91 protein-coding genes, 1 tRNA gene, 3 rRNA genes and 1 pseudogene (2 of these 96 only partly in view) are annotated in these 115,343 nt (G+C 62.5%); 68 read left to right on the top strand and 28 right to left on the bottom strand.

The genetic code is table 11. The annotated features are described in order from the left end of the window. Positions 1 to 698 carry the 3' portion of a dephospho-CoA kinase gene (gene coaE / locus D8W71_RS18220; protein WP_121115362.1) on the top strand. The gene continues 520 nt to the left of window position 1, outside the view, so the window shows 698 of its 1,218 coding nt (coding positions 521–1,218); its start codon lies off the left edge, out of view; the stop codon is at positions 696 to 698. 140 nt (positions 699 to 838) lie between these two features. Here coaE and D8W71_RS18215 read toward each other — a convergent pair whose 3' ends face one another. Then, positions 839 to 1,381 carry a DUF402 domain-containing protein gene (locus D8W71_RS18215; RefSeq protein ID WP_121115360.1) on the bottom strand — a complete coding sequence of 181 codons (543 nt, stop codon included), beginning with the start codon at positions 1,379 to 1,381 and terminating at the stop codon, positions 839 to 841. An 84-nt stretch (positions 1,382 to 1,465) separates the two neighbouring features. Between D8W71_RS18215 and uvrB the strand changes: the two genes are divergently transcribed. After that, entirely contained in the window at positions 1,466 to 3,628 is a 2,163-nt protein-coding gene (uvrB, locus tag D8W71_RS18210) for an excinuclease ABC subunit UvrB (protein ID WP_121115358.1), read from the top strand. Between the two features lie 23 nt (positions 3,629 to 3,651). Further along, complete coding sequence (locus D8W71_RS18205) at positions 3,652 to 4,503, top strand: SCO6745 family protein (protein ID WP_121115356.1); 852 nt, start codon at positions 3,652 to 3,654, stop codon at positions 4,501 to 4,503. 84 nt (positions 4,504 to 4,587) lie between these two features. On the opposite strand, the gene D8W71_RS18200 is transcribed toward D8W71_RS18205, so the two are convergent. Next, positions 4,588 to 5,445, bottom strand: a complete 858-nt coding sequence (locus D8W71_RS18200) for an ABC transporter permease (RefSeq protein WP_121115354.1) — start codon at positions 5,443 to 5,445, stop codon at positions 4,588 to 4,590. Then, positions 5,442 to 8,303 carry an alpha/beta fold hydrolase gene (locus tag D8W71_RS18195; RefSeq protein WP_121115352.1) on the bottom strand — a complete coding sequence of 954 codons (2,862 nt, stop codon included), beginning with the start codon at positions 8,301 to 8,303 and terminating at the stop codon, positions 5,442 to 5,444. The genes D8W71_RS18200 and D8W71_RS18195 overlap by 4 nt, the downstream gene beginning before the upstream one ends. A gap of 185 nt (positions 8,304 to 8,488) precedes the next feature. Between D8W71_RS18195 and D8W71_RS18190 the strand changes: the two genes are divergently transcribed. After that, positions 8,489 to 8,941 carry a universal stress protein gene (locus D8W71_RS18190; RefSeq protein WP_121115350.1) on the top strand — a complete coding sequence of 151 codons (453 nt, stop codon included), beginning with the start codon at positions 8,489 to 8,491 and terminating at the stop codon, positions 8,939 to 8,941. A gap of 65 nt (positions 8,942 to 9,006) precedes the next feature. Here the strand turns inward: D8W71_RS18190 and D8W71_RS18185 are convergent, their stop codons facing one another. From D8W71_RS18185 to D8W71_RS18175, 3 genes are all read right to left on the bottom strand, one after another. Then, positions 9,007 to 11,238 (bottom strand): HelD family protein, encoded by a 2,232-nt coding sequence (locus D8W71_RS18185; protein ID WP_121119499.1) that lies wholly within the window; start codon positions 11,236 to 11,238, stop codon positions 9,007 to 9,009. Between the two features lie 232 nt (positions 11,239 to 11,470). After that, entirely contained in the window at positions 11,471 to 12,775 is a 1,305-nt protein-coding gene (locus tag D8W71_RS18180) for a DoxX family protein (RefSeq protein ID WP_121115348.1), read from the bottom strand. 132 nt (positions 12,776 to 12,907) lie between these two features. After that, positions 12,908 to 13,597, bottom strand: a complete 690-nt coding sequence (locus tag D8W71_RS18175) for an MBL fold metallo-hydrolase (RefSeq protein ID WP_121115346.1) — start codon at positions 13,595 to 13,597, stop codon at positions 12,908 to 12,910. A gap of 205 nt (positions 13,598 to 13,802) precedes the next feature. Here D8W71_RS18175 and uvrA point away from each other — a divergent pair, with 205 nt between their 5' ends. Then, complete coding sequence (uvrA, locus tag D8W71_RS18170) at positions 13,803 to 16,727, top strand: excinuclease ABC subunit UvrA (protein ID WP_121115344.1); 2,925 nt, start codon at positions 13,803 to 13,805, stop codon at positions 16,725 to 16,727. A gap of 73 nt (positions 16,728 to 16,800) precedes the next feature. Here uvrA and D8W71_RS18165 read toward each other — a convergent pair whose 3' ends face one another. Continuing rightward, positions 16,801 to 17,154 (bottom strand): DUF1844 domain-containing protein, encoded by a 354-nt coding sequence (locus tag D8W71_RS18165; RefSeq protein WP_121115342.1) that lies wholly within the window; start codon positions 17,152 to 17,154, stop codon positions 16,801 to 16,803. Between the two features lie 357 nt (positions 17,155 to 17,511). On the opposite strand from D8W71_RS18165, the gene infC reads away from it, so the two are divergent. The 17 genes from infC to D8W71_RS18080 all read left to right on the top strand — a co-directional run bounded on the left by infC (position 17,512) and on the right by D8W71_RS18080 (position 36,161). Beyond that, the gene (infC, locus tag D8W71_RS18160) at positions 17,512 to 18,243 is read left to right on the top strand and encodes a translation initiation factor IF-3 (RefSeq protein WP_442971983.1); all 732 of its coding nucleotides are present in this window, start codon (positions 17,512 to 17,514) and stop codon (positions 18,241 to 18,243) included. 94 nt (positions 18,244 to 18,337) lie between these two features. Next, positions 18,338 to 18,532, top strand: coding sequence for a 50S ribosomal protein L35 (rpmI, locus tag D8W71_RS18155; protein ID WP_008715923.1), 195 nt, complete (start codon positions 18,338 to 18,340; stop codon positions 18,530 to 18,532). Between the two features lie 93 nt (positions 18,533 to 18,625). Further along, positions 18,626 to 19,015 carry a 50S ribosomal protein L20 gene (gene rplT, locus D8W71_RS18150; protein WP_068376203.1) on the top strand — a complete coding sequence of 130 codons (390 nt, stop codon included), beginning with the start codon at positions 18,626 to 18,628 and terminating at the stop codon, positions 19,013 to 19,015. Positions 19,016 to 19,053: 38 nt separating this feature from the next. Beyond that, a complete protein-coding gene (locus tag D8W71_RS18145) occupies positions 19,054 to 19,860 on the top strand; it encodes a TrmH family RNA methyltransferase (protein ID WP_201265120.1) in 807 nt (268 codons plus the stop codon). Positions 19,861 to 19,933: 73 nt separating this feature from the next. Then, positions 19,934 to 21,004 (top strand): phenylalanine--tRNA ligase subunit alpha, encoded by a 1,071-nt coding sequence (gene pheS / locus D8W71_RS18140; RefSeq protein WP_121115338.1) that lies wholly within the window; start codon positions 19,934 to 19,936, stop codon positions 21,002 to 21,004. Between the two features lie 51 nt (positions 21,005 to 21,055). Next, complete coding sequence (gene pheT, locus D8W71_RS18135; protein WP_121115336.1) at positions 21,056 to 23,542, top strand: phenylalanine--tRNA ligase subunit beta; 2,487 nt, start codon at positions 21,056 to 21,058, stop codon at positions 23,540 to 23,542. 53 nt (positions 23,543 to 23,595) lie between these two features. Continuing rightward, positions 23,596 to 24,156: a hypothetical protein gene (locus D8W71_RS18130; RefSeq protein WP_121115334.1), complete on the top strand. Its 561-nt coding sequence runs from the start codon at positions 23,596 to 23,598 to the stop codon at positions 24,154 to 24,156. 50 nt (positions 24,157 to 24,206) lie between these two features. Beyond that, on the top strand, positions 24,207 to 25,262 hold the full coding sequence (gene argC / locus D8W71_RS18125) for an N-acetyl-gamma-glutamyl-phosphate reductase (protein ID WP_121115332.1): 1,056 nt from the start codon (positions 24,207 to 24,209) through the stop codon (positions 25,260 to 25,262). A 5-nt stretch (positions 25,263 to 25,267) separates the two neighbouring features. After that, a complete protein-coding gene (gene argJ / locus D8W71_RS18120) occupies positions 25,268 to 26,485 on the top strand; it encodes a bifunctional glutamate N-acetyltransferase/amino-acid acetyltransferase ArgJ (protein ID WP_201265427.1) in 1,218 nt (405 codons plus the stop codon). Continuing rightward, positions 26,482 to 27,414, top strand: coding sequence for an acetylglutamate kinase (gene argB / locus D8W71_RS18115; protein ID WP_121115328.1), 933 nt, complete (start codon positions 26,482 to 26,484; stop codon positions 27,412 to 27,414). The genes argJ and argB overlap by 4 nt, the downstream gene beginning before the upstream one ends. Further along, positions 27,411 to 28,610 (top strand): acetylornithine transaminase, encoded by a 1,200-nt coding sequence (locus D8W71_RS18110; protein ID WP_121115326.1) that lies wholly within the window; start codon positions 27,411 to 27,413, stop codon positions 28,608 to 28,610. Before argB ends, D8W71_RS18110 begins: the two co-directional genes overlap by 4 nt. A 1-nt stretch (position 28,611) precedes the next feature. Beyond that, positions 28,612 to 29,547 carry an ornithine carbamoyltransferase gene (gene argF / locus D8W71_RS18105; RefSeq protein ID WP_121115324.1) on the top strand — a complete coding sequence of 312 codons (936 nt, stop codon included), beginning with the start codon at positions 28,612 to 28,614 and terminating at the stop codon, positions 29,545 to 29,547. After that, on the top strand, positions 29,544 to 30,059 hold the full coding sequence (locus D8W71_RS18100) for an arginine repressor (RefSeq protein WP_121115322.1): 516 nt from the start codon (positions 29,544 to 29,546) through the stop codon (positions 30,057 to 30,059). The genes argF and D8W71_RS18100 overlap by 4 nt, the downstream gene beginning before the upstream one ends. Before the next feature lie 39 nt (positions 30,060 to 30,098). After that, the gene (locus tag D8W71_RS18095) at positions 30,099 to 31,298 is read left to right on the top strand and encodes an argininosuccinate synthase (protein WP_121115320.1); all 1,200 of its coding nucleotides are present in this window, start codon (positions 30,099 to 30,101) and stop codon (positions 31,296 to 31,298) included. After that, a complete protein-coding gene (gene argH / locus D8W71_RS18090; RefSeq protein WP_121115318.1) occupies positions 31,295 to 32,734 on the top strand; it encodes an argininosuccinate lyase in 1,440 nt (479 codons plus the stop codon). Before D8W71_RS18095 ends, argH begins: the two co-directional genes overlap by 4 nt. 107 nt (positions 32,735 to 32,841) lie before the next feature. After that, a complete protein-coding gene (locus D8W71_RS18085) occupies positions 32,842 to 35,862 on the top strand; it encodes an AMP-binding protein (RefSeq protein WP_121115316.1) in 3,021 nt (1,006 codons plus the stop codon). A gap of 89 nt (positions 35,863 to 35,951) precedes the next feature. After that, the gene (locus D8W71_RS18080) at positions 35,952 to 36,161 is read left to right on the top strand and encodes a Trm112 family protein (protein ID WP_121115314.1); all 210 of its coding nucleotides are present in this window, start codon (positions 35,952 to 35,954) and stop codon (positions 36,159 to 36,161) included. On the opposite strand, the gene D8W71_RS18075 is transcribed toward D8W71_RS18080, so the two are convergent. The 3 genes from D8W71_RS18075 to D8W71_RS18065 are packed head-to-tail and all read right to left on the bottom strand — an operon-like array spanning position 36,158 to position 38,270. Further along, positions 36,158 to 36,763 (bottom strand): TetR/AcrR family transcriptional regulator, encoded by a 606-nt coding sequence (locus tag D8W71_RS18075; protein ID WP_121119495.1) that lies wholly within the window; start codon positions 36,761 to 36,763, stop codon positions 36,158 to 36,160. The genes D8W71_RS18080 and D8W71_RS18075 overlap by 4 nt on opposite strands. 14 nt (positions 36,764 to 36,777) lie before the next feature. Further along, positions 36,778 to 37,533, bottom strand: coding sequence for an ABC transporter permease (locus tag D8W71_RS18070; RefSeq protein WP_121115312.1), 756 nt, complete (start codon positions 37,531 to 37,533; stop codon positions 36,778 to 36,780). Beyond that, complete coding sequence (locus tag D8W71_RS18065; protein WP_121115310.1) at positions 37,530 to 38,270, bottom strand: ABC transporter ATP-binding protein; 741 nt, start codon at positions 38,268 to 38,270, stop codon at positions 37,530 to 37,532. The genes D8W71_RS18070 and D8W71_RS18065 overlap by 4 nt, the downstream gene beginning before the upstream one ends. Positions 38,271 to 38,380: 110 nt before the next feature. Between D8W71_RS18065 and D8W71_RS18060 the strand changes: the two are divergent. From D8W71_RS18060 to D8W71_RS17945, 24 genes and pseudogenes are all read left to right on the top strand, one after another. After that, positions 38,381 to 38,988 (top strand): annotated as a pseudogene (locus D8W71_RS18060) (DNA-3-methyladenine glycosylase). 70 nt (positions 38,989 to 39,058) lie between these two features. Further along, positions 39,059 to 40,333, top strand: coding sequence for a tyrosine--tRNA ligase (tyrS, locus tag D8W71_RS18055; RefSeq protein WP_121119493.1), 1,275 nt, complete (start codon positions 39,059 to 39,061; stop codon positions 40,331 to 40,333). 560 nt (positions 40,334 to 40,893) lie between these two features. Further along, a 16S ribosomal RNA gene (locus D8W71_RS18050) occupies positions 40,894 to 42,408 on the top strand. Between the two features lie 340 nt (positions 42,409 to 42,748). Further along, positions 42,749 to 45,900, top strand: a 23S ribosomal RNA gene (locus D8W71_RS18045). Positions 45,901 to 46,039: 139 nt separating this feature from the next. Next, positions 46,040 to 46,156, top strand: a 5S ribosomal RNA gene (gene rrf / locus D8W71_RS18040). The 16S, 23S and 5S rRNA genes sit together here, the layout of an rRNA operon. Before the next feature lie 516 nt (positions 46,157 to 46,672). Beyond that, positions 46,673 to 47,563, top strand: coding sequence for a hypothetical protein (locus D8W71_RS18035; RefSeq protein ID WP_121115308.1), 891 nt, complete (start codon positions 46,673 to 46,675; stop codon positions 47,561 to 47,563). Beyond that, positions 47,560 to 48,561, top strand: coding sequence for an HAD-IIA family hydrolase (locus D8W71_RS18030; RefSeq protein WP_121115306.1), 1,002 nt, complete (start codon positions 47,560 to 47,562; stop codon positions 48,559 to 48,561). The genes D8W71_RS18035 and D8W71_RS18030 overlap by 4 nt, the downstream gene beginning before the upstream one ends. A gap of 56 nt (positions 48,562 to 48,617) precedes the next feature. Beyond that, the gene (locus D8W71_RS18025; protein WP_121115304.1) at positions 48,618 to 48,833 is read left to right on the top strand and encodes a hypothetical protein; all 216 of its coding nucleotides are present in this window, start codon (positions 48,618 to 48,620) and stop codon (positions 48,831 to 48,833) included. A 1-nt stretch (position 48,834) separates the two neighbouring features. Further along, positions 48,835 to 49,677, top strand: coding sequence for a TlyA family RNA methyltransferase (locus D8W71_RS18020; RefSeq protein WP_121115302.1), 843 nt, complete (start codon positions 48,835 to 48,837; stop codon positions 49,675 to 49,677). A gap of 20 nt (positions 49,678 to 49,697) precedes the next feature. Beyond that, the gene (locus D8W71_RS18015) at positions 49,698 to 50,627 is read left to right on the top strand and encodes an NAD kinase (protein WP_121115300.1); all 930 of its coding nucleotides are present in this window, start codon (positions 49,698 to 49,700) and stop codon (positions 50,625 to 50,627) included. 2 nt (positions 50,628 to 50,629) lie between these two features. Continuing rightward, positions 50,630 to 52,396, top strand: a complete 1,767-nt coding sequence (gene recN, locus D8W71_RS18010; protein WP_201265119.1) for a DNA repair protein RecN — start codon at positions 50,630 to 50,632, stop codon at positions 52,394 to 52,396. Positions 52,397 to 52,498: 102 nt separating this feature from the next. After that, positions 52,499 to 53,683, top strand: coding sequence for a putative cytokinetic ring protein SteA (gene steA / locus D8W71_RS18005; protein WP_121119491.1), 1,185 nt, complete (start codon positions 52,499 to 52,501; stop codon positions 53,681 to 53,683). Continuing rightward, positions 53,680 to 54,624, top strand: a complete 945-nt coding sequence (locus D8W71_RS18000; protein ID WP_153275395.1) for a copper transporter — start codon at positions 53,680 to 53,682, stop codon at positions 54,622 to 54,624. The genes steA and D8W71_RS18000 overlap by 4 nt, the downstream gene beginning before the upstream one ends. A gap of 167 nt (positions 54,625 to 54,791) precedes the next feature. After that, positions 54,792 to 56,537, top strand: a complete 1,746-nt coding sequence (locus D8W71_RS17995; RefSeq protein ID WP_121115295.1) for a CTP synthase — start codon at positions 54,792 to 54,794, stop codon at positions 56,535 to 56,537. Beyond that, positions 56,534 to 57,172: an NUDIX domain-containing protein gene (locus D8W71_RS17990; RefSeq protein ID WP_121115293.1), complete on the top strand. Its 639-nt coding sequence runs from the start codon at positions 56,534 to 56,536 to the stop codon at positions 57,170 to 57,172. Before D8W71_RS17995 ends, D8W71_RS17990 begins: the two co-directional genes overlap by 4 nt. Before the next feature lie 4 nt (positions 57,173 to 57,176). After that, a complete protein-coding gene (gene xerD / locus D8W71_RS17985; RefSeq protein ID WP_121115291.1) occupies positions 57,177 to 58,091 on the top strand; it encodes a site-specific tyrosine recombinase XerD in 915 nt (304 codons plus the stop codon). A gap of 443 nt (positions 58,092 to 58,534) precedes the next feature. Then, positions 58,535 to 59,434 (top strand): ParA family protein, encoded by a 900-nt coding sequence (locus D8W71_RS17980; RefSeq protein WP_121115289.1) that lies wholly within the window; start codon positions 58,535 to 58,537, stop codon positions 59,432 to 59,434. Between the two features lie 3 nt (positions 59,435 to 59,437). Continuing rightward, positions 59,438 to 60,271, top strand: a complete 834-nt coding sequence (locus D8W71_RS17975; protein WP_121115287.1) for a segregation and condensation protein A — start codon at positions 59,438 to 59,440, stop codon at positions 60,269 to 60,271. Positions 60,272 to 60,317: 46 nt separating this feature from the next. Next, positions 60,318 to 61,031, top strand: a complete 714-nt coding sequence (gene scpB / locus D8W71_RS17970; RefSeq protein WP_442972059.1) for an SMC-Scp complex subunit ScpB — start codon at positions 60,318 to 60,320, stop codon at positions 61,029 to 61,031. An 11-nt stretch (positions 61,032 to 61,042) separates the two neighbouring features. Further along, positions 61,043 to 62,167 (top strand): pseudouridine synthase, encoded by a 1,125-nt coding sequence (locus D8W71_RS17965; RefSeq protein ID WP_121115285.1) that lies wholly within the window; start codon positions 61,043 to 61,045, stop codon positions 62,165 to 62,167. Beyond that, entirely contained in the window at positions 62,167 to 62,850 is a 684-nt protein-coding gene (gene cmk / locus D8W71_RS17960) for a (d)CMP kinase (RefSeq protein WP_121115284.1), read from the top strand. Before D8W71_RS17965 ends, cmk begins: the two co-directional genes overlap by 1 nt. After that, positions 62,847 to 64,289, top strand: a complete 1,443-nt coding sequence (gene der, locus D8W71_RS17955) for a ribosome biogenesis GTPase Der (protein WP_121115281.1) — start codon at positions 62,847 to 62,849, stop codon at positions 64,287 to 64,289. The genes cmk and der overlap by 4 nt, the downstream gene beginning before the upstream one ends. Positions 64,290 to 64,372: 83 nt before the next feature. After that, positions 64,373 to 64,446: transfer RNA gene (locus D8W71_RS17950), tRNA-Pro, on the top strand. Positions 64,447 to 64,868: 422 nt separating this feature from the next. Next, complete coding sequence (locus D8W71_RS17945; protein WP_121115279.1) at positions 64,869 to 66,041, top strand: tyrosine-type recombinase/integrase; 1,173 nt, start codon at positions 64,869 to 64,871, stop codon at positions 66,039 to 66,041. A gap of 116 nt (positions 66,042 to 66,157) precedes the next feature. On the opposite strand, the gene D8W71_RS17940 is transcribed toward D8W71_RS17945, so the two are convergent. After that, positions 66,158 to 68,572 (bottom strand): hypothetical protein, encoded by a 2,415-nt coding sequence (locus D8W71_RS17940; RefSeq protein ID WP_121115277.1) that lies wholly within the window; start codon positions 68,570 to 68,572, stop codon positions 66,158 to 66,160. Between the two features lie 268 nt (positions 68,573 to 68,840). After that, entirely contained in the window at positions 68,841 to 69,176 is a 336-nt protein-coding gene (locus D8W71_RS17935) for an ArsR/SmtB family transcription factor (RefSeq protein ID WP_121115275.1), read from the bottom strand. Positions 69,177 to 69,341: 165 nt separating this feature from the next. Here D8W71_RS17935 and D8W71_RS17930 point away from each other — a divergent pair, with 165 nt between their 5' ends. Continuing rightward, complete coding sequence (locus D8W71_RS17930; protein ID WP_121115273.1) at positions 69,342 to 70,763, top strand: MFS transporter; 1,422 nt, start codon at positions 69,342 to 69,344, stop codon at positions 70,761 to 70,763. 404 nt (positions 70,764 to 71,167) lie between these two features. Here D8W71_RS17930 and catC read toward each other — a convergent pair whose 3' ends face one another. From catC to D8W71_RS17910, 4 genes are read right to left on the bottom strand one after another with little or no spacing between them, the layout of a single operon-like run. After that, positions 71,168 to 71,452, bottom strand: coding sequence for a muconolactone Delta-isomerase (catC, locus tag D8W71_RS17925; protein ID WP_121115271.1), 285 nt, complete (start codon positions 71,450 to 71,452; stop codon positions 71,168 to 71,170). Positions 71,453 to 71,457: 5 nt separating this feature from the next. Continuing rightward, positions 71,458 to 72,324 carry a catechol 1,2-dioxygenase gene (catA, locus tag D8W71_RS17920; protein ID WP_121115269.1) on the bottom strand — a complete coding sequence of 289 codons (867 nt, stop codon included), beginning with the start codon at positions 72,322 to 72,324 and terminating at the stop codon, positions 71,458 to 71,460. Between the two features lie 43 nt (positions 72,325 to 72,367). Beyond that, positions 72,368 to 73,471, bottom strand: a complete 1,104-nt coding sequence (locus tag D8W71_RS17915; RefSeq protein ID WP_121115267.1) for a mandelate racemase/muconate lactonizing enzyme family protein — start codon at positions 73,469 to 73,471, stop codon at positions 72,368 to 72,370. Beyond that, on the bottom strand, positions 73,468 to 74,397 hold the full coding sequence (locus tag D8W71_RS17910) for a LysR family transcriptional regulator (RefSeq protein ID WP_121115264.1): 930 nt from the start codon (positions 74,395 to 74,397) through the stop codon (positions 73,468 to 73,470). The genes D8W71_RS17915 and D8W71_RS17910 overlap by 4 nt, the downstream gene beginning before the upstream one ends. A 205-nt stretch (positions 74,398 to 74,602) precedes the next feature. On the opposite strand from D8W71_RS17910, the gene benA reads away from it, so the two are divergent. The 6 genes from benA (at position 74,603) to D8W71_RS17880 (ending at position 84,882) form a co-directional block, all read left to right on the top strand. Further along, on the top strand, positions 74,603 to 75,988 hold the full coding sequence (benA, locus tag D8W71_RS17905) for a benzoate 1,2-dioxygenase large subunit (protein WP_121115262.1): 1,386 nt from the start codon (positions 74,603 to 74,605) through the stop codon (positions 75,986 to 75,988). A gap of 1 nt (position 75,989) precedes the next feature. Beyond that, positions 75,990 to 76,529, top strand: a complete 540-nt coding sequence (gene benB / locus D8W71_RS17900) for a benzoate 1,2-dioxygenase small subunit (RefSeq protein ID WP_121115260.1) — start codon at positions 75,990 to 75,992, stop codon at positions 76,527 to 76,529. Between the two features lie 31 nt (positions 76,530 to 76,560). After that, complete coding sequence (gene benC, locus D8W71_RS17895) at positions 76,561 to 79,296, top strand: benzoate 1,2-dioxygenase electron transfer component BenC (RefSeq protein ID WP_121115258.1); 2,736 nt, start codon at positions 76,561 to 76,563, stop codon at positions 79,294 to 79,296. Positions 79,297 to 79,299: 3 nt separating this feature from the next. Continuing rightward, a complete protein-coding gene (locus tag D8W71_RS17890) occupies positions 79,300 to 82,059 on the top strand; it encodes a helix-turn-helix transcriptional regulator (protein WP_201265118.1) in 2,760 nt (919 codons plus the stop codon). A gap of 151 nt (positions 82,060 to 82,210) precedes the next feature. After that, a complete protein-coding gene (locus tag D8W71_RS17885) occupies positions 82,211 to 83,575 on the top strand; it encodes an MFS transporter (RefSeq protein ID WP_121115256.1) in 1,365 nt (454 codons plus the stop codon). Then, positions 83,572 to 84,882: a benzoate/H(+) symporter BenE family transporter gene (locus D8W71_RS17880; RefSeq protein WP_121115254.1), complete on the top strand. Its 1,311-nt coding sequence runs from the start codon at positions 83,572 to 83,574 to the stop codon at positions 84,880 to 84,882. Before D8W71_RS17885 ends, D8W71_RS17880 begins: the two co-directional genes overlap by 4 nt. Here the strand turns inward: D8W71_RS17880 and D8W71_RS17875 are convergent. The 5 genes from D8W71_RS17875 to D8W71_RS17855 form a co-directional block, all read right to left on the bottom strand. After that, positions 84,821 to 85,102, bottom strand: coding sequence for a thiocyanate hydrolase (locus tag D8W71_RS17875; protein WP_236078061.1), 282 nt, complete (start codon positions 85,100 to 85,102; stop codon positions 84,821 to 84,823). The genes D8W71_RS17880 and D8W71_RS17875 overlap by 62 nt on opposite strands. 77 nt (positions 85,103 to 85,179) lie before the next feature. Then, positions 85,180 to 85,863, bottom strand: coding sequence for a thiocyanate hydrolase subunit gamma (scnC, locus tag D8W71_RS17870; RefSeq protein ID WP_121119485.1), 684 nt, complete (start codon positions 85,861 to 85,863; stop codon positions 85,180 to 85,182). 86 nt (positions 85,864 to 85,949) lie between these two features. Further along, the gene (locus D8W71_RS17865) at positions 85,950 to 86,804 is read right to left on the bottom strand and encodes an SH3-like domain-containing protein (protein WP_121115251.1); all 855 of its coding nucleotides are present in this window, start codon (positions 86,802 to 86,804) and stop codon (positions 85,950 to 85,952) included. Between the two features lie 114 nt (positions 86,805 to 86,918). Next, a complete protein-coding gene (locus D8W71_RS17860) occupies positions 86,919 to 87,521 on the bottom strand; it encodes a hypothetical protein (RefSeq protein ID WP_121115248.1) in 603 nt (200 codons plus the stop codon). Between the two features lie 90 nt (positions 87,522 to 87,611). Then, a complete protein-coding gene (locus tag D8W71_RS17855) occupies positions 87,612 to 88,394 on the bottom strand; it encodes a hypothetical protein (RefSeq protein ID WP_121115245.1) in 783 nt (260 codons plus the stop codon). A 211-nt stretch (positions 88,395 to 88,605) separates the two neighbouring features. Between D8W71_RS17855 and D8W71_RS17850 the strand changes: the two genes are divergently transcribed. From D8W71_RS17850 to D8W71_RS17840, 3 genes are all read left to right on the top strand, one after another. Then, entirely contained in the window at positions 88,606 to 92,055 is a 3,450-nt protein-coding gene (locus D8W71_RS17850) for an ATP-binding protein (protein ID WP_161965468.1), read from the top strand. A 210-nt stretch (positions 92,056 to 92,265) separates the two neighbouring features. Continuing rightward, the gene (locus tag D8W71_RS17845; RefSeq protein ID WP_121115241.1) at positions 92,266 to 92,802 is read left to right on the top strand and encodes a hypothetical protein; all 537 of its coding nucleotides are present in this window, start codon (positions 92,266 to 92,268) and stop codon (positions 92,800 to 92,802) included. Beyond that, positions 92,795 to 94,261, top strand: coding sequence for a multicopper oxidase family protein (locus tag D8W71_RS17840; RefSeq protein WP_161965467.1), 1,467 nt, complete (start codon positions 92,795 to 92,797; stop codon positions 94,259 to 94,261). The genes D8W71_RS17845 and D8W71_RS17840 overlap by 8 nt, the downstream gene beginning before the upstream one ends. Before the next feature lie 24 nt (positions 94,262 to 94,285). On the opposite strand, the gene D8W71_RS17835 is transcribed toward D8W71_RS17840, so the two are convergent. Beyond that, the gene (locus D8W71_RS17835; protein ID WP_153275394.1) at positions 94,286 to 94,852 is read right to left on the bottom strand and encodes a hypothetical protein; all 567 of its coding nucleotides are present in this window, start codon (positions 94,850 to 94,852) and stop codon (positions 94,286 to 94,288) included. Positions 94,853 to 95,210: 358 nt separating this feature from the next. Between D8W71_RS17835 and D8W71_RS17830 the strand changes: the two genes are divergently transcribed. The 5 genes from D8W71_RS17830 to D8W71_RS17810 all read left to right on the top strand — a co-directional run bounded on the left by D8W71_RS17830 (position 95,211) and on the right by D8W71_RS17810 (position 100,509). Further along, positions 95,211 to 95,609 carry a GntR family transcriptional regulator gene (locus D8W71_RS17830; RefSeq protein WP_121115235.1) on the top strand — a complete coding sequence of 133 codons (399 nt, stop codon included), beginning with the start codon at positions 95,211 to 95,213 and terminating at the stop codon, positions 95,607 to 95,609. Continuing rightward, complete coding sequence (locus D8W71_RS17825) at positions 95,606 to 96,463, top strand: ATP-binding cassette domain-containing protein (RefSeq protein WP_121115233.1); 858 nt, start codon at positions 95,606 to 95,608, stop codon at positions 96,461 to 96,463. Before D8W71_RS17830 ends, D8W71_RS17825 begins: the two co-directional genes overlap by 4 nt. 5 nt (positions 96,464 to 96,468) lie before the next feature. Continuing rightward, on the top strand, positions 96,469 to 97,512 hold the full coding sequence (locus D8W71_RS17820) for an ABC transporter permease (RefSeq protein ID WP_153275393.1): 1,044 nt from the start codon (positions 96,469 to 96,471) through the stop codon (positions 97,510 to 97,512). Beyond that, positions 97,509 to 98,570: a hypothetical protein gene (locus D8W71_RS17815; RefSeq protein WP_121115229.1), complete on the top strand. Its 1,062-nt coding sequence runs from the start codon at positions 97,509 to 97,511 to the stop codon at positions 98,568 to 98,570. The genes D8W71_RS17820 and D8W71_RS17815 overlap by 4 nt, the downstream gene beginning before the upstream one ends. A 277-nt stretch (positions 98,571 to 98,847) precedes the next feature. Continuing rightward, the gene (locus tag D8W71_RS17810; RefSeq protein WP_121115227.1) at positions 98,848 to 100,509 is read left to right on the top strand and encodes an ABC-F family ATP-binding cassette domain-containing protein; all 1,662 of its coding nucleotides are present in this window, start codon (positions 98,848 to 98,850) and stop codon (positions 100,507 to 100,509) included. 77 nt (positions 100,510 to 100,586) lie between these two features. Here D8W71_RS17810 and D8W71_RS17805 read toward each other — a convergent pair whose 3' ends face one another. Then, complete coding sequence (locus D8W71_RS17805) at positions 100,587 to 102,656, bottom strand: AMP-binding protein (protein ID WP_121115225.1); 2,070 nt, start codon at positions 102,654 to 102,656, stop codon at positions 100,587 to 100,589. Positions 102,657 to 102,963: 307 nt separating this feature from the next. Here D8W71_RS17805 and D8W71_RS17800 point away from each other — a divergent pair, with 307 nt between their 5' ends. After that, entirely contained in the window at positions 102,964 to 103,893 is a 930-nt protein-coding gene (locus D8W71_RS17800; RefSeq protein ID WP_121115223.1) for an aldo/keto reductase, read from the top strand. 65 nt (positions 103,894 to 103,958) lie between these two features. Here the strand turns inward: D8W71_RS17800 and D8W71_RS17795 are convergent, their stop codons facing one another. Then, a complete protein-coding gene (locus D8W71_RS17795; protein WP_121115221.1) occupies positions 103,959 to 104,939 on the bottom strand; it encodes a sugar-binding transcriptional regulator in 981 nt (326 codons plus the stop codon). A gap of 122 nt (positions 104,940 to 105,061) precedes the next feature. Between D8W71_RS17795 and D8W71_RS17790 the strand changes: the two genes are divergently transcribed. The 4 genes from D8W71_RS17790 (at position 105,062) to D8W71_RS17775 (ending at position 109,920) form a co-directional block, all read left to right on the top strand. Further along, complete coding sequence (locus D8W71_RS17790; protein ID WP_121115219.1) at positions 105,062 to 105,913, top strand: MIP/aquaporin family protein; 852 nt, start codon at positions 105,062 to 105,064, stop codon at positions 105,911 to 105,913. Continuing rightward, the gene (glpK, locus tag D8W71_RS17785) at positions 105,910 to 107,427 is read left to right on the top strand and encodes a glycerol kinase GlpK (RefSeq protein ID WP_121115217.1); all 1,518 of its coding nucleotides are present in this window, start codon (positions 105,910 to 105,912) and stop codon (positions 107,425 to 107,427) included. Before D8W71_RS17790 ends, glpK begins: the two co-directional genes overlap by 4 nt. Beyond that, a complete protein-coding gene (locus D8W71_RS17780) occupies positions 107,424 to 109,133 on the top strand; it encodes a glycerol-3-phosphate dehydrogenase/oxidase (RefSeq protein WP_121115215.1) in 1,710 nt (569 codons plus the stop codon). The genes glpK and D8W71_RS17780 overlap by 4 nt, the downstream gene beginning before the upstream one ends. Positions 109,134 to 109,299: 166 nt before the next feature. Continuing rightward, a complete protein-coding gene (locus tag D8W71_RS17775; protein WP_121115213.1) occupies positions 109,300 to 109,920 on the top strand; it encodes a DUF4232 domain-containing protein in 621 nt (206 codons plus the stop codon). Positions 109,921 to 109,986: 66 nt separating this feature from the next. Here D8W71_RS17775 and D8W71_RS27645 read toward each other — a convergent pair whose 3' ends face one another. From D8W71_RS27645 to D8W71_RS17765, 3 genes are all read right to left on the bottom strand, one after another. Further along, entirely contained in the window at positions 109,987 to 110,145 is a 159-nt protein-coding gene (locus D8W71_RS27645; protein ID WP_201265117.1) for a hypothetical protein, read from the bottom strand. Between the two features lie 153 nt (positions 110,146 to 110,298). Next, complete coding sequence (locus D8W71_RS17770) at positions 110,299 to 110,865, bottom strand: dihydrofolate reductase family protein (RefSeq protein WP_121115211.1); 567 nt, start codon at positions 110,863 to 110,865, stop codon at positions 110,299 to 110,301. Positions 110,866 to 110,952: 87 nt separating this feature from the next. After that, a complete protein-coding gene (locus D8W71_RS17765; protein WP_236077493.1) occupies positions 110,953 to 112,296 on the bottom strand; it encodes an APC family permease in 1,344 nt (447 codons plus the stop codon). Positions 112,297 to 112,488: 192 nt separating this feature from the next. Between D8W71_RS17765 and D8W71_RS17760 the strand changes: the two genes are divergently transcribed. Beyond that, the gene (locus D8W71_RS17760) at positions 112,489 to 113,667 is read left to right on the top strand and encodes an acyl-CoA dehydrogenase family protein (RefSeq protein ID WP_121115207.1); all 1,179 of its coding nucleotides are present in this window, start codon (positions 112,489 to 112,491) and stop codon (positions 113,665 to 113,667) included. A gap of 73 nt (positions 113,668 to 113,740) precedes the next feature. On the opposite strand, the gene D8W71_RS17755 is transcribed toward D8W71_RS17760, so the two are convergent. After that, positions 113,741 to 114,559 (bottom strand): Fpg/Nei family DNA glycosylase, encoded by an 819-nt coding sequence (locus D8W71_RS17755; protein ID WP_121119483.1) that lies wholly within the window; start codon positions 114,557 to 114,559, stop codon positions 113,741 to 113,743. Positions 114,560 to 114,636: 77 nt separating this feature from the next. Between D8W71_RS17755 and D8W71_RS17750 the strand changes: the two genes are divergently transcribed. After that, positions 114,637 to 115,343: the 5' portion of an enoyl-CoA hydratase-related protein gene (locus tag D8W71_RS17750; RefSeq protein WP_121115205.1), read on the top strand. Its footprint extends 1 nt past the window's final position; only the first 707 of its 708 coding nucleotides appear in the window; the start codon lies at positions 114,637 to 114,639; its stop codon straddles the right edge of the window (only 2 of its three bases are visible, at positions 115,342 to 115,343).

The raw sequence follows: 115,343 nt of genomic DNA, 5'->3' as shown, positions 1-115,343 counted from the left end.
ACAATAGCGGCGCGCCTGGGGATCTCGATGACGTCGTACGTACGCTGTGGTTCGATCGATTGGTTCCATTCGAGCAGAACATGCGCGACGGCGTCGTCGTCAGAACGTTGCCGACCTTGGTCACTGCTGATCCACAGTGGCCCGCTCAAGCGAAGAGATTGATCGCGAGACTCGCAGTAGCGTGCGGAAGTGCCGCTGTGCGAATCGATCACATCGGTTCGACAGCCGTTGCCGGCCTCGACGCGAAGGACGTAATCGACATCCAGATCACCGTCGCGCACTTGGGCGCCGCGGACTCCTTGGCAGAGCCGTTGAGGCAGATCGGATTTCCCCGAATCGAACACATCAAGGCAGACAGCCCGAAGCCCGCGTACGGTATCGGAGGGGAGGCCGACCCCGCGGTCTGGCAGAAGCGAATCCATGGATCGGCAGATCCGGGTCGCACCGCAAACGTGCACATACGCGTCGACGGGTGGCCCGGTCAGCAATTCGCGTTGGTATTTAGGGATTGGCTGCTCGCCGACCCCGACGCCACCGCGGAGTACCTCGAGATCAAGAAGGCCGCAAACACCGCAGCGGCCGGAGAGACCGAGTATCAAGCCGCGATCGATGCCTACGCGAACGCCAAGGAACCGTGGTTCGACCGTGCATACGACCGCGCCTGGGAGTGGGCCGCGAAATCAGGGTGGTCCGCGTAGCACGTGCTCTCGCATGCATGAACCTTGCTAGCTATCAGATCGTATGGATGGACCATTCAAGCGATAACGGCGACCGCGCGTACGGACCTTGCTAGCTATCAGATCGTATGGATGGACCATTCAAGCGATAGCGGGATGGCCTACCGCTCCGCCCGCGGACGCCAGGTGGTCGGCATTCCGAGCGAGGAAAGCCATGCGTCGAGGTCGTAGTCGTGCGCCGCGAGTCCGGCGACGGCACGGACTGACCTGTTCATCGCCAGATCGGCGGTCGCGGTGTCCAGGTGGTTCTCCACCCGTGCCTCGACGAGTTCGTCCGCGTCCAGGAAATCGAATCCTCGTCCGGTACGGACAACGATGTCGAGATAGTGATCCACCGATGTCCACACGTCGTCACCGGGAGTGAACTCGCCTACGTCTACGTAATAGTTCTGGTCGCGGACGTGCCCTGGGAGGTAGTGAAAGATCGAGGCTCGCAGACCCAGGCTCGGAAGTAGCCAGGACTGCAGGTAGTCGAATTGTTGGTGGTCCGACGGTCGGGCCATGTACAGCCCCCACGGTTCGACGCGATACTCGTCCACCGGACGGACGAAACCCTTCGGATCGGTGTTGGTGAGTCCGACGACGTCGAAATATTCGACCTTGGGTGGGTGGACGTGCACGTACGGCGCGTCAGCAGAGTCCATGAAAGATCAAGTTACCGGTTCCGGACGAGGCTGCCGGTCGATGCACGGATCGAACGTGTCGGTGGTCGCGTCTACCCTGGTGGTATGGCGTTTGCATCCGAACATCCCGTGGTGGCTCACTCCGAACATCGCCCCGTCGGGGACATCGAGCGGACGGGCCCTGCTTTCCAGGTCGTCAGCGAACACACACCAGCGGGTGACCAGCCGACTGCGATCGCCGAACTGGAACGCAGGATCCGAGCTGACGAGAAGGACATAGTTCTGCTCGGCGCAACCGGCACCGGCAAATCTGCGACGACGGCGTGGCTCATCGAGAAGTTGCAGCGCCCGACGTTGGTGATGGCGCCGAACAAAACACTGGCTGCGCAGCTCGCGAACGAACTCCGTGACATGTTGCCGAACAACGCGGTCGAGTACTTCGTCTCCTACTACGACTATTACCAACCCGAGGCGTACATCGCGCAGACGGATACCTACATAGAGAAGGATTCGTCGGTCAACGACGACGTCGAACGTCTTCGTCACTCGGCGACTGCAAATCTGCTGTCCCGCCGCGACGTAGTCGTGGTCGCGTCCGTGTCGTGCATCTACGGTCTCGGTACTCCGCAGTCGTACGTCGATCGATCGATCGAATTGCAGGTCGGTGTCGAGGTGCCTCGTGACGCCTTGCTTCGACTTCTGGTCGACGTGCAGTACACCCGGAACGACATGGCGTTCACTCGCGGCTCGTTTCGAGTGCGCGGCGACACCGTGGAGATCATTCCGTCGTATGAGGAACTTGCGGTGCGAATCGAGTTCTTCGGAGACGAGATCGAGGCGTTGTACTACCTTCATCCGCTGACGGGTGACACGGTCCGCAAGGTCGACTCGGTCCGTATCTTTCCGGCAACCCATTACGTCGCGGGTCCGGAGCGCATGGAGAAAGCCGTCGCGAACATCGAGATCGAGCTGGAAGAGCGCCTTGCCGAACTCGAGAACAAAGGCAAGCTTCTCGAAGCCCAGCGGTTGAGGATGCGCACGCAGTACGACCTGGAGATGATCAAGCAGGTCGGATTCTGCTCGGGCATCGAGAACTACTCGCGTCACATCGACGGTCGGGGCGCCGGCACGGCGCCAGCGACGCTGATCGACTACTTTCCCGAAGATTTCCTGCTCGTCATCGACGAGTCGCACGTCACGGTTCCGCAAATCGGCGCGATGTACGAGGGCGATATGTCTCGTAAGCGGAACTTGGTCGAGTTCGGTTTCCGTCTTCCGTCTGCGACCGACAATCGTCCCCTGACGTGGGAGGAGTTCACCCAGCGCATCGGGCAGACGGTGTACTTGTCCGCGACGCCGGGGAAATACGAACTCGGACAGACCGGTGGTGAGTTCGTCGAGCAGGTCATCCGTCCGACGGGGCTGGTCGATCCCAAGGTCATCGTGAAGCCGACCAAGGGGCAGATCGACGACCTCGTTCACGAAATTCGGGGGCGCGCGGAAAAGGACGAGCGAATTCTGGTCACGACGTTGACCAAGAAGATGGCCGAGGACCTCACCGATTATCTGCTGGAGCTCGGGATCAGGGTTCGCTACCTGCACTCGGACATCGACACACTCAGGCGTGTCGAGCTCCTACGCCAGCTCCGACTCGGCGAGTACGACGTTCTGATCGGCATCAACCTGCTTCGCGAGGGCCTCGACCTTCCCGAGGTGTCGCTCGTTGCGATTCTCGACGCCGACAAGGAAGGTTTTCTGCGCAGCGGAACCAGTTTGGTGCAGACCATCGGCCGCGCAGCTCGTAACGTCTCCGGCGAAGTGCACATGTACGCGGACAGAATGACCGATTCGATGAAGTACGCCATCGAGGAGACCGACCGTAGGCGCGAGAAGCAGGTCGCCTACAACAAAGAGAAAGGCGTCGATCCGCAGCCGTTGCGGAAGAAGATCGCCGACATCCTCGATCAGGTCTACGAAGAGGCGGAAGACACCGAGGAATCGATCGAGATCGGGGGATCGGGACGTAACGCCAGTCGCGGCCGCCGAGCGCAGGGTGAGAAGGGTCGGGCCGTCAGCTCGGGGGTATACGAGGGCGAGGACGTCAAGACAATGCCGCGAGCGGAGTTGGCAGCGTTGGTTCAGAACCTCACCGATCAGATGATGAACGCAGCACGAGAATTGCAGTTCGAGCTCGCCGGTCGCCTGCGTGACGAGATTCAGGATCTCAAGAAGGAACTGCGCGGGATGGATGCGGCAGGATTGAAGTAGCGGACCTTCGATACGGTTCTCCTATGGATGCCTCCACTGCCGGCCGGAGCGCTCGTGCGCTCGAACTCCTTCATTCGCTGACGTATTTCGTTCCGGAAAGCCAGACCGGTTTGGAAGAGGCCGGCCTCACCGGGCGCGCGTGCTACTTCGCGGGACGGGCGGCTCCTCTAGGCGCTGTGGGTGCAGGTGTTGTAGCCGCGACGTTCTACAACTTCAACCGCGAGGCCATCGAGCCGTTCGTGCCCGCGGCGTGGTCGATCGTGTCGCCGGAACGGATCATCGAGATCCGGTACCGCGCGGTCGGCGACGCGTACACGCGTCTGCTCGGAGCAGATGTGGTCTCGTCACCGGGCATGGCCGAGGCCGCCGAGCTGGCCTCGATCGCGGCCAGTCACATTCCAGGCGACGACGGCAGGCCCCTGTATTCGGCGTACGCCGAGCTCGATTGGCCGGAGGTCCCGCATCTGAGGCTGTGGCATGCGCTGACCTTGTTGCGCGAGCACCGAGGTGACGGTCATATCGCGGCTCTGCAGACCGCTGAGCTCAGCGGCATTCAGGCGTTGATCACACACACCGCGACGGGCAAGGGCTTTGAGAAAGAATTCGCCCGGAAGCGGCGAGGATGGTCGGAGGAGCAGTGGAACGACGGAGTGGACGCGTTGAAGGACCGTGAAATTCTCGATACCAACGGTGGCCTCACCGACCACGGCAACGACCTGAGGGAGTTGGTGGAGGACATCACCGACGACTTGGCGCTGGCGCCGTGGGCTGCGCTGGGCGACGAAGGTGCCGCGCGATTGGTCGAGCTGGGGAGTCCGTGGCGCGACAGCGTCGTCGAGCAGGGCGTGTTTCCCGACGGCGTTTTCGGCAGGTAGAGCTCGTGCGCGTTGTGCGTCTTACGGTTTCGCACAACGCGCACCACCGCACAACGCGCTGATAGCTCAGCACTCGTACGAGCGCTAGCTCGTGATGTCCTTCGACGAAAATCGTTGCCACGCAGCCACACCGAACACTGCGGCGTAGGCGAGCGCGGAGAACGAGCCGACCACGATGTCGTTCCACTCGATTGTGGGTGAGAGCGCGTCGATCCACGAGTTGGCGTAGTGACCCGGTAGATAGTTCCGCAACGACCCCAGAGCAGTGATCTGGTCGAGAATCTGCATCAGGATAGATGTCATCACTGCTCCTCCGACGGCGCCGAGTGGCGCGTCGGTGAGGACGGACAACAGCATTGCCAGTCCCGCGACCCACAACAGGTTGAGGCAGATGTAGGCAACTGCGATCAGGAGGCGACCTAGTGCGTCGGTGTAGGACAGCCCGTCTCCGAACGGGGTGACGAGCGGCTCGGCGCCGTACAGCACGGTTCCGATCGCGAGTGACACCACGACGAGCGTCACTATGGCGGCGATCGAGAGTGTCGCCGAGACGAGTGCCTTCTGCAGGAGCAGTCTGGTGCGGGGCACCGGAATCGCGAGGAGGTATCGAAGCGACGACCACGACGCTTCGCTCGCCACCGAGTCCCCGAAGAAGAGTGCGACGACCACGATCAGCAGAAAACCGACGGACATGAACAGCGCGAACACTGTGAAGTTCACTCCGCCGCGCGTGCCGAGCTCGATGAGTCCGCCTGCGTCGGAGTCCGAGGACGTGCTGCCGACGGCGAACGCGATAGCGAGGATCACCGGGAGCAACGCGAGGAAGCCGATGGCTAGTTGTGTTCTGCGACGGCCGAATTGGCGTCGCAGCTCGGTCCTGAAAGGGAGCGTCTTGCTCGCGGTGTACCCCCCAGCCCTCCCGTCGGAATGTGTCGGGCTCATTTTTCGTCCTTTGCGGTGGCCGATGCAGCCGGCAGTGCGTCGTTGTGCACCAGATCGAGGAACACGTCTTCGAGGCGGGTCGACTGGGACAGTCCTCGCAGTTCGAGTCCGGCGTCGAACAAAGCCCGGGTGACGAGTGCGGGTTCGACGCTACCGAGGTCGACTCGAAGCGTCGTGTCGTCCACGATTACAGGGACGAGACCGAGTCCTTCGAGAACAGACGTAGCCGGCGTCGTGTCGTTGACTCGAATCTCGGTCTGCCCGCCGGCGGCGGTCAGTTCGCGGACTGTTCCGGCGCTGATCACGGACCCACGGTTCATGACGACGACGTGGGTACATGTCTGCTCGACTTCGGCCAACAAATGGCTGGAAACGAGCACCGTGCGTCCTGTCTTCGCATAGTTGATCAGGACGTCCCTCATGGTTCTGATCTGTGGTGGGTCGAGACCGTTGGTCGGTTCGTCCAGAACCATGAGGTCCGGAAGGCCGAGCATCGCCTGCGCGATGGCGAGGCGCTGCCGCATACCCTGGCTGTAGGACTTGACCTTGCGGTCGATAGCCGCGCCGAGATCGGCGATCTCCAGCGCTTCGTCGAGATGCGCGTCCTCGACTGGCCGACCGGTGGCTTGCCAGTACAGGCGCAGATTCTCCTTGCCGCTGAGGTGTGGGAGAAATCCGGACCCCTCGACGAACGATCCGAGCCTGGACAACACGGGGGCGCCCGGCGACACCTTGTGCCCGAATACTCGAATGTCTCCGCTTGTCGGCGTGATCAACCCCATGAGCATGCGCAGCGTAGTGGTCTTACCTGCACCGTTCGGTCCCAGAAGACCGAGCACCTGGCCCTGCTTCACCTCGAAACTGACACCGTCCACTGCTTTGAACCCGTTGGAATAGGTCTTGGCGAGGTCGGTGATCACGAGGGGGGTGTCGACGAGATCGTCGTCGACCTCCGCGACGATGCGTCTCTGCGCGCGGAGGACGTTGACGCCGATCAATCCCACGAGAGCCAGCGCGATCAGACCGATACCGACGAGAGGGGCCGTCGGCACCGAATTGGTGTTGCCGGCCACGCCTTCGACCGAGGGCACCGACAGAGTCGCATCATCGAGCGCGACGACGAACTGTGCTGGTTCGAGAGGCACCGCATAGGCCTGGTCGGTCGTGGACACCGAAACTTCGACGTGGTGTCCCTCCGGTACGACGTAGCTGATACCGGGCAAGGTCACTGTCACCGGGATGGAGCCTTGGCCGACGGAGTCGGGAAGACGTACGGCCGCGACGGCGCCTCCGGGAAGTGATCGACGACCGTCGGGCCCGACGTCGTACAACTTCGCGAACAGCACTGCCTCCTGTGGCTGTGCGAACGCTCCGATCCGGAGATTAATCCGCGACGATCCGGTGATCGTCAGCGGCGATGTCACTGCATCGCTGGTGAATGTCGCGGACTGGCCGGGGATATCGGCGGACAGCTGAGCGCCTGCTGTCGTTGCACTCAACGTGGAAAGCACCGAGCCGAGCCCAGGCACCGACGAAATTGCCGACGGTGACGCACCCGGCGGCCTGATGATCGTCTGCTCGGCGGGAACGCTCGTCGCGCCGGGTGCAGATGCGGGGCGCAGTTCGACGGGGACAGTTCGGGTGGGATCACTCCCGGCTGACGTTCCCGGATAGTCGGGTGCCGTCATTCTCCGGTTGCGTGTTCGTTCCTGCTCGACGGCAGATCCTTGAATCGCATACGAGAATGGCGGCGGCGAAGTCTCGCTTTCCGGTTCGCCGCGCAAATGGGCGTCGAGGAAGTCTTCCATCGCGTTGTCCGAGCCGCCGTTGGTGCCTCCGGCGTCGTGACCACCGCCGAACCAGCGAACTTCCACATCTCCGCCGGATCCGGAAATTTGCCGGGCGGTGGTGTCGGCCTGATCGAGCCCGAACAAGGTGTCCTGAAGTCCTTGGACCAGGAGTGTCGGCGCGGTGATGTTCGATGCGACGGCTGCGGGAGAGTGTGCGGTGAGGAGTTGGAGCAACTCGGCCGACGGCACACCGGTCACCGCCGACTGCGCATAGGCCGAGCAGAACTCGGGCGCAAAGCGACCGCATCCTGACGTCGACGCCCCCTCGCCGTTCTCGGCCGCACCGTCCGACGGCGCGCTGCCTGCACCGAAGAAGACACCCGCCCAGCCGCGCTTGAGAACGCCGGGTCCGCCGTAGACCGATCCAGCAGGTGAGTCGACCGACGCCAACTCCTCCCGGCCGATTTCGGTGGTGACTCCGTAGTTGGGGAAGAGCGCTTGACCTAGATCGTTCCAAGTGATCGCCGCCGCCACGGCGTCGATTCTCGGATCGGTACCTGCGACGCTCAACGCGAGCGCACCGCCGTACGAACCTCCGGCGATGCCGATTCGCGGGTCGCCAGGATTGTCCTGGAGGACCTCGGCTCGTGTGGACAGCCAGTCGACCAGAGCGCGACCATCGGCGACTTCCCGATCCGGGTCGTTGAGCGAGATGGCTCCGGTGCTCGCACCGAAACCGCGCGCGCTGTATGTCAGAACGACGTATCCGTCGGCGGCGAGTGAACGGGCCTGGCCTTCGACCGACAATTTGTCGCCGCCGAATCCGTGCGCGAGTAGTACGGCGGGGGCGGGTGTCGTGTTCGGCAGATAGAGGCGGGTGTCGAGATCGACGACCTCAGCACTGCCCGGACTCTCGGGTACGGAGATCGTGGAATCGAGCGAGATGACGTCCGCGCCGGACTCCGACGAACGTGTCACTAGAAGTATCGACACCGCAACGGCGATTGCGACCAGAAGCGCGGCGAACACGACGGTTTTCGACGACCGGCGTGGCCGGGTGATGTGCATGTGAACCAATGTAGGTGAGACGCGGAGATCACGTTGTGGGCGAACTACGCATCGGGAACCATAGTTACGGATAAGGTCATCGAAACGGTCACGGGGACCGGCACATCGAGCCTATGACGGACCACAAACAGGCTGCCGTAGGTACCAACGAATGTGTGACAGAACACCTAAAACTGGAGGAATGAATGAGTGCCTACCGCACCGTCGTCGTCGGAACCGATGGGTCCGAATCGTCTTTGCGGGCTGTGGAGAAGGCCGCCGCTCTCGCCGGTGATGCCGACGCGACTCTCGTGATCGCGTGTGCGTACTACCCGGCCGATCCCAAAGATACGAGCAAGGCTGCCGACGCTTTGCGTGAGGACGCGTACCAGATCACCGGTTCTGCCCCCACACACGACATCCTTCGTACTGCCCGCGAGCACGCAACGAAGGCGGGCGCCAAAACCATCGACGAGCGCGCAATCGTCGGCGCGCCGGTCGAGTCGCTGCTGGAGTTGGTCGACGAGGTCAAGGCCGATCTGTTGGTTGTCGGGAACCGTGGTTTGAATTCGCTGACGGGCCGCCTGCTCGGTTCGGTTCCTTCCGACGCAGCTCGGAAGTCCACGTGTGACGTTCTGATCGTGCACACGGTGCGGTAGCCCTCGGTCTCTTCGAAGAACGTCGATGGCCCGGTGGAGATGATCCACCGGGCCATCGACTTCGTTCACGGCACGAGAGCGTCGAACGGCTCCAGAGCCGACAATTCCGCGGGCAGCGGACGAGTGTGGACGACGCCCATCCGCTGAGTCGCGCGGGTGAGCGCGACGTACAGGTCACCCATTCCGCGGGGCGATTCGTCTACGATGTCCATCGGTTCGACGATTAAAACCGAGTCGAATTCGAGTCCCTTTGCGTCCTTCACGGTCGAAACGGTGACGACGTCGGAGCGTAGGTGTGCCATCGATTCCACCAGCGCGTGCGGGGCGAGGACAGCGCTGATGCCGGGGCGGGGGTGCTCGGCGAGTCTGTCTTGCACTGTCGCCACGAGTTCGTCGCCCGTGGTGTGCTGCGCCCACGGCACCTGACCGGAGTCACGCACCGATCGTGGAACGGTCTGCACCGGATCGATCGCGGCGAGGACATCACGCGCAACTTTCATGATTTCCGACGGTGTTCGATAGTTGACCGTCAATTCGGTTCGCTTCCAGCGTTGTGCGACATAGGGTTCGAGTACCTCGCTCCAGGACGTCGTTCCGGCGGGATCCCCGGTCTGGGCGACATCGCCGACGAGCGTCATCCACCTGTTCGGAACTCGACGCATCACCATCCGCCACGCCATATCGGACAGTTCCTGTGCTTCGTCGACGATGACATGACCGTAGGTCCACGTGCGATCTCCTGCGGCACGCTCGGCGGTGGTCAGCTTGACGCCGGAATCTTGTCTGCTTGCAAGCTGACTGGCGTCGACGAGGTCGTAGGCCATCAGGATTTCCGGATCGAGTTCGTCCTCCAGGTCCTGCGGTGCGGAACCGGTGAGGATGTCCAGCGCGCCCTGGGCGTCGGCGATTTGGTTGCGCCACTGTCGATTTGCTTGCTCTCGCTCTGCGGCGTCATCGATGCCGAGGAGTTCGGCGAGTTCGTCCAGAAGCGGTGAATCGGCCGAGGAGAAACCGCGTGATCGCCGGAGCAACGACGCGCGTTCGCTCTCCGTGAGCTCGGGGGCGGCGGCGGCAATGCGTTCCGGGGACGCAAACAGGTCTCGAAGTACCTGCTGCGGACTCAGATCCGGCCACAACTCGTCGATCGCGGCCATGACGTCCGCATCTTCTTTCATCTCGTCACGCATGTCCGCGATATCGTCCCGACTGAGCAGACTTCCGCCGTCGATGACGTTCTGACCCAACCGATCGGCGAGCTGCTGGGCGAGCCCTTCGACGGCCGACGCCACGAACAGAGGTCGCGCGAGGTTGTGTGGTCGCCGAGATGATCGCGCGCGCCCACGGGCGCGGGTGACGAGCTTTCGGTCGAGGGTGATCTCGTAAGTGTCGAATCGCAGCTTCTTCGGCGCGGTGGGCACCTCCTGACGGTCACGCACGGCCTTGGCCAGTATCCCGACCATGGCAGTGGAACCCTTCACCTGTGCCGCAGTGGGGGATTCGTCGAGCGTCGCGCGTACGCCCGGGTAGAGGTTGCCAATGGTGGACAGTAAGACGCCCGTTTCGCCGAGCGAGGGGAGTACCTGGCCAATGTAGTCGAGGAACGTGGCGTTGGGGCCGATGATCAGAACGCCACTCTTCGCGAGTTGCTGCCGGTAGGTGTACAGGAGATACGCGGCGCGGTGCAGTGCCACAGCGGTCTTGCCGGTACCGGGGCCGCCCTGAACGACGAGGACGCTTCGATGCTCCGAGCGGATGATCGTGTCCTGTTCGCTCTGAATTGTCTCGACGATGTCGTTCATGTGGCCGGTGCGAGCGGCATCGAGGGCAGACAGCAATGCGCTCTCGCCCGCGACTCCCGTCGCGTCGGAGTTCAATCCTGCCTCGCGCGCTGCGGCGAGGTCGAGATACTCGTCGGCCAACGACGTCACTCGCCGACTCCTCGTGCGTATGTGGCGGCGACGTAGAACGTCGTCGGGGGCCGCAGGAGTGGCGAGGTAGAAGGGACGTGCCATCGGTGCGCGCCAGTCGAGTAGCAGTGTTTCGTAGTCGTGCGCCTCGTCGAGAATTCCGACGCGACCGACGTAGCGAACGGGTGTGTCGTCGTCGGGACTGAGATCGATCCGTCCGAAGCACAAGCCGTTCTCGGCAGCGTCGTACTTGGCGATGTCGTCGTTGTAGAGGTTGGTGAACGATTCGCGTTCGCTGCGCGCCTGTGGAGTGCCCCCGGTCTGAAGCAGAACAGTGCTCAGGCGATTTTGCGCGTACCTGCGCAACGCATCGAGTTGGTCGTACAGCATGGTGACATAGGACTGTTCGCGGTCCTGGTCGGACAAGTCCCGATCAGTAGTCACGACGGTGTCGTCCGCGGTGCTGTCGGGAACAGAGGGGCCGTCGTCCGGCAAAGGATCTCCTCGGGAGTTCGGCTGAAATTCGGCGCAAAACAAGCCAAAGCAGTCTACGACGAACAAGAGCCCCGCCGCAGAACCGCAGTTCAGGGCGGGGCTCCGTGCCCTCGTCGAGTCGGGAAAGCTAGTTGGAGTACTTCTGCACGCGCTTGTCGAGATCCTGGCGCGCCTTCTCGACCCTCTTTTCGAGCTTCGCGCGAGCCTTCTCGGTCGCCTTGTCGAATTCACGGCTCTGCTTTTCGGCGCGCTTACGGGCACGCTTGCTGAGGCCGTCGGCGCGGACGGCCGCGGTCTCGGCCCACTTACTGCCGCGATCCTGAGCAAGGTCGACCAGCTCCGCACCGCGATCGGCGGCCGTGCCTGCCCACTGTGAACCGCGCTTCTGTGCGAGGTCGGCGAGTTCAGCGCCGCGGTCCGCCGCATTGTCGGCGAACTTGGATCCGCGCTTCTGCGCTTGCTTGGCGAGCTTCGAGCCGCGCTTGGTCGCCAATTCGGTGAGCTCTTCGCTACGGTCGGCAGCCTTGTCCACCAGCTTGGAGCCGCGCTTCTGGGCAACCTTGGCCAGATCCTGGCCACGGTCTGCGGCCTCGTCGGCAAGTTTCGATCCGCGCTTTGCGGCCTCCTCGGCCAGCTTGGAGCCGCGTTTCTGTGCGACCTCGGCGATGTCGGAACCGCGGTCTGCGGCCTTGTGTGCCCACCGGGAAATCACCGGTTGTGCGGCGTCCGACAGGTCGGAACCCTTGTCAGCCGCGACCTCGGCCCAGTGCGACACGACTGGCTGCGCTGCCTCGGCGAAGTCCGAACCCTTTTCTGCTGCGACGTCGGCCCACTTGGAGACGACCGGCTGAGCAGCCTCGGCGAGTTCCGCACTGCGTGAGGCTGCGACGGACGCCAGCTCCTTGATGCGGCCGGATGCGACTCCGAGATGATCGGCGGTGTCGTGCGTGCCGGGCAACGCGGCAACGACGGACTCCTGCGCCTTTCGGGCTGCCCGACGGCCGCGCCACGCGAGCGACGGCTTGCCTTCGGTGTCGACGGCAGCGATCAGAAGTCCACCGAGCAAACTGACGTTCTTGAAGAACTGGGTGCGCTGGGCGGCCTTGGCGGCCGGGTCGGTCTCGTTCCAGAACGCGTGCCCGGCGACGGTCGTCGGAACAAGGCTGCCTGCAAGGGCGAGCGACGCGATCCGCGGCGCCTTACCGGTCGCTAGCAGAATTCCGCCGCCGACCTGAATGGCACCGTTGATGCGAACCAGAGTCTCCGGGTCACTGGGTACGTTCGCCGTCACGCTGTCCGGCAGCGTGTCCTGGCCCTGCTCGATCAGCGGTGTCGCAACCTTGGCCTTTCCAGCGGGATTGCGGAGCGCGTCGATGCCTCCGGCGATGAAGATGGTCGACATCAGCGGACGGGCGATACGGCGGACCAGCATTGACAGCCTCCTGGTTGGTTCGTTGAATGAACATCGTTTGTCGACGCGCCTTAGCCGTCTACCGGTCGGGAAGGGCGCGTCGTTCCACCGTAGCCATACCCGGCGTTTTCGGGTTTCAAGCGCGGCCGCGTTTCACCAGCCGCGTTCGCGCCATTCGTCGAGGTGGGGGCGCTCGGCGCCGAGAGTCGTATCCTTACCGTGCCCTGGGTAAACGATCGTGTCGTCTCCGTACTTGCCGAAGATTTTGGCGCTCACGTCCCTGAGGAGCTGCGTGAAGTTCTCGGAATCCGACGTCTTGCCGACGCCGCCCGGAAAGAGCGAGTCCCCGGTGAAGAGGTGGGTGACTCCGGTGTCCGAATCGGTCAGCGCAAGCGCAATCGAGCCTGGTGTGTGACCGCGAAGGTGAATTGTCTTCAGTGTGAGTTCACCCACGGACACAGTGTCTTCGTCGCCCAGAAGCCTGTCGGGCGTGACGGGAAGCGGCTCGGCGTCGAGGCTGTGCGCAGCGGTGGGAGACGCGGTGCCGCCCGCGATGTCCTCGAGGGCCTGCCAGTGGTCGGCGTGCTGATGGGTCGTCACGATCAGAGTGAGAGTCGGAGCGTTCTCGTCGATCAATTGAGAGAGCCGTGCAGCCTCGTTCGCTGCATCGATCAGCAAAGCCTGCCCAGTAATGGAACAAACGACCAGGTAGGAGTTGTTATCCATCGGGCCGACCGAAATCTTTGTGATGGTGCCACCGGAGATGGTTCGTCGCTGCGGCGTCGATCCCTGAGAGACCGCGCCGGTGTACTGGTCGTCGATGACCATGAGGTGCTCGTCCATTTCGAGGAGGCTACCGTCGGCGCGGGTGAGTTGCCTGTTCGCCCCCGGAGTCGAGTGGGCATCGCCGAAAACGTGTCGGTGGGTCGGCCTAACATTGCGACGGCGTGAGTTTCGTCTTCGCGCGAGTATCAACGAAGCTCGGTTCGATCGGGCCGGTCGGTGGTAAGCGACCGATGTTCGACTATTCCGACAAGAAGGGAACACTGTGGCGGATCGCCTGATCGTGCGAGGTGCGCGTGAGCACAACCTACGGGGGGTCGACATCGACCTGCCACGCAACAGCCTCGTGGTCTTCACCGGTCTCTCGGGCTCCGGCAAGTCGTCACTGGCTTTCGACACCATTTTTGCCGAGGGGCAGCGTCGATACGTCGAGTCCCTGTCTGCATACGCCCGCCAGTTCCTCGGTCAGATGGACAAGCCGGACGTCGACTTCATCGAAGGGCTCTCGCCCGCGGTGTCCATCGACCAGAAGTCGACCAACCGAAACCCGCGTTCGACGGTCGGCACCATCACCGAGGTGTACGACTACCTGCGCCTGCTGTTCGCGCGTGCGGGCACCGCGCACTGCCCGGTGTGTGGCGAGAAGATCGCCAAGCAAACCCCACAGCAGATTGTCGACCAGGTCCTCGCAATGGAGGAGGGCATCAAATTCCAGGTGCTCGCCCCTGTGGTGCGCACGCGCAAGGGCGAATTCGTCGATCTCTTCGAGTCCCTCAACACCCAGGGATATTCCCGCATCCGGGTGGATGGTGTCGTTCATCAGCTGAGTGATCCACCGAAGCTCAAGAAGCAGGAAAAGCACGACATCGAGGTTGTCGTCGACCGACTTACCGTCAAGACGAGTTCGAAGCAGCGCCTGACCGATTCGGTCGAGACCGCGCTCAAGCTTGCCGACGGCATTGTCGTTCTCGACTTCGTCGACCGCGACGAAAATGCGCAGGACCGCGAGCGCCGGTTCTCCGAGAAGCTGGCCTGCCCCAACGCCCATGCGCTGTCGATCGACGATCTCGAGCCGCGCTCGTTTTCCTTCAACTCGCCGTACGGCGCGTGTTCGGAATGCCTGGGCCTCGGCGTGCGCAAGGAAGTCGACCCCGATCTCGTCGTCCCCGATCCGGATCTGTCGCTGGCTGACGGCGCCATCGCGCCCTGGTCGATGGGTCAGACGTCCGAGTACTTCGGTCGTCTCCTGTCGGGTCTTGCCGACGCCATGGGGTTCGATCTGAACGCGCCGTGGAACAAGCTCCCCGCGAAGGTGAAACGCGCCGTTCTCGAGGGCAGTGAGCATCAAGTCCACGTCAAGTACAAGAACCGGTACGGCCGGACCCGCTCGTACTATGCCGAGTTCGAAGGCGTCATGCCGTTCCTGCATCGCAGGCTCGAGCAGACCGAGTCGGAGCAGATGAAGGAGCGCTACGACGGCTACATGCGCGACGTGCCCTGCCCTGCCTGCAACGGCGACCGCCTGCGGCCGGAAATCCTGTCGGTCACGATCGAAGCGGGCAACTTCGGTTCCAAGTCGATCGCCGATGTGTGCCGACTCTCGATCTCCGATACCGCGGACTTTCTGAACAGTTTGACGCTCGGTGCGAAGGAAGAAGCCATTGCCGGCCAGGTGCTGAGGGAGGTACAGGCCCGTCTCGGTTTCCTGCTCGACGTCGGTCTCGAGTACCTGTCGCTGTCCCGCGCTGCAGGCTCGCTCTCGGGCGGCGAGGCTCAGCGCATTCGCTTGGCCACTCAGATCGGATCCGGTCTCGTCGGTGTTCTCTACGTGCTGGACGAGCCGTCGATCGGTCTGCACCAGCGTGACAACCGGCGCCTCATCGACACGCTCACGCGCCTGCGCGACCTCGGGAACACGCTCATTGTCGTCGAGCACGACGAGGACACCATTCGCACGTCGGATTGGGTCGTGGACATCGGCCCGCTGGCCGGCGAGCACGGCGGCCGCGTCGTCCACAGCGGCTCCTACGAGGACCTGCTGACCAACGAGGAATCACTGACGGGCGCGTACCTGTCGGGCCGACTCGAAATACCCCTTCCCGACTTTCGGCGGGTAGTCGACAAGAAGCGTCTGGTGACAGTCGTGGGTGCTCGCGAGCACAATCTCCGAGGGATCGACGTCAGCTTCCCGCTGGGAGTCCTCACCTCGGTGACCGGTGTGTCGGGATCGGGAAAGTCGACATTGGTCAACGACATCCTTGCAACGGTGATGGCCAACAAGCTCAACGGTGCTCGCCAGGTACCCGGCAGGCACACCCGTATCAACGGACTGGATCAACTGGACAAGCTGGTGCGCGTCGACCAGTCGCCGATCGGTCGAACGCCGCGATCCAATGCGGCTACCTACACAGGTGTGTTCGACAAGATCCGAACGCTGTTCGCCGCCACCACCGAGGCGAAGGTTCGCGGTTACCAACCCGGCCGTTTCTCGTTCAACGTCAAGGGCGGTCGCTGCGAGGCCTGCTCGGGCGACGGAACGCTCAAGATCGAGATGAACTTCTTGCCCGACGTGTACGTCCCCTGCGAGGTCTGCAACGGCGCGCGGTACAACCGTGAGACGTTGGAAGTGCACTACAAGGGCAAGACCATCGCCGAAGTGCTGGACATGCCCATCGAGGAGGCCGCGGACTTCTTCGAACCGATCACTTCTATCCACCGCTATCTCAAGACGTTGGTCGAGGTCGGCCTCGGGTACGTCCGTCTCGGGCAGCCTGCAACGACACTCTCCGGCGGTGAAGCGCAGCGCGTCAAGTTGGCGTCAGAGCTGCAGAAGCGCTCCACCGGACGAACCGTCTACATCCTCGACGAGCCCACGACGGGTCTGCACTTCGAGGACATACGCAAGCTGCTCGGCGTAGTCAACGGGCTGGTGGACAAGGGAAACACCGTCATCGTCATCGAACACAACCTCGATGTCATCAAGGTGAGCGACTGGGTCATCGACATGGGACCCGAAGGTGGGTCCGGTGGCGGAATGGTCGTAGCGCAGGGCATGCCGGAGGACGTCGCGGCCGTTCCCGAGAGCTACACGGGCAAATTCCTGCAGGAAGCACTCACCGTCAAGCCGGCCGTCGATGCGAAGAAGGCCCCCGTGAGAAAGCGTCGCCCGCGCAAGACCGCATCGGTCTGACGATTCTCGGTACGACAACGCCCCCTCGGTCCTGGTCAACCGAGGGGGCGTCAGTCGCATCCGAAGGGACTGGTCAGTAGACGGGTCCCGTGTACTTCTCTCCGGGCCCCTTGCCCGGCTCGTCGGGATACGCTGAATTCTCGCGGAATGCCTTCTGCAGAGCTTGCAGTCCTTCGCGGATGGGGCCTGCGTGCGGTCCCAGGTATTCGACCGATGCCGTGACGAGTCCCGCGAGCGCGGTGATGACTCGTCGGGCCTCGTCCAGATCGAGGTACGGGCTGCTCGACGGGTCGGCTTCGGAAAGGCCGAGTTTCTCGGCTGCGGAACTCATCAGCATCACCGCTGCACGACTGATGACTTCGACTGCCGGGACGTCGGCGAGCTCGCGTACGTCGGGTCCGTCGACTGGTTCGGGTGTGCTCGTCATACTTACGAGGATGTCACGGGGTATGACGGCGGCACGAAGCAGCGCCGATTCGGCGTATCACCGTTTCGGCTGGTACTGTCTGTCAACGACCGTCTTCGACGTGCCTTCCACCCAATGGTCGGCATGTACGGAGGCAGCAAGTGGAGCCCGACTCCCACCGGTACGCAGCCTCATTACTGCTTCCGGTCCGGTCGCTCGACGAGATATTCGACGAGCTTCCTCGCAAGAGGAGATACGCAGCAGCAGTGTTGTGCATCGATCGGTCGACATCGGGCCCTGCACCAGCGGAATGCTGGAGCAGGGTTTTTGCGTTGAGAGGGACAGTGCCTAGTCAGGCACTGTGTTCCATAAGACGAGATGTCGAAGGATTCGGGCAGGCGGGCTGTGCCAGAGGCAGGCGGTCGGCTCGACCCCACACCGCACTACCTAGGAGGCCCCATCAGCACTGAGACTCGCATCAACGATCGCATCCGTGTTCCCGAGGTTCGTCTAGTTGGACCGGGCGGTGAACAGGTGGGCATCGTGCGTGTTGAAGATGCACTCCGCTTGGCTCTCGAAGCCGATCTCGATCTCGTAGAAGTGGCTCCCGACGCACGTCCGCCGGTCTGCAAGATCATGGACTACGGGAAGTTCAAGTACGAGGCAGCGCAGAAGGCGCGCGAATCGCGCAAGAACCAGACACTCACCGTTATCAAGGAGCAGAAGCTCCGACCGAAGATCGACGCCCACGACTACGAGACCAAGAAGCGCAATGTGATTCGCTTCCTCGAAGCCGGGTCCAAGGTCAAGGTCACCATCATGTTCCGCGGGCGTGAGCAGTCGCGTCCCGAGCTCGGTTTTCGTCTGCTGCAGCGTTTGGGTGCAGATGTCGCCGACCTCGGTTTCGTCGAGACTTCTGCGAAGCAGGACGGCCGCAACATGACGATGGTGCTTGCTCCCCACAAGGGTGCCAAGACTCGCGTCAAGGCACAGGAAAGCGCTGCGGCACCGCCTGCGCAGCGTGCAGTTGCGCCGGCCGCCGAGCCGACGCCGGCAGCACAAGCCGCTGTCGAGGAAGCTCCCGCGGTCGCAACACCGCCCAGCAGCTGAAGCCATAACGACCAGTAAGACAGTCCGATCCGGCGTTTCACCGGATCGGACTGTGCCGAGCTCGACCGAAGAGCAACACAGAACTGAGGACTCCATGCCCAAGCAGAAGACCCACAGTGGCGCCAAGAAGCGATTCAAGGTGTCCGGCAGCGGCAAGATCCTGCGCCAGAAGGCCGGCCGTCGCCACCTGCTGGAGCACAAGCCCACCAAGGTGACCCGTCGTCTCGACGGTGTCGCAGTTGTCAAGAAGGCCGATGTGCCGCGGATCAAGCGCCTTCTCGGCATCTGATCTGGACTTCGAACAGTCGGATAGCTTTACGCCGACGCCTCCCATTACCATTCGGGGTTTTGTTTCAAGCCCCCAGATCGACAGGATTTACCAGTGGCACGCGTAAAAAGGGCGGTCAACGCCCAGAAGAAGCGCCGTTCAATTCTCGAAGCGTCCAAGGGCTACCGCGGACAGCGCTCACGTCTGTACACCAAGGCCAAGGAGCAGCAGCTCCACTCGCTCACCTACGCGTACCGCGACCGCAAGGCTCGCAAGGGTGACTTCCGCAAGCTGTGGATCACGCGTATCAACGCTGCAGCGCGGGCCAACGACATCACGTACAACCGCTTCGTCCAGGGCCTGAAGGCAGCTGGCGTCGAGGTCGACCGCAAGATCCTCGCCGAGCTCGCTGTGTCCGACGCAGCGGCATTCGCAGGCCTCGTGGCAATTGCCAAGGCTGCATTGCCTGCCGACGTCAACGCTCCTGCCGGAGAAGCAGCCTGAGCAAGCTGACGCACGACGATCACGATCCGAGACGACCCGTGGACTCGCTCACCGAGCGGACTCCACGGGTCGTTTCGGCTGTCAAGCTGCTTCGCGCGGCCGAGCGCCGTAAGACCGGTCTGTTCCTTGCCGAAGGATCCAACGCGGTCACCGAGGCAGTGCGCGCCGGCGTGGTGGTCGAGTTGTTCTTCCGCGAGGATTCCGCGGAACGCAACGGCGTCGTACTCGACCTGGCGCACGCCGAAGGGGTTCGTACGCATCCGATTACGGAGCGCGCGGCGAAAGGGCTGTCGGACACCGTCACCCCGCCCGGCATCGTGGCGGTATGCAGAGCAGTCGACGTCGACGTGACGGCGGCTCTTGTCGGCACTCCGCAGCTCGTCGCCGTTCCGGTAGAAGTGTCCGAACCGGGAAACGCCGGCACCGTCATCCGCGTCGCTGACGCGGTAGGAGCGAACTCCGTCGTTCTCCTCGGAGATTCTGTGGATCCGCACAACGGGAAGTGTGTGCGCGCGTCCGCGGGAAGTCTTTTTCACCTCCCCATCGCACGCGAGCGATCGGTGGACACCGGTCTCGACGCGCTGCGCTCGTCGGGGCTCACGATTCTCGCGACCGCGGCCGATGGTGAAGTCGACCTCGACGACGCAGACGAACTCTTGTCGGGCCCGACGGCCTGGTTGTTCGGAAACGAGGCGCACGGACTGTCGCCGTCGGTGGCAGCTGCTGCAGACCACCGCGTCCGAATTCCCATTCACGGCCGCGCCGAGAGCTTGAACCTCGCCACTGCGGCGGCCATTTGCCTCTACTCCAGTGCCCGCGCTCAGCGCAGGTCCGCGCATAAATGACTTTGTCGCTCGCCTAGGATCGAGAAGTCTGTCGTCCAGCGATATCAACCACCATCAAGGAGTTGCACCTCTCGTGGCGAAGAAAGAAGCCGACAACGCCCAGCCGGTCGATCCGAGCGTGCTGGAGCCCGCTGCGCTCGAGTCAGCCGCAGCCGGGGCAGAGAAGGCGTTCGACGACGCGAAGAATCTGGACGAACTCACGAAGGTGAAGATCGATCACATCGGCAATCGCGCACCGCTGGCGTTGGCGCAACGCGCACTCGGCGCGATTCCAGGTAATCAGAAGGCAGACGCGGGCAAGCGGGTGAAGCTGGCACGCGACCGCGTGCAGAAGGCCTTCGACTCTCGTCGCGAGGTGCTACTGGCCGAGCGAGATGCCGCAATCCTCGTCGCCGAGACGATCGACGTGACGTTGCCGTCCGATCGCCGTCCAGTTGGCGCCCGTCACCCCATCACCATCATCGCCGACCAGGTCGCCGACGTGTTCGTGTCCATGGGCTGGGAGGTCGAAGAAGGCCCGGAGGTCGAGACCGAACATTTCAACTTCGACGCTCTCAACTTCCTGCCGGACCATCCCGCACGGACGATGCAGGACACATTCCACATTGCACCGGAGGGATCTCGGCAGGTTCTGCGCACGCACACCTCACCGGTGCAGGTTCGCTCGATGCTGTCGCGTGAGGTGCCGATCTACGTCGTATGCCCGGGGCGCACGTTCCGTACCGACGAATTGGACACCACGCACACTCCTGTTTTCCATCAGGTCGAGGGCTTGGCGATCGACAAGGGCTTGACGATGGCGAATTTGCGCGGAACGCTCGACGCGTTCGCCAGGGCGCTCTTCGGCGAAGAGACGCGGACTCGAATGCGGCCCAACTACTTCCCGTTCACCGAGCCGTCGGCCGAGGTCGACGTCTGGTTCCCGAAAAAGAAGGGTGGCCCCGGCTGGGTCGAGTGGGGCGGCTGCGGAATGGTCAATCCGAAGGTGTTGCGGGCCAGTGGAATCGACCCCGAGGTGTACTCGGGGTTTGCGTTCGGGATGGGCCTCGAGCGGACTCTGCAGTTCCGCAACGACATACCCGACATGCGCGACATCGTCGAGGGAGACATCCGCTTCACGTTGCCCTTCGGCGTCGGCGCCTGACCCGAGTACTGCCCTTACCGAATTTTCACCCGTAGAAAGAGCTGAGCAGACGTGCGAGTTCCACAATCCTGGCTGACCGAGGTTCTGCAGCGGACAGCGCCGCAGTGGAAGGTGACACCCGAGGAACTCGACGAGGGATTCGTGCGCGTCGGTTTCGAGGTCGAGGAGCTCGACTCCCTGGACAACGTCACCGGACCACTCGTCGTCGGACGTGTCACGACGATCACCGAGCTCACCGAGTTCAAGAAGCCTATTCGGTTCTGCCTGGTGGACGTCGGAAACGACGAGCCACAGGAAATCGTGTGTGGTGCGCGGAACTTCGTCGAGGGGGACCTGATCGTTGCGGCCCTCCCCGGCAGTGAACTTCCGGGTGGGTTTTCCATTGCTGCACGAAAGACCTATGGGCATACCTCGGCCGGAATGATTTGCTCGACGCTCGAGCTCGGTCTCGGTCGCGATCACGCCGGCATCCTGGTGCTACCGGAAGGCACCGCGAACCCGGGCGACGACGCCAAGGCTGTTCTCGGTCTCGACGATTCGGTGATCGAGCTCAACGTGACGCCGGACCGCGGTTACGCGTTCTCGGTCCGAGGTCTCGCTCGTGAACTCGCGAGCAGCTTCGACTTGGAATTCGCGGACCCCGCGCAGGGCCCCGTGCAGAACGCCGAGGGTCAGACATGGCCGACGACAATCGATCCCGAGTCCAAGGTCTCGCGATTCGCGCTGCGTAAGGTCAGTGGAATCGACCCCAAGTCGGTTACCCCGTGGTGGCTGCAACGACGCTTGCTCCTCGCCGGGATCCGACCGATATCGGCCGCGGTGGACGTCACCAACTACGTGCTTCACGAGCTGGGTCAGCCGCTGCACGCTTTCGATGCATCCAAACTCACCGGCGACATCGTCGTACGTCGCGCGAAGTCGGGCGAAAAGCTGACGACCCTCGACGACGTGGAGCGCACGCTCGACGCCGAGGACGTCGTGATCGCTGACGACTCCGGTGCGATCTCTCTCGCCGGAGTCATGGGAGGGGCATCGACCGAAGTGGGGGACGACACCGTCGATGTCGTGCTCGAAGCAGCGACGTTCGACCCGCTTGCGGTGTTCCGTACCGGCCGCAGGCACAAGTTGTCGAGTGAAGCGAGCAAGCGTTTCGAGCGCACCGTCGATTCCGCGCTTCCTGTCGCGGCGTTGGACAGAGCTGCGCAGTTGTTGGTCGAGATCACAGGCGGCCGCATCGAGCCGGTCCTGACCGACATCGGGGAGCCGCATACGTTCCCGGCAGTCCGCATGGCGCTTGACCTTCCCGACCGTGTTGCGGGAGTTACCTACCCGAACGGAACCGCGTCACGCAGACTGACGCAGATCGGCTGCGACGTCGAGGTCGACGTCAACGAACTCGGCCACGGTGAACTCGTCGTCACGCCGCCCACCTGGCGACCCGACCTGCAGCAGCCGGCAGATCTTGTCGAAGAGGTACTGAGGCTGGAGGGGCTGGAGCAGATTCCGTCGGTTCTGCCCGCGGCGCCTGCCGGACGCGGGCTGACCGCCACGCAGAAGCGCAAACGCGCAGTCGGGAAGTCGCTGGCGTTCGCCGGATACGTCGAGGTGTTGCCGACGGTGTTCCTGCCGACCGGTGTCTTCGATACGTGGGGCCTGCCCGCTGACGATGTCCGCCGCCGGACGACATCCGTTCTCAATCCGCTCGAGGCCGACCGACCCGAGCTGGCATCGACGATTCTGCCCGGATTGCTGGAAATCCTCGCCCGGAATGTGAGCCGTGGCCAGCGGGATCTCTCGCTGTTCGGAATCGCGCAGGTCGTACGCCCCGGCGACCACACCGTGCCCGTCGAGGCGATCGCAGTGCACGCACGTCCGAGCGAGGAGGAGATCGCTCACCTCAGGGGATCGCTTCCGGATCAACCGGTGTACGTCGGTGCGGTCCTGACCGGAAGTCGCGAGCCGTCGGGACCGTGGGGTCAGGGCCGCACCGCTGATGCGTCCGACGCATTCGCTGCAGCGCGCACGATTGCGGCCGCGGCCGGTGTCGACATCGAGTTCCGTGCCGCGCAGTACCTACCGTGGCATCCGGGCCGCTGCGCAGAATTGCTCGTCGACGGGGTCGTCGTGGGGCACGCGGGCGAGCTGCATCCGGCGGTTCTCGAGCGCGCCGATCTGCCAGTGCGTACATGCGCCGTCGAGCTGAACCTCGACGCACTTCCCATCGTCGAGGCGTTGCCCGCACCCATCGTGTCCCCGTTCCCGGCAGTCCTGCAGGACGTCGCTGTCGTCGTCGACGCATCGGTTCCCGCCGCCGACGTCGAAGCAGCTCTGAGAGCCGGAGCAGGCGAGCTCCTCGAGAGCATCCGCCTGTTCGACGTCTTCGAAGGCGAGCAGGTCGGTGCGAACAAGAAGTCCCTCGCGTTCGCACTCGTCTTTCGGGGCAGCGATGGCACTCTCACCGAAGCACAGGCCACCGAGGCACGTGACGCCGCGGTCGCCGCTGCGCAGGGATCGGTCGGTGCCGTTCTGCGCGGCTGATCGTGCGCAGTCCGTAGCCTGGTCGTAGAAGCTTTCCAACCTCGGGAGGACATATGACTTCGGACGATCGGAACGATATCGCCGTGCTGCGCGAGGTGCTCTCCGCGGTGAGTGGCCGTTCGGCGCTGGCACCCGTACATGCGGCGGCTTCTGCGTTGCTGGCCGAGCTCGATACGACGCGAGCCGAACCGTCGACTGTGCCACCGGGTGATATCCCGGACGTCGATGTTCCGCAGACGACGAAGCCCACGATCGACCAGCCCTTGGGGGATCCGCCCGGGTATTCGCCACTGGGAGGAATGCCCGCCCAGGTCAGACCAGGAGTCATCGATGCCGAGCTAGTCGACGACAGTGGCATCGACGGGGCGATAGGTGGGGGAGTGAGTTCGGGGTTCTCCAATCACGAGTCTCCGACCGGGTTCACCGACCAAGGTGTGCCGACCTGGGACAGTGTTCGTGACAAGGTGGAAGGGCGGACTACCACTGCGCTCGGCCAGGAGGAACTCGACCACGCGACGCCGGCTGGCCGTACGCTCGACGAACAGTGGAACGAGCGCGAGGCTGCCGGTCGTAAGAAGCTCGACGAGATCAGGCAGTCGATGAAAGAGCGCTGATTCGACACCCCCATATGAATGAGCTTGCATGATGATGCATAATCAACCGTATGGACGATGTGAAGGACGGCCCACTGCGGATTGCAGTCGCGGGGGCGAGCGGCTATGCCGGTGGCGAGATCCTGCGATTGTTGCTTGGACATCCAGGCGTTCAGTCGGGGCGACTCGTCATTGGTTCGCTCACCGCTGGCGGTAATGCGGGCGCGACGCTCGGTGAATTCCATCCGCATCTGTTGCCTCTAGCCGATCGAGTCCTCGCCGAGACCACCGAAGACGAGCTGAGCGGACACGACGTCGTCTTTCTCGGATTACCGCATGGGAAATCGGCTGAGATCGCGCAGCTACTTCCCGAGTCGGTGCTCATCATCGACTGCGGTGCCGATTTCCGGTTGTCCGACGGCGCGGCCTGGGAAAAGTACTACAAGTCACCGCATGCGGGTACATGGCCGTACGGCTTGCCCGAGCTGCCAGGTCATCGTGAGAAGCTCGTCGGCGCGACTCGCATAGCCGTCCCCGGGTGCTATCCGACGGTGTCGAGCCTCGCACTGGCTCCCGCTGTCGCTGCCGGAATCGTCGAGCCTCGGGTCAACATCGTTGCCGTCAGTGGAACCTCAGGAGCAGGCCGAGCGCCGAAGGCCGATTTGCTCGGTTCCGAGGTCATGGGATCGGTTCGCGCGTACGGCATTGCCGGCGCTCACCGCCACAACCCCGAGATCGTGCAGAATCTTTCGGCCCTGTCACCCGAACCGGTGACCGTGTCGTTCACCCCGGTTCTCGCGCCGATGCCTCGCGGAATTTTGGCGACCTGCACTGCGCGCACCACCGCGACGCAGGAGCAGGCTGTCGAGGTATACGAGAAAGCTTATGCAGCAGAACCTTTCATCTTCGTTCTCGGCGAGGGTCGGTTGCCGCAGACCGGTGCGGTGATGGGTTCCAATGCAGTCCAGCTCAGCGTCAGCGTCGATACCGATGCCGGCCTCCTCGTCGTGGTGGCCGCGATCGACAATCTCACCAAAGGCACTGCCGGAGCGGCGGTCCAATCCATGAACCTGGCCCTCGGAATCCCTGAGACCGACGGTCTCTCGACAGTAGGAGTTGCACCGTGAGCAGCATTACCGAGACCGCATCGGTGCCGGGCAAACTTGTTCGGACGCAGGGCGTCACGGCGCCCGCCGGCTTCAAGGGTGCGGGGATCGCCGCCGGTATCAAAGTCAGCGGCAAGCCCGATCTGGCTCTGGTGTTCAACGAAGGACCCGATACCGCTGCGGCCGGTGTGTTCACCCTGAACAAGGTCAAAGCTGCCCCTGTCCTGTGGTCACAGCAGGTGCTGAGTTCCGGAAAGCTCCGTGCCGTCGTCCTGAACTCGGGGGGCGCCAATGCATGTACCGGCGCAGGAGGATTTCAGGACACCCACCGCACGGCCGAGGAAGTGGCCACCGCACTGAGCAACTGGGGCACCGAGACCGGTGCCATCGAGGTAGCCGTGTGTTCGACAGGTTTGATCGGTGACCGACTACCGATGGACAAGCTCCTACCCGGAGTCACCGAGGTCGTCCACGAACTCGCGGGCGGTATCTCGGGCGGGACCGACGCAGCGTACGCGATCATGACGACCGACACGGTGCCGAAGCAAGCTGCATTCCACCACGAGAACAAATGGAACGTCGGCGGAATGGCGAAGGGCGCGGGCATGCTCGCACCGTCGCTTGCGACGATGCTGAGCGTCGTCACCACCGACGCCGTCGCCACCGCGGCAGAACTCGACACGGCACTACGCAACGCGACTCGGTTGTCCTACGACCGTTTGGACGTCGACGGCGCGACCTCGACCAACGACACCGTGTTGCTGTTGGCGTCGGGTGCATCAGGTGTCGCCCCGAGCCAGGAGGAGTTGAACGCGGCTGTTCTCGCCGTGTGCGACGACCTGGCCGACCAGATGATGGCTGACGCCGAGGGCGTCACCAAGCGTGTGCTGGTAACCGTCTCGGGAGCAGTCTCGGAGCACGACGCGCTCATCGGTGCGCGAACCGTTGCGCGTGACAGTCTGGTCAAAACTGCATTGTTCGGCTCCGATCCGAACTGGGGTCGCGTTCTCGCAGCCATCGGTATCGCTCCGATCGAGCTCGATCCCGATCGAATCACCGTGTCGTTCAACGGGAGCCCGGTGTGCGTCGACGGAGTGGGTGCCCCAGGCGCCCGCGACGTCGATCTGTCCGGCGAGGACATATCCGTCACCATCGATCTCGGTCTCGGCACCGAGTCAGTGAGCATCAGAACGACTGATCTATCCCATGCCTACGTCGAAGAGAACTCTGCGTACTCGTCGTGACCGGCTTGAATCTGACAGCATCTCAGAAGGCACACACCCTCGCCGATGCGTTGCCGTGGCTCCAGAAGTTCAACGACAAGATCGTTGTCGTGAAGTACGGCGGAAACGCGATGGTCGACGACGAACTCAAGCGCGCGTTCGCCGCGGACATGGTGTTTCTGCGGACCGTCGGCCTGCATCCGGTCGTCGTACACGGCGGTGGTCCGCAGATCACTGCGATGCTGACCAGGCTCGGCATGACCGGCGAATTCCGCGGTGGCTTCCGAGTGACGACGCCCGAGGTCATGGATGTCGTACGAATGGTGCTGTTCGGTCAGGTCGGGCGTGAACTCGTCGGTTTGATCAACAGTCACGGTCCGTACGCGGTCGGTATATCCGGTGAGGACGCGCACCTGTTCACCGCGTCCAAGCGCTCGGTGATGGTCGAGGGCGCCCTGACCGACATCGGTCTCGTCGGCGATGTCACCTCGGTCAACCCCGAGGCAGTACTCGATCTGATCGACGCCGGGCGCATCCCTGTGGTCTCGACCATCGCTCCCGACAAGGACGGTGTCGTCCACAACATCAACGCCGACACCGCAGCCGCCGCACTGGCCGAAGCAATCGGAGCCGAGAAACTCGTCGTCCTGACCGATGTCGAAGGCCTGTACACCAATTGGCCCGATCGATCGTCGCTCACATCCGCGATCGACGTCGACACCTTGACCGCATTGCTGCCGTCACTCGACGCAGGCATGGTGCCCAAGATGGAAGCATGCCTCCGTGCTGTGCAGGGTGGTGTCCCGTCGGCGCACGTCATCGACGGTCGAGTGCCGCACTCGGTTCTCGTCGAACTCTTCACCGGCGAAGGAATCGGCACGATGGTAGAGCCCACCCGGCCGCCCGCGCTCAAGCCCACCCAGCTCACAACCCCAGGAAGTGAATCATGACCGAGCACACCTCGACCCTCGACCTCCAGTCCCGGTGGTCGAACTCGTTGATGGACAACTACGGTGTGCCGCGTGTTGCTCTGGTTCGCGGCGAAGGTGCGGTGGTGACCGACGCCGACGGCAAGCAATACCTCGATCTGCTCGCCGGCATTGCCGTCAACATCCTCGGTCATGCACATCCGGCGGTGATCGAGGCAGTCACGACTCAGCTCTCCACGCTCGGTCACACGTCCAACCTGTACGCAACGGAACCGGGTATTGCACTGGCCGAACAGCTCCTGGCGCACCTGGGCGCGAGCGTGCACGGTCGTGTGTTCCTGTGTAACTCGGGAACCGAAGCAAACGAGGCAGCGTTCAAGATCGCGCGGCTCACCGGTCGGCCCAACATCGTGGCGGCCGAAAACGCGTTCCACGGACGGACGATGGGTGCGTTGGCGCTCACGGGCCAGCCCGACAAGCGTGCGCCGTTCGAGCCCATGCCTGCGGGCGTTCACCATGTTCCGTACGGCGACGTCGCCGCCCTCGAGGCGGCAGTCGACTCCGACACAGCAGCAGTGTTCCTCGAACCGATCATGGGCGAAGGAGGTGTCGTCGTGCCTCCCGACGGCTACCTGGTCGCCGCCAGGGAGATCACTGCGCGCCACGGGGCGCTGCTGATCCTCGACGAGGTGCAGACCGGGATCGGCCGCACCGGCTGGTTCTACGCGCATCAAGCCGTCGGCATCGTGCCCGACGTCATCACCCTCGCGAAGGGCCTCGGCGGTGGACTGCCCATCGGGGCCTGCATCGGGATAGGGGAGGCCGCAAAACTGCTGCATCCGGGCAAGCACGGCACCACGTTCGGCGGTAACCCGGTCTGTGCGTCGGCCGCCCTCGCCGTGCTGCGCACCCTGGCAGACGAAGATTTGATATCCCACGCCGACCGGCTCGGCAAGGTCATCACGCATTCGATCGAAGACTTGAATCATCCACTCGTAAAACACGTTCGCGGGTCCGGACTGCTTCTCGGCGTGGTTCTGACCAAGGCAATCGCAGCCAAAGCCGAAGCCGCTGCACGTGATGCAGGGTTCCTGATCAATGCCGCTCAGCCCGACGTTCTACGCCTGGCCCCGCCTCTCGTCCTCACGGAAGAGCAGGCGGTGTCGTTCGTCGCGGCATTGCCCACAATTCTCGACACTGCCGACGAAACGGATTGACATGGCACTGAAGAACTTCCTTCGGGATGACGACCTGACGCCACAGCAACAAGCCGAGGTTCTCGCTCTCGCTGCCGAACTCAAGCGCGCGCCGTTCTCGAAGCGTCCGCTCGAAGGCCCGCAGGGCGTCGGCGTCATCTTCGAGAAGAACTCGACGCGTACGCGCTTCTCGTTCGAGATCGGAATCGCGCAACTCGGCGGTCACGCTGTCGTGGTCGACGGCCAAAGCACTCAGCTCGGTCGAGAGGAGACTCTGCAGGACACCGGACGAGTCCTCTCTCGCTACGTCGAAGCCGTCGTATGGCGCACCTTCGGCCAGAGGCGTCTCGAGCAGATGGCAACCGGTACGACAGTTCCGATCGTCAACGCACTGTCCAACGAGTTCCATCCGTGCCAGGTGCTTGCCGACCTGCAGACCATCGCCGAGCGCAAGGGCGATCTGAAAGGGCTGCGGCTCACCTACTTCGGCGACGGAGCGAACAACATGGCGCACTCGCTGTTGCTGGGCGGCGTCACCGCGGGAATCGACGTAACCGTCGCGGCGCCGAAAGAGTTCGCCCCGTTGAGCTTCGTCCTCGACGCTGCGAAAGCCCGTGCAGAGGAGACCGGCGCGAAGATCACGATCACGGAGGATCCGCAGGAAGCCGCCACGGGCGCCGATGTGCTCGTCACGGACACGTGGACATCGATGGGGCAAGAGAACGACGGACTCGATCGCGTCGCGCCGTTCAGGCCGTATCGCATAGACACCGAGCTGTTGTCTCTGGCCGAGCCCGACGCTATTGTCTTGCACTGTCTTCCGGCGCACCGCGGTGAAGAGGTCACCGACGAGGTGCTCGACGGGCCGCACAGTGTCGTCTGGGACGAGGCCGAGAACAGGCTGCACGCACAGAAGGCCCTACTGGTTTGGCTACTCGAGCAGGCACGACGACCGTGAGCGAGGAGGTGTCGTCGGTGCCGCTGACGGCGTCGACTCGGGCTGGAAGGCAGGCGCGGATCATCTCGCTCCTGTCGGCTCATCAGGTGCGCAGTCAGCCGGAACTCGTGGCGTTGCTGGCATCGGAGGGTATCGAGGTCGCACAGGCCACTTTGTCGCGAGATCTCGAAGAGCTCGGCGCCATGAAGCTGCGTGCCGCCGATGGAGGAGTCGGCGTATACGTCGTTCCCGAGGACGGCAGCCCCGTCAGAGGTATCTCGGGCGGGACCGATCGTTTGTCCCGGCTGCTCGGCGAGTTGCTGGTGTCGACGGACTCGAGCGGAAATCAAGCGGTGTTGAGAACCCCACCCGGAGCAGCCGGATACCTGGCAAGTGCTCTCGACCGGGCCTCTCTGACCGAGATCGTCGGAACCATCGCCGGCGACGACACAATTTTCGTCATCGCACGCGAGCCGCTCAGCGGTAGCGACGTGGCCGACAAGATCGAAAAACTGGCCCGACGCGCTCACTAGCGCAGGCCGGTCCACGCAACAACTAAGGAGTACACACCCATGGCCGAACGCGTCGTTCTTGCCTACTCGGGCGGATTGGACACATCCGTCGCCATCAGTTGGATCGGCAAGGAGACCGGTCGAGAGGTCGTCGCCGTCGCCATCGATCTGGGCCAGGGCGGTGAGGACATGGAGGTCGTCCGCCAACGTGCGCTCGACTGCGGCGCCGTCGAGGCCGTCGTCGTCGACGCCCGCAACGAGTTCGCCGACGAATACTGTCTCCCGACGATTCAGAACAACGCGCTGTACATGGATCGCTACCCGTTGGTCTCGGCTATCAGTCGGCCGTTGATCGTGAAGCATCTCGTCGAGGCGGCACGCTCGCACGGCGGAACCGTCGTCGCGCACGGATGCACGGGTAAGGGCAACGATCAGGTTCGCTTCGAGGTCGGATTCAACACTCTTGCACCCGAACTCGACGTTCTCGCGCCGGTCCGCGACTACGCGTGGACTCGTGAGAAGGCGATCGCGTTCGCCGAGGAGAACAAGATCCCGATCAACGTCAGCAAGAAGTCACCGTTCTCGATCGACCAGAACGTCTGGGGGCGAGCCGTCGAAACCGGCTTCCTCGAAGATCTGTGGAATGCGCCGACCAAGGACGTCTACGACTACACCCAGGATCCGACGGCGAACTGGCAGTCACCTGACGAACTGATCATCGGTTTCGACAAGGGCCGCCCGGTCAGCATCGACGGTCGTCCGGTTTCCGTGCTCGAGGCCATCCAGGAACTGAACACTCGCGCGGGTGCGCAGGGAGTGGGGCGGCTCGATGTCGTCGAGGACCGTCTCGTCGGTATCAAGAGCCGCGAGATCTACGAAGCTCCGGGCGCGATGGTCCTCATCCGGGCGCACGAGGAACTCGAGCACGTGACACTCGAGCGCGAACTCGGTCGGTACAAGCGACACAGCGATCAGAAGTGGGCTGAACTGGTCTACGACGGCCTCTGGTACTCCCCACTCAAGGACGCTCTCGACACGTTCACCACGCACACCCAGCAGCACGTGTCCGGCGAGATCCGCCTGGCGCTGCACGCGGGTTCGATCATCGTCAACGGCCGTCGCAGCGGCGAATCCCTGTACGACTTCAACCTCGCGACGTACGACGAGGGCGATACTTTCGACCAGTCGTCGGCCAAGGGATTCGTTCAGCTGCACGGCCTGTCGTCCAAAATCGCGAAGAAGAGAGATCTCGGCCTGTGAGCGAACAACACGGAACCAACGAAGGCTCCCTCTGGGGTGGACGTTTCGCGTCGGGCCCAGCCGAGGCCATGGCGGCATTGAGCAAGTCGACGCATTTCGATTGGGTGCTGGCCCCCTACGACATCCGAGCGTCGATGGCGCACGCACGGGTTCTGAACGGCGCAGGGTTGCTCAGCGCGAAAGACCTCGAGACGATGCTCGACGGCTTGCAGGGTCTCGCCGACGACGTCGCATCGGGAGCATTTGCCGCAGCCGAGTCCGACGAGGACGTGCACGGCGCACTCGAGCGTGGCCTGATCGATCGAGTTGGACCTGAGGTCGGCGGTCGTCTGCGCGCAGGCCGGTCGCGCAACGACCAGGTCGCGACGCTGTTCCGGATGTGGCTGCGCGATGCGGTCCGTCGAGTGTCGGCCGGCGTCCTCGATGTAGTCGATGCGTTGGCGACTCAAGCCGCCGCCCATCCCGCTGCGGTGATGCCCGGTAAGACGCATTCCCAGGCCGCGCAGCCGGTACTACTCGCACATCACCTTTTGGCACACACGCATCCGTTGCTTCGGGACGTCCAACGGTTCCAGGATTTCGACAAGCGAGCTGCGGTGTCACCCTACGGTTCCGGGGCGTTGGCCGGGTCATCGCTCGGGCTCAGCCCGGAGAAGATCGCAGCCGAACTCGGATTCGATTCGTCCGCCGAGAACTCCATCGACGCCACGTCCTCGCGAGATTTCGCCGCGGAGGCGTCGTTCGTGCTCGCGATGACAGCGGTGGATCTGTCCCGTCTGGCGGAGGAGATCGTGTCGTGGAGCACCCCGGAGTACGGGTACGTGACGCTCGCCGACGCGTGGTCCACCGGAAGTTCGATCATGCCGCAGAAGAAAAACCCAGACGTCGCTGAACTGACGCGTGGCAAGACCGGCCGTCTGATCGGAAATCTGACCGGGTTGTTGGCGACGCTGAAGGCACAGCCACTGGCGTACAACCGCGACTTGCAGGAGGACAAGGAGCCGGTTTTCGATTCCGTCGCGCAGCTCGAATTGCTGCTGCCGGCACTCGCCGGACTGGTCGGGACGTTGGAATTCCACGTGGATCGGATGGCAGAGCTCGCGCCTGCGGGCTTCACGCTCGCGACCGACATCGCCGAGTGGATGGTCCGACAGGGGATACCGTTCCGTGTCGCGCACGAGGCGGCGGGTGCGTGCGTTCGCGTCGCCGAGTCACGGGGAGTCGGCCTCGACGAGCTGACGGACGAGGAGCTGGCGTCGATCGATCCCTCGCTGACTCCGGCGGTACGCGAGGTGCTCACGGTCGAGGGCTCGATCGCCTCGCGCGATTCCCGGGGCGGCACCGCCGCGGTCCAGGTGGCAAGTCAGCTCGGTGGCGTGCGATCGGCCGCGGAACACGCTCGGGCCTGGCTTGCATCAGGTATTCCGACGCGCTGATGTACCAAAAAAATCAGGGCCGACGGATTCGGTGGCGGGGGTGTGAGAAGCTTCGGACTACGCAGTGAGTGGGCGGTCGGGGATCGATCATCGAGCCAGGAGTTGTAGTGGTTGGACTGAATGCAGACGCGGTCCGCGGACCGTTGCGGCGCGCCGTTGCGACTGCACAGAACGGGCTCGAGGTCATCCGATTGGGTGGCCTGGAGACCGAGGTCGATCCGTCGCCGTTCAAGGTCGTCGACAGAGAGCCGATGTATCGGCTACGGCGTTATTTCGCCGACGAAACTTCCGACGTCTCGAAGCCACCCGTGGTCCTCGTACCGCCGATGATGGTCTCCGCCGACGTCTACGACGTGACTACAGAGAATGGCGCAGCAGGAATCCTGCACGGGATGGGCCTCGATCCGTGGGTGATCGATTTCGGGTCTCCCGACACCGAAGAGGGCGGTTGGAGCCGGACACTCGCCGATCATGTGGTCGCGATCAGCGAGGTGGTCGACAAGGTTCACCACTACACGGGACGTGACGTACACCTCGGTGGATACTCCCAGGGCGGCATGTTCTGCTACCAGGCTGCCGCATACCGTGGTGGACGAAATCTGGCCAGCCTCATCACGTTCGGTGCACCCGTCGACACCTTGGCTGCATTGCCTCTGGGAATCCCGGCAGGCGTGGCGACCCGCGGCGCCGAATTCCTGGCAGATCACGTGTTCACCCGACTCGCAGTCTCGGGTTGGATGGCGCGTACGGGTTTTCAGTTGCTCGATCCCGCCAAAACCGTGCGGTCGCGACTCGACTTCCTTCGGCAGCTTCATGACCGCGAGGCTTTGCTGCCTCGGGAGCCGCAGCGTCGCTTCCTGGCGATGGACGGTTGGGTGGCGTGGTCGGGTCCAGCCGTCGCCGAGTTGCTCAAGCAGTTCGTCGTGCACAACCGGATGATGACCGGCGGTTTCGTCATCAAGGACCGATTGTTGACGTTGTCCGATCTGACCGTGCCTGTCCTGGCATTCGTCGGCGAGGTCGATGATATCGGGCAGCCTCTCGCTGTTCGCGGAATCCGCCGAGCAGCGCCTCGCGCGGAAATCTACGAGAGCACGCTGCGCGCGGGGCACTTCGGTCTTGTCGTCGGTAGTACCGCGGCGGCGCAGACCTGGCCGACGACCGGTGAATGGATCCGGTGGCGTGAGGGTCTGGGCGAGAAGCCGGACGCTGCATACGAGATGACGTACGACGAGCACCCCGACACCGAAAGCGGAGTGTCCATCAGCAATCGGCTCATTCACACGGCAGCATCGATCGCCGAAGTCGGTGTCGGTGTCGGTCGGGGGCTGGCTGCGGCCGCGAGTGGGGCGGTGCGCGGTACACGAGAAATCTCCACCGAGGCAGTCAGAACGCTCCCTCGTCTGGCTCGACTGGGGCAAATGCAACCGCATTCGTCTGTCTCTCTCGGACGACTCATCGCCGAGCAGGGTCGAAAGTCGCCGGGTGGCGAGTGCTTCCTGTTCGACGATCGAGTGCACACGTACGCAGCAGTCAACGGTCGAATAGACAATGTGGTCAAAGGGTTGGTCGTGTCGGGCGTGCGTCCGTCGGCGCGAATCGGTGTGCTGATGGAAACGCGGCCAAGCGCCCTGGCTGCCGTTGCGGCACTGTCGCGTATCGGCGCAATCGCAGTGTTGTTGCCTCCTGGCGGCGACCTCGAGAGTGCACTCCGCGCGGTCGATGTCGATACCGTGATCGCCGATCCAGAGAATCTGAAGGCGGCGACGCTGGTCGCCGCGAACGTGCTCGTACTCGGCGGAGGTGACTCTCGACAGTTGGATGCGCCGAGCGGTTCGGACGTGACGGACCTGGAAGCGATCGACCCCGATTCCATTCGGCTTCCCGCATGGTTCGAGCCCAACCCGGGGCGCGCCCGCGAGTTGGCGGTTGTCCTGTTCACAGCTACGGACAGAGGCCTCGAGCCGCGCTACGTGACCAATCACAGGTGGGCTCTCTCTGCATTCGGCACTGCCACCGCAGCGGCTCTCGGCGCCGGAGACACCGTGTATTGCCTTGCACCGCTGCATCACTCGGCCGGTCTGCTGGTCAGTGTCGGAGGTGCGCTCGCGGGCGGATCGCGAATCGCGTTGTCGCGGGGGCTCGACCCGACGCGATTCGCCGAAGAGGTCTCGCGGTACGGCGTCACCGTTATCAGCTACACGTGGGCGATGATGCAGAGCATTCTCGACGACGAGGAGTTGGACCTGGATCGCAGCCATCCGGTGCGCCTGTTCATCGGATCGGGGATGCCGGTGAATCTGTGGAAGCGCACGCTGGAGCGGTTCGCGCCTGCTCGCATCCTGGAGTTCTATGCATCCACGGAAAACGACGTGATTCTCGCCAACGTCGGCGGTTCCAAAGTCGGTTCCAAGGGACGCCCGCTTCCCGGCAGCGCACGGGTTGCGCTGGCAGCGTACGACCCGATCTCCGGGAAACTGGAAGAGGACGAAAACGGGTTCGTACGGGTGTGCAAGGACAACGAGGTAGGTCTGCTGCTCGGCCGTCCGAGCAACGACGGCGAGGTCACCAGTCCGCTCATGCGCGGGGTGTTCGAGCCGGGTGACTCATGGGTGCCGACCGAGAACCTGTTCCGACGTGACTCCGACGGTGATTACTGGCTCGTCGACCGCAAGGACACCGTCGTGAAGACAGTGAGAGGCCCTGTCTTCACGCAGCCGATCATCGACGCGTTCGGCGAGGTGCCCGTAGTTCAAGCCGTCGTCGTGTACGCCGTTGCCACGGAAGGGGACGCACGGGCGCCGCGATGGGTCGAGCGCGCCGATGAGATCGCGGTGTGCGCACTGTCGGTTCGCGGCGAGAACACCCTTCCCGTCAAGACCATCACCGATGCCGTCGGGGTCTTACTGCCCGCCCAACGGCCGGACATCGTTCACATCGTCGACGCAATTCCGCTCGGTCGGGCGTACCGGCCGCGGGCGTCGGAGTTTCAGAAGCTCGGGGTTCCGGCGCCGAGCGCACGTGCTTGGTATTACGACGTGGATTCCAGCTCGTACCGCCGGTTGACCAAAGCTGTTGCGGCAGAACGGTTTGGCGCAGGATCCGGTGGCGCTGGCGGATCGGTGTGACATCGCTGGACCGCGGTCGGTTAAGTTGTGCAGACGGGCTGCGAGCCGATTGTTGCCTGACCCGATGAATTGATGAAAGAAGGAAATCAGTGGCGATAGATCAGACCCTGCTCGGTATCCTGGCCTGCCCGGTCGACAAGGGGCCGCTGTTGCTGATCGAAGACGAGTTGCTCTACAACCCCAGGCTTCGCCGCGCGTATCCGATCGAAAATGGGATCCCTGTATTGCTGGTGGACGATGCACGTGATGTGGACGACGCCGAGCACGAGTCCATTCTCGGCCGGGCACAGTCGAGCTAGTCCAAATCTCCTGTCAGGTATCGCTGGAGCGTCGGTGCCACCGACGCAATGATGCGCTCGGTCGGCATCGATGCGAGAGGTTCCAGTTCGAGGATGTGGCGGGTTACCAGAAGTCCTGCCATCTGAGACGCGACGAGGTTGACGCGTAGGGGCGCCGATCCCTGCGGTTCGTCCACTCGATCGGCAATGTCCTTCAGCACGATCTGCATCAGGAACGTACTGATCAGAGTGGTGTCGCCGCCGGAGATCATTCCCCGGAAAGCGGCGATCACCGATTCCCCGTTCTCGGAGTCCCAGACGGCGAGGACTGCGCCGAGCAGCGTTGCACCAAGTTCTTCGAGGTCGGCCGCGGCAACGCGGTCGAGCACTTTCGACGGGTCTGTGGGCAAAGCGATTGCAGCAACGAATAGTTCACGCTTGGTGCCGAAGTAGTGGTGGACCAGCGCGGAATCCACACCCGCCTGGGTGGCAATGGCTCGAACCGAAGTCTTGTCGAATCCCGCTGCCGCGAACTTTGCCCTCGCAACGGCCAGGATGGTTTCGCGGGTGTCCGGCCGTCCCGGGCGCCTGCCCGTGCGTGGTTGTTCGGTCACAACGATCATTGTGCCGTGCCGGTTCATGGTGTTCGTCGACGCAGGGTGGCCGCCGCGGCGATCAGCGCCACGACGACGAATCCGGCAACGACGCCTACGTCCAGTCCTAGCTGGGCGCCAAAACCGGGCTGCGACGAAATGTATTGCAGTGCGTCGACCGAATAGCTCAACGGCAAAACGTTGCTGATTGCGTGCAGCCAATCCGGCATCAACTCCCGCGGAACGAGCAAGCCGCACAGGAAGAGCTGCGGCACGACCACGACTGGCATGAACTGGACCGCCTGAAACTCGGTGCGTGCGAACGCACTGCACAAGAGTCCAAGCGCGACACCGAGGACGGCGTTGAGCACTGCGACGAGTACCACCCAGCCGATCGACCCCGCAGTGGTGAGTCCAAGGAGGCCGAAGGTGACTCCGCACGCAATCACCGCCTGGCCGACGGCGGCAACGGAAAATGCCGTGGCGTAGCTGGACAGCAGGTCGAATTTCGACATCGGCGTTGTCAGGAGTCGTTCGAGGGTTCCGGAGCTTCGCTCGCGTTGCATTGCGATCGAGGTGATCAAGAACATCACCACGAACGGGAGTATGCCCAGCATCGTGACCGCGATGCGGTCGAACAGCGGAGGTGTTCCAGGCGCCGTGGGGGAGTTTTGATACAGGAAATACAGCAGCACCATTAAAAGCGACGGCACGAGAAGAATCAGTGCGACGGTGCGCCGGTCTGCCCGAAGTTGACGAAGAATCCGACCGGTGCCTGCTGCAAAGATGGTCGCGGTCATGATGCGGTCTCCATTCGGCCGGTCGTGCGGATAAGAGTCAGAAATGCGTGTTCGAGAGTGGTGTCGCCAGTGCGGCTCAGTAACTCGTGCGGAGTCGCCTGGGCGAGAATTGCTCCGTCGCGCATGAGGACGAGCTGATCGCAATGTTCGGCTTCGTCCATGACGTGACTCGAGACCAAGATCGTGGTGCCGGAGTCTGCGAGGTCTACGAATCGTGCCCACAGGTCGGCTCGAAGGACTGGGTCGAGTCCTACCGTCGGCTCGTCGAGCACAAGTAACTCGGGTTCGGCCACGAGTGCGCTGGCCAATGACACTCGGCCAAGCTGTCCGCCGGACAACTGGCCGGAGAGTGTCGTCGAATGGTCCGTGAGCCCGACCGACTCGATGGCCGATCGCACTGCAGCCTTGTCACGCCCGTAGAGCGATGCGAAGTAGGCCACGTTGTCTCGGACGGTCAGGTCCCGATACACGCTCGGTGCCTGGGTCACATATCCGACCTTTCTGCGCAGAACTTTCGAGCCTACCGGTTCTCCCAGCACGGTAACGACACCCGACTCGACGATCTGAGTGCCGACGATCGACCTCATCAATGTGGACTTCCCGCAGCCAGAGGGTCCGAGAAGTCCTGTGATCTTCCCCTGGGGAATTGTCAGGTCGACGGAATCGAGGACCGTTTTTCGCCCTCGGGTCACGACGAGTGAATCGACGACGACAGCTGTGTCAGGGGTGGTCGACATGAAGCCTCCTTAATTCACCAACTGATGAAATCATCGTGTGATGAATTTATTCCTCCGTCGGCGCGGGGTCAAGAGGTTCGACAGCGGCCGGAACGGCACAATCGGTCGGTGTGGATGCCGAATATCTCAGTGGTGACCCGACAGTGTCTGCCAGACGCCTGCTCGGGGCGTCGATGCGCGTGGGAGATGTCGTCGTGCGGATCGTCGAAGTAGAGGCGTACGGGGGACCCGACGGGGGCCCGTGGCCCGATCCTGCGGCGCATTCGTATCGCGGACCGACTCCGCGCAATGCGGTGATGTTCGGACCGCCGGGGAGGCTGTACGTATACCTGAGTTACGGAATGCACCTGTGTATGAACGTCACTTGCGGACCGGACGGCGAGGCCGGGGCGGTACTTCTCCGGGCGGCGGAGGTGATCGAGGGTGAGGGAGCGGTTCGTTCGAGGCGGGGAGCCGGTCGAACTTTGCGAAGTTGGCCAGCGGACCGGGCAACCTCGGCCAGGCGCTGGGTATCGCTTTGGGAGACAATGGAAAAGACATGTTGAACGGGCGGTCTCCGATCGTGTTGAGCGCGGACGCGTCTGTTCCGATCGAAGTCGCTGATGGACCTCGCGTGGGGGTGAGCACAGCCGCCGACAGGAACTGGCGATTCTGGATCCCGGACTCGTCTGCCGTTTCGGCCTATCGCAGGAGTCCTCGCGCCGCTCCACCCGTATGAGTCCGACAAAGTCGGGCTGAGTCCCGGGTGGGCGTTGGCGGAAGTCGGTCGATGCGGGAAGATCGATCCCGTGAGTGAGAACATCATCGACGAACTGACCTGGCGTGGATTGATCGCGCAGTCCACCGACGTGGACGAACTGAAGAAGGCGACGTCCGGGGAGCCCATCACTCTGTACGCGGGGTTCGACCCGACAGGCCCAAGCCTTCACGCCGGCCACCTCGTTCCGCTGTTGGCACTCAAGCGATTTCAGCGTGCCGGCCACCGGCCGATCGTGATGGCAGGCGGGGCAACCGGGCAGATCGGCGATCCGAGAGACGTCGGGGAGCGGGTCATGAACTCGACCGACACCGTTCGCGACTGGGCTGATCGCATCCGCGGACAGCTCGAACGCTTCGTGGAGTTCGACGACAGCTCGACGGGTGCGATCGTCGAGAACAACCTGAACTGGACGGGGGAACTGACCGCGATCGATTTCCTGCGAGACATCGGCAAGCATTTCTCGGTCAACGTCATGCTCGCCCGCGACACTGTGAAGACGCGCCTCGAAGCCGACGGAATGTCGTACACGGAGTTCAGCTACATGCTCCTGCAGGCCAACGACTACGTGCAGCTTCGGCGCAACTACGGGTGCACGTTGCAGATCGGCGGTTCCGATCAGTGGGGCAACATCGTCGCCGGAGTCGAACTCAACAGGCGCAAGGACGCAGAGTCTGTGCATGCGTTGACAGTTCCGCTGGTGACGTCCGCGGACGGCAAGAAATTCGGCAAGTCGACCGGGGGCGGCAGCCTGTGGCTGGATCCCGAGATGACGAGCCCCTACGCCTGGTACCAGTACTTCGTGAACACCGGCGATGCGGACGTCGTCAAATACCTCCGTTGGTTCACGTTCCTCGAACAGGACGAGCTCGCCGAACTCGAGGAAGCAGTCCGAGAACGTCCGCACGCACGTGAGGCGCAGAAGCGTCTCGCCGCCGAGATGACAACGCTCGTGCACGGAGAAGCGAATACCCGCGCTGTCGAGCTCGCAAGTCAGGCGTTGTTCGGCCGCGCCGAACTGGGCGATCTCGACGAGCCCACCTTGGCAGCAGCGCTCGGCGAGACTTCGGTCGCCGACCTGGCGCCGGGGGAGCCGTCGACCATCGTCGATCTCCTCGTTGCGACCGGTTTGTGCGACAGCAAGGGGGCTGCGCGTCGCGCAGTGAAAGAGGGCGGCGCGTCGGTGAACAACCTGAAGATCGCCAATGAGGACTGGACACCGTCATCCGAAAATCTGCTGCATGGCCGATGGCTGGTGGTGCGACGCGGTAAGCGGAACTTCGCCGGCGTCCGAATTCAGACGTAGGCACTGTGGCCGAGGTGGTGCGAGTCACATACGTGTGATTCGGGCTCGATCGGGGTACTGGGCTACTTGTACGGGTCACCACCTCGGCTTTTGTCTTTGGAGGTCTTGTCGACCTGCCGATTTGACGCGCAGTTTCCCGTGCCGTAACTTTTGTCGAGTCAGAGCGAGACGGACACCGACTCCAGCCGAGAGGCCGGAGACAACGAGGTTGTACGTCGGAGCGTGGCATGGTTTGTCCCCCAAGAGTCGGGCCTTGCGTCCGAGACCAAGCTGGGATAGACTGGAACAGTTGCCCCGGGCACCTTGAGAACGTGTTTTTCTTGTGTGTTCGGTGTGTGCGTGTTCTTTGAGAACTCAACAGTGTGTCGATGAATGTCAGTGCCGAATGTTTTTGGCGCTCATGCCTCTTGGTGTGAGCGTGTCGGCTGCGGTCCTTCTTCCCGTCGGATCGTATGTCGAAGAATTTAGTGCTAGTTGAGTTTTTTTGCTAGTGATTTGGCTCTTTTGGTTTATGACTGATTAGGTGGTGCTCTTTTGGGTGCTGCTGATATCTAGAGTCTTTTACGGAGAGTTTGATCCTGGCTCAGGACGAACGCTGGCGGCGTGCTTAACACATGCAAGTCGAGCGGTAAGGCCTTTCGGGGTACACGAGCGGCGAACGGGTGAGTAACACGTGGGTGATCTGCCCTGCACTCTGGGATAAGCCTGGGAAACTGGGTCTAATACCGGATATGACCGCATGATGCATGTTGTGTGGTGGAAAGCTTTTGTGGTGCAGGATGGGCCCGCGGCCTATCAGCTTGTTGGTGGGGTAATGGCCTACCAAGGCGACGACGGGTAGCCGACCTGAGAGGGTGACCGGCCACACTGGGACTGAGACACGGCCCAGACTCCTACGGGAGGCAGCAGTGGGGAATATTGCACAATGGGCGGAAGCCTGATGCAGCGACGCCGCGTGAGGGATGAAGGCCTTCGGGTTGTAAACCTCTTTCAGCAGGGACGAAGCGTGAGTGACGGTACCTGCAGAAGAAGCACCGGCTAACTACGTGCCAGCAGCCGCGGTAATACGTAGGGTGCGAGCGTTGTCCGGAATTACTGGGCGTAAAGAGTTCGTAGGCGGTTTGTCGCGTCGTTTGTGAAAACCCGGGGCTCAACTTCGGGCTTGCAGGCGATACGGGCAGACTTGAGTGTTTCAGGGGAGACTGGAATTCCTGGTGTAGCGGTGAAATGCGCAGATATCAGGAGGAACACCGGTGGCGAAGGCGGGTCTCTGGGAAACAACTGACGCTGAGGAACGAAAGCGTGGGTAGCAAACAGGATTAGATACCCTGGTAGTCCACGCCGTAAACGGTGGGCGCTAGGTGTGGGTTCCTTCCACGGGATCTGTGCCGTAGCTAACGCATTAAGCGCCCCGCCTGGGGAGTACGGCCGCAAGGCTAAAACTCAAAGGAATTGACGGGGGCCCGCACAAGCGGCGGAGCATGTGGATTAATTCGATGCAACGCGAAGAACCTTACCTGGGTTTGACATACACCGGAAAGCCGTAGAGATACGGCCCCCCTTGTGGTCGGTGTACAGGTGGTGCATGGCTGTCGTCAGCTCGTGTCGTGAGATGTTGGGTTAAGTCCCGCAACGAGCGCAACCCTTGTCTTATGTTGCCAGCGCGTTATGGCGGGGACTCGTAAGAGACTGCCGGGGTCAACTCGGAGGAAGGTGGGGACGACGTCAAGTCATCATGCCCCTTATGTCCAGGGCTTCACACATGCTACAATGGCCAGTACAGAGGGCTGCGAGACCGTGAGGTGGAGCGAATCCCTAAAGCTGGTCTCAGTTCGGATCGGGGTCTGCAACTCGACCCCGTGAAGTCGGAGTCGCTAGTAATCGCAGATCAGCAACGCTGCGGTGAATACGTTCCCGGCCTTGTACACACCGCCCGTCACGTCATGAAAGTCGGTAACACCCGAAGCCGGTGGCCTAACCCTTGTGGGAGGGAGCCGTCGAAGGTGGGATCGGCGATTGGGACGAAGTCGTAACAAGGTAGCCGTACCGGAAGGTGCGGCTGGATCACCTCCTTTCTAAGGAGCCTCTTCGCTCGGATGCACTGCTGAACAGTCAGCAGATGATCCAGCGACAGAAACCGTTTAGATTCCATATGTGAATCTGCGGTGCTCACGGGTGGAACACTGACAACCAACCTTTTCATCGTGTGGCCGGCCCTAGCGTCGTCCATCGAATTGGTTATATCGGCATACTGTTGGGTCCTGAGAGAACACGCGAAAGCATGTTTCTTTCAAGGCAAGATAACGATTCTTTTCGAATGTCAGTCATACCGCATCTTCGGGTGGTCGTGGTGCTGATGGGAGTTCGGGGAGGGTGTGTTGTTTGAGAATTGCACAGTGGACGCGAGCATCTTTGTTGTAAGTAATGAAGAGCGTACGGTGGATGCCTTGGCACCAGGAGCCGATGAAGGACGTAGGAGGCTGCGATAAGCCTCGGGGAGCTGTCAACCGAGCTGTGATCCGAGGGTGTCCGAATGGGGAAACCCAGCACGAGTGATGTCGTGTTACCTGCACCTGAATATATAGGGTGTGTGGAGGGAACGTGGGGAAGTGAAACATCTCAGTACCCACAGGAAGAGAAAACAATTGTGATTCCGTGAGTAGTGGCGAGCGAAAGCGGAGGAGGCCAAACTTTGTGCGTGTGATACCCGGCAGGGTTGCGTATGGAGGGTTGTGGGGTTTGCTTTGTCGATTCTGCCGGATCGGCCGACAGTTAGAAATCATGGTGTTAGTCGAAGTGGTCTGGAACGGCCTGTCGTAGAGGGTGAGAGTCCCGTAGACGAAAATACTGTGACTGTTGTAGTGGATACCAAGTAGCAGCGGGCCCGTGAAATCTGCTGTGAATCTGTCGGGACCACCCGATAAGCCTGAATACTCCCTGGTGACCGATAGCGGACTAGTACCGTGAGGGAAAGGTGAAAAGTACCCCGGGAGGGGAGTGAAATAGTACCTGAAACCGTGCGCTTACAATCCGTCAAAGCCTTCGAGTGACTTGTCACTGGGGGTGATGGCGTGCCTTTTGAAGAATGAGCCTGCGAGTTAGTGGCATGTCGCGAGGTTAACCCGTGTGGGGTAGCCGTAGCGAAAGCGAGTCCGAATAGGGCGTATCACCGTTTGGTGTGTAGTGGCGTGTTCTAGACCCGAAGCGGAGTGATCTACCCATGGCCAGGTTGAAGCGACGGTAAGACGTCGTGGAGGACCGAACCCACTTAGGTTGAAAACTGAGGGGATGAGTTGTGGGTAGGGGTGAAAGGCCAATCAAACTCCGTGATAGCTGGTTCTCCCCGAAATGCATTTAGGTGCAGCGTCACGTGTTTCTCATCGGAGGTAGAGCTACTGGATGGTCTAGGGGGCTTACCGGCTTACCGAAATCAGCCAAACTCCGAATGCCGATGAGTGAGAGCGTGGCAGTGAGACTGCGGGCGATAAGGTTCGTAGTCGAGAGGGAAACAGCCCAGATCGCCAGCTAAGGTCCCTAAGCGTGTACTAAGTGGAAAAGGATGTGGGGTCGCGAAGACAACCAGGAGGTTGGCTTAGAAGCAGCCACCCTTGAAAGAGTGCGTAATAGCTCACTGGTCAAGTGATCCTGCGCCGACAATGTAGCGGGCTCAAGCACACCACCGAAGCTGCGGCACTCACACAATAGCCCGCCTTCTCTTGCGAGGGATTGGCCAGGTGTGTGGGTGGGTAGGGGAGCGTCGTGCAGCCGTGGAAGCATCGGAGTGATCCAGGTGTGGAGGCTGTGCGAGTGAGAATGCAGGCATGAGTAGCGAAAGACGAGTGAGAAACTCGTCCGCCGAATGACCAAGGGTTCCTGGGCCAGGTTAATCCGCCCAGGGTGAGTCGGGACCTAAGACGAGGCCGACAGGCGTAGCCGATGGACAACGGGTTGATATTCCCGTACCCGTGTGAACGCGCCCATGGTGAATCAGTGATACTAACCACCCTGAATCTGCGTGACCGATCTCTTTCGAGAGTGAGGCGTGTGGTGGATGCGTGGGACCTGATCTGGTAGTAGCCAAGCGATGGGGTGACGCAGGAAGGTAGCTGGGCCAGTCAGTGGTTGTACTGGTGTAAGCCTGTAGGGCGAACGGTAGGCAAATCCGCCGTTCACATAAGCCTGAGAGGTGATGCGTAGCCGATTGAGGCGAATTCAGTGATCCTATGCTGCCGAGAAAAGCCTCTAGCGAGCTTTCACACGGCCCGTACCCCAAACCGACACAGGTGGTCAGGTAGAGAATACTAAGGCGATCGAGATAACTATGGTTAAGGAACTCGGCAAAATGCCCCCGTAACTTCGGGAGAAGGGGGACCTCGTCCGGTGATCACTCTTGCAGTGTGAGCTGGGTGGGGTCGCAGAGACCAGTGAGAAGCGACTGTTTACTAAAAACACAGGTCCGTGCGAAGTCGTAAGACGATGTATACGGACTGACGCCTGCCCGGTGCTGGAAGGTTAAGAGGACCGGTTAACTGCCCTTGTGGTGGTGAAGCTGAGAATTTAAGCCCCAGTAAACGGCGGTGGTAACTATAACCATCCTAAGGTAGCGAAATTCCTTGTCGGGTAAGTTCCGACCTGCACGAATGGCGTAACGACTTCTCAGCTGTCTCAACCATAGACTCGGCGAAATTGCATTACGAGTAAAGATGCTCGTTACGCGCGGCAGGACGAAAGACCCAGGACCTTCACTATAGCTTGGTATTGGTGTTCGGTTCGGTTTGTGTAGGATAGGTGGGAGACTGTGAAGCGGTGACGCCAGTTACTGTGGAGTCGTTGTTGAAATACCACTCTGATCGTATTGGATACCTCAACCTCGGACCATGATCTGGTTCAGGGACAGTGCCTGGTGGGTAGTTTAACTGGGGCGGTTGCCTCCTAAAATGTAACGGAGGCGCCCAAAGGTTCCCTCAGCCTGGTTGGCAATCAGGTGTCGAGTGCAAGTGCACAAGGGAGCTTGACTGTGAGACTGACAAGTCGAGCAGGGACGAAAGTCGGGACTAGTGATCCGGCACCGGCATGTGGAAGCGGTGTCGCTCAACGGATAAAAGGTACCCCGGGGATAACAGGCTGATCTTCCCCAAGAGTCCATATCGACGGGATGGTTTGGCACCTCGATGTCGGCTCGTCGCATCCTGGGGCTGGAGTAGGTCCCAAGGGTTGGGCTGTTCGCCCATTAAAGCGGCACGCGAGCTGGGTTTAGAACGTCGTGAGACAGTTCGGTCTCTATCCGCCGCGCGCGTAAGAAACTTGAGGAAGGCTGTCCCTAGTACGAGAGGACCGGGACGGACGAACCTCTGGTGTGCCAGTTGTTCCACCAGGAGCACCGCTGGTTAGCTACGTTCGGAAGGGATAACCGCTGAAAGCATCTAAGCGGGAAGCCTGTTCCAAGATGAGGTTTCTCACCCCCTCGAGGGTAAGGCCCCCGGCAGACCACCGGGTTGATAGGCCAGAACTGGAAGTCGGGTAACCGATGCAGGTGACTGGTACTAATAGGCCGAGGACTTACCACAAAGAAGCTACGCGTCCACTGTGCAATATCTGAAACAACACACGAAGTGTATTTTCGGTACACAACTAGATAGAACCAAGAACGAACACACAATTGTGTGTCTCCGACTTCGGTTCGCTCGTGACACTGTTTCACAGAGTTACGGCGGCCATAGCGGAGGGGAAACGCCCGGTCCCATTCCGAACCCGGAAGCTAAGCCCTCCAGCGCCGATGGTACTGCACTCGACAGGGTGTGGGAGAGTAGGACACCGCCGAACACATTTTATCGTCGAGCCCCTGAACCCACCGTGGTTCAGGGGCTCGACGCATATCCAGACCAATCAGGACACCCACCCGCACCCACGGATCCACCCCCCGAATGTGCGCTTAATACCCTCCCCAACGCACATTACGAGGGTAAATCCACCCACATACGCCGCCCACAACGGATCTACTCCCGCGATGTACGCCCACACCCCTCGACACCACACATATCGAGGGTAAATCCGGCACAGGCGGCCACACCCGCGGATCGATCAGACAATCGCGCGTCGATCAACCGGCAATCCGGATCGCACCGGACCAATAGGGTGCTCAACGGTCACTGTGGCAGGACACCGATCCGCCGTCACACATCACCCGCGTGGCAGCCAATTCGTCATTGCACGGCAAGTCTTCAGTTGCGTGACCCACAACTAGGCCGCTCTTTTTTCAGTTTTCACCACCATCTCTGTTTGGATGACAGTGTCGGTTGACCGACATATTGCTTCAACTCTTTATCGAAAGGACCCGTTGTGCCGGAAGACAGCAACGACCGCCGCTCCTTCCGTGGTGACGGAAATCCGCGCTCGAACGATCCGCGAGGTAGGACGGGTGGCGCCGGCCGCTCCGGGAACCCGCGTCGCACCGAAGGCGGTGCCGGTCGATCGGACGGTCCACCTCGTCGCCGCGGCGGGGAAGGTGGGTTCTCCGGTGACAGGCGTTCGAGCGGACCGTCCGATCGTCGTCCCCCTCGTCCGGATGAGCCCGACCTGCCTGATGAGGTCGAAGCCGGGCAGCTGGAGCCCGCCATTCGTCGCGACCTGCTGAGCCTGGACAAGAACAACGCGACCGCAGTGGCCAGACATCTCATCATGGCGAGTCGTTTGCTCGAGGACGATCCGCAGCTGGCCCTTCAACACGCACGCGCGGCGCGGCAGCGAGCAGGCCGGATCGCCGTCGTCCGAGAGACAGCAGGAATCACTGCGTACCACGCGGGAGAGTGGGCGGAGGCTCTGTCCGAGCTTCGCGCTGCTCGGCGCATGGCAGGTGGCCCGGGCCACCTGGCAGTCATGGCCGACTGCGAACGTGGTCTCGGCCGACCGGAGCGCGCCATCGAACTCGGTCGAAGCGATGAAGCTCGCGAACTGACAGGCGACGAGGCGTCGGAATTGCGCATTGTCGTCGCCGGCGCACGGATGGACCTGAGTCAGTACGACCAAGCGGTCGTCACATTGCAGACTCCGGATCTCGACCCTTCTCGGAGCGGCACGGCGGCAGCACGACTGTTCTACGTGTATGCGGATGCTTTGGTCGCAGCGGGTCGCGTCGAAGAAGGCGTGACGTGGTTCCTCAACGCTGCGGCTGCCGATGTCGACGGTGAGACGGACGCCGAAGAACGCGTCGAGGAGCTGTCCGGGCAGTGAACCGACAGTCGACGCTTCGTTCTGAGCACGACGTCTTGCTTCTCGACCTCGACGGCACCGTCTATCAGGGCAAAGATCCGATTGCGGGCGCTGTCGAGGCTTTGAGCAGCGGAACGGAGAAGCAGTTCTTCGTCACCAACAACGCCAGTCGGTCTCCCTCCGACGTCGCTGTACATCTCCAGGAACTAGGTTTCGAGACCTCGGACGATTTCGTGGTCACGAGCGCTCAAGTTGCGGCTCGAATGCTGGCCGCGCGCGTTCCCGCCGGTTCGTCCGTCGTCGTCGTCGGCACCGAAGCGCTTTCGGACGAGATCTCGCTCGTCGGATTGAGGCCGGTACGTAGTGCAGACGGTGACCCCGCAGCCGTGGCTCAGGGACACAACGTGGCTACCGACTGGGGAATCCTTGCCGAAGCCACCTTCGCGATCAGGAAGGGCGCTGTCTGGGTTGCAACCAACACAGACGCGACGTTGCCGACGGAACGAGGCCTGGCACCGGGTAACGGATCGATGGTTGCGGCGGTTCGAACCGCAACAGGAGTCGAGCCGCTGGTGGCGGGCAAACCCGCAGCGCCGATCATGCAGGAAGCCATCCGTCTGAGCGGCGCGTCCAGTCCTCTCGTCGTCGGAGACAGGCTCGATACCGACATTGCAGGCGCCAACGCCACCGATATCCCGTCGCTTCTCGTTCTGACCGGGGTCAGCAGTGCGCTCGACGCGGTCCGGGCAATTCCAGCCGAGAGACCCACTCACATCGGCTTCGACCTCGAGGTTCTCAATAGTGCGGCCGGCATGTCTCGTGTCGAAGCCAAAGACGGTTGGTCTGTAGAAGTGGTCGACGGTGTACTGAGCATCGAGCACGATGGCTCCGGTCCCGTCGACATGCTCGATGGTCTCCTTTCCGCGGCCGCAGCGGCGTGGTCCGAGGTAACCGAGTGGACGACGGTGCAGGTCTCGGGTGTAGGGACCGAGGCGCTGGGCGAACTGCTCTCACCCTGAGACATAGCGCCGGGCACTCGGGCGGACGTCGTACGTATCCGATAGCGTTAGCGACGATGAGCACGTCGATTCCACTCCCGGGACAGCACCGTCCGCACGAAGCAGCGACCCCTGCGGTCGATCCGAGCGCGGTCGAAGCAGAAGTCGATCGGTTGTTGGATCGGCTGCCCGGGGACGGTGACGCGCCGATGGACCTGACCGTGCAAGCACAGATCCTCGAACGCGCACACGACGTCCTCGTTCAAGCTCTGTCGTCTGTGGACAAGAGCTGACATGGCACGACGCGCACGCGTCGACGCCGAGCTCGTACGTCGAGGATTGGCGCGGTCACGCGAACATGCCGTGGAGTTGATCGACGCCGGTCGCGTCAAGATTGCAGGCACCGTAGCGACCAAACCCGCGACGGCAGTCGAAGCCGGAACGCCCCTCCTGGTGTCGGAATCCGACAACGAAGTCCAGTGGGCCTCTCGGGGTGCACACAAATTACTGGGTGCACTCGATGTATTCGAACGCGGCGGACTCTCGGTGGCCGGAAAGCGCTGCCTCGACGCTGGTGCCTCCACCGGCGGATTCACGGATGTACTGCTGAGCAAGGATGCACGCGAGATCGTTGCCGTCGACGTCGGGTATGGGCAGCTCGTCTGGCGTTTGCAGAGCGATGACCGCGTGCGTGTCATCGACCGCACGAACGTGCGATCCATCGATGCCGAGCTCATCGGTGGGCCCGTCGAGGTCATCGTCGCAGATCTGTCCTTCATTTCGCTCAAGCTCGTTCTGCCGGCGTTCGTGGCATGTTCGGCGCCGGGTACGGATCTGGCGTTGATGGTCAAGCCGCAGTTCGAGGTCGGCAAAAATCGTGTGGGATCCGGTGGCGTCGTCCGGGATTCGCAGTTGCGCGCGGAATCCGTGATCGAAGTTGCCTCGGCCGCGGCGGCGCTCGGTATGTCGCTTGTAGATGTGACGGCAAGTCCGCTTCCCGGGCCCTCGGGCAACGTCGAGTACTTTTTGTGGCTACGATCAGGCCCGGATGAGTCTCACTCCGACGCAGTCGAAGGTTCAGCAGATCGGGACGTGACGTCGTTGGTGCAGCGTGCAGTCGAGGAGGGCCCACAGTGACTACGGAGGTGCCGGTGACTATGGAGGCGCCGGTGACCTCTCTGGTGCGTGAGGTGCTGTTGGTCGCTCATCCCGGACGTCGCGACATCGCCGATACAGCGAGGCGTGTTGCAAAAGTGTTAGGCGAAGCAGGAATCCGGCTGCGCGTTCTGCTAGACGAGGTCGATCGCACGCGGGTCGAAGCTCCAGGCGAAGACAATTTCGAGCTGAGCGTCATCGAATTCGGTCCCGACGCGGCGCGCGGATGCGAGCTCGTTCTTGTGCTCGGCGGCGATGGCACCTTTCTTCGTGCGGCCGAACTGGCTCAGGCGGCCGACATTCCGGTGCTCGGAATCAACCTCGGTCGGATCGGATTCCTTGCCGAGGCCGAGGTCGACAATCTGGAGGAAGCACTCGCGCGCGTCGTCAGTCGCGACTACCGGATCGAAAACCGCATGACGCTCGACATCGCTGTGCGGGTCGGCGATCAGGTGGTCGAGCGTGGGTGGGCGCTCAACGAGGCGAGCATCGAGAACGGTTCGCGGCTGGGCGTGCTAGAAGTCGTGCTCGAAGTGGACGACCGTCCGGTGTCCGCGTTCGGATGCGACGGGGTACTCGTGGCTACTCCGACTGGATCCACCGCATACGCATTCTCGGCGGGCGGTCCGGTCGTGTGGCCGGAACTCGAAGCGATCCTGGTGATTCCGAGCAATGCGCACGCATTGTTCGCGCGGCCGCTGGTGACCAGTCCCGAATCCTTGATCGCGGTCGAAACAGACGCAGGCGGGCACGACGCGCTGGTGTTCTGCGACGGTAGGCGCACTATGAAGCTGCCTGCAGGGGGACGCGTCGAGGTAATCCGCGGTGCGGCACCGATCAAATGGGTGCGTCTCGATTCGGCGCCGTTCGCCGATCGAATGGTGACCAAGTTCGCGCTACCTACATCCGGATGGCGGGGGAGAGCGAGGTAAGCATGCTCGAAGAGATTCGAATCGACAGCCTCGGAGTAATTTCATCGGCCAGTGCCCAGTTCCACGAAGGGCTCACCGTGTTGACCGGCGAAACCGGTGCGGGCAAGACGATGGTGGTCACGAGCCTCCATCTGCTTTCGGGCGCCAGAGCCGACGCCGGGAGAGTGCGGCTCGGTGCGGACAGGGCTGTCGTCGAAGGTCGTTTCAGTACGGATACTGCGTCGTCCCAGGTTGTCGACGAGGTCGAGAAGGTCCTGGAATCGGCGGGCGCGCAGCGCGACGAGGACGACTCGATCATCGCGTTGCGAACCGTCAACGCGGACGGTCGATCTCGTGCGCACCTCGGGGGCCGAAGTGTTCCTGCAGCTGTTCTGTCCGGATTCACCGATTCGTTGCTCACCGTCCACGGGCAGAACGACCAGCTGAGATTGCTCCGGGCTGATCGCCAGCTCGATGCGCTGGACCGGTTCGCAGGCGACGCGGTGTCGGCGCCGCTGAAAAAGTATCGCGCGGCGAGAACGCAATGGTTGTCGGCCAGGAACGAGCTCATCGACCGCACCGAGCGCACCAGAGAACTCGCGCAGGAGGCGGACCGTTTGCAGTTCGGTCTGCAAGAGATCGACGCGATTGCGCCAGAGCCGGGTGAGGACGTCGCGATCGCCTCCGACGTGCGTCGTCTCGGCGATCTCGATTCGCTGCGTGAATCTGCAGAAGGCGCGGGGGCGGCCCTCGTCGGAGCGGCAGACGACACCGGTGAAGGATTGTCGGCGCTGCACATGCTCGGAGAAGCTCGTACCCGGCTCGAAAGTGCGGACGACAAGGTTCTGACGGATCTGTTGCCACGGCTCAACGAAGCAATGACAGTGGTCACCGACGTCGGTGCCGACATCACGTCGTATCTTGCGGATCTGCCGTCGGACCCATCGGCGCTCGACAAGATGCTCAATCGTCAGTCGGAGTTGAAGGGCCTCACTCGCAAGTACGCAGCGGACGTCGACGGTGTCATCGCCTGGGCCGACGACGCACGGGATCGACTGTCCAAGATCGACGTGTCTGCCGATGCTTTGGCCGAACTGTCGGCCCGCGTCGACGAGACATCGGCTGAGGTTGCCTCGGCGGCTGTCAAGCTCACTGCTGCGCGTAGCAAGGCAGCGGCCAAGTTGGCCAAGGCAGTCAGCGCCGAGCTCGCGGGGCTCGCGATGGGCAAGGCGAAGTTGCAGCTCGATCTCCGCACGGTTGCGGCGAGTCCGCAGGACTCCGCGCCGCTGTCGGTCGACGGCGCCGACCTCCACGCGGGTCAGAACGGTGTGGACGAGGTCGAGTTCAAACTGTCTGCGCACGATGGCGCCCAGGCGCTACCGATCAGCAAGAGCGCGTCCGGCGGTGAACTGTCCCGGGTGATGTTGGCGTTGGAGGTGGTTCTCGCCGGTTCGGACAAGGGCGCGACGATGGTGTTCGACGAGGTCGACGCCGGCGTCGGCGGCCGTGCAGCCGTCGAGGTCGGGCGGCGTCTGGCGAGGCTCGCCAGGACACACCAGGTCATCGTCGTCACCCACCTCCCTCAGGTCGCTGCGTTCGCCGACACGCACCTCGTCGTCGACAAGGCCGATGCCAAGAAGGGCGCGGCCGACAGTGGCGTCAAGTCGCTGTCATCGTCGGAGAGAGTCGTAGAGCTGGCCCGCATGTTGGCGGGGCTGGACGACACCGAAACCGGACGTGCACACGCCGAAGAATTGCTGGCGACAGCCCGCGCAGACCGCGAGAACTGAGCGCCCGCGCACTCGAGACTGGTGGGACTCGAGTGCACAGTGTGGTAGTTGTTTCGGCGCGCCTCCACCGTCGGGCGTGTCGTCGGCGTCATCATGGGTGCCATGAAGATGCCGGCTCTGTTATCACGTAGTCAGGATTCGCTACCCGGAATCAGTGGTATCGCCCGGGTCGATCGCAATACCGCCAAGCTGCTCAAACGGGTGGGCCCAGGTGACATCGTCGTGCTCGACGAACTGGACCTGGACCGACTGACGGCTGACGCACTCGTCGCAGCGGGTGTCCTCGCGGTAGTCAATGCCTCCCCGTCGATTTCGGGCAGATACCCGAACCTCGGCCCCGAGGTAATCGTCGCCAACGGGATCATGCTGATCGACTCTGCAGGCACCGACGTCTTCAAGAAGATCAAGGACGGCACCAAGATCCGCCTGAACGAAGGCGGCGTCTACACGGGTGACCGACGCCTGGCCAAAGGCGAGGAGCAGAGCGAAGCCGAGATCTCGGACAAGATGATCGAGGCGAAAACCGGCCTCGTCGATCACCTCGAGGCCTTCTCCGGCAACACGATCGAGTTCATCCGAACCGAGAGTCCGCTGCTGATCGACGGCGTCGGCGTTCCGGACATCGACATCGTCCTGCAGGACCGACATGTCGTGGTCGTTGCCGACGGACCAGGCCACGCAGAGGATCTGAAAAGTCTCAAGCCGTTCATCAAGGAGTACCAGCCCATCATCATCGGCGTCGGCGCAGGCGCGGACACCGCGATGAAAGCCGGCTACCGGCCTGACCTGATCGTCGGCGATCCCGAGGAGATCACTGCGCAGACGCTCAAATGCGGTGCAGAGGTGGTTCTTCCGGCCGATTCCGACGGCCACGCCAACGGGCTGGAGCGAATCCAGGACCTCGGCATCGGTGCCATGACGTTCCCAGCGACCGGTGCGCCCGCCGATCTCGCGTTACTGCTCGCCGACCACCACGGTGCGTCACTGATCGTCACCGTCGGCAGCCCGGCGAGCCTGGACGAGTTCTTCGATCGCGGTCGACGCAACACCAATCCAGCCGCGTTCATGACACGGTTGAAGGTCGGTGCCAAGCTGGTCGACGCGAAAGCCGTTGCCACGCTGTACCGAAGCCGGGTCTCCGGGGGTGCGATCGCACTGCTGATCCTCGCGGCGCTCGTCGCGATCATCGTGGCGTTGGTCGTGTCCAACATGGGCGGCGACGTTCTCGACTGGGCTGTCAATCTGTGGAATCAGTTCGCGACGTGGGTTCAGGGGTTGCTCGCGTGATTTCGATGCGCCAACATGCCATTTCGATCGCTGCGATCTTCGTGGCCCTGGCGATCGGAGTGGTTCTCGGGTCGGGACTACTGTCCAGCGGACTCGTATCGGGGTTACGTGACGACAAGACAGATCTGGAGAACGAGGTCGGCGCGCTTCAAGACTCCAACAATCAGCTCGGCGAACAGCTCAACTCGGCGGACGGTTTCGATTCCGCTGTTTCCGCACGTGTGGTGCGCGACGCGCTGCTGGACAGAAGCGTCGTGGTCATCACCACTCCCGACGCAGATCCCGGCGATGTCGACGGCGTCACCAGGTCTATCGAAGCATCGGGAGCGGCGGTGACCGGAAGGGTGTCGCTCACCGATTTGTTCGTCTCGGCCGCAAGCGGCGACGATCTTCGTACCCGGCTGACCAACGTCGTACCGGCGGGAGTTCAGTTGCGCACCGGAGCGGTCGACCAAGGCTCGCTGGCCGGAGACCTGTTGGGATCGGTGCTTCTGCTCAACGCACAGACCGCCGAACCGCAGTCCACTCCGGAAGAGTTGTCGCTGGCCCTCGAAACGCTGCGCAGCGGCGGATTCATCGCCTACGACAACGGTGCGGTAGCCCCGGCCCAGCTTGCTGTTGTCGTTACCGGGGGGAACTCCGAGGACGGAGACGGCAACCGCGGTGCCATCGTTGCCCGTTTTGCAGGCGGCCTCGATGCCAGAGGTGCGGGCACCGTACTGGCAGGCCGTACGGGAGCGGCGAACGGCAACGGACCCGTCGCCGTCGTTCGCGCCGATTCAGCGCTGTCCACGGGAGTCAGCACCGTCGACAACGTCGATCGCGAAGCCGGTCGAATCACCACCACCCTCGCGCTTCAAGAGCAGCTCGACGGCGGTGCGGGTCGCTACGGAACCGGACCCAATTCGACGGCAGTCACCGTCGGGGCACCGGCGCGGTAACGTCCACACGGTGATTCGTCGCACCGATTTGGCGCGTCGTTCGCGGTAGTGGGGCGATTGGTGTTACCGTGAAGTCCCGTGGGTAGCAGGCCCATTATCGATGGAGTACCTCTCTTGCCAGCTCTCTGGTAGGAGCAAGCCCTGCAGATTGGTCACGGGAGCATTCATTGTCACGCCTTCAGTCGCGATCTGACACCAAGCACATCTTCGTCAGCGGAGGCGTCGCCTCGTCGCTCGGTAAAGGCCTCACGGCGTCGAGCCTCGGCCAGCTGCTGACCGCACGTGGTCTCCGCGTTACCATGCAGAAGCTCGATCCGTATCTGAACGTCGATCCGGGCACCATGAATCCGTTCCAGCACGGCGAGGTCTTCGTGACCGAGGACGGCGCCGAGACCGATCTCGATGTCGGGCACTACGAACGCTTCCTCGATCGCGACCTGTCGGGCTTCGCAAACGTCACGACGGGGCAGGTCTACTCGACGGTCATCGCGAAGGAACGACGCGGCGAGTACCTCGGCGACACCGTTCAGGTCATTCCGCACATCACGGACGAGATCAAGAGCCGCATTCTCGCGATGAACGGCCCGGATCTTCAGGGACATCAGCCCGACGTCGTGATCACCGAAATCGGAGGAACCGTCGGCGACATCGAGTCGCAGCCGTTCCTCGAAGCTGCCCGCCAGGTGCGCCACGATGTGGGCCGCGAAAACGTCTTCTTCCTGCACGTATCGCTCGTACCGTTCCTCGCGCCGTCCGGTGAGCTCAAGACCAAGCCGACGCAGCACTCCGTAGCGCAGCTGCGCAGCATCGGTATTCAGCCCGACGCTCTCATCCTTCGTTGCGACCGCGACGTGCCGCCCGGACTGAAGAACAAGATTGCGCTCATGTGCGATGTCGATGTCGACGGCTGCATCTCCACTCCCGACGCCCCGTCGATCTACGACATCCCCAAGGTCCTCCACAGAGAAGGCCTCGACGCCTATGTGGTTCGCCAGCTCGGACTTCCGTTCCGCGACGTGGACTGGACGGTGTGGGGCGGTTTGCTCGAGCGCGTCCACGAGCCGCGTGAAACGGTCCGAGTCGCGCTCGTCGGTAAGTACGTCGACCTTCCCGACGCCTATCTCTCGGTCACCGAGGCACTTCGCGCCGGTGGATTCGCGCACCGCGCCAAGGTCGAGATCAAGTGGGTGCCGTCCGACGAATGTGCAACGCCCGCAGGTGCACAGGCCGCGCTCGGTGATGTCGATGCTGTTCTGATTCCCGGAGGATTCGGTATCCGCGGTATCGAAGGCAAGCTCGGCGCCATCGAATTCTCGCGAACCCGTAAGGTTCCGCTGCTCGGCCTGTGCCTCGGCCTGCAGTGCATGGTCATCGAAGCGGCGCGATCGGTCGGCTTGACCGACGCCAACTCTGCTGAGTTCGAACCCGATACGAAGTACGCCGTCATCTCCACGATGGCCGATCAGGAAGACGCTGTTGCCGGCGAAGCCGATCTGGGCGGCACGATGCGTCTCGGTGCCTACCCGGCGAAGCTGGACAAGGGCTCGGTCGTCGCCGGTGCCTACGGATCCACCGAGGTGTCCGAGCGTCACCGTCACCGCTACGAGGTCAACAACACCTACCGTGAGCGGATCTCCAAGAGCGGCCTGGTCTTCAGCGGTACCTCACCCGACGGTCACCTCGTCGAGTTCGTCGAGCTACCCAGCTCGGTGCATCCGTTCTTCGTCGGCACGCAGGCTCACCCCGAGCTCAAGAGCCGTCCGACTCGTCCGCATCCGCTGTTCGCAGCCCTGATCAACGCGGCCCTGAAGTACAAGGCAGCGGAACGTCTTCCGGTCGACGTCCACGGTGAGGAAAAGACGACGGACTCGGAGTTTCCTGTCTCCGGGGCCACCGCAGAAAGCGTCGGATGACAGAGCACGAACCGCGCTTCGATTTCAGGACGGTCGGGTCCAAGACCGTCTACGAGGGTGCCATTCTGGCCCTTCGGCTCGATCAGGTCGAGATGCCGGGCGGCCGGGTTGCCGAGCGTGAGGTCGTCGAGCATCACGGCGCGGTGGCGATCGTTGCGCTCGACGCGTCGGATCGTATTGCTTTGATCGAGCAGTATCGCCATCCGATCGGTCGTCGCCTCTGGGAGTTGCCCGCCGGTTTGCTCGACGAGATCGACGAGCCTCCGGTGGACGCCGCCAAGCGAGAACTCGCCGAGGAGACCGGACTTGCTGCGGACACCTGGTCCGTACTCGTGGACGTCACCGCTTCGCCTGGTTTCACCGACGAGTGCGTGCGAATATTCCTGGCCGAGAACCTGTCTCAGGTGGACCGTCCGGAACCGAAAGACGAGGAAGCCGACATCGTCCTCGAGTTCGTTCCGCTCGACGAGGCCATCGCACGTGCACTGTCGGGCGAGTTCGTCAACGCCTCGGCTGTGTCGGGGATTCTGGCGTTGGCGGCATCCCGAGCCGGCTCGGTCGCACTACGCCCCGCCGACGCTCCGTGGCCGGATCTGCCGACTACCTTCGAGCGTCGGAAGAAGTCGCACGGGTAGAGAGGTGCTGGCGGAGCAGATCGGGACGTACCTCGACTACCTCGAGGTCGAGCGAGGTGCTGCCAAGAACACCTTGTCCTCGTACCGCCGAGATCTGCGGCGGTACGAGGCGTTCCTGACCGGCTACCGAATCGGCGATCTCGCGAAAGTGACGGAGAACGACGTCAGCGAGTTCGTCCTCGATCTTCGACGCGGTAGCGAAGACTTCCCGCCGCTCGCACCTAGTTCGGCCGCCAGAACGCTCATCGCTGTGCGCGGCCTGCACAAGTTCGCGACCCTGGAGGGCATCACGCGAGCGGACGTGGCCAGTGGGGTCAAACCTCCCACGCCGAGCCGTCGACTTCCCAAGTCGTTACCGCTCGATCAAGTCATCGCGATTCTGGACTCGGCGTCCACCGAAGGTGACGATGCGCCACGCGGGTTGCGAGACAAAGCTCTGCTGGAACTGCTCTACTCGACGGGCGCCCGCATTTCCGAAGCAGTCGGCCTCGACGTGGACGACATCGACGTCGAAACCCGGTCGGTGCTGTTGCGCGGTAAGGGCGACAAGCAACGACTCGTCCCTGTTGGTCGGCCCGCCATCGATGCGGTCGACGCCTACCTGGTCCGTGGACGCCCAGCTTTGGCCACGAAGGCGACGCCTGCGTTGTTCCTGAACGCGCGCGGCGGTCGCTTGTCGAGGCAGAGTGCATGGCAGGTTCTGCATTCGGCGGCCGAACGGGCGGGGATCACGACACCGGTGTCGCCGCACACGCTGCGGCACTCCTTTGCCACACATCTGCTCGATGGGGGAGCCGACGTGCGCGTCGTGCAGGAACTTCTCGGTCATGCGTCGGTGACGACCACCCAGATCTACACCCTCGTCACCGTCACCACACTGCGAGAGGTCTGGGCAGAAGCGCATCCGCGGGCCCGCTGAGGATTTCGCGTCCGCCGCAGTGGCATGAATATGTGCCCGCCACGGCATCTATCCATGCCACTGGCCACCTCCGGCAGGTTTTGCGCGTGTCCGACGAAGGTGCCGCCGCGGCACGCGGTAGCGTTGGACAACAGTCGGTTGGAAGCCCGCCGAAGTACGAATGGACAGGGGAGCGAAGGACACGTGTCGACACCGCAGCCGCCAGCGGCGGAGTCAGGCTCAGGTCAGACCTGGGGAGCACCGACTCCATCGAACTCGGCTCCCGTCGACTCGCCCGCCCCCGATCCCACACCTACGGAGCCCCACGCCAGGAGCCTGCGCACCACGAGCCTGCTCCGCATGTGACGCCGGCTCCGAGGACGCCGCCCCACCGGACACGTCCTACCGGTCTTACGAGGCGACACCCGACGGATTGTCCCCAGCACCCGCACAGCGAAGGCGCGTTGTTTCATACCCGCCAGCCCGAAACCAGCCGTGAGACGAGAAACATCATTCCTGCGGCTGACCAGCTAGGTCCCACCGGTCGCAAGACCCGAGAGGTTCCCGAACCTCAGCCGTTGCCAAGTCATGGGCCGGCGAAGATCATCGCGATGTGCAACCAGAAGGGCGGCGTCGGCAAGACGACCTCGACCATCAATCTGGGTGCTTCGCTCGCCGCGTACGGTCGTCGGGTGCTCCTCGTCGACCTCGACCCGCAGGGCGCTCTGTCTGCCGGCCTCGGTGTGGCGCACCACGAGCTGGATCTGACGGTGTACAACCTGCTCGTGGAGTCCAAGGTCTCCGCTGACGATGTCCTGATGCGCACACGCGTCGACAATCTCGACCTGTTGCCGAGCAACATCGACCTCTCCGCCGCCGAGATTCAACTGGTTACCGAGGTCGGACGTGAGCAGACGCTGGGTCGGGTGTTGCACCCGATTCTCGACCGATACGACTACGTGCTCATCGATTGCCAGCCGTCGCTCGGATTGTTGACCGTCAACGCCCTCACGTGCGCGGACGAGGTGCTCATCCCGATGGAGTGCGAGTACTTCAGCCTCCGCGGGTTGGCCTTGCTCAACGACACCGTCGAAAAAGTGCGTGATCGTCTCAACCCTCGACTCAAGTTGGCCGGCATCGTCGTGACGATGTTCGACGCGCGGACTCTGCATTCGCGTGAGGTGATGACGCGGGTGGTCGAGGTGTTCGGCGACGTCGTCTACGACACGGTCATCACTCGGACCGTCCGGTTCCCCGAGACCTCCGTCGCCGGTGAGCCGATCACCACCTGGGCACCCAAATCGTCCGGTGCACAGGCCTATCGGGCTTTGGCCCGAGAGGTGATCTACCGGTCCGGCCCGTAAGTCATGGCCGACACCGCAACCGACGCTATCGAGGTTCCCGGCGACGTCGACCCATCGCGCTTTCGGGTGCGATTGCTCAACTTCGAGGGTCCCTTCGATCTGCTGTTGACGCTCATCAGTCAGCATCGCCTCGATGTCACCGAGGTGGCGCTGCACACCGTCACCGACGATTTCATCGCCTTCACCAAGACGCTCGGCAAGGAGATGGGTCTCGACCAGACCACCGAGTTCCTTGTCGTCGCAGCAACATTGCTCGATCTGAAGGCTGCTCGCTTGCTTCCGTCCGGCGACGTCGAGGATGCCGAGGATCTCGCGTTGCTCGAGGTACGAGATCTCCTGTTCGCGCGTCTGTTGCAGTACCGCGCGTACAAGCAAGTCGCGCAGTTGTTCGGCGAGCTGGAGGCTGCCGCGCTACGCAGGTATCCGCGGTCGGTATCGGTCGAGGACCGATACACCGATCTCATCCCCGAAGTGCTGCTCGGTGTCGACCCAGCACGTTTTGCCGACATCGCCGCCATGGCATTTCGCCCGAAGCCCGTTCCCCGGGTCGGGCTCGATCACATCCACCAGCACTCGGTCTCGGTGCCGGAACAGGCGAAGTGGGTCCTCGAACGCCTCGAACGTAAAGGTGAGGGAGCGTGGACTCCGTTCTCCGAATTGACCGAAGGATGCGAGCACACCGTCGAGATCGTCGCCCGATTCCTTGCGCTGCTCGAGTTGTTCCGCGAGCAGGTCCTCGCGTTCGACCAGCCCGAGCCCCTCGGTGAACTGATGGTGAGCTGGACGGGGAAGGCGAAGTCGGACGAAATACTCGTCGCGGCGGTGGACTATGGATGATCGAGACGAGCAGTTGAACGAAACGCAAACGCCGGAGCCTGAGCCCTTGGCGCCGGAGCCCTTTTCGCCGGAGCCTCTGGAGCCGGAGGCGGTGGGCGCCGGTGAATCCGCCGAGGAGACCGACGAGCTCGACGACGCCACGCTGGAGTCGGCGCTGGAGGCAGTCCTGCTCGTGGTTGATTCGCCCGCATCGAACGAGCAACTGGCGTCCGCCGTCGGGAGCGATGTTCGACGGATCAAGCCGATTCTCGCTCGGATGGCGGCGCAGTTCACCGAGCGTCGCAGTGGGATCGACCTCAGATATGCGGGCGATGGTTGGCGTTTCTACACACGCACCGTGTACGCGCCGTACGTCGAGAGGCTGCTTCTCGACGGTGCTCGGTCGAAACTCACACGTGCGGCATTGGAGACTCTGGCCGTTATCGCATATCGTCAACCGTTGACCCGCGCGCGAGTCAGTGCCGTGCGAGGAGTCAACGTAGACGGAGTGATGCGCACGTTGCTCGCTCGCGGTCTGATTTCGGAAGCTGGAGTGGACCCGGAATCGAACGGCACCATGTACTCCACCACCGAATTGTTCCTCGAACGACTCGGCCTGGCTTCATTGACGGATCTGCCCGAACTGGCGCCGTTGTTGCCGGGTGTGGACCTGATCGACGAGATCAGTGACAGCATGGATACCGACCCGAGAGTTACCCGCTCCACCAAGAACCGCGGATCGAAACCCGATCCGGTAGCCGAGCTCGACTCGGACGACTGATAGGTAAAGAAGTGAACAAGCCCGCTCGCCGTGATGGCACACCGGACAGGAACAAAAGACAGGCTCCCGGCAGGAAGCCGACCGCAGGTAGGTCGGAGGATCCTCGCGAGAACCGTCGAGGAAAAGATGCGCCCCGCGGCGCACGAGCCGAGAGCCCCCGTGGCGGCCGCCGTGCAGCCGCCCCTCGCAAGGGCGCCGACCAGCGTAAACCCTTCGAAGACAAGCCCGTCGACAGCGGAATCAACGACCGCAGCAACGATGCGGTCCCACGTAAGAAGCCGTCTCGGCCCAAGCCGCCGAAGCCGCAGAAGAAGCAGACGCCCAGCACCACCATCAGCAACGCGAAGCCTGCGAAGCATCAGTACGCCGAGCCCGACTCCAAGCGCCGCCACGTCCCGCGCGGCGAGGGTGTCCGCCTGCAGAAGGTGCTCGCACAGGCAGGCGTCGCGTCACGTCGTGCAGCTGAGGAACTGATCGCCGACGGCCGTGTCGAGGTCGACGGTCGCATCGTGACCGAGCAAGGAATCCGGATCGATCCGGACGTCGCGATCGTGCGCGTCGACGGCACTCGCATCGTCGTCAAGGAAGAGCTTGTTCATCTCGCGATGAACAAGCCGCGTGGATGGCAGTGCACCATGTCCGACGATCTCGGACGCCCCTGCGTCGGCGATATCGTCTCCGAGCGCGTTCAGGCGGGGCAGCGTTTGTTCCACGTCGGACGCCTCGATGCCGACACAGAAGGCCTTTTGCTCTTCACCAACGACGGTGATCTTGCTCACCGCCTGATGCACCCCTCGTACGAGGTATCGAAGACCTACTTGGCCACACTGTTCGGCGCGATCCCTCGCGATCTGGGCAAGAAGCTTCGCGACGGCATCACGCTCGACGACGGCCCCGTCAAGGTCGACGGCTTCTCGCTGCTCGATATCTCCAACGGTCTCTCGCTCGTCAAGATCACGCTGCACGAAGGTCGCAAGCACATCGTCCGGCGTCTGTTCGATCAGGTCGGATTCCCCGTCGGTCGCCTCGTGCGCACCGACGTCGGCAACATTGCCCTGGGCGACCAGCGTCCCGGTACCTTGCGTGTGCTCGGCCGCGGCGAGATCGGCAAGCTCTACGAGTCGGTCGGTCTGTGATGGCAGGTCTCGTCGTAGCAATGGACGGGCCGTCTGGAACCGGAAAGTCGACGGTCTCGCGCAAACTCGCAACCGCACTCGATGCCCGCTATCTCGACACCGGTGCGATGTACCGAGTGGCAACGGTGTGGGTGCTGCGGTCGGGGATCGATCCGGCGGACTCGGACAAGGTCGCCGACGTCGTCGCGACGCTGCCCTTGGATATCGGTACGGACCCTCTGGCGGAAGCCGTGACAATGGGCGGAGAGGACGTTTCGGCCGAGATCCGCGGCGACGCTGTCACCAAAGCAGTGTCTGCTGTGTCGGCGGTTCCGCGCGTGCGCGAAATCCTCGTACAGATGCAGCGCGATCTCGTAGCGTTGTCTCCTCGAATCGTTGTGGAAGGCAGAGACATCGGAACCGTCGTTCTGACGGATGCCGACGTCAAGGTCTTCTTGACGGCATCTCCCGAGGCTCGCGCCGACCGTCGCAACAAGCAGAACATCAACGAAGGACGAGGCGACGATTACGACGCCGTACTCGCCGACGTTCAACGCCGCGATCACGCGGACTCCACTCGCGCCGTGTCTCCGCTGCGGCCTGCCGAGGATTCCGTGATCGTGGACACCAGCGATCTGGGCATGGACGGCGTCATCGCCGCGTTGCTCCAGGTTGTGCACGACAGAACTGGAGTGAAGCAGTGACCGAGGAATTCTATGCAGGCGAGGTCGCAGGCGACGGCACCTGGAGCGAAGAGGGGGAGTGGGAACTTCTCGACTACGTCGACGGTGAAGACGCCGAGGCGGCGGTTGCCGTCCCGACGCTGGCAGTCGTCGGTCGCCCGAACGTGGGCAAGTCGACGCTCGTGAACCGCATCATCGGCCGTCGTGAAGCCGTGGTCGAGGACGTGCCCGGCGTGACGCGTGACCGAGTGTCGTACGAGGCGAACTGGGCCGGACGCCGTTTCCTGGTGCAGGACACCGGCGGTTGGGAGCCAGACGCCAAGGGCTTGCAGCAGTCCGTTGCGCGCCAGGCGGAATTGGCCATGAACACCGCGGATGCGATTCTGCTCGTAGTCGACGCACGCGTCGGATCAACTACGACGGATGAGGCTGTGGCGCGGGTACTTCGACGTTCGAAGACTCCAGTGCTGTTGATTGCCAACAAGGTCGACGATGGTCGCACCGAGTCCGAGGTGGCCGCACTGTGGTCGCTCGGTCTCGGCGAGCCGCTGTCGGTGTCGGCGACGCACGGCCGCGGAACCGGCGACATGCTCGACCGCGTTCTCGAAGCTCTGCCGGAGACGCCTCGTGAGGGCATCCCCGGCGGTGGCCCCCGTCGAGTTGCGTTGGTGGGCAAGCCGAACGTCGGCAAGTCATCTTTGCTGAACAAGCTGTCCGGCGACGAGCGGTCCGTGGTGCACGATGTCGCTGGGACCACCGTCGACCCGGTCGACTCGCTCGTCGAGTTGGGCGGCAAGACATGGCGATTCGTCGACACGGCGGGTCTGCGCAAGCGCGTCAGCCATGCCAGCGGTGCCGAGTTCTATGCGTCGCTACGTACGAAGTCGGCGATTGAAGCAGCCGAGGTCGCGATTCTGCTTCTCGACTCGTCCGAGGTGATTTCGGAGCAGGACCTGCGAGTTCTGTCGATGGTCGCCGACGCCGGTCGTGCGCTCGTGCTCGCGTTCAACAAGTGGGACCTGGTCGACGAGGACCGCCGTATGCAGCTCGAGAAGGAGATCGACCGCGATCTCGCTCGGGTGCCGTGGGCACAGCGCGTCAACATCTCGGCGCACACCGGTAGGGCTGTTCAGAAGCTCGTTCCGGCGCTCGAGACGGCGTTGGAGTCCTGGGACAAGCGAGTCCCGACGGGCAGGCTCAACACCTGGCTCAAGGAGGTCGTCGCCGCGACGCCACCTCCCATGCGTGGTGGTCGTCTGCCGAGGATCATGTTTGCGACGCAGGCGTCGACGCGTCCGCCGACGTTCGTACTTTTCACCACCGGCTTCCTCGAGGCCGGCTACCGCCGGTTCATCGAGCGGCGTTTGCGTGAGGAGTTCAACTTCGACGGCAGCCCGATCCGTGTGTCGGTTCGTATCCGCGAGAAGCGCGAGCGGCCAGGTAAGGGCAAGAACCGCTGATTGTCCTGCCCCACCTCTGACCAGGCGATTTCGTCTCAGGGGTGGGGCTGGGGTAATCTCATCGAGCGCCTTAACCGGCGCGGCGGGCTGTGGCGCAGCTTGGTAGCGCACTTGACTGGGGGTCAAGTGGTCGCAGGTTCAAATCCTGTCAGCCCGACACATAGATGCAGGTCAGAAGCGGTTTCGGAGAAATCCGGAGCCGCCTTTTTTCTTCGAAAATGGGGCTCCGTGCCGCTCAGTGTCACTACTCGTTCCTTAGTTGATTTTCGGAGTCCACCCGAAGTCCACCCGATTCTCGAGTTGTGGGCCGCGACGATGGCAGCAGACTTGCAGCTCTGGTGGAGTCAGGTAGTTGCCCGCGTCCGTACGTGGAGCCTTGAGCAACCCATCCGATTGAGCGAAACCGGACCCGTGTGCATCCGTTCCTTCTACGGCATTTGGTGCGGAGCATAAGCGTCGGAGCAGTAAGCCGGACCATGACCACGTAAATTGCATTTTCCGCACCGCCTAGCTCGAAACGCCAGCTCAGCACAGTTTTCGCTGCGCGGACATGTCGGTGACCTGAGCTAGTCTGCCGGCATGGACTTCCGACCAGGCCGAACACCTGCGGCGAACCCCCCGGTGGGCTCTACAGGACTCGCATCCACCGCTGTGGAGCCCGAGATTCCGCCGGCTGTGGCCAAGCGGATCGCGAAGGCGGTCGAATCGTCGCGGTCAGAAGGGACGCACCGCACCTATGCCGCCGGGTGGCGACGTTTCGCTGGTTGGTGCGTGAGGGAGGGCCATGTTGCGTTGCCGGCGCACCCGATTACGGTCGCCGCGTATCTCGTCGATGCCGCCGACACCCGGGTAGAAACCGGGGAGCGGGCCTACGCCGTCGCCACATTCGGTACCTGGATCGCGGCCATCAACCACCAGCACCGCACCACCGGACACCTGTCACCGTCCGCGCACGAGTTGGTCACCGCGACGCTGTCGGGGATCCGTCGCGAGTACGCCGCGGCGGGGGACCGGCCCCGCACCCCGCGGGATCCGCTACTTGTCGACGACATCAAAGCCCTAGTCGGAACGGCCCGGGAACGGTGCCGTGGCTGGGCCGACGAGGTGCTCGAACGCCGGGGCTCGGCAATCCTGCTGCTCGGTTTCGCCGGCGCCTATCGTCGCAGCGAACTGTCCGAGATGGTGTGCGGCGACGTCACCGTACACCGGCAGGACGGCCTCCACGTGCGGCTACGGAAATCGAAGACCGACCAGGAGGGCAGGGGAGCAGTGAAAGCCCTGCCGTACACCGAGTCACACGAGACATGCCCGCCCTGCGCCTACGTCCGCTGGATCCAGGTCGTCGCAGCCTTCGATGTTGACGGAAGACCGTCCGTGATCCGCCTACTCCGCAAGCCAGAACCGTTCACTGAGCACGTATGCCGTGGGGGAGTACCCCGTATCGCCGCCCGCGCCCCGTTGTTCCGGGCCATCGCCAAGAACGGCAACCTCGGTTCAACTGCGCTGTCCGGGGCAGCAGTCCACCAGACCATCCGCCGCCGCGCCGATCACGCCGGTTACGACCCGACCGCTCTCGCCAAACTTGGTGGGCACTCGCTCCGCGCCGGCTTCGTCACCCAAGGCACCCGTAACGGCGCCGACGGGGCCGCCATCGCTCGGCAGACCGGCCATGCCAGTCTTGACTCGGTGGAGGTGTACCGCCGCGAACACGCGCCACTCGTGGGCAATGCAGTAACCAACATCGGCCTCTAGGGGTTCTTCAAGGAATGTGACCGAGCCTTGCAATTACTGCTGAACTGCAGTCCGTGATAGGTACGCATAGACGCCACGCTTAGCGATCTCTGCACTGGGTGCGGGCGGATACCTGTTCATGATCGACCGCGCTCGCGTCTTTGACGTGCACGTTCAATTCCCTCTTGCACTATCTCAAAATTGGTAAGAAGAGTCGCGGCGTGTCGCCTCCAGTCAAAAGGAATATCTTCGACCGATGTAAACGGCCAACAGTCTAGCAAGTATGAAACAAACCGCTCGGCCCTACCTAAGCGTTGGTTAATTTCAAATACGTCGCTTATTTCGTGACGTGCTGCAATATCGAGGATGGGGGTATCGACTACAACTGCATCTACGTAAGCAAATTCTGTAATCATGGATTTATGCAGATAAGACCCGGATCGAGTTATTCGAATCTGACTCTCATTTATTCCGTGTTCGGCTGATTCTAAGCACCCTGCGTCGTGCAGCAGTGTAACGTGGCGGTGAATCTGCGCTCCTGTGTATCCAAGCGATTGCAGTCGCGCGTATACGTCTGAAGTTGCAGCGTATCCGCCCTGTTCCCGTTCGCCAGCTGTCTCAACGAGTGCTAAAATCAGTGGCGATAGAAAATGTTCTTTCTTGTCGGAATCTTGTATGTTGAACAAGTTTGGAACTGTTGATTGCCTGGGATCGTAATACTTGTAGTCTCGATAAATTATTGCACGCATGAATTCATGGATTGGGATGGTGTAACGATTGCCGCGTTTGTCTGCCTCTAATATCCGTTGTGTTTGAACATAACCGCTGCCGACAAAGGTGGAAATGAAATCAAGTGCTCGGCGAATATTGCCGGAGCTCAGGTTGTCTACTAACGCAATTAGTTTGTCGTTTGACTCGAAGGCGGCTAGTAGCACATCTATATATACAAGTAAGCTGTCCGAGTTGAGGGTCAAGCCATCAGGAAACCCGGGCAGCCGTCCAAACTCGGAAAGCTGTTGCCTGGCAAAAGTGAGACGCTTCAAAATCACATGGTCAGCGCGAGGTGGCGACACTGTGAATACGCGTGGTTGGTATGCGGCCAGGGCTCCGCTCTTGCGGGACAGGTGAAAAGTATCAGGACGTAGACACATGAACACAGTCAATGGCCATGTCTCGGCCAAAGATTGACCAGTCATGAATATTTGCTCTTGGAAGGTAGGTTGATGTTGATCGACGTTATCGAGCGCTAGGACGAACGAAACTCTTCGCGTTGTCTGCAAGAATTCAATCGACCTCCTCGCGTGGGTATAGGGTTCATCGAGGTGACCACCAAGCATTGCGGCTTCGCGCTTGCGGAATTCGGGTTTGTCATCCTCTTCGAGAAACCCGTATATTCCCTTCTTGAACTGGTTGATCTCACGATTGTAAACTGATCGAACAAAAGCGCCCTCTTCTATATCCACCTGCAATGCTGACATAATTGTGGATTTTATTGCGTCGACTAGGTAGTTCGGGACATCATCGGAAAGTCCTGAATGATTCAGAAAGTCGACGTAGATGACGAGCGATTGGTCGGCTAGTTGGTCGGTGTCTACGCGAAACAGGTGCCGCAGAAACATGCTCTTACCGACGCCTACATCACCCAATAACACGATCGGGCGCCGCACTAGGGCTCCAGCTAAAATGTCGTGACGCAGGTTCTCATTGAGGCCTTTTTTGGTTGTCGCATCTTCCGTGTTCACGTGGCTCTGCAGTGCCATGTATCTCGACCGCATTATCTCTTTGCTGACTGTGGCATACTGCGACAACGCGCCGCTTGGGCAGTAGCATTCGCGTAGAAAATCGTCCGTGATAGCTTCAACCTTGGTGATGTCTTGAATGAATAGGTCGCCAAGTATACGAAGGTCCGTCTCCATGGAGCTACCAATTCGATATCCTGGGTAATCGACGATTCGGCTCGACATCGGCTGAGGTGCTAGTGCACGTGCCGTCGACCGCTGCAATAGTGATGTGAGATCACCACGATCCACGCCATCCTTCGATAGATAGTTCCAAAAATGAGTGAAATCGGTACTCGCGTCTTGCAGAGACGCATAAAATATTGCGTTTCCCTCGGCGGGTGGCTTTCCGTCGGAACGGCTACCCAGAAAGGCCAGGTACTGCGTACCGTTTGAGAGAACTGCGATAGCGATTCCGGAGCTCTGGCAGTACCCCATTACCTGGTCGACAGCTGCACGGTTTTGGTCGGAGTAGTCTCGAATGGTGCTAAGTAAGATCATGCCGGACTTCACTCCAGCGGGCGCTTCGAAGATCTTTGAGCTTCGCTTCGCCTCCAGAACAACACGGCCGTCCGGGCTGCCCAGAACATAGTCGAAATAGTCACCGCTTAGATACGTCTCGCTCTTGATATCGTCTCGGTGCCAGCCCAAACAGTCAGTGAGCACCACATCGATGAGACGGTGCCGGGTTGTTGCTTCGTTCTCGTTGAATTCAGTAATTGTGGCCGCAAGCGCTTCGAACGTGCTTTTTGACGTCTCGTATATGTCCACCATGCTCCTCTCTGACTTCTAGGCTCAGAACAGTTAGGATAGCTGCCGATCAGCGCGGTCGTGGGGCGCGTCGGATGTGTCTCAACATTACGAGCGCATCCTCGGGCCGTGCGTGCCAGATCGCCACGACGGTGCGTTAACTGCCCTTAGTCAGGCACGGCTTGGCTGCGGCTGGTTTGGTTCACACACACCAGGTAGTAGTCGTGGTCGTTCGGAGCGATGCAAGCGCGCTCGCGCAGGTGATCGGCCCATCGCAGTGAGAGCCTTGGCTCTACTTGATGGGCTGCTCGCGGGCGGCCAGCACTGCCTTGATCAGACCTGGAGCAGCAGACTCCAAATCGGCACGTCGGAGTGTGTTCATCTTGGACGTGCCGACGTAGTACTGGCGAATGATTCCGGCATGACGTAAGACCTTGAAGTGGTGGGTGCCCGTCGAACGACTGACGGAAATATCGAACGTTCCGCAGGCGATGTCGTGATCGGACGCGGCCAGCTGACGAACGATACTGCGACGCACAGGATCCACCAGCGCATCCAGCAGCCCTTGCGCTGTGATCTCGTCCGTCTCGATATGCCCGGTGATGCGATTGTCGGTTCCAGCAGTCACGTCGATCCTTCCGTTGAACTCAATACTACCACCGTCGTCATCTGTTGATGCTTATCAAAGTTTGACGGACGTCAACATATCTGTTTCCATGGAGTCCGCGAGCCCGTTGACCCAGTTGCGTCGGCCTCACGCCGCGGAACTCTCACCACGGAGGCAAAATCCATCATGGCCGTCCCAAGTACTGATTCCGAAAAGCATTCTTCGACAGTCGAATCCGGACCAGGTGAGCGCCGCGGACTGAAGATCACCGCACTCGCGGCGGGCTTCGTCATGGCGTCACTCGACACTACCGTTGTAAACGTCGCCGGCGCTCGAATCCAAACCGATCTCGGCGCGACAATCACCCAGCTCACCTGGATCGTAGACGGTTATGTCCTCACCTTCGCTGCGTTGCTACTGCTCGCGGGCGGGCTGGCTAACCGGATCGGCAGCCTGCGCGTTTACATGATCGGCATGGCCGTCTTCGTCGCGGCATCGCTGGCCTGCGCGCTCGCTCCCACGAGCGAAATTCTCATCGGTGCCCGCTTCGTACAAGGTGTCGGCGCCGCGCTGTTCATGCCGAGTTCCCTTGCCCTACTGGTCCACTCGTTTCCGGACCCATCGGAACGAACCCGAATGCTCGGACTGTGGTCAGCGATCGTCGCCACCGCATCCGGTATCGGGCCCACCGTCGGCGGAGTCATGGTGTCGGCGTTCGGCTGGCCCAGCATCTTCCTGATCAACCTGCCGATCGGCGCAATCGGTGCAGCCATGACCTACAAGCTCATTGTGCCCGTTGCCCCCACTCGCGCGCCGGTGCCCTTCGCCGGTCACGCCCTCGCGATCTCGGTGCTCGCCGCCATCTGCTACGCGGTCATCGAGGGCCCGAAAGCAGGGTGGGGTTCGGCCCCGGTCGTAGTCGCATTTGCTCTCGCCGCGGCCGCAGCAATTGCCCTCGCCGCACGTGAGCGCGGCGCCACCGCCACCGCCACCGTCATGCCGTGGTCGCTGTTCCGCCGACCCGCCTTCGCCGGCGGAAACCTCATCGGGTTCCTGTTCAACTTCTCCCTGTTTGGAGGCATCTTCATGCTCGGACTGTTCCTCCAGAACGCCCGCGGCGCCAGCCCTTTCCAAGCCGGACTCCAACTGCTTCCGATGACGATGTTCTTCCCCATCTCGAACATCGTCTATTCCAAGATCTCTGGCCGCTTCTCCAACGGAGTCCTGCTCACCGCCTTCCTCACTATCGCCGCCGGATCCACGTTCGGACTGATCTTCATCTCGCCCGGCACCCCGTACTGGGTCTTGGCAATCGCCGTCGGACTTGCCAATGTCGGAGCCGGTGTCATCTCACCGGCCATGACCGCAGTACTGGTCGATTCCGCGGGCGTCGACCACGCTGCTGTCTCTGGGTCGGTGCTCAACGCCAACCGTCAGATCGGCTCACTGTTCGGCATCGCAGCGATGGGAGTGGTCATCACTATTGGCAGCGACTGGTATTCGCGCGCATCCACCGCGTTCGTCCTCATAACCATCGCTTACGCCCTCGGCGCCCTGTGCGCATGGACGCTCGTGTGGCGACCGAAACTGAATCTGGCCCAACATTGATGATGTCCTCCACAAACCAACCATCCGTCCTCGGATTGTCTAGAATCTGCGAGGCACGCCGACTTTCCTGGCGGTACTTTGTCCCCATGACGTCCGCACTCGCTGGTAATAGGCAACAGCTCAGTGATTTCCTGCGCTCTTAGGCGGGCGAGGACCTGCAGCTCATCAGCTATATTGCGAGTGGGGACGACGCGCAGCGCTACGCAAGAGGAGTTGGGGAATACTCGAACAGTCAACCACCACACCCTCCCATTTGGTTGAATCGTGAAGAGATCCACCTTTAACTGGTGTTCTCACTTCTAGGCTGAACACCCACTCCCGATATCTCGTTATGCGTAATAACGTTGCGTATGCGAGAGGGGGTGCGATGCAAACCGTCAACACTGCTCGGTCTTACGGCCGTCTCACACCGCAGAAATGTCCGACGGGTGCTGGGCGAGCGGACTCACGTCGATGCTCATGTACGGGAACAGTGGCAGATTCCACAGGATCTCATGTAGCCGCTCGTTGTCGCGCACGTCGAAGATGCTGAGGTTGGAGTACTGACCGACGATGCGCCAGATGCTGACCCACTCCCCGTCGCGCTGCAGTTGCTGCGAGTACGCCTTCTCTCGGGCGAGAGTGTCGGTGCGTACGTCCGCGTCGAGATCCTGCGGTAACGCGACGTGCATCTTCACTGCAAACAGCATGTGGCTCAGCCCTTGTCGAGTACGAAGTTGTACGTCACTTCTTGGCCGCCGTCGACCTCACGAGGATCGAGGATGAGCTCGGGCTTGACGGCGTTGGCGACGTCGTCGTCGTTGTGCGCGTCGCCGGGGAAGTAGAGCTGCGTGGTGATCTGCTGATGTCCGGCAGCTGCGACCTTGAGGTGCAGGTGTGCGGGACGCCACGGGTGCCATCCGGCCGCGGAGATGAGGTTGCCGCAGGCACCGTCCGTCGGAATCTGGTACGGCGCAGGCTTCATCGTGTGAATCCAGAACTGGCCCTGATCGTCCGCGGTGACCGTGCCGCGCAGGTTCCACTCGGGAATGCCGGGGGCGAACTGCGAGTAGAAGCCGTCCGAATCGGCGTGCCAGATCTCGATGACCGCGTGCGGCAACGGGCTGCCGTCGACGCTGGTGACCTGACCCTGGAACAGAAGCGGGGTGCCCCGTTCGCCGGCGCGGGTGGGCAGAATTACTGCCGATCCGAGCTCGGGTGCATTCGGGACGTAGTACGGACCTTCGATGGTGCCCTTGCTGCCCTCGCGGGTTTCGCCGGCAACCTCTTCGACTACGTGCTCTACCCAGACGTCGAGAAACAGTGGCCACTCGCCGGTCTGACCGACGTTGATCAGCCATGCTTTGAGTGCGTTGTACTCGTCGTAGGTGACTTTGTGTTCACGGATGGTGTCGTGGACTGCCGAAATGACCTGACGGGCAAGCAGGCTGACGCGCTCGGGCGGGGTGTTCGCGGCTGCCTGCTTGTCGGAGGTGAAACGCTCGGTGGCGTTCGCACCCGACGCGGCCGCGGTGGCCACTTCGGTGGCCGAGTCTGTCGAGGGTGCGTGGTCGATGCTCATGGAGTACTCCTTGGATGGAAGTTGTGCTCTTCGGGGCTGAAGGTCAGTGGTCGGTTCGGTATTTCGCGAGTTTGTCGGGGTCGATACGGACGCCGAGGCCGGAGCCTGGAAGTACGTGCAGTTCGCCGTCGCGGATGACGAGGCTCTCGGTCAGTAGGTCATCGCTCATGTCGAGGAAGTTCGAGAGTTCCCCGGCGCGACGTGAGCTGAGGTCGAAGGCAGCACCGAAGGCGACGGTGCAGGCCGTGCCGAGCTGACCGTCGATCTGGTTTCCCATCACCACGTCGACTCCGAGTCCCTCGCACAGATGGTGGGTTCGGAGCGAGCGAGTGAACCCGGTGCGGGCGGTCTTGATGCTCACCGCTGTCGCGGACCCACCGAGGATTTCGCGAGTGACCTCCGCGGGGGTGGTCGCTGATTCGTCGGCGACGAAAGGGACGTCGAGTTGTTGTACGAGCCATCGGCGACCGAGTACGTCGTCGGCGGGGCAGAGTTCCTCGGCGAGAGTGAGCCCCAGATCGGACATCTCTTTCATGGCACGCGCAGATTCGGCGGCGGTCCATCCACGATTTCCGTCGACGTAGAGTTCCACGGTGTCGCCGAGTCCTTCTCTGAGAGCACGGACGACAGCGGTGTCCAGCTCGACGGGTCGTCGCCCGACCTTGACCTTGAACACCTCGACCCCGTACGTCTCGCGCATTCTGGTCGCTTCGTCGACCATTGCGGCGGGCGTGTCGAATCCGAGCATGTGGCTCACCCGCATACGGTCGGTGTAGCCGCCGAGAAGTTCGGTGACCGGCAAGTCCAGACTCTGCCCGAGAGCATCCCAGATCGCCATGTCCACCGCGGACTTGGCGACCGGATTGCCGACCGTACGAGCAAGTTTCGCGTTGACCACCTCACGGGAGGTGAGCGGAAGACCGACGACGGCAGGCGCGAACAGCGTCTCGATCGCCGCCACGACCCCACGCTGCGTCTCCCCATAGGTGAATGGACGCGGCGGAGCGTCGGCGATACCGACTACGCCGTCGTCGGTGTGCACTCGCACGAGAACGTGCTCGGCTGCACTGACTTCGCCGCTGGCGAATTTCAACGGCTTGAGATACGGAATCGAGTACGGAATTGCCTCGACCGACACGATTTTCATAACGCTGCTTTCGGATCGGAGAATGAAGACGGTGCCTCGAGCGGCGGCAGCACACCGGCGTCCTCTAGCGCCGCCACGAGAGCATCGACCAGGGCAGACGGCCGATCGCGGTGCCACGCCAAGGCGAGGTCGATCGTGCTGGCACCGGAAATTTCACGAAAGACGACGCCGGTCAGCTGTAGGGCACGAACCGATTCGGGCACCAATGCCACGCCGAGACCGGCCGCAACGAGCGCCAGCAGCACCGAAGTATCCGGTGCTTCGTGCTCGCGATGAGGGCTGAAACCTGCTGCGCGACAACTGCGTATCACCGCATCGTTCATCACCGAATGCGTGTCCGCATACATCACGAAGTCCTCGTACATGAGGTCGGTCATGTCCAACGCAGGCTCGGCCGCGTATCGATGATCGACGGGCACGGCCAGCAACAGCGACTCGGTGGTGATGGTGCGAACAACCAGATCGTCGCCGGCCACAGGTGGCCGCAGCACAGCCACGTCGAGCTGTTCCGAGCGCAATCCCTCCACTTGTGCAGGGGTGAGTAAGTCCCCGTGGATCTCCAGCGCTACACCGGGCAGTCTCTGCTTGATCGCACGCGCGATCGGCGGTAACTGATCGAAGGCCGCAGTACCGGTGAAACCGATGCGTACCAAGCCGTATCGGCCGTCGGCGATGCGTCGAACACCGCGGGTGCTACGTTCGAGATTCTCGAGATTGCGGACGGTCTCTCGATAGAAGAATTCGCCGGCCGGCGTGAGGCTGACCTGCCGCGTGGTCCGGGTGAGCAGGGTGACGCCCAGTTCGGCTTCCAGCTGCCGTACCGACTGCGACAGCGCCGGCTGCGCCAGATGAAGGCGCTTGGCGGCCTGCCCGAAGTGGCACGTCTCGGCGACGGCCACGAATTGGTGCAGATGCCGCAGCTCCATTGCCGATCCTTTCCGCGCTTCGAAGGGTGATAGCGACCACACTATGCGCCGAATCCATCGATGACAAAGACCTATTTCGCGCTGATTGATAAGCCAAATGCATGAATACCTGCCCAGGTCGAGCCTAGGTAAAGCCCTGGTGTGACCACGACCACTTGCTGTCACAGTCGCTGATATCGAAGTCGACTTGCCTGGAGGAACCGATATGACCGAAATGCTGGATCACGTGCAGAACACGATCGACAAAGCGGTGATCGACGACGTCGCGGCCGGCATCTACCGCGCCAATCGAAGCATCTTCACCGACGAAGAGGTCTTCGAGCTCGAGATGACGCACATCTTCGAGGGCAACTGGATCTACCTCGCTCACGAGAGTCAGCTGCCGAAGAACGGGGATTATTTCACCGTGCACATGGGTCGTCAGCCCGTGGTCATCACTCGCGACAAAGATGGCGACCTGCACTGCCTCATCAACGCGTGCGCGCACCGCGGTGCGATGTTGTGTCGTCGCAAGACCGACAACCGCACCACTCTGACCTGCCCCTTCCACGGTTGGACGTTCCGCAACGACGGCACATTGCTCAAGGTCAAAGACCCCGACGGCGCGGGCTACCCGGACACGTTCGACGTGGACGGATCACACAACCTCACCAAGGTCCCGCGCTTCGAGAGCTACCGCGGCTTCCTCTTCGCGAGCCTCAACGACGACGTGTCGACCCTCGCCGAGCACCTCGGTGATACGACAAAGGTCATCGACATGCTCGTCGATCAGTCACCGGAAGGCCTCGAGGTCCTCCGCGGATCCTCGTCGTACACCTTCGACGGGAACTGGAAAGTGCAGGCGGAGAACGGTGCCGACGGATATCACGTCAGTGCCGTGCACTGGAACTACGCTGCGACCACCTCGCGCCGCAACAACGGTGAATCCACGAACACCACCAAGGCGCTCGACGCCGGCGGCTGGGGAAAGTCCGGTGGCGGCTACTGGTCGTACCCCAACGGTCATCTCTGCCTGTGGACCTGGGCTGCCAACCCGCAGGACCGCCCGCTGTGGGACCAGATGGACTCGTTGAAAGAGAAGTTCGGCGACGCCAAGGGCGAATTCATGGTCAAGGGGTCACGCAATCTGTGCCTGTACCCGAACGTCTATCTGATGGACCAGTTCAGCACGCAGATCCGGCACTTCCGGCCGATCGCGCCCAACAAGACCGAGGTCACCATCTACTGCATCGCGCCGAAGGGGGAGAGCAGAGAGGCTCGCGCTCATCGGATCCGGCAATACGAAGACTTCTTCAACGCCTCCGGCATGGCGACACCTGACGACCTGGAGGAGTTCCGCTCGTGCCAGCTGACGTTCCAGGCGACCAATGCCCCGTGGAACGACATGAGTCGGGGTGCGGAGCACTGGATCACCGGACCCGACCCGGTTGCCGAGGCACTCGACATGCCTGGCGTCATCTCGGCCGGTCTGAAAAACGAAGACGAGGGCCTGTTCCCCGTCCAACACGGTTACTGGCGCAAGACCCTGCTCGCCGCTCTCGACAAGCAGCGCGCAGCGGACTCCGCACCCGTTGCAGCACAGGGGGTCTGACATGACTGCCACCGTCGACAACACCGACACCGCGCAGGCCGCCTCTTCGCGCCTGATCACTCAGTCCTCCATCGAGCAGTTCCTCTACCGCGAAGCTCGCTACCTCGACGACCGGGAGTTCGAGAAGTGGCTCACGTGCTACGCGGACGACGTCGAATACTGGATGCCCTGCTGGGACGACAACGACCTGCTCACCGAAGATCCCCAGACCGACATCTCACTGATTTACTACGAGAACAAGGGTGGTCTCGAGGATCGAGTGTTCCGAATCAGGACCGAACGTTCCAGTGCCACGTCGATACCCGAACCGCGGACCAGTCATAACATCAGCAACGTCGAGGTCATCGAGCGTCGCGGAGATATCGTCGACGTCCGATTCAACTGGCACACCATGTACTTTCGCTACAAGACCATCGATCCGTACTACGGGACCTCGTTCTACACGATCGACTTCTCCGGCGACTCGCCGCTCATCCGACGCAAGACTGTGGTGTTGAAGAACGACTACATCCACCACGTCGTCGACATCTACCACTTCTGATTCGTTTGCGTAACCCCAGAGGAGTTTCACCGTGAGTCATTCCGTCGCACTGTCCTTCGAGGACGGAGTCACCCGCTTCATCACCTGCGAGGACGATCAAACCGTCGCCGACGCCGCCTACCGGTCGCGGATCAACATTCCCCTCGACTGCCGCGATGGCGCGTGTGGCACATGCAAGGCACTGTGCGAATCGGGTGAGTACGACGGTGGCACCTACCTCGACGACGCGCTCTCGCAGTCCGAATCGGACGAGGGCTACTGCCTGCCCTGCAGTATGAAACCGTCGTCGGATCTGGTGTTGCAGATTGCCAGCACCTCGGCCGTTGCGAAAACTCGAGCGGCGACGCACGACACCGTGGTGACCGCGGTGGAGTACCTCTCTCCGACAACAGTGCGGCTGGCCGTCGAGGCACCGGCAGGCAGCACACTGGCTTTCCTTCCCGGGCAGTATGTCAACATCACCGTGCCCGGGTCGCAGGAGACCAGGTCCTACTCCTTCAGCTGCGTCTCGGGTTCGAACGAACTGGAGTTCTTGGTCAAGCTCACCCCGGGAGGCCTGATGTCCACCTACCTAGCCGACACCGCGGCCGTGGGCGACAAGATTTCGTTCACCGGTCCGCACGGCAGTTTCTTCTTGCGTGAGGCTCAGCGGCCGGCACTGCTGTTGGCCGGCGGTACCGGCTTGGCTCCGATCTTGTCGATTCTTCGCACCATGGCGTCCGAATTCAGCTCGCGTCCAGTGCATCTCGTGTACGGAGCGAGTACCGACGACGACGTCGTCCAGCTGGACGAACTCGAGAAATTGGCTGGGACGCTCGACTCGTTCACGTGGGATCACTGCGTCTCGGATCCCTCGACCACCGCCGTCAACAAGGGATACGTCACTGCACTGATCACCGACGCGCACCTCAATGGCGGCGATGTGGCGGTGTACCTGTGCGGACCACCGCCGATGGTCGAGGCCGTCCGAACGCATTTCACCGAAGAAGGCATCGAACCCACCGGCTTCTACTACGAGAAGTTCGCACCCTCGTCGGCAGCGGCGAAGGAGAATATCGAGGTCGACACCGTTTCGGCCCCGGTAGCTGTGCTGGATGACGAGCGGACCTCGGTCGACGACGCGGCCGAGTCGCCGATCGAAGCAGCCAACGCGCCCACGAAACAGGCGGCGATGCGTGACTTCGAGCGGGACGTCGAGTCCAACCCGGATGGCAGAAGCATCTTCGGCCGAGCTGTCTTCGACGGTCGCGTAGCGGAGGCTCTGTGCTCGCACGGCACGGGCATTTCGGCAATCGAGGAAGCAGACAACATGCGCGCGATCGCGGGTCAGCGCGTCGCCGTGGCCGGATCCACGGCCGACAAAGTCGGATTGGACGAAAGCTCCGATCTGCTTGTTGCGCCGGAGGCACACTCCGTGGCAGCCCAGCGCATCTGGCCTTCGCGATATATCGAGCCGCTCGTCGCGGTTGGTCCCGAACCCGCCCCGGCTTCGAGTTCGGGGTACGAGATCGGCGAGGAGCATCCTTCGGTGCACGAGTCAGACGCAGTGTTCGAGGCCAGGCGCGCCCTCGAACTCGGTGCCCTCGAACTCGTGATCGGCCGACTGTCCTCGCAGCAGATCTCCGGATACCGGCTGTTGGCCGAGACCACCACTCGCTACGTAGACGGCGATCGGTTCGTCGATGCAGCCGCGTACACCGAGACCAATGCCGCTTTTCACGACTACCTCTTCACCCAAACAGGCAACGAGCATCTGCTGCAGGCCTATCAGGCTCTCGGCGTCAAGGCTGCAATGGAGGACGTGTTACGTAACGCGACCTGGTGCGATCCGCTCTGCGCCCAGGATCACCTCGACATTGTCGACGCGTTCGAGGCCGGAGACCGTGACCGCGCCCGAACATTGATCGCCGATCACGCCGACCGTTCCAAGGCGACGATGAAACGTGCCATGCACGAATTTCGGACGAACAAGAGACCCAAGTTTCTCAGCCCGGGTCGATTCGCAGGCAAGGTCGTGCTGATCACCGGCGCGGCTCAGGGAATCGGCGAATTCGTGGCTCGACGAATCGGAGCCGAAGGCGGAGCACTGATTCTGGCCGATCGGTCCGAGTTGGTCGAATCTCTCACCGAGGAATTGCAGCAAGACGGTGTCGAGGCCGCTCCCGTGATCGCCGACCTCGAAACATGGTCGGGCGCTTCGTCGGTGGTGGACGCCGCCCTCACGGTGCACGGACGCGTCGACGTGTCCGTGCACGTCGTCGGCGGCACCATCTGGGCCAAACCGTACGCCGAGTACCCGCCCGAGCAGATCGAAAAGGAAATCTCCCGATCGCTGTTCCCGACGCTGTGGTCCTGCCGCGCCGTGATCCCGCACATGATCGAGCGCGGTGCCGGCACCATCGTCAACGTCTCCTCGGTCGCCACTCGCGGCATTCATCGAGTGCCCTACGCGGCTGCGAAAGGAGGCGTCAACGCCATCACAGCGACTCTGGCCCTCGAGGCTGCACCCCACGGCGTTCGAGTGGTTGCCACGGCCCCCGGTGGTACCGACGCACCGCCGCGCCGCGTCGCTCGTGGGCCCGCACCCTCGACCGAGCAGGAAAAGGAGTGGTACCAGGCGATTGTCGACCAGACCGTGGACTCCTCGTTGCTCAAACGCTACGGGACACTCGACGAGCAAGCCGCTGCGATCTGCTTCCTCGCCTCCGACGAGGCGTCGTACATCACCGGCACCGTGCTCCCGGTGGCCGGCGGCGACCCGGGCTGAGTCATGACCGTCTTGGTTCGATCGCAGGACGCACTCATGCGTCGCGGATACGGTGACGTCATGTCCCCCTCACCGTTGATTGGCCGCGGTGAACTGCTGGCCGTCCTCGGTCGGGCGCTCGACGGCTCGGCGACGACGTCGACTTTCGTGGTGATGACCTGCCCGGCAGGCATCGGTGCATCGTCGATTCTGCGTGAAGTCGAACGGACGGTCAGCAGCGAGGTGCAGCGCACGGTTGTGCGCCGCGCAGGTGCGGTGCCGTGGGAAACGCACCTGCCGTTCGGCCTCGTCGCGCAACTCGTCCCGGGAGTCCGGATCGATGGGACCGACCCGGTCGAGCGGGGGCATCGCATCGCCGACACGTTGCCGACGGACGCAGTGACGATTCTGCTGATCGACGACGCACACGACTGCGACGCGGACTCACTCCGTGCACTCGCTTCCGCCGTTCGTCACCATCGATCCGCAGGACTTGCGGTCGTATGTACTCGAAAGCCGTTGCCCGACGGCTCTATCGAGGCGCACCGGGTTCTCGACCGCGCTGCCGACCTGACCCCGGCGGTGGCAGCGCTGACGGCGTCGGCCGTTACCGAACTCGCCGCGCTGCAGGGGATCATCCTGTCACCGTCCTCGGCTGCTCATCTCACGCGTCACACCGGTGGGCGCCCTCGATACGCCTTGGCACTGCTGGACGAGGTGCCGCGCGAGACGTGGAAGGGCGTTCGCCCCGACCTGCCTGCGCCCGCCTTCGTGGAAGCAGACGTTCGGCGCACTCTTGCTCTATGTACGGACGAGGCTCGGCGTCTGGTCTCGGCCGTCACCGTTCTCGAAGACGGCCGACCGTTGACCACGGTGTGCGAGGTCGCCGGTATCGACGATCCCTGGCCTGCTGTCGATCTTGCAGAACAATTCGCACTGGTGACCGTCCGACGCAGCTCCGCGGCGACCATCCTCGAGGTTCGCGATCCAACAGTTCGCGCCGCGGTGCTCGCGACGATGAGCAGAGTCGAGCGCGCGCAGGTGCATCGAGCCGCTGCCGCAGCCGAGTCCGACCCGGCCGATCAGCTGGCGCACCTTGTTCACGCGGCACCGCTGCCCGATCCACTGGTCTCGGACCGCTTGGACGCACTGGCAGCGACACGCGCAGGAATCGGCGAATGGGCCACGGCGGCAAGGCTGTACCTTCTGTCGAGTCGATCGACCAAAGAACCGCATGCACGCGAGGATCGGCTCGTTCGCGCGGTTGACGCCCTCATCGGTGCCGGGGACATGCGCACGGCCTCGGACTACATCGCCGAAATCGAAAGTCTGCGCGAGACCCCCACTCGCAATGCCGTACTCGGCTATCTTGCCATCCTGCGCGGCCGCCCCAACGAAGCCGAAGCTCGACTCATTCGGGCATGGCAGCTGGTGCGGACGCGGCACGACCCCGAGGTCGCTGCCGTGATCTGCCATCGGCTGGTACTGCACAATCTGGCGCGCTGCGACGGTGCCAACCTCGTGCTGTGGGCCGATCGTGCAGTCGAACTCGTCGGAGCTGACCACGCAACCGCAGTGGAAGCGCAGTCCATTCGAGGCCTCGGCCTGGCCGGCACGGGCCGTGTCGCAGAAGCGTTGAGCAGCTACCGAGATCTGTGGGGCCACGCCCATACCGGAGCCGTCGGACAACGTGTGCAGATGGGCGCCGGCTGGCTCCACTTCGCAACGGACCACATCGATCTCGCACGCTCGGAACTCGAAGCCGCAGCACCGACCGACTTTCTCGGCGGTTCGACGCGAATCTCGCTCTGGGCTCACGGTTGGCTGGCGCGCACCTATTTCGCCACCGGCGAGTGGGATGCAGCGCTTCGGTTGGTCGGAGCTGGTTCCGACCTGGCCGACCGTTCAGGTGCCGCTTTGATCGTTCCGCTGCTCCAGTGGACCGCGACGCAGATCCACGCGCTCCGCGGAGACTGGGAGGCTGCTGCAGCCAGCGCACACCGCGGCGATTCCGGCGCCCGCGACTACGAGATCATGAGGGTGCCGACGGCTCTCGGTCGTGCTGCCATCGCGGAGGCACAAGCCGACTATGCCGGGGTCCTCCGTGCCCTCGCCCCGTTGACCGAGCAGTGGGCTCAAGCCGATGTATCCGAACCCGGATTCTGGGCGTGGCCCGATGTGTATGCCAATGCGCTGATAGTCGAGGGTCGACTCGACGAAGCCGACAGGTTTCTGAGTCCGCACGAAGCCAGAGTGCGCGATCGCGGGCATCGCTCCGCGCACGCACGCCTTGCCTGCGCTCGCGGCCGGTTGCACGGCGCGATGGGCGATCTCGATTCTGCCCGAGCATCATTCGAGGACGCGCTCGCGTCATTGACACCACTGCCCCTGACGTACGACCGCGCCCGAGTCAACTACGCCTATGGACAGACCCTGCGCAGAGCCGGGAAGCGACGCGAAGCCGATGCCGTCGTCAGCGCGGCGCGCGAGGGCTATCTGGCATTGGGGGCCACCACGTACGTACGACGGTGCGACCGTGAACTCAAAGCCGGTGGCGTGCATGCCGTTCTGAAGGACAGAGCTCACGATGCATTGACCCCGCAGGAGGATGCCGTCTCGAGCCTGGTCGCCACCGGATTGACGAATCGCGAGGTCGCGGCCGAACTATTCCTGTCGGTCAAGACTGTTCAGTTTCACCTGACCAGGGTGTACGCCAAGATGGGTATCCGCTCGAGAGCGGAGCTGGCCGCTGCGCGATCCACCGACGACGGCTCGACGACCTGACCGCAGCCCATCCAATTTCGCAATGCCGAGGTAAGCACTAGGCAAAGCCCTGGTGTGACTCAGCCCACGATTTGGGACAGTGATGCAACCCGCTCGGCCGTCAGCGCCGATCAATCCTCGTAGCGGATTTCCCTGACCGATAAGGACACCGATGACTTCACCGGACTCCATCACGACCGGCGCTCCAGCCAACACCACCTGGGCCAGCGACCGACACCGCCGCAGCGTGTTGTGGATCGTCGCTCTATCCACGGCAGCAATCGTTTTCGACGGATACGACCTCGTTGTCTACGGCACCGTGCTACCGACTCTGCTCGCCGATTCCGCCCAACTGGGAGCACTGGATCCCGAGACTGCAGGCGCGCTCGGTTCCTACGCTCTGATCGGAGTCATGGTCGGCGCGTTGACGGCCGGAGCCTTCGGAGATCGGATCGGCCGTCGCAGAACGATGTTGACGTGCATCGTCTGGTTCTCACTCGGGATGGGGGCAACCGCACTCGCACAGAACGTCACGATGTTCGGCACACTTCGGTTCTTGACCGGCATCGGAGTCGGCGGACTCGTCGCCACCGTCGGTGCGATGATTGCCGAATTCGCACCACCCGGACGCCGAAACCTGTTCAACGCCATCGTCTACAGCGGCATTCCGGCCGGTGGCGTGCTGGCGTCGTTGGCCGCGATCACCCTGCAGGATTCGGTCGGCTGGCGCGGACTGTTCTGGATCGGTGCCCTCCCACTGTTCGTACTGCTACCGCTGGCCCTGCTTCGGATGCCGGAGTCCCCGCGCTGGCTGTTGGCGCACGGACGCGTCGCCGATGCACAGAAGATCTGCGCGAGGACCGGTATTCCGATGCCCGAGGCCGAACCGTTCGTTACCGGCGATCGCGTCGGATTCGCAGCACTGACCCGCAAGCCTCTGCTGCGTCCGACGGCTCTTCTCGGTCTGATGAGCTTCTCCGGGCTGCTGCTTACCTACGGCCTCAACACTTGGCTGCCACAGATCATGTCCGAGGCCGGGTACAACGCCAAGGGTTCGCTGTCGTTCCTACTGGTGCTCAACGGCGGTGCCATCGTCGGAGGTCTGATCGCATCACGCATCGCTGACCGCACCGGACCCCAACGCGTTATTGCCGTCACCTTCTGCCTTGCGGCGCTGTCGTTGGTTCTGCTGACCCTGAGCTTCCCCCTCGGCGTCCTGCTCGTCGCCGTGGCCGGTGCAGGCATCGGTGCCATCGGTACGCAGGTGTTGATCTACGGATTCGTCTCGAACTATTACCCCACCACCGCCCGTGCAGCAGGAGTTGCGTGGTGCGCCGGATTCGGCCGACTCGGCGGCATCCTCGGACCACTGCTCGGGGGAATTCTGCTCGGAGCCGGCATCGCGTCGTCCACCGCGTTCTATATCTTTGCCGTCGTAGCGCTGCTCGGCGCACTCGTCACCACCGCGGTTCCCGCGGTTCGGGCCCTGCGCCGACCTGATCCAGCACTCAGTGAGCCAGTGAAAGTAGCTGAATGACGGATACGTACGAGAGACCGACCCGGGGCCAGCTACCCGAACGTCGCCCGCCGAGTCTGCGCGCTTTACGCGCGGACTTCGGCTGGCAGTACGTCGGCGCAGGGGCAACCGGCGTGCTCTTCAGCGCAACCGGGCCGGTTGCGGTCATCATGGGTGCCGCGGCAGCGGGCGCGCTCACCGCCGTGCAGACCGCGTCGTGGGTCTTCGGAGTGTTCGTGCTCAACGGCATCCTGACCGTGGTAGCCAGCTGGGTGTACCGGATGCCGCTCAGCTTCTTCTGGACCATTCCGGGCACCGTTCTGGTCGGTCAATCGTTGGCGTCGCTGACCTGGCCGGAAGTCGTGGGGGCCTACCTCGCTACCGGAGTCCTCGTCATCGTTCTCGGAGTCACCGGCGTGGTCACGAGGCTCATGGCATTTCTGCCGCAGAGCGTCGTGATGGCAATGGTCGCCGGTGCATTTCTGTCGTTCGGAACCGGACTCGTCCATTCTGTTTCGACCAACGCGATCGTTGCCGGGGCCATGGTGGTTGCATGGCTAGCGCTGACCCGATCCGCTACGTGGTCGACGCGGATACCGCCGGTGCTCGCTGCGTTGGCTGCCGGTCTCGTTGCTCTTGCGGTAACCGGCGGATTCACCCGCATGAGCGGTCCGGCGGCAGAGTTGCCCCTGATCGGCTTGCCGGAACTCGTTGCGCCGGCGTTCAGTGGTGCAGCAATGGCGCAGTTGGTGATACCGCTCGCCATCACCGTGGTCGCGGTTCAGAACGGTCAGGGTGCTGCAGTATTGAACTCCGCGGGCCATCGGCCCCCGATGACCGTCGTCACCATCGCGTGCGGGATCTGGTCGCTTCTCGCTGCGCCGCTCGGTGCGGTGTCGACGTGTCTTGCCGGCCCTACCAACGCTCTGCTTGCTGCCGTCGGCGCACGGTCACGGCAGTACATCGCCGGAATGACATGTGGCGCAATCGCTGTCGTGGTGGGCCTATCGGCACCACTGCTGGTGCGCAGTCTGTCCGTAGTGCCTGCAACGTTCATCGCCGCCCTTGCGGGTCTGGCTATGCTCGAGCCACTGCGCGGTGCATTCACCGCCGCGTTCTCCGATTCGGTCGGTCGGCCGGTGCTCGCGCCCTTGGTCACCTTGCTGGTCACCATCTCCGGTACCGATGTGGGGGGACTCGGCGCACCGTTCTGGGGACTGGTCGCAGGTGTTGGAGTGACGTACCTGCTCGATCGCCGTCGGTCGCCTACCGTTCCAAGCGTTCACGAACGAGAACGATCCGCTCCCGCAACTCCTGTTCGTCGATGACGCCGTGGGTCATGAGGGAGTGTGCGAGTGCGACCAACTGGTTCTCCGGGTACGGCAGTGCGGCGTACGTCGTAGCGGACAGTTCATCTTCCTCGTCTCGACGCGCCGAGAAATTCGGGATCTGTGCATCGCACGCAGATCGATCGAGAACGTCGCACAGCGCGTCCAGGCTCGATTTCCACGGCGGCAAGGGGTTGCTGACCCCGTGCTTGGCCGCCATGTGCGGCCACACTTGATCGCGGGCGACGATGTCGCGCAACGTTTCGATCGGTTCGGCGGACGGACTCTGTGGCCGGTTCACGGCAGCACCTCCGACGACTCCGTGTCGGCAGGATGAAGTGCGGGCCGGGTGTCGGTGATGGCATTGGTGGTGACCCCAGGCTTCGGGAGAGCCACGCCGATGAGGCAGTCCCGCGTCAGAATCTCGGTGAGTTGATCCTCGGTCCACCCCTCGGTGCCCGCCGGGCGCACCGGCATCACCATGAACCGGTGCTTCTGGTTGGAATCCTGCACGCGAACTGCTGTTTCGGCCGGGAGATACAGTCCGAATTCGGCGAGCACCTGGCGCGGCCACCGGACAAGGCGTCGGCGATAGTTGGGCGTGCGGTACCACTCGGGCGAGTTACCGAGTATCGGCCTCGGGTAGCACGAACACAGTGTGCACACGATGACGTTGTGCAGCGTGGGGGTGTCCTCGAGAATCGCGAAGGCGGTGAAGTCGCTCGGTGTGCCGAAGCCGGTCGGATCGAGCCAATCGACCCCGACCTCTTTGCTGGCAGCCATTGGGTCCGCGAGTGCCAGTTCCTTGAACGCGGGGTCGAGCCACGCCTTGGCGACCAGGCGCGCTGCGGGCGTCGGGCCGATCTGCTCGGCGAATTCGGTGAAATGTCGATGTTCCTCGGCAGTGAAGAGTCCCTTCTCGATGCAGAGTTCGCGCAGCGCGATCTCCAGGACTTCGAAGTCGGTGACTTCCTCGACCATCGGTGCAACGGTGCGAGCGTGATCATGGCCATGGCCATGGCCATTGTCGTGGTCGTGGTCGTGTTCGTGTTCGTGTTCAGGGTCGGTCACAGGGGCCTCCGGTTCGGAGCGGGTTCGAGCCAGCGTTCGGGGAGCTCGGTCTGCAGGGTGTCCTCGGCGGTGCCGGTATAGCCGTCCCAGAGCCGGGACATCTCGAACCGGACGACGTAGAACCATTCCGGGACTGCGTCGGCTCGGTCCCAGGTCTCGTCCTCGGGTGCCGGGCTCTCGTAGGCAACCGCGGCGATCTCGCCCACCGCGCCGCGCACGTACTCCGGTGTGCGGGTGTAGAAGAGCACAGGGAAGTTGCGTACTCGAACTGCATCGCCGACGCCGAATGCCGGCGCGCCCGCGCGCCCGGCGAATACCTGCGGATCACCTTTCCCCATGGCGTGCACATGGTGGGTGTTGCGCGGAACCTGAGAACCGTCTCCTGCGAACTTCGGATAGGCCTGCGGCAGAGCACCGTTCAAACCGCCTTCGAACCGCCGGGTCACCTCGGCGATCCGGTCGCTGAGCTCACCGGAACTGATGTACTGCTTCTCGAGCAGAATGCGCGCGACCGCGAGCAGCCATCTGCCGTAGTAAGGGAATCCCAGGTAAATGGCGCGGCCGAGGTCGACGTTGCCCATCCGTCGGCGTTCTTCGGACACCCACACGCCTCGCCATGCGAGCACCTCGCAGAGGACGTAGGTCAGGTGTTCCCAGTTTTCGTATTCCTTGTTCTGGTACTTGATTGCGGCATCCGGTTCGCCGCCGACGTCATGTGGCGGCTTCATATAGGCCGCGAACCTGGCGTGGTCGATGAGGTCGGGTGTCGGCGCGTCGGGGAGTTCGGGGTACGCGGATTTCAGGCGTGCAACGAGGTCGAGTTGTTCTGCGCGTTCTGCCGACGTGGTCATAGGAGACGCCTTCGTTTCTCAGACGATTCGTCAGACAAAGTTCTCACATTTGTCGCGCGCACGCAGCAAAAACGGTGGTTGATCGCAGGCAAAAATATCGAGGACGTATTTCGTTCAGAACGGCGGGGCGATGCGCAGCTCAGATCCGACCTGCGCGATGTCGAGTGGAGGTGAGCTTTGACCGATGATGTAAACCCTGAGGTTCCCGCCGATGAAACGGTAGTCGATGCGCGATCTCCACGTCCGAATGTAGCGACCGTCTGCGGATGTGGCTTTGAGCTCCACAACCCACGACTGAAAGCTCTCCTTCATCACGCAGATCGGAAAACTGTAGCTGGCCAACATCCACAGCTCGTCGCTACGGCTGTACGTCTGACCGGAGGCGACATTCTGTTTGAACGCGAACCCGCCTGTGCGGTCGTTGACGCACTGCCGACCCCAGCCGGCCTGATCGCTGCGATCGTCCGGCGACACGGATGCTTCCCACGTCGTTCCCCCGGAACCGCCACCGGGGAAGTCCCACTTCAACGTCCGGGCTACGCGCTCTTCGCCGACGATCGGGCCGCTGTCGGCCGACCCGCTCGAACCAAAGTTCGGAAAAGCTGGTGCAGCCCCGGCGGGCTGGGCTGCCAGCGGCAAGGCGATCACAGACGCCGCTGCGATGGTCGCGACTGCGAGCCGAGATACGACGCCGTTCTTGAACGTGGGAATACGCATGCGTCATTCGACCACTCAACTGCAAAGATTTTGCATATCGGTCGGAAATGGCGCACCGCACCGACAGACGACGCACTGGCTCGTCGAAGGTCAGGAGTATTGAATCTCGGACAGGTAGCACGCCTTCAACGTCCCGGGTGCCGGATCGGTAGCACCGAAGAATTGCTGTTCACACTTGAAGGACCCGGCATTGACACGCTTCTCGACGTGACTGCTGCTTTCGAAAGTCGCTGCCCACGTCACCTTGTAAGACTTCGCGCCTGCGGGGGAGTTGCACGTGTACCCCTCTGCCGTGCAGTAGTAAGGGCCTCCATCGGAAGTTGCCGTGTAGTGCAGCGGGGGTCCCAGGACAATTAGTGGCTCGCGCCGGACTGCTGTGTCGCTTACTTCGCAGGTGGCCGCGCCCATGATGCAAGCTCCCATCAGCACTGGCAACACAGGTTTCTTGACGAATATGACGCGGGCAACGGACACCCGATTGTCGGAGTCGGTCACCACGTAGTCGTAGTTGGCCTCCGAATCCCGGTAGAAGCAGGATTCGAAGGGATCGGAGGCTTCCGTCTCGAAGAATGTGTCCCGCCCTTGCTCCAAGCACTTACCGCTGAGGAACTTCGACTGCACCGTCGGATTGACAAAGCCCTGTTTGAAAGTGATGTCGTCGACGTTGTGGATACGGTCGAAGTTGATTCCTGGTGCGCCGTCGGATCCGGGCGGCCCATCGGCCGAACCTCCGCTCAGGCTCGAGCCGGTGCCGGGGAGTGTAAATGGGTCTGCATGGGCCACCGCGGATGTCAGACAAGCGGTGAACGCAATGAGCGCAACTACAGCGATTGTCACCACGCGGCCGAGAGCGATCCCGAAAACTCGTGGCATGAAATTCCTGTCCTCGTAGATGGGTGCCGAAGGGTCGTCTCCGTTGGAAAAGGAACTTAGAAACACTGTGCAATTTTTCTGCATACGGGAGCACCTGAAAGAGTCGGCTTCGCAAACCATCCGGTACGCGGTGGGTTCGCGACGCAGTCGCGTCGGCGCGGCGTATTCGGTAAGCGTTCGTGGCCATACCGGCCGCAGTTACACTCCGACAGTGAGAGCCGATGCAGCGGAAGTCGTGATCCGCCTTGCCGGGCATGTAACCCTCACGTTCGGCGGCCGTGAAGTCGATCCCCATGTTGTCGGTGGTCCGAGGTGCGCTCAGGTTCTTGCATTCGTGGCGCTGAACCGTCACCGCGACATTCCTCTCGACGAACTAGCGGAGGTGCTGTGGCGGTCACAACGTCCGCCGACATGGAAGTCAGCGTTGCGGGTCTCCCTGTCGCGGGTGCGGGAAACAGTGCGACACGTCGGTTTGCCTGCAGAATGCCTTCGCTCTCGCAACAGCAGTGTGCGCCTGACGCTACCGAAGTCGATGTGCACCGATCTCGAACTTGCGCGCCGCTACGTCGACGATGCCCTCAACGATCCGAAACATGCTCTCGCGAACGCCGAACGGGCTTTGGATCTCCTCTCCGCCCCATTTCTCGACGACATCTCCGGTTCGTGGGCCGACGCCGTGCGTTCCGAGGCCACCATGCTGAGGATACGAGCGCTCGAACTCGACGCAGAATGGTCGCTGCGGGCCGCGCTTGCGGCCCGCGCAGCAGAGTCTGCGCAGATCCTGATCGGATTGGATCCACTACGCGAGAACGCCTATCGACTGGCCATGCGCGGTCAGATTGCTATGGGTGAACGAGGGCATGCGTTGGCTACCGCCGCCCGGTGCCGGCGGGCCTTGGCCGAAGAGCTGGGGACAGCGCCGTCGGAGGAAACCGAGGAGTTGTATCGCGAGATATTGCGAGATCACGCGACCCCTGCCGCCGTCGACGAGTTCGCTGAGCAGTCGGTGGTCCCTCGTCACGGACTCATCGAACGCGCCGCGGAACTGGCGGTCATCGGCGATGCGGTCAAGCGTGCGTCGGTCGGCAGCGGTCAATTCGTTGCGGTTGTCGGTGAAGCCGGCACCGGCAAGACTTATCTCATACTCGATGCGATGGACCGGGCGGCTGAGTTCGGGGCGACGGTGTTGTTCGGCCGGTGCAGCGAGGAAGCTGTCGTGTCGTTCGAGCCGTTTGTCGAGGCAATCGGCCGAGAGATCGACGACCTCGGGCCAACTCGCGCCCGAGAGCGTCTACGGGCCGTGGGACCAGCTCTGAGGCGCCTCATTCCGGGTGCCGCGCGCGTCCTCGGTGAGTCGGAGACCACCTCGGCTACCGACGATGACCGAGCGGAAATCATGTCCGGGGTGTCGGAGTGGCTCACCGCGCCCGATCGGACCTCGCCTGTAGTCATGGTGATCGACGACCTCCACTGGGCCTCGCCCGCAACGGCCGACGTCCTGCGTTACGTCATCCACTCGTCCGAGTCTGCGCGCGTGACGGTTCTGACAACACTGCGTGAAGAATTCGTCGACCGACCCGATTTGCGCTCCATTCTTGTCAGCTCCTCCCGTTCGCGCGGGGTCCACCGCATCGAACTCGGCGCGTTCGACTTGGCTGAAGTCAAGGAGCTCGTCGAGGCATCAGGAAGCGCTCACGACCCGACGCTGTTACACGAACGTACCGGTGGCTTACCGTTTTTCGTTTCGTCGCTGTTGTCGGCGCACCAGCAGGACACCGAGGAACTCCCAGCGTCTGTTGCGGAGTCTGTTGCGAATCGGATCCGTTTGCTCGGCCAGCCCGCCAACGAGCTGTTGGCGCTCTGTGCAGTCGTCGGCCTGCTGGTACCGCGCGCTGTATTACGCGCGGCTGCAAGCTCTCTCGACGACGAGGTCTTCGCATCGTCGCTGGACGAGCTGAGCCGCGGCCGCTTGATCATTCAGTACGATGCTCGGAACGAGATCGCGATCCGCCATGCTCTGGTCCGTGACGCTGTCTACTCCGGCATCGCCGATGGACGCCGCGCGCACATCCATTCGCGCATTGCTCGCGCGTTCCAGGAATTCGGACTGGGCCATGAACCGGACGGCTACGCGAGACTGGCCTATCACTCGAGCCGGGGTTTGGACGCAGACCGGTCACGCGCGGTCGATTACTCCATCCGTGCCGGCGATGCCGCCGCTGCGATCGGAGCATACGAAGATGCGGTCGTTCTGTACCACGCTGCCGCTGAACGGTTGACCCCCCGAGGGGATTCAGCGCGGCGGTGCCGGCTGCTGATCGACCTGGGTCGAGCACAACGCCAGGCTCGCGACCCGGAATTTCGGCCCACGCTGCTCGAAGCCGCGCACATGGCGCGCCGACTAGGCGACACCGACCTACAGGTGGCCGCCACGCTCGCCAACAACATGCATGGGATCCTCTTTGTGCAGATCTTCGCCGATCACGAACGCATCGACAGCCTGTACGACGCTCTGCACGCACTCGAAAGCACTGGGCGGGTCGACGACTCCGCGGTAGCGCATGTGCTCGCACAGTTGGCCGTCGAGTTGATCTGGACAGCGGACCACCAGGTCAGGCGCGCACTCTTGATGAGGGGCATCGACGTCGCCCGCGCTGCCGGAGACGCAGCCGCGGAAAGGGAGGTTCATTGCGCTGTACTGGTCGCATTGCGCACCCCTCATATGGCGGATCTCAGGTACACGAGCTATCTCGAATTGTTGCAACTCCTCGGCTCATCACCGGGGCGGGCCCAGGAACCTTTGACCGCGATCTGGGTAGCGCGAGCTCAGATCGAGTTCGGTCAACTAGCTTTCGCCAGGCGCACCATCGGAATGGTGTCCCCGGCGCAGACGAGTCGCGATCCAGAGCTGGCGTGGCTCGTGTCGAGCGTTCAGTTCGGGGTGGCGTTGGCTGCCGGAAGACTCGAACGGTGTGAACGCGACCTAGAGGCGTTGACCGCCATTCCCGTGTATCCGTTGGAGACGTATTCCTTCGGTCGGATGCTTGCGTTCATCTGCGGACTGCGCGCGCTTCGCGGCGACATGCGCACGATCGTCGACGCCGCAGACGAACTGACTGCCCGGTTCGACATCGTCGATTCCTATCGGCCGATCCTCGCGCTGGCGTACGCCGATGTCGGAGACGTCGATGCCGCGACCGAGCTCCTGGCTTGGTACGACCGGCCTAGGGTGGAGGCCATCGCGGTCGATCACGTGTGGCCCAGCGCAATGGGCGTCCTCGCGCGCGCCGCAGCGTTTATCGGCAATACCGTTGTGTGCGAAGCAGTTTACGATCTTCTTCGTCCGCATGCTGACACCACACTCAGTGCAGTCTCGATTGTGTACGGAGTGACGCATCACCATCTGGCGCACCTGTCCATTGCGCTGGGCGAGTACGAGCGAGCGCGGCTGCATCTCGATGATGCACTTACGGCGCACCGGGCCCGGGGTTACGATGGCTGGTACGCCGAAACACTCTATCTAGCAGCATTGTTGGCAACCAGAACCTCCGCCGAAACATCGGAGGAGCTGGCCCGGAGAGCACGCCGAGCTGCAGCTGATACCGGTGCCACTGCGGTCGCCCGACGCTTGGACATGCTCGGTTCGAATCAAGAAGTCTGAGCTGTGCCGCTACTGCCCAGAGTGCGCATGGGTACGAGCCGTTGGGGGAGTCAGCGGATTTCCCACCGCCGCAGACAGCAGTGCAACCGTTCATCGCTGGGAACTGCGCGGCGGTATGCAAAAAAGTTGCACTCCGGCACCATGATGAGCACAACTGTGTCCCGTCGGTGCGCAGCCGAACACCCACTACGACGTGTCAGGAACCGGACGATGCGAACAACACCGCCGCGACAGTCGGCATCGCTGCAGAGCACGAACGGCGTGCGCCTGGTCGTGCTCGCCGCCGTGGCCGTCTGTGTGGCTGCAACGTCTGCTGGGTGCGCCGAAACTTCGGACCAACGTGCCGGTCTGGTCGACATACCCACTAGGACTGCAGCAGCTGCGACCACATCGGATGCGCCCACACCTGCCGCCGGAACGAGCACGGCGCCCGCTGTCGACAATTTCACCGTCCTTCCCACATTTACATGTTTGAAAGACGAACCTGCCAGGTCCGTCGTGACTGTCGGATGGAGCGCTCCCTCCGCCACCGCGGTGACACTGTCGCTCGACGGGCAGCCACTGCAGACCGGCATTCGAACCGAGGTTCCCTTTCAGGTTCCTGCAGGTGGACCCACGGGCATCGGTGCCGCAGTCGTATTCGACTGTCGCAGCTCCGATGTCCACACCATCGAGGTTGTGTGGACAGACGGTACGTCGTCACAGTCCCGCACCGTCACGATCACGAAGGAGTCGAAGAATGGCTGACCTGGTTCGCCGAACAGACTCACTCGACAGACGACGATTCCTGAGCCGGATGGCACTGTTGGCCGGGCTTCCGCTACTCGGCGCCCCGATCTTGTCCGCGTGCACCTCCGGCAGAGACGCAACCGAGGGCGCGACATGGTTTGAGCCGAAGGTGCGCACCAGCGAGAACGGTGTACTGAAGACGCAACTGCGCGTGGTCGATCGAGACGTCGCTCTCGGCGGCGGGCAGGTCCGTGCGGTGACCTACGAGGGGACCTATCCGGGACCAACCTTGGACGTGCGACCGGGTGACCGGATCGAGGTGTCGCTGATCAACGAGATCGACGAACCAACAAACCTGCACACTCACGGCTTTCATGTATCACCGAAAGCACCCAGCGACGACGTGTTGTTGGCCATCGAGCCCGGGGACACGTTCGACTATGCATACGACCTGCCGGCGGATCATTCCGCCGGCACGTTCTGGTACCACTCGCATCAGCACACGATCAGCGACACCCAGGTTTTCGGCGGGTTGTTCGGCGCTCTCATCGTACGAGGTGAGCTCGACGACCTTCCAGGTGTACGGGGCAGGCCCGAACGACTGTTGGTGTTGAGCCAGACTCAGATCGAAGACGGCGAGATGGTCCCCGGGGACAAGAGTTCGAACGATCTGCAGCAAACACTCGTCAACGGCACGTACCAGCCCACCACCGACATCGCACCGGGAGAGATCCAGCGTTGGCGCTTGATCAACGCAAGTTCGCTGTTTCTTCGGTTGCAACTGGACGGCCATCCGATGCACGTGATCGCGATCGACGGTGATGCTCTGACGTCGGTGACGGCCAAGGACGTCGTCGAAATCGTGCCGGGCGGTCGCGCTGACGTCTTGATCGAGGGAGCGAACACCGGAACCTATCAACTACGTTCGTTGAGCTGGGAGGAGTTCGGTCCGTTCTACTCCTCGATGGTCCCTGCGGCGATGCCGCTGCTCAACCTCGAATCAACCGGGGAAACGCAGGATTCAGAACCCATTCCCACAGCACTGTTGCCGTTCGACGACCTACGCGACGCGGTGATCGATCGACGCCGCGAGTTCGTGTTCGAAGAGCTCGAGCCACGCGGCACCGGCGACATGGGCCACTTCATGTACTACATAAACGGCGTCATGTTCGATCACCACGTTGTCAACGAAACAATGATTCTCGGCGACACCGAGGAGTGGCATTTCGTCAATCGCACCTACGAACCACACCCAGTGCACATACATGTCAATGATTTTCAGGTCGTCGCTGTCAACGATGAGCCAGTCGACGAACAACACTACCGAGATACCGCTATGCTTCCGCCGTTCGGCAGCTTGACGATTCGGCACCGGTTCGAAGACTTCACCGGGCAGTTCGTCATGCACTGCCACATTCTGTTTCACGAGGACCACGGAATGATGCAACTCCTCGAAGTCGTCGAGCGACCGGCTTGACCGGCTCTTCGAATCTGCCTGTGTTCACGTGAGCCTGAAGGTGATGACGTTGTCGTTCGTGACCGTACAGGCGAGAAGTCTCAGGTGCGGTGTGCTGCCGCAGCGGGCGGTGATGTGGCCTGTCGTTGGATCCCAGGTGACCGAGAAGTTGGCGCGACCCTGCGGTGCTGGGTAGTAGATCGTGATCATCTGGATCGTGTAGTTCGTCGAGGTGGTGCAGTGCGGCGGGTACGTGTTCCGCGAGAAGGTGAGTACCGCAGTGTTGCTCGTGGAGAATTTGTCGCTGTCACCGGGGGCGTCGTAGACGACGCAGTCATAGCCGAGCGCCGTCACGATGGCGTCGCCGTTGGCAGGCGGCGCGTCGATTCTCACTGTCAACGTTCCCGGTATGTCATTTGTGGACATCGGTGGGGCCTGGGCGCCTGCAGATCCGCTGCCGAGTAGGCCGAGAAGATCGGTGATGGGATCCGCGGAGGCAGGGGTCGCAACGATCGCGGTAGACAGTACGGTCGCAGCTGCGACGGCTGCTCGGGTCACACGGCGCGGACGGCGTACACGGCACACGGGAGCCCTCGAAGAGTCGGTGTTCACTGCGGGTGACCTCCTGTTACTCGGGTCGGCTGTTGCAGGCGCGACCGTCAGCGGCGTGGGTGGGTCCTCGAGCCGACGGGGGTTCGAGAACTTTGTGTGCTTCCTTCGGGAGCTATGTCTGTACTCGAGTCTGGTTCCACCGGGACATCATGAGAACAGGGGAGTGCAACTATTGTGCAAACCCCGCTCGCGGAGGCAGCTTGACCGCCCTCGCCGTTACGTCCGCCCATTCAGGTGATGCGACTCCTGGCTTCCCATCCACAACGACCAGTCCGAACGTTGTCGACAGCACGCTTCCTATCCGACCTGCCGTTGTGCAATACTCATTCCACTAACAGACTAGTGGAATGCGGGTTTGATGATCACGTATCGGATCGACCGGCGTTCCGGCATCCCCGCGTACGTGCAGATCGTTCTGCAGACCAAACAGGCGTTGCGCCGGGGGGAGCTGGCAGTCGGCGACCAATTGCCAACCGCCAGAGATGTTGTCGAAGCTCTCACGATCAACCCCAACACCGTCCTGAAGGCCTATCGCGAGCTCGAGCGAGACGGATTGGTCGAGCCGCACCCCGGCGTCGGAACCTTCGTTGTCGCGACCCTTGCGAAACCTGGCATGGCAGAGAAAACCGCATTGCAGCGGGAGCTGAACCGGTGGCTTGACCACGGCATTTCGGCAGGCTTGGAGAAGGCCGACCTCGAGGCCCTGGTTGCATCGGCGCTGGACGACCGCTACGACGACGAAGGAGATCAGCAATGACGGATTCGGTACTGTCCATGAGCGGCGTCGAAATGTCCTTCCGCGGAACTTCGGTGTTGAGCGACTGCACCTTCGACACAGAACGTGGAACAGTCACTGCACTCGTTGGTTCCAACGGAGCCGGCAAGTCGACACTCATGTCGCTGGCGGTCGGTCTGCTCACCCCCGCCAAGGGTGAGATCACTGCACTGGGTCAGCGCGTAGGGCAACGAGGCATCACACCTGGAATGTCTTATCTCGCACAGCACAAGCCGTTGTACCCACGTTTCACCGTGACGGAAATGCTGCGATTCGGGCGAAGCAACAACCCCTCGTGGGACAACGATTACGCCACGGAACTCGTCGAAGCTGCCGAAGTCCCGATGTCGGCGCGGGTCAAGTCGCTCTCGCCCGGTCATCGAACGCGCGTCGCTCTTGCGCTTGCCCTTGGCCGTAGACCCGAACTACTCCTGCTCGACGAGCCGCTTGCCGATCTGGACCCCGTGGCCCGACGAGACGTTGCACGGACTCTGATGCGCGACGCAGCCGAGCGCGGTACAACCATCATCCTGTCCTCGCACGTCCTCTCCGAATTGGTCAATGTCGCGGACCAGCTACTGCTGTTACAAGACAGACACATTCGACTCTCGGGTGCCATCGACGACGTCACCGAGGAGCACTACCTGTTGGTGGGATCCGGTGATCCTGGCGGCGTCGCGAACGGCGGATCGGTCATTGCCGAGATCCATGGATCCGGTGGCGTCGCGTTCGTCGTCCGTGGACCCCGCCCGTCACCCACTGGTGGTTGGCACGTGGACGACGCATCGCTCGACGACGTCGTTCTTGCATATCTCTCCGCGCGGAGTGCTTCGTGATATGGGTGACGTGGAGACAATTCCGCGGAACGATCGCCGTCGCGTCGTTGGCCCCTTTGCTGCTTGCCGCGGGCATTGCAGTGGTGACCTTTCTCGCCGACCGCGTGAGTTCGGACTATGCCCTGTTCCGATGCTTCGGATTGTCGACCACAACGTGCCTGACTGAATCGGCGCTGACCCTTGCAAGCTTGGCCACGCTCGCTCTGCCCGTGGTACTCGGCGTGTTCGTCGGCGTGACCGTATTTTCGCGGGATATCGAACGTCGTACTCATGTCTTGGGCCTGACTCAGGCAACTGGACGTTCGAGATGGTACTGGACACGCGTTGTGGTGGTGTTCACTCCGGTAGTTCTTGCCATGGTTGTCCTCGGTTACGTGGTGTTGTGGTCACGATTCGGGCCAAACCCGTATGGGGGGAGTTTCGTCGACGCCTTCTACTCGCGTCTCGAGTTCCCTACGTTTGGGACGATTGGCGTCGTACCGGCCGGTTACACCGTCCTTGGATTGGCGATCGGTAGTCTGACGGCCCTGTTGCTGCGCAACACGATCGGCGCAATGGCGCTCACGCTTGTCGCCGTTACGAGCGTCATCGTCGGCCTACCAGCCCTGGCACGCGCGCACTATGCAACGCCGGATGCGGACCGTCTCTCCCTCGAGATGAGCGAGTCCGGTCGAAGTGTCGCGTACGAAATGGATCCTTCCAGCGTCAGTTACCCTAGTTGGACCGTGGATTCGTACTACGCGGATTCAGAGGGTGACCGTGTCACCGTGCAGTTCGATGCATGTTCGTTCGGAGATGAAGCCTGGCCTGAGCCTGGACCGGATGAAACAACAGTCGAGTTCGACGCTCGGACCGACGCATTCGTAGCCGAGCGTTCACTGAGTCGCGTCCAGTGTCTTCGTGAACAGGGCGCCGACCATTTCGTGAACCTCCAATTCGAGGACCGGATGCTGTGGCGGTTCCAGTTCACCGAAACCGCGTTGTGCCTGGTGCTTTCGGCGATCTTGTTGGGCGGGTCGAGCCTGTTGGTTCGGCGGCTGCGGCCATGATGTGGTCTGCCTGGCGAGCGAACCGTACGCCGCTGGTGATCTCGCTGACCCTCATCGCACTGTTGATTGCGGCGACGATGGTTGCCGGAATGTACATTCCACGCTATCCGAACTGGACGTGGTCCTTCGGCGAAATCTGTTCACGATGGAACGATGTGGGCCCGTGCAGGCCCGGGACCTCATTGACACTGTCTACCCTGCTCGCGCTCCTACTCCCATTGATATTCGGCGTCTTCGTCGGAGTCCCGGCGTTCGCCCGCGAAGTAGATCCGCGCATCCATGTTCTGGCACTGACACAATCGACCAGCCGGGCTCATTGGTATCTGGCACGCGTGGTCGTGGTGTTTCTGCCCATCTCCCTTGCAATGACGTGCTTGGGGTTGGCGCTGCACTGGGCATCGGGACCGTCACGAGATTCGGTGAGCATGGCAGGCACGCCGAATGTCAGCTTCTCGTGGTTCGACTTTCCACATTTCGAGACTGCAGGTATCGTTCTCGGCGCCTACACGCTCCTGGTGTTGCTCATCGGCAGTACATCGGCGTTGGTCCTGCGCAGTGGAGTAACGGCAATGGTGGCAACACTTTTCGTGTTCGTGCTTGTCCCGGTGGCTTTCACCTGGACAGCCCGCGAGCACTACGGAACCCCCGATGTGAAAAGCCAGCCGATCAGCGGCCTGGCCCGAGAGTCCGAATACGCTTCGAGTCCGTATTTCACTCAGGACGGGACGTGGGTCGTCGGTGCCGGGTACGTAGATGCGAGCGGCAACCGCGTGCGACCCGAAACTCGACGTTGCCAACAGTCGTATTCGGACGACTACGGCCGAAGCCGCGACGGCGAGTCGAACGAGCAGCGTTGGGAGCGAAATCGTATCGAGGACCGCATCCGCGCAGAGCGGTTCGATGTGTGCCTCCGAGAACAGGGCGTCGACCGATTCGACATTCGCTATTTCGATGAGAGCAACTTCTGGCAATTCCAAGCTGTCGAGACCGGACTGATGCTCGCGCTCAGCTCTGCGGTCAGCGGGATCGGAATGTGGCGAGTCCGCCGCCTGGGCTGAGTTCGTCTCGAACTCCGGGTGCGCGCGACGGAGCACGGCGCAGGGGAGTGATTCCCCTGCCGAACCGATTCCGAAAAGTGTTTGCAATCAGATAGACCTTCCTTTACCGTCGTGTCGTGCATTTGTACTTTTCCTGAGACGGCCGAGTAAGGCCTACCGCGCTCGTGGAGTGATCCGAGCCAGGCGGTGGCCGCTCGTTCTCGACCCAACGTGGTCGCCGCCATCGGCGCGCCCGTTTGCCGTCTTCCGGCTCGGCGCGTCCTCTCGAAGGACTCGAATGTTCATCTCTACGAACGCTCAACCAGCACGAGACCGTGCTCAGCTCATTGCCTCCGACGTGTCCGTGACGCGTGGACCCACCCTGGTCCTGAACCAGGTCGACCTCGTCGTGACTCCTACATCGCGGATCGCCGTACTCGGTGAAAACGGGCGCGGAAAGTCGACGCTATTGCACGTGCTCGACGGAACCCTTCCTCCCGACTCCGGCACGGTGCAGCGCATCGGCACACTGGGCGTCGCAGAACAGGAGATGCCTGCGAACAACGGCCGCACCGTCGGGCAAGCCGTCGCCGACGCGATAGCCGAACCGCTCAGGGCGCTGGCGGAACTGGACGCGGCCATGCTTGCCTTGTCCAAAGGATCTGCCGTCGGAGCTCAGCGATACGAAACAGCACTGCAGCGGGCCGAAGCGCTGGACGCCTGGGATGCCGAGCGGCGAGTACAGATCGCGTTGGCAGCACTCGACGCGGAAACCGAGCCCGCGCGGTTGCTGGACACGCTGTCCGTCGGACAGCGGTACCGGGTACGGCTGGCGTGCCTGCTGGGCGCCGACGATGACTTTCTGCTTCTCGACGAGCCTACGAATCACCTGGACCGGAGCGGTCTCGAATTCTTGAGCGCACAGCTGCGGAAGCGCAACGGCGGCGTCGTCGTGGTCACCCACGACCGCGCATTGCTCGCCGAGGTGGCGGACACTATCGTCGATCTCGATCCGTCACCTGATGGGCGAATCCGTCTGTACGGCAACGGCTATACCGGATATCGGGAGGGCCGCCTCGCTGAGCGTGTCCTGTGGGAGCAGGAGTACAACCAACAGCAAGCCGAGCATGCCCGACTGAAGGACAGTCTCAGCGCCGCGCAGAATCGTCTGCAATCCGGGTGGCGACCGGGTAAAGGAACGAACAAGCACGGCCGCGCGACCCGCGCAGGTGGTCTCGTACAGCGCGTTCATCGCCGACAGGAGCAACTCGACGCGCACGCGGTTACGGTGCCCGAACCACCGCGGCAGTTCAGATTCCCCGAACTCCAACCGAGCACCGAATCTGTGTTGTTGAGTGCGGATCGGATCACCGTGGCCGATCGCCTGACCTCCGAGGTGTCCTGCGCTCTCTCGCGCGGCGACCGGCTCGTCGTAACCGGTCCGAACGGTGCCGGGAAATCGACGCTGTTGAGCGTGCTCGCCGGCGAGCTGCAACCCGCAACAGGCGAAGTTCACATTTCAGGGGGTGTCCGTCTCGGTTTCCTGCACCAGGAAACCGATCTGCCGTTGAACCGACGTGCCAGTGAGGCGTACTCCTCGCACCTCGATGCGCTCGTCGCTGCGGGGGTTCTCGATTTTTCGGACGCAATTGGGCTCTCGCACCTCGGTCTACTTCGTGCGCAGGAGTCGAGCAAGCGGATCGGTGAACTGTCGATGGGGCAGCGGCGTCGACTCGATCTGGCCATTGTGCTTGCGACCAAACCTCATGTCTTGCTCCTCGACGAACCGACCAATCACCTGTCGATGGCGCTGGTCGACGAACTCACCGATGCTCTGTCCGTAACCCTGGCCGCGGTGGTCCTCTCCACCCATGATCGTCAGCTTCTCGCCGACGTCCACGACTGGCCCGCAGTGCAACTGGCGGCTGCATCGGTAAGCGAGGAATCGGCACTACCTTAATCGCTTGAATGGTTCATTCATGTTGACAGACAACATGAATGGACCATTCAAGCGACGGTGCCCGTCCCGAGGGAACCTCATGCCCCCGGTAGTGGGAACTGCTCCACGAGGAACCTTTTGACGACCTTGCCGGTAGCGGTGCGGGGCAACTCGTCGAGGAACGTGACGTCTCGTGGAACAGAGAAGCGGCTCAACCGGTTTCGGATGTAGGTTCGCACCATGTCGGCGTCGAGGCCAGCACCGCCTCGTCCGACGACGAAGGCCGCCAATCGCTGCCCGTACTCGTTGTCGGGCACACCGACCACCGCGACTTCGCCCACCTGCGGGAGGTTGGCAATAGCATCCTCGACGGGCCCTGGGAAAACGTTCTCGCCGCCGGAAATGATCATCTCGTCGTCGCGGCCGCACACGAAGAGCTTGCCGCTGTAGTCGAGGTAACCGATGTCCCCGGTATCCATCATCGCCGATCCGAGCGCGGATGCGGTGGGAGGCGGTTCGGCGTTGGTGTACCCGTCGAACAGCATGTCGTTTCCGACGAAGATTCGTCCAAGAGTGCCGGTCGGTACGACGCTGCCATCAGCAGAAAGGATTGCCACCGTGGTCCCCAGAGGCGGCCGACCCGCAGTCGCGGGAGATTCTCGAAGGTCTTGCGGTGTCGCGACGGTTCCCCAAGACACCTCGGTCGAGCCGTAGAAGTTGTAGAGAACGTCGCCGAAGACGTTCATGAAGCGACTGACGGTCGATCCGGTGAGCGCGGATCCGCTACAGGCAACCACGCGCAAACTCGACGTGTCGTACTGAGCCCGAACGTGATCCGGCAGGTCGAGAATCCTCTGGAGCATGATGGGAACTGCAATGAGTGACGTGCAGCGATGTTCGTGGATTGCACGGAGGCAGTCCTCTGCATCGAAACGGTCCAGGAGAACGACCGTCGCACGAAGCGGTGTGCTTATCTGCAGCGCTGCCAGGCCCCAACTGTGGAATATCGGCGCAGCGATCAGCATCCGTTCGTTCATCTGTAGCGGCATGCGCGACAACATGGCAGCGACAGTTCCGAATCCCTTCGGAGTGGGTCGCTGTGCACCTTTGGGGGAGCCACTGGTCCCCGAAGTGAGTACGACGACCTTTCCCGGGTGTTCCGGCCGTTCGAACTCGGCGGACGGCGCCGCCACGAAGTGTTCGAGGGTGCGCCGACGAGGTACCCCAGTGCGAGGCGACAGGCTGATCCGTGTCGTCGCGTTGGGGAGGTATCGCACCATCGGGTCGAATTCGTCGTCGACGAACAGCACGTCGAAGCGCTGGCGCTCGGCGATCGCCTCGATCTGCCGTGCCGCAAGACCGGTGTTGAGCAGGACTACCTCGACACCGAGCAATCCGCACGCGACGATGCATTCCGTCATCGTCGAATGGTTGCGGGCCAATATCCCGACGGTGCTGTCCGTACCGATGCCGAATGCACTCAGACCCGCCGCGATTCTGTGCGACCGCTGATGTACCTCCCCGAATGTGCGTGTTCCTCGGTCATCGATCATCGCGATGCGGTCAGGAGAATGCGCAGCCGCAGCTGCAAACCCACCGCCGAGCGTGAAGCCCCATCGCGACAGAGAATGCAGTTGCTTGAATGCTCGATCGGGCCGGGCCGCACGCACGACGCCCGAGCCGACCATCGTCTTGAGGATCGCGATCTGGATCGACTTGGAGTCGCCGCCGTTGGAGACGATCGAGGTCGGAGTGCCGCTGAGCACATCATCGAGCCGCCTCAACCCGGCCGACACCCATTCGACCACGGCCTTGTTGTGCTCGGGCTGTGGCGCGTAGCTGCCACCGAGGCCGGCCTTGAACGCCGTGACGTCGACTTTCGTCGACCCGTCCGGCAGCGTTCCCAGCGTGAAGCGCACGAATCCGCCCGAAGCGAGGTGTTCGATGGTGATGGTTGGCCGCGCACTTCGACGAACGACCAGCTCGAGTGCATGGTCGACACCGTTCACGCGGCACCAGTATCCGCCGCCGAGCGCGTCGTCCCTCAGGAAGCAGGACTCGATACCGGCGAAGAACCGAGGAAACGTTTCGAGGGCGGTCAAGATGTTGCAGACGTTGTCCTGGTCGTGCGCGAAGACAACACTGCAGTCGATAACGTCCGAGACCATGCCAACCCCTTTGGATTCACTGCCGGGCGGACGATAATTGCGACACACTCGGCACATTCCGGGTAAAGGCCGCTCGTGTCCACGACCGGTCGATTACCTGGACGAAGCCGTCATAGTAGCTGTTGCGGTCGGTTACACGCATGAAATCAGTCGAATCGATCGCAGGAGACCGTCGTTTCGTACGCCCTGACGGCCAGTGGACGGCCTTGCCTAGAGTGTCCGGTCTCTCCAGTTAGTCTTCGAGTAGTTCGGACGGACGGGTTCGAACGGAAATTGCGCCGCTGGGATGCCACGAGCGAGGATGTAAATGAAGTTCTACGACCTGACCGAGGCCGGTCCGCCTGCGTCGAGCATCGTGCTCGGTTTGATGCGTATCGAAACGCTCGACGACGCGAGCATCGCCCAGCTCGTCGGGACCGCGCGAGATGCGGGTGTGTCGGTGTTCGACCACGCAGACATCTACGGAAGTAGCCGGCACGCGTGCGAGCGTCGCTTCGGTGAGTCGGTGTCGTTCACGCCCTCGGAACGCGAACAGGTGGTCATTCAGAGCAAGGTCGGAATTCGGGACGGGTTCTACGACTTCTCGAAGAATCACATCGTGGCCACCGTCGAGGAATCGCTCAGCTCCCTGCGTGTGGACTACCTCGATGTGCTGCTACTTCACAGGCCGGACAGTTTGGTCGAACCTGCTGAAGTCGCCGAGGCCTTCGACGAGTTGCATACGGCGGGCAAGGTGCGCTCTTTCGGGGTGTCCAATCACACGCCTGGACAGATCGCGCTCCTCGCCACCGAGGTGAGGCAGCCACTGGTCGTCAATCAGGTGCAGTTGAGCGTCACCCACGCGCCTTTGATCGCGGCCGGGGTTGCGGCGAACATCGGGGGACTGGACCAATCCATCGACCGAAGCAATGGTCTACTCGAGTACTCGCGCATTCATGGGATGGCCCTGCAGGCGTGGTCACCGTTCCAAAGTGGCTACACCGGTGGTGTTTTCATCGGTGACCGCGAAAACAATCCGGAACTGAACGATGTCCTGGACGAACTCGCTCGTGACTACGGCGTGACTCCCACCGGAATCGCGACTGCGTGGATCACTCGTCATCCGGCGAAAATGCAGGTAGTACTGGGCACGACCACGCCGAGCCGGGTGTCCGAAGCCGTCGCCGGGAGCGAGGTGAATCTCAGCCGGGAGCAGTGGTACCGAATCTTCCGAGCTGCCGGGTACACCCTTCCCTAGTCCCGCCGTTGCTCTTACCGAGACTTCGGCGCGGATGGTGGGCGCGAAGTAGAACGTCGATCGAGTCAACGCGGACCGAGGACGAGTTCCGCCGCGCTGACGTCGTCGATGACCAGATCGGTGATGAGGCCACCACGTAACGCTGCGGTCAGGGCGTCCAGCTTCGATTCGCCGGCCACGATGCAGAGGCGCCGCGGGACGGCTTTGAGGCGGTCAAGGCTGGGCCCACTCGATCTGTCGTTCAACGCTATTCGGTCGTAACTGCCGTCGGAGCGCAAGAAGACCGTTGCGATGTCGCCGACGACGCCGTCACGTTTGAGTGCGGCGCGGTCGCTGTGCTCGAGGTAGCCGGCGCTGTACACGTGGCTCGGAACGGCGCCGCTCATGACTCCGATGCTGAACACCGCGAGGTTCATGCTGTCTTGCAACTCCAATACCCGCTTGATGCTCCGTTCACGCCACAGGTGCTCGCGGGTCTCCGGGTAGTCGAAAAACGCAGGGACCGGAAAGCCCTGTGCCACAGCACCGTAAGCATCGGCGAACGTGCGGATGATGTCGGTGGCGTAGGAAACACCCGTGGTGCGGGTGTTGGCTGCGCCGTTGAGTTGGACCACGTACGAGTTGTGTGTGCGTTTGGGAGCAAGCTTCCGGCTCACCGCACTGATGGTTGTTCCCCAGGCAACACCCATCACCATGTCCGACTCGAAGTACGACGTCAGCAGACGGCCGCCGAACGTTGCCACTCGGTCGAGCCGTTGCATGTCGTCGACCGTTTCCGAAACCGGAACCACGTGTGCACGAATGTCGTACAGATCGGCCAGTGCTTGCTCGATCCGAGGGGCTTGACCAAGGGGTGTCGAGATTTTGATTTCGACGAGTCCGGATGCCCGCGCGTACGTGATCAGCCTCGAGACCGTCGAGCGGGATACACCCAGCTCGCGGCCTATGGCCGCCATGGTCATGTCTTGAAAGTAATAGAGACGGGCTGCCTGCGTGGCGTGACCGATCCTCAGATCGGACTCGGGAATGACCTGTTGATTCGTCACCCGTTCAACTATACGACCGATTTGCACATATGTGCAGCGGCTTTGCAACGTAGTGCAGGGCGTCTACCGTCGTGAATAGCACGCACTGTGGCGTGCATCACCGATCCACGAAAGGATCCAACATGTCGCGGAAGGACGCGGAATGGGGATTGCCGGCGCACATGGCGGCTGAATTCGCCGGAACAATGATTTTGATTCTGTTCGGGGTAGGTGTCGTAGCGCAGGTCACCTCCGGGGGTGAATCGGGCAGTCTCGGCGGTCACGATTCGATTGCCTGGGCATGGGGCCTCGGGGTGATGTTCGGCATCTATGTCGCAGGCCGCGTCACCGGAGCACACCTCAATCCGGCGGTCACCTTCGCATTCGCTCTGTTCCGCGGTTTCGAATGGAAGTTGGTTGCACCCTACGTCGTCGCCCAAATTGCAGGCGCTTTCGTGGGAGCGCTCTTGGTGCGGTGGAACTACAACGACATGATCAACGCAATCGACCCCGGCCACACCACGGCGACTCAAACGATCTTCTCGACGCTGCCGGGCAACGGCACGTTGCCGGTGAGCGTCAGTTCGGCGTTGCTCGATCAGATCATCGGAACAGCGATCCTGCTTTTCCTGATCGTGGCCGTCACGGACTCGCTCGGGACAGCGCCGATGGCGAACCTCGCTCCGTTCATCGTTGGGCTCATTGTCGTCGGTATCGGATTCGCGTGGGCTACCAACGCCGGTTACGCGATCAATCCCGCCCGAGATTTCGGACCTCGCCTCGTGACGTACTTCACCGGATACGGTGGAGCGTGGCGAGATCAATACGGAGGCCTGTACTTCTGGGTCCCCATCGTCGGACCACTCGTCGGCGGACCGATCGGAATATTCCTGTACGACCTGCTCATCGGAAAGAACCTTCGTAAGCAAGAAGGAGCGACACCCGAGGGGCCCTCGCGACTTCCACAGACCCAGACACCAGGAGAGAAGCCATGACCGACTCGACAGGGCAGTACATCGCCGCGATCGATCAAGGAACCACGTCCTCGCGCTGCATGATCTTCGATCACGCCGGCACAGTCGTCGCCGTCGATCAGAAAGAACACCAACAGATATTCCCGCAAGCGGGTTGGGTCGAGCACGACGCATCGGAAATCTGGGACAACGTGCGCGCGGTGGCCGCAGGCGCAATGGCCGCTGCGGACATCACCTTCAAGGACATCGCTGCCGTCGGCATCACCAACCAACGCGAAACTGCATTGGTGTGGGATCGGAAGACAGGTAAGCCGGTCTACAACGCGATCGTCTGGCAGGACACACGAACCGATCGCATCGCGACGGCTCTCGGTGGAGGCGATGCAAACAAGTACACCGCCAAGACCGGTCTGCCGTTGGCGACGTATTTCTCCGGACCGAAGGTCAAGTGGATCCTCGACAACGTCGATGGTGCCCGCGCCAAAGCCGAAGCAGGAGAACTGTGTTTCGGCAACATGGACACCTGGGTGCTGTGGAACATGACCGGCGGCACGGACGGCGGATTGCATTACACCGATCCCACCAACGCCTCGCGCACGCTGCTCATGGATCTCGATAGTCTGCAGTGGGACGAAAGCATCTGCGCCGACATGGATATCCCGATGTCCATGCTGCCCGAGATCCGCTCGAGTTCCGAGGTGTACGGAACCGGCCGTGAACGGGGACCGTTCCGCGGCGTACCGATCGCCGGCATCCTCGGCGACCAGCAGGCTGCGACGTTCGGGCAGGCCTGCTTGTCGCCTGGCGAGGCCAAGAACACCTATGGCACAGGCAACTTCGTGCTGCTCAACACCGGCACCGAGAAGGTCATGAGCAAGAACGGTCTGCTGACCACGGTGTGCTACAAGATCGGCGATCAGCCGACGGTGTATGCCCTCGAGGGGTCGATCGCCGTCACCGGGTCGCTCGTACAGTGGCTTCGTGACAATCTCGGGATGATCGCCAAGGCCGAGGACATCGAGACCGATGCCCGTTCGGTGGAGGACAACGGCGGTGCATACTTCGTCCCCGCCTTCTCCGGGCTGTTCGCCCCGCATTGGCGCGCCGATGCGCGCGGCGCGATCGTCGGGCTCACGCGGTTCGTCAACAAGGGGCACCTCGCACGTGCGGTACTCGAGGCCACCGCGTACCAGACACGCGAGGTCATCGAGGCCATGAACGCCGATTCCGGGGTCGATCTCGAAGTGCTGAAGGTCGACGGCGGAATGGTCGTCAACGAGCTGTTGATGCAGTTCCAATCCGACATCCTGAACGTCGACGTGGTGCGGCCCGTTGTGGCCGAGACCACCGCACTCGGTGCGGCGTATGCGGCAGGGCTAGCCGTCGGGTTCTGGGAAAGCGAGGACGACATCCGGCAGAACTGGGCCGAGGACAAGACATGGACTCCGTCCATGGACGAAGACCAGCGGGCAAAACTGTATGCCGGTTGGAAGAAGGCAGTAACACGCACTCTCGATTGGGTTGATGACGAATGAGTTCCACCACAACAGCGTTGAGTCCGGGGTCGCGGGCCGACGCACTGGCTCGCATGGAGGCCGAAGAGCTGGACATACTGGTGATCGGCGGCGGAGTGGTCGGCGCCGGCGTTGCGTTGGACGCCGTCACCCGCGGCCTGAAGGTGGGATTGCTCGAAGCGCGCGACTACGCAGCGGGAACTTCGAGCCGTTCGAGCAAGCTCTTCCACGGCGGATTGCGGTATCTCGAACAGTTCAACTTCGCGCTGGTCTTCGAGGCGCTGAAGGAACGGTCTCTCGTGTTGAACACATTGTGTCCGCACCTGGCTCGTCCGGTGCCGTTCATCTATCCGCTCGAGAAGGCCATCGATCGTGCGTACGTCGGCCTCGGCATCGGTGTCTACGACGTCATGGGCGCCGGCCGCGGCGTGCCGGGGCACCACAAGCACCTCGGCAAGAAGAAAACTCTGGAGTCGTTCCCGTCCGGCAAGCGATCCGCGATACGCGGCGCCGTGAAGTTCTACGAGGGCCAGGTGGACGACGCCCGGCACACGATGATGATTGCCCGCACGGCCGCGGCCTACGGTGCGTTGTGTGCCAACAGCACTCGCGTCACCGGCTTCATACGGGAGAGCGACCAGGTCGTCGGGGTGACGGCAAGCGATCTCGAAACCGGTCGATCCTTCGAGGTTCGTGCCAAGCAGGTCATCAACGCGGCCGGCGTGTGGACCGACGAGATTCAGCAGATGGTCGGGGGCCGAGGACAGTTCCAGGTTCGAGCATCAAAAGGCGTCCACCTGGTTGTGCCGCGCAACAGGATCAACAGCGCTACCGGCATCATCACCAGGACCGAGAAGAGCTTGCTCTTCGTCATCCCCTGGGGAAGTCACTGGATCATCGGTACCACCGACACCGACTGGAAGCTCGACCTCGCGCACCCGGCTGCGAGCCAGAGCGACATCGACTACATCCTCGGTCATGTCAACAAACTGCTGGCCGATCCTCTCGACCGAGAAGACGTTGTGGGGGTCTATGCAGGCCTGCGCCCGCTTCTGTTCGGCGAGTCCGACTCCACCAGCACCCTCTCGCGGGAACACGCGGTCTCGAGCCCGGTCCGCGGTCTGACGGTCATCGCAGGAGGTAAGTACACCACCTACCGCGTCATGGCGAAGGACGCAGTCGATGCGGCGGTGCACGGTCTCGAGCGCACAGTCCCGAAATGCGTAACCGAGAACATTCCGTTGGTCGGGGCCGACGGCTACCTCGGTGCGTACAACTCTCGCGCCTTGACGGCCGAGCGCACCGGCATGCGAGTCTCACGCGTCGAACATCTGCTCGGACGGTACGGCACGCTCACGGGCGAACTGCTCGACATGATCGAGACGGATCCGGAGCTGGGCAAGCCGCTCGTCAGTGCGCCCGAGTACCTGAAGGCCGAAGCTGTCTACGCAGCGAGTCATGAAGGGGCGCAACATCTCGACGACATCCTGACCCGTCGAACTCGCATTTCGATCGAGGTGCCCGATCGAGGTGACGCAGCCGCCGAGGAAGTCGCTCGACTGGTCGCACCTATTCTAGGTTGGAACGAGCAGCACATCACCGACGAGATCGAGCATTACCGACTGAGAGTGCTGGCAGAACGAGATTCGCAGCAGCAACCCGACGACGACACTGCGGACGCCGCACGTCTCGGTGCTCCCGACGTTCGGCAGGGGACCCGTGCATAGGTAGCGGAGCGGCCCAGGACTTCTCGCTCAGCCCGATCCCGTCGGCGTCGATCGAAGGACGCCGAGGGGTCGGGCTGCTTTGCCGTTCGCAGTCCAATGTGTACTCGGTCGTCCGGATGTGCAGGTTCTGCTCAGCAGGAGCTGTCAACCGGACTAGCTTTTGACCATGAACAGAAGTGGAACCTTCGGGTCAGTTCTCGCTGTCGGGTTGATCGCAGTTTCTGCTGCCTGCGCGTCCGAGGACGTCACCGTGTCTCCTCCGTCGCAGGAAACGCCGTCCGCAGCGTCGACAACCTCGAACGCGAATACGAACACGGCAGAATCGAGCGCTGCTGGTGCCCCGTCGAACACGCCATCGCCCCAGAACTGCCTTGCGGCTCAGCTCACCGTTACCCTCGGCGCTGCCAACGGCGCCGCGGGTTCGACGGAACTACCCATCTTGTTCTCGAACACCGGCACCAGCCAGTGCACGCTCGATGGGTATCCAGGTGTTTCCTATGTCTCCAGCCCAGGCGGCGCCCAGGTCGGGCAGGCCGCGGTCCGGTCGGGCTCGGAGATGACGCCGGTGGAACTGGCCCCCGCTGCTTCCGCGAGCGCGTTGGTGAAAGCAACCGTGGTGGGCAACTACCCCGCAGACCAGTGCGAGCCCACCCCGGTTGCCGGCCTGAATATCTACTCACCCAACACAACCGAAGCGGTCTACCTTCCCTATCCCACAACAGGATGCGGCACGAGCGACACGTCGATCACCCAGTTGGCCGTGCAGCCAGTCACAGCGAGTCAGTAGTTCTTCGGACCCACCACGGCTCTCGAATTCCAGCGGTGACCGCGATGGGCCGTCGAACACAACTGGTCAGTTGTGTTCAACGGCTTCGTCGTGGGGAGGATGGGGCACGTTCTCGTCGTCGACGCGTGCGCCTTCCACGGTGCCCGGCTCGGTTTCATGTTCACGAGGGCCATCGTTGCTGCCATGATTTTCCACCGCTGCATCGGCGTCGGTCGGCATCGTCATCGGATCTCCAAAGTCAGTCAGCGAAAAGGGGCAAGAGGGATATGCCCCGTTGAATGCCGATGTACACCCGAGTCGGTCGATCAGCATCGGTTTTCGGGGCGGGCAGGCGCGCCGAACTCGACGGCGCACGAGTCGATCCCTGTGCGAATCAGGTCAGTCGTGTTTCGCTTCGTAGCGGAGCAGGACTGTGCCACCTGGGAACGTTCGGTTCTCGAGCAGACGTAGCGTGATCCACGACGGCAGGGTCGGAAAGAACGGTGTGCCGCCGCCCACGATGGTGGGCGTGAGCACAATTCGATACTCGTCGACCAACCCCGCACGCACGATAGGGGCAGCCAGCGTCGCGCCTGCCACTTCCATCGTGCCGTCGGTTTCTGCTTTGAGTCTCCTCACTACATCGACGGGGTCGCCGCGTTCGAGTCGTGAATTGAAGTCGACGGACTCCAAGGTTCGCGAGAACACGACCTTCGGCATATCGCACCAGATGCGCGCGAAGTCGACGATCATCGGGGTCGCGTCCGGATCTTTGCCCGCGGTGGGCCAGTATGCAGCCATCATGTCGTACAGCCGACGGCCGTAGAACGACAGTGCGGTCTCTCGCTCGAAATCGTTCCAGTACTGGTGCAGTTCTTCACTCGGATCGGAGAAGTCGATGCTGCCGTGTGCGTCGGCGATGTACCCGTCGACCGAGACGTTGAAGCCATAGATGAGTTTGCCCATGTGTATCGGACCGAAGCGGAGAGCGAAACTCATCGAGGCAAGGGCATTTCTACTTTCAGGGGTGCGGCGTGCCTCGAGAGCTACCGATCATGCCCGGACACCGGAATTCTTCGAGCCCGACGCGACACGACGCAGAAAGTACAGGCCTGCACCCACGATCAGGAGTATCGATGCACGAAGCCATGTCTCGGCGGACTGTTGCGTCGCCAACACCGCGCACGTGATCAAGGCCAAGATCGGCAGTATCGTCGGGGCGCGAAAGTGGTCGCGATCGGTGTTGTCCCGGCGGAGCACGAGAACCGCGATGTTGGTGCTGACGAAGACGAACAGCAGCAGAAGTACCACCGTTTCGGCGAGTGCTGCAACGGACCCGGTGACGCTCAGCGCCATGGCGACCACAGTGGTTGCGATGATCGCGGCCCACGGTGTTCGGCGCACAGGGAGGACTTTGCTCAGAGCGGAGGGAAGCAGATTGTCTCGGGCCATGCCGAAGGTGAGGCGCGACGCCATGATCATGGTCAGGAGAGCACCGTTTGCTACGGCGACAAGTGCAACCAGGCTGAACAGCCACGGCGGAATGCCAGCATCAGCCGCGTCGACCACCTCGAGTAGAGGGCCACTCGACTCCGCAAGGACTTCCGGATCGACGACGGTGGATACGGCCAGGCCGACCAACACGTAGACGACGCCTGCCGCTGCCAAAGCCCCGAACAGTGCCCGGGGATACACGCGGCGAACGTCCTGAACTTCTTCGGCGATGTTCGCCGATGTCTCGAAACCGACGAACGAATAGAACGCCAGCAAAGCTGCGCCCAACACTGCCAGTGCCGGGGTAGTGCCATCGTCGAATTCGAGTACGCGCGAAGGAGTTCCGTCACCACGTCCGAGTACCAATCCGGCAAGCGCGATGATCACGAGCAACCCGGACACCTCGACGACCGTCATGACGAGATTCGCGCGCAAGGATTCGGTGATCCCGCGGGCATTCAGGAGGGCAACGACGACCAAGAATGCCAGGGCCGCGGGTGCAGCGGGGACATCGAAGAAGACCTGAAGATAGTCGCCGGAGAACGCGAGGGCGAGACCCGCTGCGCTGGTAACCCCAGCCGCGAGCATGCAGAAACCCACCATGAACGAGACTATCGGCAACCCGTAGGCACGTTCTGCGAAGACTGCAGCACCGCCCGCGCGCGGATACTTCGTGACGAGCTCGGCGTACGAGGCTGCAGTGAGCATTGCCATGACCAGTGCGACTACGAGCGGCAGCCAGATTGCGCCTCCGACTTCGCCTGCGATCTCGCCAACCAGGGCATAGATGCCGGCGCCCAGTACGTCGCCGAGGATGAAAACGAACAGCATCTTCCCGCTGATTGCTCGTTTCAGCGACGTCGGTTCTCGACTTTCTCGGCTGGGTGCCGACGTGTTGTTCACAGCACGCCGGCTGCAGCAACAAGCGTGGCGACGTGCCGCATTGCCTTGACGGGCGTGACGCTCATGAGCTCGCGGATGCCCCCTTCAGATGAGTTCAAACCTGATTCGTCCGGGGTCGTTCGGACGTCGGCGGTAGGAACTGCTTGCCGACGTCACTGGACGGATTCCGAGGCTCGGCCCGATAGTGGACGCATGGACCCTCAGAACCCCGATGTACCGGAGGACGTCTTCGCCGACGTGCTGAAGCAGATCACGCAGTTCGTACGGTCGAAGGTGGTTCCGCGTGAACTCGACATCATGAACAGCGATTCCATTCCGGACGACCTCCGCCGTCAGTCGGCAGACATGGGGTTGTTCGGGTACGCGATACCCCAGGAGTGGGGCGGGCTCGGCCTCGATCTCGTCCAGGACGTCGAGGTCGCCATGGAACTCGGCTACACCTCACTGTCGCTGCGTTCGATGTTCGGCACCAACAACGGTATCGCCGGGCAGGTACTCGTCGGCTTCGGAACCGAGGAGCAGAAAGCGAGGTGGCTACCGGGTATGGCCGCAGGCGAGATCGTCGCATCCTTCGCTCTCACCGAGGACGGGGCTGGATCCAATCCCGCCGGCCTCAGAACGACGGCGCAGGAGGACGGCGATGGCTGGACGATCAACGGCAGCAAGCGGTACATCACCAATGCCCCGGCAGCGGACATGTTCGTGGTCTTCGCCCGACTGGACCCGAAGCCGGAGACCGGCAACGGAATTGCCGTGTTTCTGGTGGCGGCCGACAGTGCAGGCATCGTGGTCGGCGTCAAAGACGCCAAGATGGGACAGCAGGGGTCCGGAACGGCCGACGTCACCTTCACCGACGTGAAGGTGGGCTTCGACGCGTTGGTCGGTGGTAGCGGGGATATCGGCTACAAGGCTGCTATGACATCACTGGCTCGGGGGCGAGTGCACATCGCTGCCCTTGCCGTCGGTCAAGCCCAACGGGCACTCGACGAGTCCGTTGCGCACGCAGCGGTTTCCACGCAGGGCGGCGAGCCCATCGGAAATTTCCAACTCGTTCAGGCGATGATCGCCGACCAACAGGTCGGAGTCATGGCAGGTCGAGCTATGGTCCGCGACGCAGCCCGGGCGTGGGTGCAGAACACCGACCGACGTATCGCGCCGTCGGCAGTCAAATTGTTCTGCACCGAAATGGTCGGTAAGGTCGCCGATCTCGCAGTTCAGATCCACGGCGGCGCAGGCTACATGCGCGAGGTCCCCGTCGAGCGAATCTACCGTGACGTCCGACTCCTGCGTCTGTACGAGGGCACCAGCGAAATTCAACGACTGATCGTCGGGGGAGGCCTGATCCGGGAAGAGCAGAAACTGAACCGATGACTGCTGGGCTCGACCGATCGCGCGAGTGCTGTGATCGTCTGTCGCGACGAGTGCAGCGGCAGAGCTGCGAGGCTCACTTCTGTTCCTCGGAGCACCACCATGTCGTTCGGCCGCCGACGGTCCCACGCGTCATGGGTGCGCCGCAACGGGGGCACAGAGCGTCGGCGTTCCGGAACGGAATTATCTCACCCGTGTGAACGCCGCCCTTCTTGATGGCTGCACGTATGGCGCGTCGCAACACGATCCGCAACTCGTCGAGTTCGTCGGTGGTCAGGGACTTGGCGCGTCTGGCCGGCGATTGCGCACTCTGCCACAGCACTTCGTCGGCCAGTAGATTGCCGATACCCGCGATCGCAGCCTGGTCGAGCAGCCGGGCTTTGAGAGGTGCGGCGCTCGAACCGACTCGTGCTCGAAAGTCGTCGCGGCTGATCTCTGCCGCATCGGGGCCGAGCGCATCGATGTCGGGCTCGAGTCGGACTCGGCCTAAGCGTCTCTTGTCGAAAAGGCGCAGCTGACCGCCGTCGTCGAACGTCATCGTAAAGCGAGTCCATTCCGGCTTGTCGGTGTCCCGCTCACCCACATGAGGGTCTCCGCCGCCATACTTGGAGGTCTGCTCACCATCCGGCGCTGTGACGATGATTCGCCCACCCATTCCGAGGTGAATACCGAGTGTTGGTCCAGCGGACCCGTCTGATGTGGTGGTTTCGCACCACATCGCTTTACCCCGCCGACGTGCTTCGACGAGTGTGCCGCCCTCGAGTGCGCGCGCTATGTCGCCTGGTCCGTGCGGGCGGCATTCGAACGAGTCGGTGTCGTCAATGTCGGTGATGACGCGTCCCAGCGCCTTCTCGACGACCTGCCGGGCGTTCTCGACTTCGGGGAGTTCGGGCATCCACCGGGTGTACCCGAGGAGCGAAAGCAACCAAACACGCAGGTTTCGTTCCGCGAGAGTCTGCGTAGTTTGAATATATGCCCTACCTCGACAGAATCGACGACGTTTTCGTACTCAACCTCGGAGAGCGAGACGAGGTCGACACGGAGAACCGTATCGGTCCGAGATGGCTGGAGACGGTCGGCGCCTTGCTCGACGAGGTCGAGGGCTCCGACGGTCCCACGGCACTCGTCACGACGGCAACAGGCAAATACTTCTCGGCCGGCGTCGATCTGTCCTGGGGTGCTGAGAACTTGCATCAGGTCAACACGTTCATCGGCTCGGTCCAGACTCTGTTGTCACGCATTCTCACCTTCCCGATGCAGACCGTGGCGGCGCTCCAAGGTCACACCTTCGGCGGAGCCGCGTTCCTGTCGATGGCGCACGACCATCGGATCATGCGCTCGGACCGCGGTTTCCTCTGCTTTCCGGGGGTGAGCATCGGAGCGAGCTACAGTCCGGGGACAGTCGACATGGTCGCGGCAAAATTGGCTCCCCATGCCTTTCACGAGGCGCTGACCACCGGACGACGGTACGGCGGGGACGATGCGGCACTACTCGGACTCGTCGACGCAGCAGTACCCGCAGATCGAGTACTGGGCGAGGCTGTAGCCCGCGCGTCTGCTCTGGTCAGCACGAGAGGAAATGTCCTCGGCGACATCAAGCGGACGATGTATGCCCGCGTACTCGATTCACTGGAGACGCCCGTGTCAGGCGTCGACGAGCAGGAATGGACGTCGCGCTA

Origin of the sequence: Rhodococcus sp. P1Y, assembly GCF_003641205.1 — a bacterium.
GTDB lineage: Bacteria > Actinomycetota > Actinomycetes > Mycobacteriales > Mycobacteriaceae > Rhodococcoides.
The sequence above is the reverse complement of the archived record's forward strand: the minus strand, read 5'-3'. Positions and strand labels throughout refer to the sequence as shown.

Coding starts and splice junctions, on each gene's coding strand:
- D8W71_RS18215 (WP_121115360.1), bottom strand. CDS start 1,381: ATGGACTCTGCTGACGCGCCGTACGTGCACGTCCACCCACCCAAGGTC.
- uvrB (WP_121115358.1), top strand. CDS start 1,466: ATGGCGTTTGCATCCGAACATCCCGTGGTGGCTCACTCCGAACATCGC.
- D8W71_RS18205 (WP_121115356.1), top strand. CDS start 3,652: ATGGATGCCTCCACTGCCGGCCGGAGCGCTCGTGCGCTCGAACTCCTT.
- D8W71_RS18200 (WP_121115354.1), bottom strand. CDS start 5,445: ATGAGCCCGACACATTCCGACGGGAGGGCTGGGGGGTACACCGCGAGC.
- D8W71_RS18195 (WP_121115352.1), bottom strand. CDS start 8,303: ATGCACATCACCCGGCCACGCCGGTCGTCGAAAACCGTCGTGTTCGCC.
- D8W71_RS18190 (WP_121115350.1), top strand. CDS start 8,489: ATGAGTGCCTACCGCACCGTCGTCGTCGGAACCGATGGGTCCGAATCG.
- D8W71_RS18185 (WP_121119499.1), bottom strand. CDS start 11,238: ATGCTGTACGACCAACTCGATGCGTTGCGCAGGTACGCGCAAAATCGC.
- D8W71_RS18180 (WP_121115348.1), bottom strand. CDS start 12,775: ATGCTGGTCCGCCGTATCGCCCGTCCGCTGATGTCGACCATCTTCATC.
- D8W71_RS18175 (WP_121115346.1), bottom strand. CDS start 13,597: ATGGACGAGCACCTCATGGTCATCGACGACCAGTACACCGGCGCGGTC.
- D8W71_RS18165 (WP_121115342.1), bottom strand. CDS start 17,154: ATGACGAGCACACCCGAACCAGTCGACGGACCCGACGTACGCGAGCTC.
- infC (WP_442971983.1), top strand. CDS start 17,512: ATGTCGAAGGATTCGGGCAGGCGGGCTGTGCCAGAGGCAGGCGGTCGG.
- rpmI (WP_008715923.1), top strand. CDS start 18,338: ATGCCCAAGCAGAAGACCCACAGTGGCGCCAAGAAGCGATTCAAGGTG.
- D8W71_RS18130 (WP_121115334.1), top strand. CDS start 23,596: ATGACTTCGGACGATCGGAACGATATCGCCGTGCTGCGCGAGGTGCTC.
- argC (WP_121115332.1), top strand. CDS start 24,207: ATGGACGATGTGAAGGACGGCCCACTGCGGATTGCAGTCGCGGGGGCG.
- D8W71_RS18110 (WP_121115326.1), top strand. CDS start 27,411: ATGACCGAGCACACCTCGACCCTCGACCTCCAGTCCCGGTGGTCGAAC.
- argF (WP_121115324.1), top strand. CDS start 28,612: ATGGCACTGAAGAACTTCCTTCGGGATGACGACCTGACGCCACAGCAA.
- D8W71_RS18095 (WP_121115320.1), top strand. CDS start 30,099: ATGGCCGAACGCGTCGTTCTTGCCTACTCGGGCGGATTGGACACATCC.
- D8W71_RS18075 (WP_121119495.1), bottom strand. CDS start 36,763: ATGATCGTTGTGACCGAACAACCACGCACGGGCAGGCGCCCGGGACGG.
- D8W71_RS18070 (WP_121115312.1), bottom strand. CDS start 37,533: ATGACCGCGACCATCTTTGCAGCAGGCACCGGTCGGATTCTTCGTCAA.
- D8W71_RS18065 (WP_121115310.1), bottom strand. CDS start 38,270: ATGTCGACCACCCCTGACACAGCTGTCGTCGTCGATTCACTCGTCGTG.
- D8W71_RS18025 (WP_121115304.1), top strand. CDS start 48,618: ATGAGCACGTCGATTCCACTCCCGGGACAGCACCGTCCGCACGAAGCA.
- D8W71_RS18020 (WP_121115302.1), top strand. CDS start 48,835: ATGGCACGACGCGCACGCGTCGACGCCGAGCTCGTACGTCGAGGATTG.
- D8W71_RS18015 (WP_121115300.1), top strand. CDS start 49,698: ATGGAGGCGCCGGTGACCTCTCTGGTGCGTGAGGTGCTGTTGGTCGCT.
- recN (WP_201265119.1), top strand. CDS start 50,630: ATGCTCGAAGAGATTCGAATCGACAGCCTCGGAGTAATTTCATCGGCC.
- steA (WP_121119491.1), top strand. CDS start 52,499: ATGAAGATGCCGGCTCTGTTATCACGTAGTCAGGATTCGCTACCCGGA.
- D8W71_RS17990 (WP_121115293.1), top strand. CDS start 56,534: ATGACAGAGCACGAACCGCGCTTCGATTTCAGGACGGTCGGGTCCAAG.
- D8W71_RS17975 (WP_121115287.1), top strand. CDS start 59,438: ATGGCCGACACCGCAACCGACGCTATCGAGGTTCCCGGCGACGTCGAC.
- cmk (WP_121115284.1), top strand. CDS start 62,167: ATGGCAGGTCTCGTCGTAGCAATGGACGGGCCGTCTGGAACCGGAAAG.
- D8W71_RS17945 (WP_121115279.1), top strand. CDS start 64,869: ATGGACTTCCGACCAGGCCGAACACCTGCGGCGAACCCCCCGGTGGGC.
- D8W71_RS17940 (WP_121115277.1), bottom strand. CDS start 68,572: ATGGTGGACATATACGAGACGTCAAAAAGCACGTTCGAAGCGCTTGCG.
- D8W71_RS17930 (WP_121115273.1), top strand. CDS start 69,342: ATGGCCGTCCCAAGTACTGATTCCGAAAAGCATTCTTCGACAGTCGAA.
- catC (WP_121115271.1), bottom strand. CDS start 71,452: ATGCTGTTTGCAGTGAAGATGCACGTCGCGTTACCGCAGGATCTCGAC.
- catA (WP_121115269.1), bottom strand. CDS start 72,324: ATGAGCATCGACCACGCACCCTCGACAGACTCGGCCACCGAAGTGGCC.
- D8W71_RS17915 (WP_121115267.1), bottom strand. CDS start 73,471: ATGAAAATCGTGTCGGTCGAGGCAATTCCGTACTCGATTCCGTATCTC.
- D8W71_RS17910 (WP_121115264.1), bottom strand. CDS start 74,397: ATGGAGCTGCGGCATCTGCACCAATTCGTGGCCGTCGCCGAGACGTGC.
- benA (WP_121115262.1), top strand. CDS start 74,603: ATGACCGAAATGCTGGATCACGTGCAGAACACGATCGACAAAGCGGTG.
- benB (WP_121115260.1), top strand. CDS start 75,990: ATGACTGCCACCGTCGACAACACCGACACCGCGCAGGCCGCCTCTTCG.
- D8W71_RS17890 (WP_201265118.1), top strand. CDS start 79,300: ATGACCGTCTTGGTTCGATCGCAGGACGCACTCATGCGTCGCGGATAC.
- D8W71_RS17885 (WP_121115256.1), top strand. CDS start 82,211: ATGACTTCACCGGACTCCATCACGACCGGCGCTCCAGCCAACACCACC.
- D8W71_RS17880 (WP_121115254.1), top strand. CDS start 83,572: ATGACGGATACGTACGAGAGACCGACCCGGGGCCAGCTACCCGAACGT.
- D8W71_RS17875 (WP_236078061.1), bottom strand. CDS start 85,102: ATGGCGGCCAAGCACGGGGTCAGCAACCCCTTGCCGCCGTGGAAATCG.
- scnC (WP_121119485.1), bottom strand. CDS start 85,863: ATGGTCGAGGAAGTCACCGACTTCGAAGTCCTGGAGATCGCGCTGCGC.
- D8W71_RS17865 (WP_121115251.1), bottom strand. CDS start 86,804: ATGACCACGTCGGCAGAACGCGCAGAACAACTCGACCTCGTTGCACGC.
- D8W71_RS17860 (WP_121115248.1), bottom strand. CDS start 87,521: ATGCGTATTCCCACGTTCAAGAACGGCGTCGTATCTCGGCTCGCAGTC.
- D8W71_RS17855 (WP_121115245.1), bottom strand. CDS start 88,394: ATGCCACGAGTTTTCGGGATCGCTCTCGGCCGCGTGGTGACAATCGCT.
- D8W71_RS17845 (WP_121115241.1), top strand. CDS start 92,266: ATGCGAACAACACCGCCGCGACAGTCGGCATCGCTGCAGAGCACGAAC.
- D8W71_RS17840 (WP_161965467.1), top strand. CDS start 92,795: ATGGCTGACCTGGTTCGCCGAACAGACTCACTCGACAGACGACGATTC.
- D8W71_RS17830 (WP_121115235.1), top strand. CDS start 95,211: ATGATCACGTATCGGATCGACCGGCGTTCCGGCATCCCCGCGTACGTG.
- D8W71_RS17825 (WP_121115233.1), top strand. CDS start 95,606: ATGACGGATTCGGTACTGTCCATGAGCGGCGTCGAAATGTCCTTCCGC.
- D8W71_RS17815 (WP_121115229.1), top strand. CDS start 97,509: ATGATGTGGTCTGCCTGGCGAGCGAACCGTACGCCGCTGGTGATCTCG.
- D8W71_RS17810 (WP_121115227.1), top strand. CDS start 98,848: ATGTTCATCTCTACGAACGCTCAACCAGCACGAGACCGTGCTCAGCTC.
- D8W71_RS17805 (WP_121115225.1), bottom strand. CDS start 102,656: ATGGTCTCGGACGTTATCGACTGCAGTGTTGTCTTCGCGCACGACCAG.
- D8W71_RS17800 (WP_121115223.1), top strand. CDS start 102,964: ATGAAGTTCTACGACCTGACCGAGGCCGGTCCGCCTGCGTCGAGCATC.
- D8W71_RS17790 (WP_121115219.1), top strand. CDS start 105,062: ATGTCGCGGAAGGACGCGGAATGGGGATTGCCGGCGCACATGGCGGCT.
- glpK (WP_121115217.1), top strand. CDS start 105,910: ATGACCGACTCGACAGGGCAGTACATCGCCGCGATCGATCAAGGAACC.
- D8W71_RS17780 (WP_121115215.1), top strand. CDS start 107,424: ATGAGTTCCACCACAACAGCGTTGAGTCCGGGGTCGCGGGCCGACGCA.
- D8W71_RS17775 (WP_121115213.1), top strand. CDS start 109,300: ATGAACAGAAGTGGAACCTTCGGGTCAGTTCTCGCTGTCGGGTTGATC.
- D8W71_RS27645 (WP_201265117.1), bottom strand. CDS start 110,145: ATGACGATGCCGACCGACGCCGATGCAGCGGTGGAAAATCATGGCAGC.
- D8W71_RS17770 (WP_121115211.1), bottom strand. CDS start 110,865: ATGGGCAAACTCATCTATGGCTTCAACGTCTCGGTCGACGGGTACATC.
- D8W71_RS17760 (WP_121115207.1), top strand. CDS start 112,489: ATGGACCCTCAGAACCCCGATGTACCGGAGGACGTCTTCGCCGACGTG.
- D8W71_RS17755 (WP_121119483.1), bottom strand. CDS start 114,559: ATGCCCGAACTCCCCGAAGTCGAGAACGCCCGGCAGGTCGTCGAGAAG.